At 66.9% G+C, this 115,343-nt stretch carries 102 protein-coding genes, 1 tRNA gene and 2 pseudogenes (2 of these 105 cut by a window edge); 61 read left to right on the forward strand and 44 right to left on the reverse strand.

Features of this window, described 5'->3' with window-relative positions; all coding sequences use genetic code 11:
* Window positions 1-261 carry the 3' end of a long-chain-fatty-acid--CoA ligase FadD2 gene (gene fadD2, locus K3U93_RS02340; protein ID WP_071512177.1) on the forward strand. The gene continues 1,419 nt to the left of window position 1, outside the view, so only the last 261 of its 1,680 coding nucleotides appear in the window; its start codon lies off the left edge, out of view; the stop codon is at window positions 259-261.
* A gap of 30 nt (window positions 262-291) precedes the next feature.
* Here fadD2 and K3U93_RS02345 read toward each other — a convergent pair whose 3' ends face one another.
* Window positions 292-657: an ATPase gene (locus K3U93_RS02345; protein ID WP_071512178.1), complete on the reverse strand. Its 366-nt coding sequence runs from the start codon at window positions 655-657 to the stop codon at window positions 292-294.
* 608 nt (window positions 658-1,265) lie between these two features.
* On the opposite strand from K3U93_RS02345, the gene K3U93_RS02350 reads away from it, so the two are divergent.
* Window positions 1,266-1,556, forward strand: coding sequence for a hypothetical protein (locus K3U93_RS02350; RefSeq protein WP_176219968.1), 291 nt, complete (start codon window positions 1,266-1,268; stop codon window positions 1,554-1,556).
* Window positions 1,557-1,677: 121 nt separating this feature from the next.
* On the opposite strand, the gene K3U93_RS02355 is transcribed toward K3U93_RS02350, so the two are convergent.
* From K3U93_RS02355 to K3U93_RS02365, 3 genes and pseudogenes are all read right to left on the reverse strand, one after another.
* Window positions 1,678-3,897 (reverse strand): acyl-CoA dehydrogenase family protein, encoded by a 2,220-nt coding sequence (locus K3U93_RS02355; RefSeq protein WP_083010623.1) that lies wholly within the window; start codon window positions 3,895-3,897, stop codon window positions 1,678-1,680.
* A gap of 113 nt (window positions 3,898-4,010) precedes the next feature.
* Window positions 4,011-4,124: pseudogene (locus tag K3U93_RS02360) on the reverse strand (hydroxyacid dehydrogenase); the annotation flags it as partial.
* Complete coding sequence (locus K3U93_RS02365) at window positions 4,115-5,248, reverse strand: alpha/beta hydrolase (protein WP_083010706.1); 1,134 nt, start codon at window positions 5,246-5,248, stop codon at window positions 4,115-4,117. The pseudogene K3U93_RS02360 and the gene K3U93_RS02365, both read right to left, overlap by 10 nt.
* A gap of 374 nt (window positions 5,249-5,622) precedes the next feature.
* Between K3U93_RS02365 and K3U93_RS02370 the strand changes: the two genes are divergently transcribed.
* A complete protein-coding gene (locus tag K3U93_RS02370; protein WP_071512180.1) occupies window positions 5,623-6,204 on the forward strand; it encodes a VOC family protein in 582 nt (193 codons plus the stop codon).
* 6 nt (window positions 6,205-6,210) lie between these two features.
* Window positions 6,211-6,759, forward strand: coding sequence for a hypothetical protein (locus K3U93_RS02375; RefSeq protein ID WP_071512181.1), 549 nt, complete (start codon window positions 6,211-6,213; stop codon window positions 6,757-6,759).
* On the opposite strand, the gene K3U93_RS02380 is transcribed toward K3U93_RS02375, so the two are convergent.
* Entirely contained in the window at window positions 6,692-7,387 is a 696-nt protein-coding gene (locus K3U93_RS02380; protein WP_083010622.1) for a TetR/AcrR family transcriptional regulator, read from the reverse strand. The genes K3U93_RS02375 and K3U93_RS02380 overlap by 68 nt on opposite strands.
* Before the next feature lie 88 nt (window positions 7,388-7,475).
* Between K3U93_RS02380 and K3U93_RS02385 the strand changes: the two genes are divergently transcribed.
* Window positions 7,476-8,378 (forward strand): oxygenase MpaB family protein, encoded by a 903-nt coding sequence (locus K3U93_RS02385; RefSeq protein WP_420915370.1) that lies wholly within the window; start codon window positions 7,476-7,478, stop codon window positions 8,376-8,378.
* Between the two features lie 210 nt (window positions 8,379-8,588).
* Window positions 8,589-10,418 (forward strand): PPE family protein, encoded by a 1,830-nt coding sequence (locus K3U93_RS25335; RefSeq protein WP_277622372.1) that lies wholly within the window; start codon window positions 8,589-8,591, stop codon window positions 10,416-10,418.
* Between the two features lie 178 nt (window positions 10,419-10,596).
* Here K3U93_RS25335 and K3U93_RS02405 read toward each other — a convergent pair whose 3' ends face one another.
* The 9 genes from K3U93_RS02405 to K3U93_RS25340 form a co-directional block, all read right to left on the reverse strand.
* The gene (locus K3U93_RS02405) at window positions 10,597-12,267 is read right to left on the reverse strand and encodes a diflavin oxidoreductase (protein WP_071512183.1); all 1,671 of its coding nucleotides are present in this window, start codon (window positions 12,265-12,267) and stop codon (window positions 10,597-10,599) included.
* Window positions 12,268-12,468: 201 nt separating this feature from the next.
* Window positions 12,469-13,611, reverse strand: coding sequence for a GTP-binding protein (locus tag K3U93_RS02410; protein WP_071512184.1), 1,143 nt, complete (start codon window positions 13,609-13,611; stop codon window positions 12,469-12,471).
* A gap of 59 nt (window positions 13,612-13,670) precedes the next feature.
* Window positions 13,671-14,504, reverse strand: a complete 834-nt coding sequence (locus tag K3U93_RS02415; RefSeq protein ID WP_230981566.1) for an ABC transporter ATP-binding protein — start codon at window positions 14,502-14,504, stop codon at window positions 13,671-13,673.
* Complete coding sequence (locus tag K3U93_RS02420; RefSeq protein WP_230981567.1) at window positions 14,495-15,559, reverse strand: FecCD family ABC transporter permease; 1,065 nt, start codon at window positions 15,557-15,559, stop codon at window positions 14,495-14,497. Before K3U93_RS02420 ends, K3U93_RS02415 begins: the two co-directional genes overlap by 10 nt.
* Window positions 15,556-16,758 carry a cytochrome P450 gene (locus K3U93_RS02425; protein ID WP_277622373.1) on the reverse strand — a complete coding sequence of 401 codons (1,203 nt, stop codon included), beginning with the start codon at window positions 16,756-16,758 and terminating at the stop codon, window positions 15,556-15,558. Before K3U93_RS02425 ends, K3U93_RS02420 begins: the two co-directional genes overlap by 4 nt.
* Window positions 16,759-17,055: a hypothetical protein gene (locus tag K3U93_RS02430; RefSeq protein ID WP_139796947.1), complete on the reverse strand. Its 297-nt coding sequence runs from the start codon at window positions 17,053-17,055 to the stop codon at window positions 16,759-16,761.
* Window positions 17,056-17,069: 14 nt separating this feature from the next.
* The gene (locus tag K3U93_RS02435; protein ID WP_083010620.1) at window positions 17,070-18,131 is read right to left on the reverse strand and encodes an ABC transporter substrate-binding protein; all 1,062 of its coding nucleotides are present in this window, start codon (window positions 18,129-18,131) and stop codon (window positions 17,070-17,072) included.
* Window positions 18,128-19,141 carry an LLM class flavin-dependent oxidoreductase gene (locus tag K3U93_RS02440; RefSeq protein ID WP_083010619.1) on the reverse strand — a complete coding sequence of 338 codons (1,014 nt, stop codon included), beginning with the start codon at window positions 19,139-19,141 and terminating at the stop codon, window positions 18,128-18,130. The genes K3U93_RS02435 and K3U93_RS02440 overlap by 4 nt, the downstream gene beginning before the upstream one ends.
* Before the next feature lie 60 nt (window positions 19,142-19,201).
* Window positions 19,202-20,941: a PPE family protein gene (locus tag K3U93_RS25340; protein ID WP_083010618.1), complete on the reverse strand. Its 1,740-nt coding sequence runs from the start codon at window positions 20,939-20,941 to the stop codon at window positions 19,202-19,204.
* Between the two features lie 363 nt (window positions 20,942-21,304).
* Between K3U93_RS25340 and K3U93_RS02450 the strand changes: the two genes are divergently transcribed.
* The 11 genes from K3U93_RS02450 to eccE all read left to right on the forward strand — a co-directional run bounded on the left by K3U93_RS02450 (window position 21,305) and on the right by eccE (window position 35,875).
* Window positions 21,305-22,213: a class I SAM-dependent methyltransferase gene (locus K3U93_RS02450; protein ID WP_071512191.1), complete on the forward strand. Its 909-nt coding sequence runs from the start codon at window positions 21,305-21,307 to the stop codon at window positions 22,211-22,213.
* A 340-nt stretch (window positions 22,214-22,553) separates the two neighbouring features.
* Complete coding sequence (eccA, locus tag K3U93_RS02455) at window positions 22,554-24,416, forward strand: type VII secretion AAA-ATPase EccA (RefSeq protein ID WP_071512192.1); 1,863 nt, start codon at window positions 22,554-22,556, stop codon at window positions 24,414-24,416.
* On the forward strand, window positions 24,413-26,041 hold the full coding sequence (gene eccB / locus K3U93_RS02460; RefSeq protein ID WP_071512193.1) for a type VII secretion protein EccB: 1,629 nt from the start codon (window positions 24,413-24,415) through the stop codon (window positions 26,039-26,041). Before eccA ends, eccB begins: the two co-directional genes overlap by 4 nt.
* Entirely contained in the window at window positions 26,038-30,030 is a 3,993-nt protein-coding gene (eccCa, locus tag K3U93_RS02465; protein ID WP_220688576.1) for a type VII secretion protein EccCa, read from the forward strand. Before eccB ends, eccCa begins: the two co-directional genes overlap by 4 nt.
* 2 nt (window positions 30,031-30,032) lie before the next feature.
* Entirely contained in the window at window positions 30,033-30,341 is a 309-nt protein-coding gene (locus tag K3U93_RS02470) for a PE family protein (RefSeq protein WP_071512195.1), read from the forward strand.
* 115 nt (window positions 30,342-30,456) lie between these two features.
* Window positions 30,457-30,750 carry a type VII secretion protein EsxS gene (locus K3U93_RS02475; protein ID WP_071512196.1) on the forward strand — a complete coding sequence of 98 codons (294 nt, stop codon included), beginning with the start codon at window positions 30,457-30,459 and terminating at the stop codon, window positions 30,748-30,750.
* Window positions 30,751-30,782: 32 nt separating this feature from the next.
* Entirely contained in the window at window positions 30,783-31,073 is a 291-nt protein-coding gene (locus K3U93_RS02480) for a WXG100 family type VII secretion target (RefSeq protein ID WP_071512197.1), read from the forward strand.
* Between the two features lie 10 nt (window positions 31,074-31,083).
* Window positions 31,084-31,962 (forward strand): ESX secretion-associated protein EspG, encoded by an 879-nt coding sequence (locus K3U93_RS02485; RefSeq protein WP_071512198.1) that lies wholly within the window; start codon window positions 31,084-31,086, stop codon window positions 31,960-31,962.
* An 84-nt stretch (window positions 31,963-32,046) separates the two neighbouring features.
* Window positions 32,047-33,462 (forward strand): type VII secretion integral membrane protein EccD, encoded by a 1,416-nt coding sequence (gene eccD, locus K3U93_RS02490; RefSeq protein ID WP_139796959.1) that lies wholly within the window; start codon window positions 32,047-32,049, stop codon window positions 33,460-33,462.
* Window positions 33,462-34,874 carry a type VII secretion-associated serine protease mycosin gene (mycP, locus tag K3U93_RS02495; RefSeq protein ID WP_230981731.1) on the forward strand — a complete coding sequence of 471 codons (1,413 nt, stop codon included), beginning with the start codon at window positions 33,462-33,464 and terminating at the stop codon, window positions 34,872-34,874. Before eccD ends, mycP begins: the two co-directional genes overlap by 1 nt.
* Window positions 34,871-35,875, forward strand: a complete 1,005-nt coding sequence (gene eccE / locus K3U93_RS02500) for a type VII secretion protein EccE (protein ID WP_083010614.1) — start codon at window positions 34,871-34,873, stop codon at window positions 35,873-35,875. The genes mycP and eccE overlap by 4 nt, the downstream gene beginning before the upstream one ends.
* Here eccE and K3U93_RS02505 read toward each other — a convergent pair.
* Window positions 35,865-37,055 carry an alpha/beta hydrolase family protein gene (locus tag K3U93_RS02505; RefSeq protein ID WP_083010701.1) on the reverse strand — a complete coding sequence of 397 codons (1,191 nt, stop codon included), beginning with the start codon at window positions 37,053-37,055 and terminating at the stop codon, window positions 35,865-35,867. The genes eccE and K3U93_RS02505 overlap by 11 nt on opposite strands.
* A 101-nt stretch (window positions 37,056-37,156) precedes the next feature.
* On the opposite strand from K3U93_RS02505, the gene K3U93_RS02510 reads away from it, so the two are divergent.
* Window positions 37,157-37,942, forward strand: coding sequence for a trans-aconitate 2-methyltransferase (locus K3U93_RS02510; RefSeq protein WP_083010613.1), 786 nt, complete (start codon window positions 37,157-37,159; stop codon window positions 37,940-37,942).
* A gap of 10 nt (window positions 37,943-37,952) precedes the next feature.
* On the opposite strand, the gene K3U93_RS02515 is transcribed toward K3U93_RS02510, so the two are convergent.
* Both K3U93_RS02515 and bluB read right to left on the reverse strand, forming a co-directional pair.
* On the reverse strand, window positions 37,953-39,350 hold the full coding sequence (locus tag K3U93_RS02515; protein WP_083010612.1) for a sulfatase family protein: 1,398 nt from the start codon (window positions 39,348-39,350) through the stop codon (window positions 37,953-37,955).
* A gap of 4 nt (window positions 39,351-39,354) precedes the next feature.
* Window positions 39,355-40,044, reverse strand: a complete 690-nt coding sequence (bluB, locus tag K3U93_RS02520; RefSeq protein WP_071512203.1) for a 5,6-dimethylbenzimidazole synthase — start codon at window positions 40,042-40,044, stop codon at window positions 39,355-39,357.
* 64 nt (window positions 40,045-40,108) lie between these two features.
* Between bluB and K3U93_RS02525 the strand changes: the two genes are divergently transcribed.
* On the forward strand, window positions 40,109-40,390 hold the full coding sequence (locus K3U93_RS02525; RefSeq protein ID WP_083010611.1) for a hypothetical protein: 282 nt from the start codon (window positions 40,109-40,111) through the stop codon (window positions 40,388-40,390).
* On the opposite strand, the gene K3U93_RS02530 is transcribed toward K3U93_RS02525, so the two are convergent.
* Entirely contained in the window at window positions 40,374-40,856 is a 483-nt protein-coding gene (locus K3U93_RS02530) for a hypothetical protein (protein ID WP_071512205.1), read from the reverse strand. The genes K3U93_RS02525 and K3U93_RS02530 overlap by 17 nt on opposite strands.
* A gap of 203 nt (window positions 40,857-41,059) precedes the next feature.
* On the opposite strand from K3U93_RS02530, the gene K3U93_RS02535 reads away from it, so the two are divergent.
* Window positions 41,060-41,713, forward strand: coding sequence for a L,D-transpeptidase family protein (locus K3U93_RS02535; RefSeq protein ID WP_071512206.1), 654 nt, complete (start codon window positions 41,060-41,062; stop codon window positions 41,711-41,713).
* A gap of 7 nt (window positions 41,714-41,720) precedes the next feature.
* Here the strand turns inward: K3U93_RS02535 and K3U93_RS02540 are convergent, their stop codons facing one another.
* The gene (locus tag K3U93_RS02540; RefSeq protein ID WP_083010610.1) at window positions 41,721-42,221 is read right to left on the reverse strand and encodes a nuclear transport factor 2 family protein; all 501 of its coding nucleotides are present in this window, start codon (window positions 42,219-42,221) and stop codon (window positions 41,721-41,723) included.
* A complete protein-coding gene (locus K3U93_RS02545) occupies window positions 42,208-42,828 on the reverse strand; it encodes a TetR/AcrR family transcriptional regulator (RefSeq protein WP_083010609.1) in 621 nt (206 codons plus the stop codon). The genes K3U93_RS02540 and K3U93_RS02545 overlap by 14 nt, the downstream gene beginning before the upstream one ends.
* A gap of 39 nt (window positions 42,829-42,867) precedes the next feature.
* Between K3U93_RS02545 and K3U93_RS02550 the strand changes: the two genes are divergently transcribed.
* From K3U93_RS02550 to K3U93_RS02565, 4 genes are all read left to right on the forward strand, one after another.
* A complete protein-coding gene (locus K3U93_RS02550) occupies window positions 42,868-44,094 on the forward strand; it encodes a hypothetical protein (RefSeq protein WP_083010608.1) in 1,227 nt (408 codons plus the stop codon).
* Window positions 44,095-44,248: 154 nt separating this feature from the next.
* Window positions 44,249-46,147 carry an Hsp70 family protein gene (locus K3U93_RS02555; protein WP_220688577.1) on the forward strand — a complete coding sequence of 633 codons (1,899 nt, stop codon included), beginning with the start codon at window positions 44,249-44,251 and terminating at the stop codon, window positions 46,145-46,147.
* Between the two features lie 82 nt (window positions 46,148-46,229).
* Entirely contained in the window at window positions 46,230-46,616 is a 387-nt protein-coding gene (locus K3U93_RS02560; RefSeq protein ID WP_083012169.1) for an Rv0313 family protein, read from the forward strand.
* 109 nt (window positions 46,617-46,725) lie between these two features.
* Complete coding sequence (locus K3U93_RS02565) at window positions 46,726-47,763, forward strand: NADP-dependent oxidoreductase (protein WP_083012171.1); 1,038 nt, start codon at window positions 46,726-46,728, stop codon at window positions 47,761-47,763.
* 12 nt (window positions 47,764-47,775) lie between these two features.
* On the opposite strand, the gene K3U93_RS02570 is transcribed toward K3U93_RS02565, so the two are convergent.
* The gene (locus K3U93_RS02570; RefSeq protein WP_071508654.1) at window positions 47,776-48,390 is read right to left on the reverse strand and encodes a hypothetical protein; all 615 of its coding nucleotides are present in this window, start codon (window positions 48,388-48,390) and stop codon (window positions 47,776-47,778) included.
* A gap of 127 nt (window positions 48,391-48,517) precedes the next feature.
* On the opposite strand from K3U93_RS02570, the gene K3U93_RS02575 reads away from it, so the two are divergent.
* Entirely contained in the window at window positions 48,518-48,961 is a 444-nt protein-coding gene (locus tag K3U93_RS02575; RefSeq protein ID WP_071508736.1) for a MarR family winged helix-turn-helix transcriptional regulator, read from the forward strand.
* Between the two features lie 183 nt (window positions 48,962-49,144).
* Entirely contained in the window at window positions 49,145-49,966 is an 822-nt protein-coding gene (locus K3U93_RS02580) for a glycoside hydrolase family 16 protein (protein WP_071508655.1), read from the forward strand.
* 4 nt (window positions 49,967-49,970) lie between these two features.
* Here K3U93_RS02580 and K3U93_RS02585 read toward each other — a convergent pair whose 3' ends face one another.
* The gene (locus tag K3U93_RS02585) at window positions 49,971-51,485 is read right to left on the reverse strand and encodes a glycosyltransferase family 39 protein (RefSeq protein ID WP_083012173.1); all 1,515 of its coding nucleotides are present in this window, start codon (window positions 51,483-51,485) and stop codon (window positions 49,971-49,973) included.
* Window positions 51,486-51,670: 185 nt separating this feature from the next.
* Between K3U93_RS02585 and K3U93_RS02590 the strand changes: the two genes are divergently transcribed.
* Window positions 51,671-52,354 (forward strand): GAP family protein, encoded by a 684-nt coding sequence (locus tag K3U93_RS02590; protein ID WP_083012175.1) that lies wholly within the window; start codon window positions 51,671-51,673, stop codon window positions 52,352-52,354.
* A gap of 56 nt (window positions 52,355-52,410) precedes the next feature.
* On the forward strand, window positions 52,411-53,082 hold the full coding sequence (locus tag K3U93_RS02595; protein ID WP_083012108.1) for a GAP family protein: 672 nt from the start codon (window positions 52,411-52,413) through the stop codon (window positions 53,080-53,082).
* On the opposite strand, the gene K3U93_RS02600 is transcribed toward K3U93_RS02595, so the two are convergent.
* Together K3U93_RS02600 and K3U93_RS02605 are read right to left on the reverse strand one after the other, a co-directional pair.
* A complete protein-coding gene (locus tag K3U93_RS02600; protein ID WP_083012177.1) occupies window positions 53,058-53,813 on the reverse strand; it encodes a hypothetical protein in 756 nt (251 codons plus the stop codon). The two genes, K3U93_RS02595 and K3U93_RS02600, sit on opposite strands and share 25 nt — an antisense overlap.
* A gap of 65 nt (window positions 53,814-53,878) precedes the next feature.
* A complete protein-coding gene (locus K3U93_RS02605) occupies window positions 53,879-54,217 on the reverse strand; it encodes a DUF732 domain-containing protein (RefSeq protein ID WP_083012110.1) in 339 nt (112 codons plus the stop codon).
* Between the two features lie 840 nt (window positions 54,218-55,057).
* Here K3U93_RS02605 and K3U93_RS02610 point away from each other — a divergent pair.
* On the forward strand, window positions 55,058-55,972 hold the full coding sequence (locus K3U93_RS02610; protein ID WP_083012113.1) for a type IV toxin-antitoxin system AbiEi family antitoxin: 915 nt from the start codon (window positions 55,058-55,060) through the stop codon (window positions 55,970-55,972).
* Window positions 55,973-55,974: 2 nt separating this feature from the next.
* Window positions 55,975-56,859, forward strand: coding sequence for a nucleotidyl transferase AbiEii/AbiGii toxin family protein (locus K3U93_RS02615; protein ID WP_139797173.1), 885 nt, complete (start codon window positions 55,975-55,977; stop codon window positions 56,857-56,859).
* A 204-nt stretch (window positions 56,860-57,063) separates the two neighbouring features.
* Here the strand turns inward: K3U93_RS02615 and K3U93_RS02620 are convergent.
* A tRNA-Gly gene (locus K3U93_RS02620) sits at window positions 57,064-57,134 on the reverse strand.
* Between the two features lie 55 nt (window positions 57,135-57,189).
* On the opposite strand from K3U93_RS02620, the gene dcd reads away from it, so the two are divergent.
* The 5 genes from dcd (at window position 57,190) to K3U93_RS02645 (ending at window position 64,688) form a co-directional block, all read left to right on the forward strand.
* Window positions 57,190-57,762: a dCTP deaminase gene (dcd, locus tag K3U93_RS02625; protein WP_071508660.1), complete on the forward strand. Its 573-nt coding sequence runs from the start codon at window positions 57,190-57,192 to the stop codon at window positions 57,760-57,762.
* Window positions 57,763-57,885: 123 nt separating this feature from the next.
* Window positions 57,886-59,697, forward strand: a complete 1,812-nt coding sequence (locus K3U93_RS02630) for a DUF7159 family protein (RefSeq protein ID WP_230981569.1) — start codon at window positions 57,886-57,888, stop codon at window positions 59,695-59,697.
* A gap of 287 nt (window positions 59,698-59,984) precedes the next feature.
* Window positions 59,985-61,544, forward strand: a complete 1,560-nt coding sequence (locus K3U93_RS02635) for a DUF7159 family protein (RefSeq protein ID WP_083012120.1) — start codon at window positions 59,985-59,987, stop codon at window positions 61,542-61,544.
* 276 nt (window positions 61,545-61,820) lie between these two features.
* Window positions 61,821-63,278, forward strand: coding sequence for a DUF7159 family protein (locus tag K3U93_RS02640; RefSeq protein WP_434084830.1), 1,458 nt, complete (start codon window positions 61,821-61,823; stop codon window positions 63,276-63,278).
* A gap of 84 nt (window positions 63,279-63,362) precedes the next feature.
* Window positions 63,363-64,688: a UDP-glucose dehydrogenase family protein gene (locus K3U93_RS02645; protein WP_071508663.1), complete on the forward strand. Its 1,326-nt coding sequence runs from the start codon at window positions 63,363-63,365 to the stop codon at window positions 64,686-64,688.
* Window positions 64,689-64,725: 37 nt separating this feature from the next.
* On the opposite strand, the gene K3U93_RS02650 is transcribed toward K3U93_RS02645, so the two are convergent.
* Complete coding sequence (locus tag K3U93_RS02650; RefSeq protein WP_083012122.1) at window positions 64,726-65,016, reverse strand: CDGP domain-containing protein; 291 nt, start codon at window positions 65,014-65,016, stop codon at window positions 64,726-64,728.
* Window positions 65,017-65,298: 282 nt separating this feature from the next.
* Here K3U93_RS02650 and K3U93_RS02655 point away from each other — a divergent pair, with 282 nt between their 5' ends.
* Genes K3U93_RS02655 through rfbA form a run of 3 tightly spaced genes read left to right on the forward strand, consistent with a single transcriptional unit; the run spans window position 65,299 to window position 67,337 of the window.
* Window positions 65,299-66,054 (forward strand): maleylpyruvate isomerase family mycothiol-dependent enzyme, encoded by a 756-nt coding sequence (locus K3U93_RS02655; protein WP_083012124.1) that lies wholly within the window; start codon window positions 65,299-65,301, stop codon window positions 66,052-66,054.
* A gap of 26 nt (window positions 66,055-66,080) precedes the next feature.
* Window positions 66,081-66,449, forward strand: coding sequence for a nuclear transport factor 2 family protein (locus K3U93_RS02660; RefSeq protein ID WP_071508665.1), 369 nt, complete (start codon window positions 66,081-66,083; stop codon window positions 66,447-66,449).
* A 21-nt stretch (window positions 66,450-66,470) separates the two neighbouring features.
* Window positions 66,471-67,337, forward strand: a complete 867-nt coding sequence (gene rfbA, locus K3U93_RS02665; RefSeq protein WP_071508666.1) for a glucose-1-phosphate thymidylyltransferase RfbA — start codon at window positions 66,471-66,473, stop codon at window positions 67,335-67,337.
* On the opposite strand, the gene K3U93_RS02670 is transcribed toward rfbA, so the two are convergent.
* Both K3U93_RS02670 and K3U93_RS02675 read right to left on the reverse strand, forming a co-directional pair.
* Window positions 67,288-68,559 carry a YibE/F family protein gene (locus tag K3U93_RS02670; RefSeq protein WP_071508667.1) on the reverse strand — a complete coding sequence of 424 codons (1,272 nt, stop codon included), beginning with the start codon at window positions 68,557-68,559 and terminating at the stop codon, window positions 67,288-67,290. The two genes, rfbA and K3U93_RS02670, sit on opposite strands and share 50 nt — an antisense overlap.
* Before the next feature lie 31 nt (window positions 68,560-68,590).
* The gene (locus K3U93_RS02675; protein ID WP_071508668.1) at window positions 68,591-69,880 is read right to left on the reverse strand and encodes a pyridoxal phosphate-dependent aminotransferase; all 1,290 of its coding nucleotides are present in this window, start codon (window positions 69,878-69,880) and stop codon (window positions 68,591-68,593) included.
* A 50-nt stretch (window positions 69,881-69,930) separates the two neighbouring features.
* Here K3U93_RS02675 and K3U93_RS02680 point away from each other — a divergent pair, with 50 nt between their 5' ends.
* The gene (locus K3U93_RS02680; RefSeq protein WP_254893626.1) at window positions 69,931-70,113 is read left to right on the forward strand and encodes a type II toxin-antitoxin system PemK/MazF family toxin; all 183 of its coding nucleotides are present in this window, start codon (window positions 69,931-69,933) and stop codon (window positions 70,111-70,113) included.
* 78 nt (window positions 70,114-70,191) lie between these two features.
* On the opposite strand, the gene K3U93_RS02685 is transcribed toward K3U93_RS02680, so the two are convergent.
* The 4 genes from K3U93_RS02685 to K3U93_RS02700 all read right to left on the reverse strand — a co-directional run bounded on the left by K3U93_RS02685 (window position 70,192) and on the right by K3U93_RS02700 (window position 76,099).
* Window positions 70,192-73,038 (reverse strand): (Fe-S)-binding protein, encoded by a 2,847-nt coding sequence (locus tag K3U93_RS02685; RefSeq protein ID WP_083012129.1) that lies wholly within the window; start codon window positions 73,036-73,038, stop codon window positions 70,192-70,194.
* Window positions 73,039-73,256: 218 nt separating this feature from the next.
* Window positions 73,257-74,879, reverse strand: coding sequence for an Hsp70 family protein (locus K3U93_RS02690; RefSeq protein WP_083012132.1), 1,623 nt, complete (start codon window positions 74,877-74,879; stop codon window positions 73,257-73,259).
* 82 nt (window positions 74,880-74,961) lie between these two features.
* A complete protein-coding gene (locus K3U93_RS02695) occupies window positions 74,962-75,456 on the reverse strand; it encodes a hypothetical protein (RefSeq protein WP_083012134.1) in 495 nt (164 codons plus the stop codon).
* A gap of 97 nt (window positions 75,457-75,553) precedes the next feature.
* Window positions 75,554-76,099: a hypothetical protein gene (locus K3U93_RS02700; protein WP_071508741.1), complete on the reverse strand. Its 546-nt coding sequence runs from the start codon at window positions 76,097-76,099 to the stop codon at window positions 75,554-75,556.
* A 1,486-nt stretch (window positions 76,100-77,585) separates the two neighbouring features.
* Between K3U93_RS02700 and K3U93_RS02705 the strand changes: the two genes are divergently transcribed.
* On the forward strand, window positions 77,586-78,857 hold the full coding sequence (locus K3U93_RS02705) for a hypothetical protein (protein ID WP_083012137.1): 1,272 nt from the start codon (window positions 77,586-77,588) through the stop codon (window positions 78,855-78,857).
* Window positions 78,858-79,169: 312 nt separating this feature from the next.
* On the opposite strand, the gene K3U93_RS02710 is transcribed toward K3U93_RS02705, so the two are convergent.
* From K3U93_RS02710 to K3U93_RS02720, 3 genes are all read right to left on the reverse strand, one after another.
* Window positions 79,170-79,730 carry a hypothetical protein gene (locus K3U93_RS02710; protein ID WP_139797178.1) on the reverse strand — a complete coding sequence of 187 codons (561 nt, stop codon included), beginning with the start codon at window positions 79,728-79,730 and terminating at the stop codon, window positions 79,170-79,172.
* A gap of 274 nt (window positions 79,731-80,004) precedes the next feature.
* Window positions 80,005-80,955, reverse strand: coding sequence for an amidohydrolase family protein (locus K3U93_RS02715; protein ID WP_083012139.1), 951 nt, complete (start codon window positions 80,953-80,955; stop codon window positions 80,005-80,007).
* Between the two features lie 7 nt (window positions 80,956-80,962).
* Entirely contained in the window at window positions 80,963-82,453 is a 1,491-nt protein-coding gene (locus tag K3U93_RS02720) for an aldehyde dehydrogenase family protein (RefSeq protein WP_083012141.1), read from the reverse strand.
* A gap of 96 nt (window positions 82,454-82,549) precedes the next feature.
* On the opposite strand from K3U93_RS02720, the gene K3U93_RS02725 reads away from it, so the two are divergent.
* The 6 genes from K3U93_RS02725 (at window position 82,550) to K3U93_RS02745 (ending at window position 88,258) form a co-directional block, all read left to right on the forward strand.
* Complete coding sequence (locus K3U93_RS02725) at window positions 82,550-83,479, forward strand: LysR family transcriptional regulator (RefSeq protein ID WP_230981570.1); 930 nt, start codon at window positions 82,550-82,552, stop codon at window positions 83,477-83,479.
* Between the two features lie 324 nt (window positions 83,480-83,803).
* The gene (locus K3U93_RS25160) at window positions 83,804-83,938 is read left to right on the forward strand and encodes a hypothetical protein (RefSeq protein WP_269142733.1); all 135 of its coding nucleotides are present in this window, start codon (window positions 83,804-83,806) and stop codon (window positions 83,936-83,938) included.
* Between the two features lie 212 nt (window positions 83,939-84,150).
* Complete coding sequence (gene dnaK / locus K3U93_RS02730) at window positions 84,151-86,010, forward strand: molecular chaperone DnaK (protein ID WP_083012144.1); 1,860 nt, start codon at window positions 84,151-84,153, stop codon at window positions 86,008-86,010.
* Window positions 86,007-86,666 carry a nucleotide exchange factor GrpE gene (grpE, locus tag K3U93_RS02735; RefSeq protein ID WP_083012146.1) on the forward strand — a complete coding sequence of 220 codons (660 nt, stop codon included), beginning with the start codon at window positions 86,007-86,009 and terminating at the stop codon, window positions 86,664-86,666. The genes dnaK and grpE overlap by 4 nt, the downstream gene beginning before the upstream one ends.
* 36 nt (window positions 86,667-86,702) lie before the next feature.
* Window positions 86,703-87,878: a molecular chaperone DnaJ gene (gene dnaJ / locus K3U93_RS02740; protein ID WP_071508678.1), complete on the forward strand. Its 1,176-nt coding sequence runs from the start codon at window positions 86,703-86,705 to the stop codon at window positions 87,876-87,878.
* Window positions 87,878-88,258, forward strand: coding sequence for a heat shock protein transcriptional repressor HspR (locus tag K3U93_RS02745; protein ID WP_071508679.1), 381 nt, complete (start codon window positions 87,878-87,880; stop codon window positions 88,256-88,258). Before dnaJ ends, K3U93_RS02745 begins: the two co-directional genes overlap by 1 nt.
* A 24-nt stretch (window positions 88,259-88,282) precedes the next feature.
* Here K3U93_RS02745 and K3U93_RS02750 read toward each other — a convergent pair whose 3' ends face one another.
* Entirely contained in the window at window positions 88,283-88,540 is a 258-nt protein-coding gene (locus tag K3U93_RS02750) for a Txe/YoeB family addiction module toxin (protein WP_071508680.1), read from the reverse strand.
* The gene (locus K3U93_RS02755; RefSeq protein WP_071508681.1) at window positions 88,537-88,782 is read right to left on the reverse strand and encodes a type II toxin-antitoxin system Phd/YefM family antitoxin; all 246 of its coding nucleotides are present in this window, start codon (window positions 88,780-88,782) and stop codon (window positions 88,537-88,539) included. Before K3U93_RS02755 ends, K3U93_RS02750 begins: the two co-directional genes overlap by 4 nt.
* 467 nt (window positions 88,783-89,249) lie before the next feature.
* Between K3U93_RS02755 and K3U93_RS02760 the strand changes: the two genes are divergently transcribed.
* Both K3U93_RS02760 and K3U93_RS02765 read left to right on the forward strand, forming a co-directional pair.
* The gene (locus K3U93_RS02760; protein ID WP_083012148.1) at window positions 89,250-90,449 is read left to right on the forward strand and encodes a hypothetical protein; all 1,200 of its coding nucleotides are present in this window, start codon (window positions 89,250-89,252) and stop codon (window positions 90,447-90,449) included.
* Between the two features lie 411 nt (window positions 90,450-90,860).
* On the forward strand, window positions 90,861-91,679 hold the full coding sequence (locus tag K3U93_RS02765; RefSeq protein WP_083012151.1) for a class I SAM-dependent methyltransferase: 819 nt from the start codon (window positions 90,861-90,863) through the stop codon (window positions 91,677-91,679).
* Between the two features lie 18 nt (window positions 91,680-91,697).
* On the opposite strand, the gene K3U93_RS02770 is transcribed toward K3U93_RS02765, so the two are convergent.
* Window positions 91,698-92,588 carry an aldose 1-epimerase gene (locus tag K3U93_RS02770; RefSeq protein ID WP_083012153.1) on the reverse strand — a complete coding sequence of 297 codons (891 nt, stop codon included), beginning with the start codon at window positions 92,586-92,588 and terminating at the stop codon, window positions 91,698-91,700.
* A gap of 1,459 nt (window positions 92,589-94,047) precedes the next feature.
* On the opposite strand from K3U93_RS02770, the gene K3U93_RS02775 reads away from it, so the two are divergent.
* Window positions 94,048-95,289, forward strand: a complete 1,242-nt coding sequence (locus tag K3U93_RS02775) for a hypothetical protein (protein WP_083012156.1) — start codon at window positions 94,048-94,050, stop codon at window positions 95,287-95,289.
* Window positions 95,290-95,570: 281 nt separating this feature from the next.
* Here K3U93_RS02775 and K3U93_RS02780 read toward each other — a convergent pair whose 3' ends face one another.
* Window positions 95,571-96,722, reverse strand: a complete 1,152-nt coding sequence (locus tag K3U93_RS02780; RefSeq protein ID WP_083012184.1) for an FAD-binding oxidoreductase — start codon at window positions 96,720-96,722, stop codon at window positions 95,571-95,573.
* A gap of 210 nt (window positions 96,723-96,932) precedes the next feature.
* On the opposite strand from K3U93_RS02780, the gene clpB reads away from it, so the two are divergent.
* From clpB to K3U93_RS02820, 8 genes are all read left to right on the forward strand, one after another.
* Window positions 96,933-99,479, forward strand: a complete 2,547-nt coding sequence (clpB, locus tag K3U93_RS02785; RefSeq protein WP_071508744.1) for an ATP-dependent chaperone ClpB — start codon at window positions 96,933-96,935, stop codon at window positions 99,477-99,479.
* 44 nt (window positions 99,480-99,523) lie between these two features.
* Complete coding sequence (locus K3U93_RS02790) at window positions 99,524-101,299, forward strand: CocE/NonD family hydrolase (protein WP_083012158.1); 1,776 nt, start codon at window positions 99,524-99,526, stop codon at window positions 101,297-101,299.
* A 124-nt stretch (window positions 101,300-101,423) separates the two neighbouring features.
* Complete coding sequence (gene ttfA, locus K3U93_RS02795) at window positions 101,424-102,287, forward strand: trehalose monomycolate transport factor TtfA (RefSeq protein ID WP_071508687.1); 864 nt, start codon at window positions 101,424-101,426, stop codon at window positions 102,285-102,287.
* 78 nt (window positions 102,288-102,365) lie between these two features.
* Window positions 102,366-102,905: an orotate phosphoribosyltransferase gene (pyrE, locus tag K3U93_RS02800; RefSeq protein ID WP_071508745.1), complete on the forward strand. Its 540-nt coding sequence runs from the start codon at window positions 102,366-102,368 to the stop codon at window positions 102,903-102,905.
* A gap of 33 nt (window positions 102,906-102,938) precedes the next feature.
* Window positions 102,939-103,811, forward strand: a complete 873-nt coding sequence (locus tag K3U93_RS02805) for a hypothetical protein (protein WP_139797179.1) — start codon at window positions 102,939-102,941, stop codon at window positions 103,809-103,811.
* Window positions 103,808-104,455 carry a TrmH family RNA methyltransferase gene (locus K3U93_RS02810; RefSeq protein WP_083012160.1) on the forward strand — a complete coding sequence of 216 codons (648 nt, stop codon included), beginning with the start codon at window positions 103,808-103,810 and terminating at the stop codon, window positions 104,453-104,455. Before K3U93_RS02805 ends, K3U93_RS02810 begins: the two co-directional genes overlap by 4 nt.
* A 135-nt stretch (window positions 104,456-104,590) precedes the next feature.
* Window positions 104,591-105,712: a glycoside hydrolase family 76 protein gene (locus K3U93_RS02815; RefSeq protein WP_083012162.1), complete on the forward strand. Its 1,122-nt coding sequence runs from the start codon at window positions 104,591-104,593 to the stop codon at window positions 105,710-105,712.
* A complete protein-coding gene (locus K3U93_RS02820; protein ID WP_083012164.1) occupies window positions 105,709-107,658 on the forward strand; it encodes an acetoacetate--CoA ligase in 1,950 nt (649 codons plus the stop codon). The genes K3U93_RS02815 and K3U93_RS02820 overlap by 4 nt, the downstream gene beginning before the upstream one ends.
* Here the strand turns inward: K3U93_RS02820 and K3U93_RS02825 are convergent.
* On the reverse strand, window positions 107,617-108,342 hold the full coding sequence (locus tag K3U93_RS02825) for a DedA family protein (RefSeq protein ID WP_083012167.1): 726 nt from the start codon (window positions 108,340-108,342) through the stop codon (window positions 107,617-107,619). The genes K3U93_RS02820 and K3U93_RS02825 overlap by 42 nt on opposite strands.
* A 58-nt stretch (window positions 108,343-108,400) precedes the next feature.
* Between K3U93_RS02825 and fbaA the strand changes: the two genes are divergently transcribed.
* Window positions 108,401-109,435, forward strand: a complete 1,035-nt coding sequence (gene fbaA, locus K3U93_RS02830) for a class II fructose-bisphosphate aldolase (RefSeq protein WP_083012186.1) — start codon at window positions 108,401-108,403, stop codon at window positions 109,433-109,435.
* 323 nt (window positions 109,436-109,758) lie between these two features.
* A pseudogene (locus tag K3U93_RS02835) lies at window positions 109,759-110,802 on the forward strand (IS110 family RNA-guided transposase); the annotation flags it as partial.
* A 42-nt stretch (window positions 110,803-110,844) separates the two neighbouring features.
* Here K3U93_RS02835 and K3U93_RS02840 read toward each other — a convergent pair.
* Entirely contained in the window at window positions 110,845-111,693 is an 849-nt protein-coding gene (locus tag K3U93_RS02840; RefSeq protein WP_083011634.1) for an Rv0361 family membrane protein, read from the reverse strand.
* 44 nt (window positions 111,694-111,737) lie between these two features.
* On the opposite strand from K3U93_RS02840, the gene K3U93_RS02845 reads away from it, so the two are divergent.
* A complete protein-coding gene (locus K3U93_RS02845) occupies window positions 111,738-112,151 on the forward strand; it encodes a DUF3151 domain-containing protein (RefSeq protein WP_083011632.1) in 414 nt (137 codons plus the stop codon).
* Here the strand turns inward: K3U93_RS02845 and K3U93_RS02850 are convergent.
* The 3 genes from K3U93_RS02850 to K3U93_RS02860 are packed head-to-tail and all read right to left on the reverse strand — an operon-like array spanning window position 112,148 to window position 114,499.
* Complete coding sequence (locus K3U93_RS02850) at window positions 112,148-113,044, reverse strand: cation diffusion facilitator family transporter (RefSeq protein ID WP_083011629.1); 897 nt, start codon at window positions 113,042-113,044, stop codon at window positions 112,148-112,150. The two genes, K3U93_RS02845 and K3U93_RS02850, sit on opposite strands and share 4 nt — an antisense overlap.
* A gap of 48 nt (window positions 113,045-113,092) precedes the next feature.
* Window positions 113,093-113,875, reverse strand: coding sequence for a site-2 protease family protein (locus tag K3U93_RS02855; RefSeq protein WP_083011627.1), 783 nt, complete (start codon window positions 113,873-113,875; stop codon window positions 113,093-113,095).
* Between the two features lie 9 nt (window positions 113,876-113,884).
* Window positions 113,885-114,499 (reverse strand): peptidase M50, encoded by a 615-nt coding sequence (locus K3U93_RS02860; RefSeq protein WP_083011626.1) that lies wholly within the window; start codon window positions 114,497-114,499, stop codon window positions 113,885-113,887.
* Window positions 114,500-114,579: 80 nt separating this feature from the next.
* On the opposite strand from K3U93_RS02860, the gene K3U93_RS02865 reads away from it, so the two are divergent.
* Window positions 114,580-115,343, forward strand: the 5' portion of a protein-coding gene (locus K3U93_RS02865) for an adenylosuccinate synthase (protein ID WP_083011625.1). Its footprint extends 535 nt past the window's final position; the window shows 764 of its 1,299 coding nt (coding positions 1-764); the start codon lies at window positions 114,580-114,582; the stop codon falls past the right edge of the window.

Consider the following 115,343-nt stretch of genomic DNA (forward strand, 5'->3'; position numbering starts at 1 on the left):
GAGGACCTGATCAGCGGGCATCCCGACGTCGTGGAGGCCACCGCCATCGGCGTCGAGGACAAGGAGTGGGGGCACCGGCTGCGCGCCTTCGTGGTCAAGAAGGAGGACGCCGACCTCGACGAGGAGACCATTAAGCACTACGTGCGCGACCACCTGGCCCGTTACAAGGTGCCCCGGGAAGTGATCTTCTTAGAAGAGCTGCCGCGCAATCCCACCGGCAAGGTCCTCAAGCGTGAACTGCGCGAGATGGAACTCGACTAAAGACCACTCGTCCCGGGTTTGACCGGCCGGTCAGCGCCGTTCCCGGATGGCGCGGGTGATCTGGGCCGCGAGTTTGGGGTCGACCAGCAGTTGGTCGATGAGCGCGGCGAGGACTTCTTGCCCGGTAACCCGCGCGACGCCCAAGCGGTCGGCCGCTTCCCGCTGCCAGATGTCGAGGGCCCGGTGGGTGGCGGCTGGGAGGTCGACGGTGCGTCGCGTCCGCTGGTTTCGTGCCGGCGGGGCGGCTGCCGGTTGTTTGATCACTCGTTGGGCGGCCGGCTGCCGGAAGCCGCTCAGGCGCTCGGTGGGCGCGGCGTCTCCGGAGGGTGTGCCGGCCGACATCTGTGCGGAGACCGCTCCGGCGGTGCGTCCGATGTGGCTGGGGATGAAGTTCACTGCGGCGATCGTCCCTCCGTGGGTGCAATCAGTAGATCAGTGCTTGGGGGTTAACACGTGGTGGTACCGATTCTGTCACTCACGCCCGCGTAAGTCGCGCTACCGAGCCGTGGACACCACCGGCCGGGTGCCAGGCGGCGAGGGCCCCGTCCGGGAGACCCGGGCTCTACCAGCGACGTTGACGCCTTTTTCAAACCGATAGCCACCGAGAATTTTCACCCGTGGGTGCCAACGCTCCATACAAGGGATTAAGCAGTTTGCTAGTTTATTTTTTGTACCGATACAGATGAGCATGCGATGGCGGAAACCAGAAGGCACTGAGATTCGGATATCCGTACGTCAGTAGTTCAGTATTTCCCGTGCGAACTGGTAAGATAGGAGGCACGGAGATACTGATGGTGGTATTTGCGAAAACCCTGGAAGACGTAAATAAGTATTTGAACAAAGGGGCATAAGTGGGAGTGCTGAATTCAGTAGATATTGGCTAGCCAGCAGCAGAATTATTACCCAATTCACAGCATAATTTTTGCGCCATCGAATTGTTTGCCCTCAAATTTCTGAGTAGCGTTTTAGGCATCGCCATCAAGGTCTCGGAAAGGAGCTCACCGATGATGATTTCACCGCGATCCGTGCGCAACGCGGCCGCCGGTGCGGCGGGTGCCGGCGCGATAGCCGCAGCGATGCTGTTCGGCGGCATCCCCGCGGCACAGGCCGCCCCCGCACCCGCGCCCGCCACCAGTTTTGCGGTCGCCGGTCCCCACGGGGACATCCCCCAAGCCCCCGCTGTCGTGCCGACCCGGTGGGGCCACGGCGGCTGGGGCCACAGGGGCTGGGGCCACCATGGTTGGGGCCGCCACGGCTTCTGGGGCCACCGGCACTGGTGGAACTGGTGGTGGTGAGCCACCGTCGTTGCGCGACCGCCGGCCGGCCTCGTCCTGTCGCGAGTTACTAGGTTGACCGGCGCGCGCACGGGGGGGATCCATGCCGGCCCGAGCCTGTCTCGGGCCGGCATGGCACCGTTTACGGGTCGCGGGGCAGGCCCAGCAGCCGCTCGGCGATGATGTTGAGCTGCACCTCCGACGTGCCGCCGTAGATCGTGGTGGCCCGGCTGGCCAGCAGGTACTCGCCCCACTTGCCGGCCAACTCGTTGGTGTCGCCGATCGCGGCGTCGGTGCCGAACGAGGACACCGCGAATTCGGCGTAGCCCTGGCCGGTGCGCATCGACAACAGCTTAGAGATGGCGGCGGACGGCATCGCGTCCCCGCCCGCCAGCGTCAACAGCGTCGAACGCAGGTTCAGCACCTTGGCGGCATGACCTTCGGCGATCAACTGCCCGGCCCGGTGCTGCGCGACCTGATCGAACTGGCCGTCACGGACGAACGCGACGAAATCGGGCAACGTGGCCAGGAAATTCGCGTCGCTGCCGCCGATCGACACCCGCTCCGCCGTCAGGGTGTTGCGGCTGACCTCCCAGCCCCGGTTCACCTCGCCGAGCACGCACTCGTCGGGCACGAACACGTCATCGATGTAGACGGTGTTGAAAAACTCCTGGCCGGTGAGCTCCCGCAGCGGCTTGACCGTCACGCCCTCGCTTTTCATGTTCAGCAGGAAGTAGGTGATGCCATTGTGTTTCGGGGCGCTGGGGTCCGTTCTCGCCAGCAGTGCGCCCCATTGCGAGAACTGCGCGGCGGTGGTCCAGATCTTCTGCCCGGTGATGCGCCAGCCGCCGTCGACCCTGGTGGCCTTGGTGGTCAGCCCGGCCAGGTCGGATCCGGCGCCCGGCTCGGAAAACAGCTGGCACCAGAAGATGTCGCCGCGGAAGGTCGGCGGCAGGAAGCGCTGCTTCTGCTCCTCGGTTCCGAACGCCACGATCGACGGCACGATCCATGCCGCGATCGCGATCTGCGGCCGCTTGACCCGCCCGGCGGTGAACTCCTGGGCGATGATGATCTGCTCGACCGGGCTGGCCGCGCGCCCCCACGGTTTCGGCAGATACGGCAGCACCCACCCACCTTCGGCGATGGCGACCGTGCGCGGCTCGCGGTCCATCGCCTTGAGCGCGGCGACCTCGGCCCGGATCTCGGCCCGCAGCTTCTCGGTGTCAGGATCCAGGTCGATGTCCACGGCGCGCATGCCCGTGGTGGTCGCGGTGTCCACCACGCGCTGCGGGTACTCCGAGGCGCGGCCGAACGAGGCGGCCAGCATCAGTGCCCGGCGGTAGTAGACGTTCGTGTCGTGCTCCCAGGTGAAGCCGATCCCGCCGTGCACCTGAATGCAGTCCTGCGCGCATCGCTGGGCGGCCGTCGGCGCCAGCGTCGCCGCCACGGCGGCGGCGAACTCGACATTGGAAGCGGCTATGTCCCAATCGTTTTGGCGGGCCTCGTCGAGCGCGCGGGCGGCGTCCCACACCGCGGCGGTGGCCCGCTCGGTGTCGGCGATCATCTCCGCGCACTTGTGCTTGATGGCCTGGAACTGGCCGATCGGCCTGCCGAACTGCTCGCGGATCTTGGCGTAGTGCGACGCCGTGTCGGTCGCCCAGCGCGCCACGCCGATGGCCTCGGCCGACAGCAGTGTGGACATCAGCGCGTGCGCGGTTGCCATGCTCAGGTTGCTCAGCGCGGCGTCGTCGCCGACCTCGACGGCGTTGGCCCGCACGTGGGCGATGGGACGCGCCGGGTCCAGGCTTTTCACCGGCTCGATATCGAGCTGTTCGGCGCGCAGCACCACCCATTCTTCGCCGCTGTCGATCGCGACCGGCAGCACCAGCACGGACGCCTGCGCCGCGGCGGGAACCGCGCGGACCTCGCCGCGGATCACCAGCCCTTTCTCATCAGGACCCTGCCGGGTGGCGGTCAGCCCGGAATCCGGCGCATAGGCGGCGATGGCGGCACCCGACGCCAGCTCAAAGAGCACCTTGGCTTGCGCGTCGTGCGCGGAGATCAGCGCGCTGGCGATCGCCGACGGCACGAACGGCCCGGGGACCGCCCCATAGCCGAATTCGGCCAGCACGATGGCCAATTCGAGGATCCCGAAACCTTGTCCGCCGACGGATTCGGCAAGGTGCACACCCTGCAGGCCCTGTTCGGCCGCCGCCTGCCAGTACGGCGGGGGATTTTCGATCGGGCTGTCCGGCCCTGTTTCCAAAGCCGCGTGCAACACCTCCGACGGCGCCACCCGTGCCACCAGGGACCGCACCGAGTGGGCCAAGTCTTGATGCTCAGGAGTTATCGCGATCGGCATTGGTCGCCTTCCCATGGATCTCGTTTCGTTACAAGCTAACAACCGGTCGGTTGGTTGACCACCGGGGGTTATCAGATGGGCCGGCGGTTACCCGTCGCGCAGCCGCGGCTGGGTCCTGTGCCGTCGTCCTCGGCGCACCAGCGGATGTCAAGCCAATCCGATTCGGGCGCAAGGAAATCAAGCACCTTGTCGCCGGGAACGAAGTGGGTGAGAACCCTTAGCGCCACCGCTTGCCGATCCACTCGGCGATGGTATCGGCCTGCTCGGGTCGCGCGCCCGGGGTGGTGAAGTAATGGTCGGCGTCGATCGAGAACCGCTCCTTGTCCGCGCCGCCCAGCGCGTCGTAAATGCGCTTGGCGTCGGAGGGAAAGACTCCGGTGTCGGCCTCGGCGCTGATCACCAGGGCCGGGCAGGTGATGCGGGCCAGGTGCGGCTCGGCCCGGGTCTGCGCCACCCGCAGGCTCCACATGCCCAGCCAGCCGCGCAGCGTGCAGGCCGCGGCGATGCCGCGCGCGGAGCGGTTCGCCTTGGCCGGGACGCCCGCGTAACACATGTTCGGCGGACGCTTGGTGGGCTCGATGGTGGGATCGACCATGCGGGGATCGGCCCAGGTTCGCATCACCGTGAACGGCCGGTCGGAAAACCCCGCGGCGCGAACGCGTTTGAGCTCGCTTTCGACCCAGTCGGTGATGGCGTGGTTGCGCGCGGTCTGCGCCCCGCGGTAGCGGGCGACGAACTCCGCCGAGTACGGCGGGCCGTTGCGCTCGTTGAACAGGTCGAGGTCGGAATCGGTTGCCACCGGGTCATTTTCGTCGACGACGGCGGCGTCCATCCAGGCGGTGAGCACGTCCGGACGCCCCGGATGGGCGGCGGTGGCCACGTAGCCGTCGGCGGGCGGCAACTCGGTCAGCCCGGCCGCCGGACGCATGCCTTCCAGCGCGGTCACGTTCGGGTCGACGGCCTGCGACTGGTAGGCCGCCATCAACGAACCACCCCCCGAATTACCGAGCAGCACAACGGTATCCACGCCCTGGGTCTCACGCAGCCAACGAACCCCGACACCGATGTCGACCAGCGCGTGGTCGAGCAGAAAGCTGCTTTCGAAACCACGGAACCTGGTGTTCCAACCGAGAAACCCGATGCCGCGGACGGCCATGTAGTCGGCGAGATAGTGCTCGGAGAAGTCGATCTGGTAGTGCGTGGCGATCATCGCCACCTTCGGCTTGGGTCCCGCCCCGCGGTGGTACAGCCCCTGGCAGGGATGACCGCCGGCCCCGGCGCGCCCGGCGGTGGGCGACGGCAACCCGACGAACTCGCGGACAACCTCCGCGACGCCGGTATGACGAGTCAATTCGGCTCCGCTCCTTGCGAGTAGATGGCCCGCGTCTGGATGCGGGCCGCGTCGTCGGGCTGACCCGCGGCCGAACTTGTTCCGGCGAGCTGGATGCAACAGTATGGCCTCCGCGATCAGCCGTGGATCGTCGCCGGGACACCGGCCCTCGACCTGGGCGCGCCGGACCGAATCCGCGATGAAAGACGCCGGCACAGAGCATATTTCGGCCCAGCACCGCGCGAAGTCGTCGTCGACCATCGCGGGTGGCGCGCCGGTTCTGCCGCGGTCGACACCTGGGCGCACCTCCCTGGAACAAAACTGAATCTGATGTTAGATTCAGTTTCAGATCTTGGCCAGGACCCGCACTCCCGGGGGCCGAGGGGAGCCGCGAGATGATCAAGCCGCACAACACCAACACGGAATTCGAACTCGGTGGGATCAACCATGTCGCCCTGGTGTGTTCGGACATGGCGCGCACCGTCGACTTCTACACCAACATCCTCGGCATGCCGCTGATCAAGTCGCTCGATCTGCCCGGCGGTGCGGGGCAACACTTCTTCTTCGACGCCGGCAACGGCGACTGCGTCGCGTTCTTCTGGTTCGCCGACGCCCCCGACCGGGTGCCGGGCATCTCGTCGCCGGCCGCCATCCCGGGCATCGGGGACATCACCAGCGCCGTGAGCACCATGAACCATCTGGCATTCCACGTACCGGCCGAGAAGTTCGACGCCTACCGGCAACGGCTCAAGGACAAAGGCGTGCGGGTGGGCCCGGTGCTCAACCACGACGAGAGCGAGCTGCAGGTATCCGCCACGGTGCATCCCGGGGTGTACGTGCGCTCGTTCTACTTCCACGATCCCGACGGCATCACGCTGGAATTCGCTTGCTGGGTAAAGGAATTCGACACGAATGGCGCCCACGCCGTTCCCAAGACCGCGGCCGACCGGCGACCTCCGCTACCGGCCATGCGCTGATCGGAGATGACCGACAGCATTTTGTCCGACGCACAGATCGCCGCGCTGACTCCCGAGCAGCGGCGCGAGCTGATCATCCGGTTGGAGCAGCCCCTGAGCGAGGTGATCGATCCGGCGGTGCTGGGTCGAGTGCGGCGTCTCCGATTGGGTCTGATGGTCGGTGGCTCGATCGCGATGATTCCCTGGCTGGGGTATCTGTCCATCACGCTGCCGGAGAACTACGTCGCCCACAACTGGACCGCCACCTGGGTGGGCTTCGACATGCTGTTGGTCGGTTTCATGCTGGCCACGGCCGTGTTCGGCTACCTGCGTCGCCAGGTGCTGCTGCTTGCGGCCTTTACCTCCGGGGTGCTGCTCATCTGCGACGCCTGGTTCGACCTCATGACCGCCGGACCCGACGACGTCTGGTTGTCGATAGCCACGGCGCTGCTGATCGAGGTGCCGTTGGCGATCTTCATGATCTCCGGTGCGCTGCGCATCATACGACTCACGATGAGGCGCTTGTGGCTCCTGGATCCCGGGATGCGGTTGTGGCACCTGCCGCTGTTTCCTTGAGGCGGTACAGGTTTGGCTCGGCGAGCTCGTCGAGCAGCGACGCCAACTGATCGACGAGCTGGTCCGGCTCGAGGTGGACGTCGCCGGCCAGCCAGGCGCTGATCGCTTGTCCGACGCCGCCGACGACGAAGTGGGCCGCGGCTTTGATGCGCTCGTTTGCCGGGACGTGCAGCGCGTCGCCGACGTGCTGGCCGGACAGCATGGCGAACAACGCGGTGGATTCGGCGCGTTTGCGCACGATCACCGGGTTGGCCAGCTGGGTGCCGAACAGCAGGCGCCCGATGCGGGCGTCACCGGCGATGGTCCGCACGATGTTGGCCATCCCCGCGCGGGTCTGCTCGCGCGCCGGTACTGCCGCCACCGCGGCCTGGGTGGTGGTGGCCAGCTCGGCGATGACCCAGTCGAACACGCAGGCGACGAATTCGTCCTTGTCGCGGAAGCTTTCGTAGAAGTAGCGGGCCGCCAGGCCGGCTTGGCGGCATACGCCGCGGACGGTCAGCGCGGAGATGTCCTGCCGTTGCGCCCCCAGCAGTTCCAGGCCGGCGGCCAGCAGCCGGCCGCGGCGGGCGGCCAGCCGCTCGGCCGCCTCGACGCCGCGGTAGGGCCGCGCGCCGGAATCGTCGGGCATACCCACATCTTGACACCCGGCGCAAGCAGCGAGCAGTATCAGGAAACACGCGTTCGCACAATTAGCGGGGGCCGGTGCCGCGGAGGACATGCTGATGGCAATCCACGAAGCAATCCGGCACGTGGAGCGCCCCGTCGCCGACGCGGCCCGCCCGCGGCGCGCCCGGCGCCGGCGCGCGCTGGGCATCGACGAAGGCCTGATGGGCGTGGCGTTGTTGGCGGGCCCGGCGAACGTGATCATGCAGTTGGCGCGGCCCGGTGTCGGCTATGGCGTGCTGGAAAGTCGCGTCGAGAGCGGCCGGGTCGACCTGCATCCCATCAAACGGGCGCGCACCACTTTCACCTACCTCGCGGTGGCGACCGCCGGTAGCGATGCCCAGAAGGAGGCCTTCCGGCGGGCGGTGAACCGCGCCCACGCGCAGGTGTATTCGACCGCCGAAAGCCCGGTGTCGTACAACGCATTCGATCCCGACCTGCAACTGTGGGTCGGGGCCTGTCTGTACAAGGGCGCGGTCGATATCTATCGCATCTTCGTCGGCGAACTGGACGGCGAGGACGCCGACCGCCATTACCGCGAGGGGATGACGCTGGCCACCACGCTGCAGGTGCCGCCGGAGATGTGGCCGGCGGACCGGGCGGCCTTCGACCGGTACTGGCAAGGGTCGCTGGCTGAGGTGCACATCGATGATGCCGTCCGCGACTACCTGTATCCCATCGCCGCGGGCCGCATCCGGGGGGTGGCGCTGCCGGGCCCGCTGCAGCGCGCGTCGGACCGCTTCGCGCTGCTGATCACCACGGGCTTTCTGCCGCAACGGTTTCGCGACGAGATGCGGTTGCCATGGGACGCCGCCAGGCAACGGCGCTTCGACCGGCTGATGGCCGTGCTGCGCACGGTCAACCGCGCGCTGCCGCGCTTCGTCCGGCAATTCCCGTTCAATGTCCTGCTGGCCGACGTCGACCGCCGGATCAGGACCGGGCGTCCGCTGGTCTAGCGCGCAGCAAGCGTCACGCGCGTCGGTTTGATAATGACAATCATAGTCATTAAGCTCGTCGGTCTGGTAACCCTTCATCAGCCCGAGGAGTGCCCCTATGACCTTGCGGGTCGTGCCCGAAGGCCTAGTCGCCGCTGATGCGGCGGTTGAGGCATCGACTGGCCGCCCGGTCGTGGTGTCGTCGCATCTCATCGCGGGCGGCGGCTGACGATGACGGCGCCGATCTGGATGGCCTCACCGCCGGAGGTGCACTCGGCACTGCTCAGCAGCGGCCCTGGGCCGGGCGCCTTGCTTGCGGCGGCCGGGGCTTGGAACTCGATCGGTGCCGAATACGCCTCGGCAGCCGAAGAACTCGGCTCGTTGCTGGCGTCGGTGCAGGCCAGCGCGTGGGAGGGGCCTAGCGCCGAGTCGTATGTGGCCGCCCATGTCCCGTATCTGGCCTGGCTGGCGCAGGCCAGCGCCGAGAGCGTGGCTGCGGCCTCCCGGCTGGAGACCGTGGCCGCGGGCTACACCGCCGCATTGGCTGCCATGCCGACACTGCCTGAATTAGCCGCCAACCACACCATCCACGGAGTCTTGTTGGCGACCAATTTCTTTGGGATCAACACCATCCCGATTGCGCTCAACGAGGCCGACTATGTGCGGATGTGGATCCAGGCCGCCGGCACGATGGCCGGCTATCAGGCGGTCTCGAGCACGGCGGTGGCGGCGATGCCGCAAACGAACCCAGCGCCGCAGATCCTGAAATCAGGCGCGCAAACCCCGGCCCAGTCGTCGTTGCCTGGCTCCAACCTGTTGCAGGAGTTTCTGAACCTGCTGCAGGGGTTCGTGCAGGGGCTAGAACAGCAGATCGAGCAGTTCCTGCAAAACCCGTTGGAGCTGCCCCAGCAGATCGCAGCCATCCTGCTCAACAACGGCCAGACCGACAACCCGCTCGGGATCCCACAGGGGCTGATAAATTTTTTGCAAAGCATCGGTGTCTCAAATAGCCAAGTGGCGCACGACCCGACCGTCGACCTTCCGTTCGATAACATCATCGCGAGCATCCTGCAGCACTTGGGCATCAGTTGGAGCCCTGCAGACGGCACCCTCAACGGATTGGACTACGACGATTACGCCGACCCCGGTCAGGCGATGTTTTGGGTCGCTCGAACCCTCGAACTCTTCGAGGACTTCCAGAACTTCGCGGTGGACCTGACGCAAAATCCGGTGGAAGCCTTCCAATGGTTCGGCAGCTGGTTGTTTTTCGACATCCCGACCCACATCGAAGAAGTCCTTGCCTACGCGGTCACCAACCCGGCGGTGGCTCTGGCGTCGCTCCCCGCCGTCACCCCAGCGGCGCTGGGCGGCTTGGGGCTGGCCGGGCTGGCAAATGTTTTTCAATCCGCGGCGCCGGCTCTGGCGCCCGTCGCCGCTGCGCCCAGTGTGCTGCCGGTCGTAGGGCTGACCTCGATCGCCGCGCCGATCGCGGCCCCCGCGCCGGGGCCGGCACCTGCCCCTACGCCTAGCCCACCGACCCCTGCGGGTCCGGCACCGTCGCCACCGCCTGCGCCCCCCGCCGGGGTGGGATTTGTCCCCCCGTATGTGGTGGGGCCTCCGAGCATCGGATTTGGCTCGGGCGCGAGCGCGAGCGCCAGCTCCAGCGCGAAAAGAAAAGCGCCGGAACCCGATACCGCCGCGGCGGTGGCCGCGGCGGCGGCTCGGGAGGCGGCCCGGGCGCGGCGGCGCCAGCGGCAGCGGCAGCGCGGCTATGGCAACGAATTCATGGACATGAATGTCGACGTCGATCCGGACTGGGGTGGCTCGCCTGATGAGGAGCCGGTCGTGTCGACGGTGGCTTCGGATCACGGTGCCGGAAACCTTGGGTTCGCTGGCACGGCTCACAAGGAAACCGCTGCCGGAGCCGCGGGCCTGGCGGCGCTGGCGAGCGATGAATTCGGCGGCGGCCCAAAGATTCCGATGGTGCCGGGCAGCTGGGATCCGGCCGTTGGCCGCGAGGGGAGCGACGGGGCGAACGAAAGCGAGGGGCGTGGCAGCTAGGCCCCGGGAGCAATGCACGGGATCGGTTCGCTGAGGTGCCGAAACTGCAATGGCGGCGATGCTGAGCCGAAAAAGCCAGTGCTGAACGCAGATTCGAGACTACGAGCGTGTCGCTGTGAGTCGGGACCCGCGCCCACGGGACCCACATCGTCGTCGCACCGCTTCCGGATCAGGCCGCTTAGTAGACGTCGCGCACGTAACGGTGATTTTTGATGAGCTCGTTGACGTAGGCATGGGCGGCCGCGGTATCCATGCCGCCGCGGCGGGACACGATGTGGCGCAACGTCGCATCGACGTCCTTGGCCATCCGCTCGGCGTCGCCACATACGTACACGTGCGCGCCGTCCTCGAGCCAGCCGAAGAGTTCCGCCGAGTTCTCCCACATGCTATGCTGCACATAGCATTTCGGGCCGCCGTCGGCGCAGTCGCGGGAGAACGCCACGTCAAGTCGGGTGAGGGTGCCCGACTTGAGAAAGCCGTCGAGCTCGTCGCGGTAGAGGAAGTCGGTGGCCCGCCGCCGGTCCCCGAAAAACAGCCATGATCGTCCCGTCGCGCGGGTGGCCTGGCGTTCCTGCAGGAAGCCGCGGAACGGCGCGATGCCGGTCCCCGGGCCGATCATGATGATCGGCGCGTCGGCGGCGGGTAGGCGGAAGGAATGGTTCGGTCGCAGGTGTACCCGCGCGGTCTCGCAGCGATCCGCCAGGAATGTCGAGGCCACGCCGCCGTGGCGGCGTTCCCCGGCGGTGTAGCGCACCGTCGCGACCGTCAGGTGCACGCGGTCGGGGTGTACCAGTGGGCTCGACGCGATCGAGTAGTCGCGGAACTGAAGCGGACGCAAGGTGTCGACGACCTCGACAACGTCATCCGAGGTCAGCTCGCTCAGCCTGATCAGGTCGAGGACGTCCTTGTCGTACAACCACGAACCCAGGGCCCCATTGGCCTGAGCGGCGTCACCGCTGAGCCGGGCCGCCGCGGCGGGATCGTCGTGGGTTCGCGAGGCGACCAACGCCTGCAGCGCTCGCGACGGTGCCCGTATCTCCAGGCGCTGGGTAAGCAGGGCGCCAAGCGGCTCGTCGTGATCGGGCAGAACGTGATCGGGGCCGACGCCGAGCTCGGTCAGTATCGCCTCGACCAGGGCGGGGTCATTGGTGGCGTGCACGGCGATCGAATCGCCTGCCTGATAAGCGATTCCCGAGCCCGTGAGGTCCAACTCGTAGTGGCGAACCTCCTTGTCGGACTCCGGGGCCGTCAGCAGCCGGTTGACCGCCACCCGGGCCTCGAAGGGAGGGTTGCGATCTCGGCCCGATTGCTCTGCAGGTTCCGGCGAGGGTGTCTCGCGCGCGGAAACGGCAGCGGAAACAGCAACTGTCGGAACGGTATTGGTGTGCTCAGCGGCCAACAGCTTCACGACGTCGGTCGTCCACGCCGCAGCCGGTTGCTCATAGGGGCCGTCGACGTCGACGCGTTCCGCCAGTCGAGTGGCACCCAGGGCTTCGAGTCGCGCGTCGAGGAGTCGGCCTGCGTTGCAGAAGAGTTCGTAGCCGCTGTCGCCGAGGGCGAGCACCGCAAACCTCAGAGGATCGAGCCGCTCGGCGTCCTCGGCGCTGATCGCTTCCCAAAACAATGTGGCGTTATCGGGAAACTCACCGTCACCGAACGTCGAGACGACCACGACGAGGTGGGTCGCCGACCGCAGCTGGGCGGGTTCGACCTGGTTGAGTTCGACCGCGCCGGCTTTGATGCCGATGGCTTGTTCGACCGCCTCGGCAAACGACATCGCGGCGTCTTCGGCATTGCCCATGTCGCTGCCGTAGCCGACGATCAGCGAGAAGTCGGGTTCGACGGACACGATCGCTCCCAGCCCTCCCAAAGTAGGTTAGGCTAACCATACTTATCCATGGGTCGTCTGGATACGGCTGTGACGACTCTCACTGGCTCGGCCCACGGGGCCGGGCCCCGGGGGTGATTGCTCGCGGGTCACAAGTTAGGGAGGGTTCTGACCCGCTGACGGCGGCCCCAGATGTGGGGTCGTAGCCGCGCGCCTGGGGTGTCAGTGGGCGTGCACGGTGTCCCAGGGTGGCAGCGGATCGGGGTAGCCGACCCACCGCCGCGGGCCTTCGGCCAGTTCGGTGTCGGTGAGCAGCGCCGCCTCCATGAGGCCCAGCACCCGGTCGCGGTCGAGTTTGACCCCGATGAACACGATTTCCTGGCCGGGACGGAAGTCGGCGGTCGACCAGTATTGCGCCGGTTCGATCACCAGGTTGGGTCCGGCTTGAGACCAGATCGCCGCGATGTCGGGCCGGCTGGCGATCCAGCAGAAACCCTTGCTGCGCAACACGCCTTGCAGCTGGCCGAGCGCCGCGTGCAGGCGCCGCGGGTGCAGGGGTCGCCGCGCGCGGAACGTCAGGCTGCTGATGCCGTACTCCTCGGTCTCGGGCGCGTGCCCGTCGGTGATCTCCCGGTCCCAGCCCGGTGACTGCGCGGCGAGATCGGGATCGAACAGGCCGGTGTCGAGCACCTCCGACAGCGCCACCCGGCCGTGATCGGTGGGCACGATCTTCGCCGACGGATTCAGGCGCCGCAGCACCGCGGCCACCCTCGCGCAGGTTTCCTCACCGACCAGGTCGGTCTTGTTGAGCAGAATGACGTCGGCGAATTCCACCTGGTCCACGAGCAGGTCGGCGATGGTGCGGACGTCGCCGTCGCCGGCGGCGAGGTCGCGCGACGCCAGCGCCTCACCGCGAGCCATCTCGCGCAGAAACGTCGACGCGTCGACGACGGTCACCATGGTGTCCAGGCGCGCGACCCGGCCGAGGCTGAACCCGTTGTCGAATTCCCAGCTGAAGCTCGCGGCGACCGGCATGGGTTCCGAGATCCCCGTCGACTCGATCAGGAGGTAATCGAAACGGCCGGCCGATGCCAGGCGGGCCACCGACTCGATGAGATCCTCGCGCAGGGTGCAGCAAATGCAGCCGTTGGTCAGCTCGACGAGCTTCTCTTCGGTGCGGTCCAGATGGCCCGTCCCCGCGACCAGGGCCGCGTCGATGTTCACCTCGCTCATGTCGTTGACGATCACCGCGACCCGTCGGCCCTCCCGGTTGGCCAGCACGTGGTTGAGCAGGGTGGTTTTCCCGGCTCCCAGGAATCCGGACAGCACGGTGACGGGAAGCAGATCGGAACTCTGTGAGGGCATGCGCTAATGATAATCATTTTCATTAAGGGCGCCAGCGGGGGACCCCGTATCGGCGGCAATCAAGCCGGTGTTGAGCTCGCGGCCCGTTCCGCAGTCGGTGCGCCGACGATGGGCGCACAGGCGTAGACCGGGCGCCCGGTGGACGGGTCGACGGCGGTGAGCACCCGAACCGGCACCCCGTAGAGCTCGCTGAGCCGCTGCGCGGTGACGACGTCTGGCGCGGGTCCGTCGACGACGATCCGCCCGTCGCGCATCAGCACCGCCTGGTCGTCGCACAGCAGCGCATGCCAGGGCTGGTGTGTGGTCATCAGCACCGTGCGCCCCGCCCGGGTCAGCCCGGTAACCAGTTGCAGGATGCGGGCCTCGTTGCCGAAATCAAGGGCCGCCGTCGGCTCGTCGAGCACCAGCACCGGCGCGTCCTGGACCATCGCGCGCGCGATCAACGCCAGCCGGCGTTCGCCTGAGGACAGCACCGAGAACGGCCGGTCGGCCAGCGCGCCGATGCCCAGCTCGTCGAGCACCGCGGCCGCCGCGCGCCGATCCGCCGCCGACGGGGAGGCCGACGCCCGCAGGTGCGGGGTGCGCCCGGTCACCGCGATGTCGAGGGTGGAAAACGGGAAGGGGGTGCTGCTGCTTTGCGGGACGTAGGCGATCCGGCGGGCCAGTTGGCGGCGGGACAGCTGGCCGATCGGCCGACCGGCCAGCCGCACCGTGCCCGATCGCGGCGTCAGCAGCCCGAGCAGGCAGCGCAGCAGCGTGGTCTTGCCGGCGCCGTTGGGCCCCAGCAGGCAGCACATCCGACCGTCGGGAACCGTCAACGACACCTCCGCCAGGCGGGGGCCGCCCTTGCCGTACGCGAACGACAACCGTTCGACCTCGAGCGCTACGCCCACTGCCGCCGCACCTTCGCCAGCACCAGGAGGAAAAACGGCGCCCCGATCAATGAGGTGAGAATGCCCAGCGGGATCTCGACGGAGGTCGCCGCCCGGGCCACATCGTCGACCCCCACGACGAACGCCGCACCGAGCAGCGCCGCGGCAAGCATGATCCGACCGAACGCGGGCCCGACGATGGCCCGTGCCGCGTGCGGCACCAACAGGCCGACCCAGCCGATGACCCCGGCCAGGCTGACGGTGGTGGCAGTGATCAGGGTGCACGCGACGACGACCGTGGCCCAGGTGCGGCGGGTGTTGACGCCCAGGGTGCGAGCGTCCTCGTCACCGGAAGCCAGCACCGTCAGCGGCCAGCGCACCGTGTAGAGCAGCACCAGGGAAACGGCGACGACGACCGTGGGCGCGATCAGCCCGCCCAACTGCTGGCGGCCCAGCCCACCCATCAGCCAGAACGTGATGGCCGGCAAGGTGTCGTCGGGGTTGGCCAGGTATTCGGTCACCGAGATCAGCGCGGCGAACACGCTGCCGACCACGACCCCCGCCAACACCAGCAGGACGATCGAGTCGTGGCCGATGGCGCGCGCGACGACCATCGAGAAGGCCGCGGCCGCCAGCCCCCCGACAAACGCCATCGCGTCGAGTTGCCAGTACGGCAGGCCGAGCAGCAGGGCGAGCGCCCCGCCGAACCCGGCGCCGGCCGACACACCCAAAATGGCCGGGGACACCAGGGGATTGCGGAACATCGTCTGGTACCCGGCCCCGGAGACGGCGAGCCCGGCGCCGACCAACATCCCGCACCAGATCCGCGGCAATCGGATCCTGGTCAGCACCGTTTGGTCGACGTGATCGAGCGCGGTGAAGTGGAGCACCGCGCCGACCCCGACCGGATAGCGCCCCACCGTCAGCGACGCCGCCACGGTCACCAGCAGGAATGCCGTCAATAAGGCTGTGCGCCAGCCCATTCCACGGCGCCGCCATCGGGGCCGTCCGCGGGTCGCGGGCACCTCCGCGGCCGCCGGCGCCGCCGGGCCGGGCGCCAATTCCTCGGCGGTCACGAGCCGATCCGGAAGGGAACCGACACGGGTCGTCGCACGTGGCTGCTGTTGGCCCAGACGATGCCGGGCTCGTCGACCTCGAAATCCGGGCAGCGGGACAGCAATTCGGTCAGGACGACCCGCGACTGCATCCGGGCCGCGGCCGCGCCCAGGCAACGGTTCACGCCCTGGCTGAACGACACGACGTTGCGAGGCTGCCGCCGCACGTCCAAATCGCCGGCGTCCGGGCCGTATTGGCGTTCGTCGCGGTTGGCGGAGCCGTACAGCAGCAGCACCTGGCGACCTTCCGGGATCGCGGTTCCGCGGATCGTGACGTCGCGGGTGACGGTGCGGCTCATGGCCTGCACCGGCGATGTCAGCCGCAGGAACTCGTCGATGGAACCGGGGATCAACTCGGGGTTCTCGACCAACAGTGTGCGTTGATCGGGACGCTGGTGCAGCAGTTGCACGGAGCCGGCGAGCATGCCCGTGGTGGTGTCGATGCCGTTGGCGATCATGGCGACGATGAACGCGAGCATCGACTGCGTGCCGGGCCCCGCCGTCACCAGCTGCGAGACGGTGTCGTCGCCGGGCACGAGTCGGCGCAGCCTGATCAGCTCGGTGAAGTACGACATCATCGTCGCGAGCGGCCCGATGACACCCCGCAACGCGTTGGCCAGACCGCCTTCGGCGAGGGTGACGGCGGCGACGGCCTCCGCCCAGCCGTCGAAGTGGACCCGGTCATCCTCCGGGATGCCCAGGTACTCCGCGACCACCACCGACGGCAGCGGCCTGAACAGGTCGGCGACGATGTCGCCGCCGCCGTCGGCGCGCATCCGCTCGATGCGCTCCACCACAAACTCGCGGACCGTCGATTCCATGGTCCCCAGCCGCGGCGCGAAACCGTGTGAGACCAGTTTGCGGAACTCGGCGTGCTCCGACGAGTCCTGCAATACCTGCGAGGGATTGCCTTGGGAACCGGCGGGTTTCAGGCCGTTGTGCTCGACGGCCGCGGCCAGGGTCGAGGAAAAGGTTTCGGTGTCGCAGGCGGCCGACCAGACATCGGCGTGCCGGGACAACACGTAGTAGCCGGGTGAGTTCCCGCCGTCCTCCGCCCGCGGCGCCACGTGGTGCACCGGGTCGTGGTCGCGCAGCGCGCGATACATCGGCCACGGGTCGGACCACGTTTCGGCGGTGGGCAATCGGAACGTGGCGAGCACTCAGATCTCCCAGCCCTGCCCGTCGAGCGTGGCGCGCACGCGGTCGATCCGGACGCAGTGGCCGCCGCGGATGTCGATGAGCGTGTCGGCCGGGACGCGGACCCGCCTCTGGTCGGCGTTGGTGACGCCGACGACCGCGGGCGCGGCGGTGTCGACGGATTCGACGACGCCCCAGCCGTTGAAGTCACTGCTGCACAGGTGCATGCCGGGTTGGATCGCGGCGAGGAATTCCGCTGTCGTCGCGAAGGTTTGGGCCTCCGGGCGAGACTGTTCGGCGGGGTTCTCATCGGTGCACATGCGGATCCCTTTCATCAACTGGCCAGCTGATCGATCTGTGTCGAGGTCAGCGGGTGACCGTAGAACAGCGTGTAGTAGTCCTGCATGGTGGTCGCCACGGCGGCCCGCGCCGTGGCGTCGTCGTTGTCCAGCAAAACCCCTTGCGTCCATGCCATTCCGAGGACGGCCTGCAGGCCGTCCAGACCGCCGTACCGCGGTGGCACGTAGACGCGGCCGTCCCGCACGGCCCTGATCGTCTGCCAGCGCGGGTCGTTCATGATCTTGGCCTTGGTGGCCGCCGACGCCACGATGACGACGTCGGGGTCCCATGCCACGACCTGTTCGATGCTCACCGGATTGTTTTCGGCGCGCGCATGGCCGGCGGGTAACGCGTCGCCGACATAGCTGCCGCCCGCCGTGGCGATCGTGGAACCGAAGACGGTGTCCTTGCCCGGGATGCCCAGAATGTCGCCGTTCTTGCCGGTGTACAGGACCTTCGGGCGTCGTCCGGCCGCGACGGCGGCGGCCTTGGCCTCGACCGATGCGATGGTGTGAGCCCAGAATCCGGCCATCCGATCGGCCCGATCGGCCCGGCCGACGATCTGGCCGATCAGGCGGATGGTGGTCTCATAGCTCGCCGTGGGGGCCTTCGACACGGCGAAAAAGGGGATCCCCGTTTGCGTCTCCTCGCGGTCGATGTTGGTGTCACCGGTCATGGTGATCACGACGTCGGGCCGCAGCTTGACCAACTGCTCGGCATCGAAGCCCTTGAAGTAGACGCCGGTGACCGGCAACGACTTGAGCGACGACATCTGCTCCGGCGTGAACCGCGCGTCGTCCGGCCTGAGCGACCGGGCGAACACGGTGTCGACGCTGACGATCTGTTGGGGCGCCAGCAGCTCGAGCAGCGTGGTCGGGATCGGATGCAATGCCAGCACGCGGTGAATGCCCTTGGGCACCTTCACGTTACGGCCCAACATGTCGGTGATGGTGATCGTCGGCGAACCGTTTCCGGTGGCCTCGGCGCCGGAACCCGAACACCCGGCCAGGCACGCCGCGGCGAGGACGGCCGCGAGCACCGTTGTGAAGCGCCTCATGATGCTTCCCGGTCGTGGTCGTCCGGCGAGGCGGCGAGGCGGGGCATGACTTCGGTCGCGAACAGCTCCAGCGATCCGTCCAGCAATTCCGCTGGCAGGAAACCGAAGAACGACGACAACAGGTTGACGCGGGTGAGCCCGTAGCGGTCACGAAGCTCGGCGATCCGGCCGGCGACGGTCTCGGGTCCGCCGACGATGGCGGTCTCGCGATAAAAGCGCTCCGGGTCGAGGTCCTCTTCGGTCGTGACGACGCCCCCCTTGCGGCGAAGGGCGATCCCGCGCAGCCGCTGCGCCTGCCGGACCACGACGGGCCAGGCGTCCTTGCGCGCCTGGCGGTCGGATTCGCCGACGTAGCAGAACCGTCCGACCGGCACCCCGGCGAGGTCACCGCCGTGCTCGGTGTAGGTGGTCAGGCAGCGGTGCAACGACGTCGGTGACTGAATGCCGTGCTGGATTATCGGATAGCCGCGCGCGGCGGCCCACGCCAGCGTCTGCGGGCTGTAGGCGCCGACGTAGATCGTCGGATGCGGTCGTTGCACCGGGACCGGCGACAGCGTGTACGAGACGCCGTCGACGACGAACGGCGTCCCCGACCAGTAGCCGACGATCCGGTCGAGGCATTGCTCCAGGTCGGGGTCGCGGCGCTCGTCGTAGCCGAACGGGATGCGGTAGCGGTCGCCGTTCGCCCGCGACACACCGAAATTCACCCGCCCGCCGGACAGCACGTCGAGCGTGGCGATCTCCTCGGCCAACCGCAGCGGATGATGCAGCGGCACCAGCAGCACCGAAAACCCAAGCCGCAGCCTGGTTGTCGCCGCGGCGACGGCGGCGGCCAGCACGATCGGCGACAGCACCGCCCGGGTGCGCGGACTGTCCGGCCGATGGAAATGCTCCTCGTTGAACCAAACGGACTCGAAACCCAGCTTCTCGACGCGACAGGCTTGCGCGACGGCGGCGTCGGCGCCATACGCCTCCAGACCGCCGAGGGTTCCCGAAAGTCCGAACCGCATGTGGCTCACTCGCCGCGGCGCGGCCGTGGTCCGAAAAGGCTGATGGTGGTCTCCAATCGACTACGGGTTGGGTTCGGCATCGTCAGCGGTGGTATTTCGGTCGCCCCAGGTGCCCGGCACCATCGGCACGGTCGGGCCACCGCCGAAGGTGTCACCGGCCAGGGTGCTCAGCCCGGCCGGGTGTTCCGCTCTCGGGTCAGCCCCGGCAACCCCCAGGGCTCCCGCGCCCCGATCCGAGGCCGCCACCGAGGCGACCAGTTGCTCGCTGGACTGATCGTCCAGGACCTGGTCTAGGTCGAGGTACTCATAGCGGCGGCCAAGCTGGTTGACATTGGCTCGACGGCGCCGTCGTCGCGCCGGCGGCGAGGCAGGCCGGGTAATGGCCGCCGCGGCCGGCATGCTCGAGGCGCTGCGATAGATCGGTTCGCGGGTTTTGGCTTGCGCGCTCGCCTGAGCCTCCGTTTCCGTGTAGCCCACCATGTAGCCGAAGCTTTCCGTGCCCGTGGCAATCGGCGGCGGAGCGCCGACGGGTGGCGGCGGCGGGGCGCCGGGGCCGGTAACCGCGTGGACCGGCGAGGTGACGGGGACGCCCGCCGGAGCAGCGGGCGGTGCGGGCGCGCTCACGACGTGGGCGATGGCGAGGGGCGGCGGGATCGCCGCCGGCACCGCCACCGCCGGCGCCATCGCCGCGGCCTGCTGGGCGAGGCCGGCCAGGCCCGCGAAGCCGGCGAGGCCGGAGAGGCCGGCCACGGGAGTGGCGAAAACAGGGACCGTAGCCGACGCGATCAACCCAGAATTAAGCCCCACGTTGATAATCTCGAGCACGTTGCTGATTCGCATACTTACGAATGAGAATACGATGGCCGCGGTCTCGAGTGAAAATATCTGATAGATATTTCCATGTGCAATCTCGCCGATATCTCCCGGCAGCAAGTCGACGAACGTGTAGTTGATGAAGAATAAAGCATTTCCCAGATCGTAGGCCAGCGGCTTCCCCGGTGTCAGCTGCCCACCGGCGAGCACATATTGATTGTAATAACCTTCGATGCTCGCCAATGCCTGGGAATTACTCACAGTCGGATATTGCGCCGTGAAAGGATCCTTCGGCGTCGGCAAGGTCCCGGTGTGCGTGTAGCCCAGGTATTGGGAGATGAGTTGATCCACGAAACGGTTCTCGGCCGTTTGAAATTGCACCAGCTGTGAATACAGGTACGTCTCGATGTTCGATTCCAAGTTGGACGTCGGATTGGACGCCGCGTCGGACTTCACGATTTGCGGCGCCGGGGTGGTCTGCGGCGCCGCGGCCACGGCCGCAGTCGAAGCCACCTGATACGTGCTCATCGTGGTGGCCGCCTGGATCCACATCCGCACATAGTCGGCTTCGTTGAGCGCGATCGGGATCGTATTGATGCCGAAGAAATTCGTCGCGAGCAGCACCGCGTGGATGGTGTGGTTGGCGGCCAGCTCCGCCAGCGTCGGCATGGCGGCCAGGGCCAAGGTGTAGGCCGTCGCGGCGGTCGCGTGCTGGGTGGCCATCACGGTGCTGTCGGCGCTGTTCCGCAACAACCACGCCACGTACGGCGCGTTGGCGGCCGCATACGATTCGGCGCTCGGGCCTTCCCACGCCCCGCTTTGCACCGCCACGACGAGCGCGCTGAGTTCGTCGGCCACCGCGGCGTATTCGATGCCCAGCGAGTTCCACGCCTCCGCGGCCGCCAGCAACGAACCCGGCCCCGGGCCGCTACTCAACAACGCCGAATGCACCTCGGGCGGAAACGCCATCCAGACCGGCGCCGTCATCGTCAGCCCAACGCGATCGGGTACCGTGCCGCCGTGCCATTCCGGGCGGAACCGTCGGGAATAACTCGCAACATTCCGGGCACTCCTTCCGAGTGGAACGGCACCGCCTCGGAGACCTCCTGAGAGGGGCGCGGCCGAGCGGGTGAACAGGGCCGCGGTCAAAGTCTACGACCGATGGGAGAACTCCACATGCGGCAAATAGCTGTGAATCTGCTCCGTATTTACGGTCAGAAATAGACAAGTGATTCCGTATCTGCGTATTGCCGATCCGGCCGGGAGGCTTCCGTCGAGGCCCGATGGCCGGCCGGTGCCGGACACCGCCGGGGGCGGGGCGCCGCCGCCCGTCGGCGTACTGTCGGTCGGATGCGTAGCGAAGGTGATACCTGGGACATCACAACGAGCGTCGGTTCGACCGCGTTGTTCGTCGCGACGGCGCGGGCGCTGGAGGCGCAGAAGCCCGATCCCCTGGCGGTCGACCCCTATGCGGAGCTGTTCTGCCGCGCCGTCGGCGGTCCCGCGGCCGACGTCCTCGACGGCAAAGCCCCCGACCACCAGCTGAAGACCGCCGACTTCGGCGAGCACTTCGTCGATTTCCAGGGCGCCCGCACCAGGTACTTCGACGAGTATTTCCGCCGGGCCGCGGACGCCGGGGTGCGCCAGGTGGTCATCTTGGCGGCGGGGCTGGACTCCCGCGCCTACCGGCTGGACTGGCCCGCCGCGACCATAATCTTCGAGCTGGACCAGCCGCAGGTCCTCGACTTCAAGCGCGAGGTGCTCACCGCTCACGGCGCTCAGCCCCGCGCCGAGCGCCGCGAAATCGCCGTCGACCTGCGCGAGGATTGGCCGAAAGCCTTGCGGGACAGCGGATTTGATCCCGCTAAGCCGTCGGCCTGGATCGTCGAAGGGCTGCTGATCTATCTGCCGGCCGACGCCCAGGAGCAGCTCTTCACCGGCATCGACGGCCTGGCCGCACCGGGCAGCCACGTCGCCGTCGAGGACGGCACCCCGCTGGACTCCGACGAGTTCGAGGCCAAGGTCGAAGAAGAACGCGTCGCGCTCGCCGAGGGCACCGAGCAGCGGCCGTTCTATCAGTTGGTCTACAACCAGCGGTGCGCGCCGGCCACCGAATGGTTCGGCAGCCGGGGCTGGAACGCGGTCGGCACCCCGCTGACCGATTACCTGCGCACGTTCGGCCGGCCGGTGCCCGGACCCGAAACCGACGCCGGGTCGATGCTCGCCCGCAACACCCTCGTCAGCGCCGTCAAGACCTGATCGGGAACTTTCCCGGGCCGTCGGCCGACTAGTAGCTGTGCCTGGACCCGTGCGTGCCGGCGCCGCTCGGCGGCGGTGCCGCGGCCCCGCCCGGACGGTAATCGGCCCAGTGGGATTTAATCGGTATTGATAATGAAAATGATTTTCAGTAAGCTGCATGCCTGGGCGGAACCCGCCGAAAATGCGGATGATGTGCGCCCAAAACGTCCTCATTAGCGCCACCGAAGGAGGAGCATGGTTGTGAGTCGGAAGACTCCAGACACCTCGACAACCAGCTTAGGCAATGCTAACTTCGGGCAGGTTAGGTCAGGGGATACGACGTACGGGAGAAGAAGCGGCCGTGGAACGCGGTGAGACCGGCGTGCTCGCAGTTCAGCCCGCCAATTTCCGGTCAGATGGCAGGGTCGACGGCGATGTGGTCAGCCGGTTCGCCACGTGTTGCCGCGCGCTCGGCATCGTGGTCTATGAGCGTCAGCGCCCGGCCGACCTGGCCGCGGCCCGCTCCGGTTTCACGGCACTCACCCGCGTCGCACACGACCAGTGCGACGCGTGGACGGGGCTGGCCGCCGCCGGCGACGTCTCCCTCCGGGTGCTTGAGGCCATTTCGCGCACCGCGGCCACGGCGGGCACGTTGCAGCGTCAGGTGGAGCTGGCGCCCGGCGCCCTGGGTTTCCGCTACGACACCGGGCTGTACCTGCAGTTCCGCGCGACCACACCGGACGATTTCCACCTCGCCTACGCGGCGGCGCTCGCCTCAACGGGGGAGGCCGAACGGTTGGCCGACGCTCATCGGATCGTCGCCGGCCTCACCGAACGCCGCCCGAGCTGGCGCGAGGCCCGCTGGGTCGCCGTCGTCATCAACTACCGCGCCGAGCGCTGGTCGGACGTCGTCAAGCTGTTGACGCCGATCGTCAACGACGCCGACCTCGACGAGGCTTTTGCGCACGCGGCCAAGATCACCCTCGGCATCGCGCTGGCCCGGCTGGGCATGTTCGCCCCCGCGTTGTCCTATCTCGAGGAGCCCGACGGCCCCGTCGCGGTGGCGGCGGTCGACGGCGCACTGGCCAAGGCGCTCGTGCTGCGTGCGCACGTCGACGAGGAGTCGGCAAGCGAGGTGCTGCAGGATCTGTATGCGGCTCACCCCGAGAACGAACAGATCCAACAGGCGTTGTCCGACACCAGCTTTGGGATCGTCACCACCACGGCGGCCCGGATCGACGCGCGCACCGATCCCTGGGACCCCGGCACCGAGCCCAACGCGGAAGACTTCGTCGACCCGGCAGCCCACGAGCGCAAGGCCGCGCTGTTGCAGGAGGCCGAACGCCAGCTCGCCGAATTCATCGGGCTGGAGGAGGTCAAAAACCAGGTTTCCCGGCTGAAGAGTTCGGTGGCCATGGAGCTGGTGCGCAAGCAGCGCGGGCTCACGGTCGCTCAGCGCACCCACCACCTGGTCTTCGCCGGTCCACCCGGGACCGGTAAGACCACCATCGCCCGCGTGGTCGCCAAGATCTATTGCGGCCTGGGCCTTTTGAAGCGGGAGAACATCAGGGAGGTGCACCGCGCCGACCTCATCGGTCAGCACATCGGCGAGACCGAGGCCAAGACCAACGCGATCATCGACAGCGCACTGGACGGAGTGCTGTTCCTCGACGAGGCCTACGCCCTGGTGGCCACCGGCGCCAAGAACGACTTCGGGCTGGTGGCAATCGATACCCTGTTGGCCCGCATGGAAAACGACCGCGACCGGTTGGTGGTGATCATCGCCGGCTACCGGGCGGACCTGGACAAGTTCCTGGATACCAACGAGGGCTTGCGGTCCCGGTTCACCCGCAACATCGACTTCCCGTCCTACACGCCGGGCGAGTTGGTGGAGATCGCGCACAAGATGGCCGAGCAACGCGACAGCGTCTTCGAACCCGCCGCGCTCGAGCATATGGAGGCCTTGTTCTCGAAATTGGCCTCGGAGTCGACACCCGATGCCAATGGAATCGCGCGGCGCAGCCTCGACATCGCCGGCAACGGCCGGTTTGTCCGCAACATCGTCGAACGCTCCGAGGAAGAACGCGAATTCCGCCTCGACCACTCTGAGCACGCCGGGACCGGGGAATTCACTGACGAGGAGCTGATGACGATCACCGATCAGGACGTCGAGAAGTCGGTAGAGCCGCTGCTGCGCGGCCTCGGGCTGTCGGTGCCGGCATGACCAGTAATGAGCCGGACCGCGAAAGGGACGGAGCGCGGCGTTCGTTCGCCTCACGAACCCCGGTCGACGACAACCCCGACAAGGTTGAGTATCGCCGTGGTTTCGTCACCCGCCATCAGGTGAGCGGCTGGCGCTTCGTGATGCGCCGGATCGCGTCCGGAATCGCCCTGCACGACACCAGGATGCTCGTCGACCCGCTGCGCACCCAGTCGCGCGCGGTGCTGATGGGCGTGCTCCTGCTGATCACCGGCTTGGCGGGCTGCTTCGTATTCTCGCTGATTCGGCCCAGCGGGTCGGCGGGCAACAATCCCGTGCTCGCCGACCGGTCGACCGCCGCGCTGTACGTGCGGCTCGGCGACGACCTGCACCCGGTGCTCAACCTGACCTCCGCCCGGCTGATCGTCGGCCGGCCGGTCAACCCCACCACGGTGAAAAGCAGTGAGCTGGACCGGTTTCCGCGCGGCAACCTGATCGGCATTCCGGGTGCGCCGGAACGCATGGTGCAGAACACCTCGCACGACGCGAACTGGACGGTGTGCGACGCCGTCAGCGGAACTTCGCACGCTGCCCACAGCACGGGCGTCACGGTGATCGCGGGGACGCCGGACGGCCGCGGCGCGCGCGCGGCCGCGCTCGGATCCGGGCAGGCGGTCCTGGTCGACAACGGCACCGGCACCTGGCTGCTGTGGGACGGCAAGCGCAGCCAGATCAACCTGTCCGACCATGCGGTGACGAACGCGCTGGGCTTGGGTCTGGGAGCCGCCGACGGGCCCACGCCACGGCCCATCGCGCAGGGGCTGTTCAACGCGATACCGGAATCGCCGCCGCTGGACGCGCCGGCCATCCCGGACGCCGGCGCCCCAGCGAATTTCGGTGCGCCGGGGCCGATCGGAGCGGTGGTGGCGTCGTACGCCCTGAAAGAGTTGGACCAGGGCTCGTCGGGCGCCGTGCGTTACTACGCGGTGTTACCGGACGGCCTGCAGCCCATCTCCCCGGTGCTTGCGGCGATCCTGCGCAACGCCAATTCCTATGGCCTGGACCAACCTCCGCGGCTGGGCGCCGACGGAGTGGCCAAGCTGCCGGTGTCGCGGATGCTGGACACCGCCCGCTACCCGGACCGGCAGATCACCCTCGTCGACGCGGCCAAAGCCCCCGTCACCTGTGCGTACTGGAACAAGCCCGCCGGGGCCGCCACCAGCTCGCTGAGCCTGCTGGCCGGCTCGGCGCTGCCGGTGCCCGATTCGATCCGCACCGTCGACCTGATCGGCGGCGGCTCCGCCGGAAATGGGTCGACGGCCACCCGCGTCGCGCTGCCGCCGGGCACCGGCTACTTCACCCAGACCGTGGGTGGCGGTCCGGCGGCGCCGGCCACCGGGTCGCTGTTCTGGGTCTCCGACACCGGAGTGCGCTACGGCATCGACAACGAGTCCGATAGCGGAGGACGCGGGAAAACCGTTGAGGCCCTTGGCCTTAGCACACCCCCAGTCGGAATCCCGTGGTCGGTGCTGTCGCTGTTCGCGCCCGGCCCGACGCTGTCGCGCGCCGACGCGCTGCTCGCCCACGACGGCTTGGCGCCCGACGCCAAGCCCGGTCGCCCGGTATCGGCCGAAGGAGCCCCCCGATGAGCCGGCTGATCTTCGAAGCCCGCCGGCGGCTGCCGCCGCCCAGCACCCGCAAAGGCACCATCGCCATCGAGGCGCCGCCGGAGCTGCCCCGGGTGATCCCGCCGTCGCTGCTGCGGCGCGCGATGCCCTACCTGATCGTGATCCTGATCGTCGGCATGATCATCGCGCTGGTCGCCACCGGCATGCGGCTGATCTCCCCGCAGACGTTGTTCTTCCCGTTCGTGCTGCTGCTGGCGGCAACCGCGCTCTATCGCGGCAACGACAACAAGATGCGCACCGAGGAGGTCGACGCCGAACGGGCCGACTACCTGCGCTACCTGTCGGTGGTGCGGGACAACATCCGGAACCAGGCCGCCCAGCAGCGCGCGGCCGCGCAATGGTCCCATCCCGACCCGACGGCGCTGGCCGCGGTGCCCGGCTCCCGCCGCCAGTGGGAGCGTGACCCGCACGACCCCGACTTCCTGGTGTTGCGGGCCGGCCGCCACCAGGTGCCCCTGGACACCGCGCTGCGGGTCAAAGACACCGCGGACGAGATCGACCTGGAACCGGTGTCGCACAGCGCATTACGCAGCCTGCTCGACACCCAGCGCACCGTCCGTGACGTGCCCACCGGAATCGACCTGACCAAGGTTTCGCGGATCACCGTCCTGGGTGAGGCGGCGCAGGTGCGGGCGGCGTTGCGCGCCTGGATCGCTCAGGCGGTGACGTGGCACGACCCGACCGTTCTCGGGGTGGCGCTGGCCACTCGCGACCTGGAGAGCCGCGATTGGTCGTGGCTGAAGTGGTTGCCGCACGTGGACATTCCCGGCGAACTCGACGGTGTCGGCCCGGCGCGGTACCTGTCGACCGACCCCGACGAGCTGGTCTCGCTGCTGGGCTCCGCCCTCGTCGACCGCTCGGCGTTCAACGGTGAGCCGCCGGATGCGCTGCGGCACCTGCTGGTCGTCGTCGACGACCCCGACTACGACGTGAACGCCTCGGCGCTGGCGGCGGGCCGGGCGGGGGTCACCGTCGTGCACACCACCGCCACACCGCCACACCGCGAACAGTATTCGGATCCCGAAAAGCCGATCCTGCGGATCAGCGGGGGGGCCATCGAGCGCTGGCAGACCGGCGGCTGGCAGCCCTACATCGACAGCGCCGACCAACTCGGCGTCGACGACGCCGCCGCCCATCTGGCCCGTGAGCTCTCGCGCTGGGACTCCAACCCGACCCACACCGGGTTGCGCTCGGCGGCCACCCGCGGCGCCACGTTCACCACATTGCTGGGTATCCCGGACGCGTCGCAACTGGATGTGCCGGCGCTGTGGGCGCCGCGCCGCCGCGACGACGAGTTGCGGGTTCCGATCGGTGTCACCGCGACCGGTGAGCCGCTGATCTTCGACCTCAAGGACGAGGCCGAGGGCGGCATGGGTCCCCACGGCCTGATGATCGGCATGACCGGCTCGGGTAAGTCGCAGACCCTGATGTCGATCCTGTTGTCGCTGTTGACAACCCACTCGGCGGACCGGCTGATCGTCATCTACGCCGACTTCAAGGGCGAGGCCGGCGCCGACAGCTTCCGGGACTTCCCACAAGTGGTCGCGGTGATCTCCAACATGGCCGAGAAGAAGTCGCTGGCCGACCGGTTCGCCGACACGCTGCGCGGCGAGGTGGCCCGTCGCGAGGCGCTGCTGCGCGAGGCCGGCCGCCGCGTTCAGGGCAGCGCGTTCAATTCGGTGACCGAGTACGAGGCCGCCCGGGAATCGGGAGCGGCCGGCGCGGTCGATCTGCCGCCGATCCCGACGCTGTTCGTGGTCGCCGACGAGTTCACCCTGATGCTGGCCGACCACCCCGAGTACGCGGAGCTGTTTGACTACGTGGCCCGTAAGGGCCGTTCGTCGCGCATCCACATCCTGTTCGCGTCCCAGACGCTGGATGTGGGCAAGATCAAGGACATCGATAAGAACACCTCGTACCGCATCGGGCTGAAGGTGGCCAGTCCCAGCGTTTCTCGCCAGATCATTGGCGTGGAGGACGCCTATCACATCGAGTCCGGCAAGGAGCACAAGGGCGTGGCCTTCCTGGTGCCCGCCCCCGGCGCGACCCCGATCAAGTTCCGCAGCACCTATGTCGACGGCATCTACGAGCCGCCGCAAACCACGAAATCCTTTGTGGTGCAATCAACTCCAGAGCCAAAGTTATTCATGGCCGAGAGGGTCGAGCCGGATCAGGGCACGGTGATCTCCGTCGGTGAGGACGAGGAAACGGCCGGACCGCCGCGCAAGCTGATCGCGACCATCGGCGAACAGTTGGCGCGCTACGGTCCGCGGGCACCGCAGTTGTGGCTGCCGCCGCTGGACGAACCGATCGCGTTGAGCGCGGTGCTGGCTCGCGCCGGGGTGCCGCAACGACAGTGGCGGTGGCCGCTCGGCGAGATCGACAAACCGTTCGAGATGCGCCGCGATCCGCTGATCTTCGACGCCACCTCGGCGGATGGGAACGTGGTGATCCACGGCGGCGCCAAGTCGGGTAAATCGACTGCGCTGCAAACGTTCATCTTGTCGGCGGCCAACCTGCACTCGCCGCGGGACGTCACGTTCTACTGCCTGGACTACGGCGGCGGACAGCTGCGGGCGCTGGAAGGCCTGGCGCACGTCGGCAGCGTCGCCTCGGCGCTGGAACCCGAACGCATCCGCCGCACCTTCGGCGAGCTCGAGCAGCTGCTGCTGTCCCGCCAGCAGCGCGGGGCGTTCCGGGACAAGCACGATTCGGCCGCCGCCGACGGTTACGGCGAGGTGTTCCTGGTCATTGACAACCTCTACGCGTTCGGTCGGGACAACACCGACCAGTTCAACACCCGTAACCCGTTGCTGGCCAAGGTGACCGAACTGGTGAACGTCGGTCTGGCCTACGGCATCCACGTGATCATCACCACCCCCAGCTGGCTGGAGGTGCCGCTGGCCATGCGCGACGGCCTCGGGCTGCGGCTCGAGCTCAGGCTGCACGACCCGCGGGACAGCAACGTGCGGTTGGTCGGCGCCCTGCGCCGGCCCGCCGAATCCGTGCCGCACGACCAGCCGGGCCGCGGATTGACCATGGCCGCCGAGCATTTCCTGTTCGCCGCTCCCGAACTGGACCAGCTGGCCGCGATCAACGCCCACTACCCCGGCGTGGCCGCGCCGCCGGTTCGGCTGCTGCCCACCAACCTCTCGCCCGACGCGGTGGGGGCGCTGTATCGGGGCCCCGACCGGGTGGCCATCGGCCAGCGGGAAGAGGACCTCGCACCGGTTGTCCTCGACCTCGCCGAGAACCCGTTGTTGATGGTGTTCGGCGACAGCAAGTCCGGTAAGACCACGCTGCTGCGCCATATCATCCGCACCATCCGTGAACACTCCACCGCGGACCGGGTGGCCTTCACCGTGCTGGACCGGCGGCTGCACCTCGTCGACGAACCGCTGTTCCCCGACAACGAATACACGGCCAACATCGACCGGGTCATCCCGGCGATGCAGGGGCTCGCCAACCTCATCGAGTCGCGGCGACCACCCGCGGGCTTGTCGGCGGCCGAGCTGTCCGGCTGGACCTATCGGGGCCACACCCACTACCTGATCATCGACGACGTCGACCAAATACCGGATTCGCCGGCGATGACCGGCCCCTATATCGGACAGCGGCCATGGACTCCGCTGATCGGGCTGCTGGCGCAGGCCGGCGATCTGGGGCTGCGGGTGATCGTCACGGCGCGGGCCACCGGATCGGGGCACACGCTGATGACGAGCCCGTTGCTACGCCGCTTCAACGACTTGCAGGCGACCACGTTGATGCTTTCGGGCAATCCGCAAGACAGCGGCAAGATCCGGGGCCAACGGTTTGGCCGGTTGCCCGCCGGACGGGCGATCCTGTTGAGCGACAGCGATATTCCGACGTACGTGCAGTTGGTCAACCCGTTGATTGGGGAGACCGTGATGGTTAGTGAACTGGGAACAGAAGGATTACACGAGGAGTAGCCATGACGTTGCGAGTGGTTCCCGAGGGCCTGGCCGCGACCAGCGCGGCGGTGGAGGCGCTGACGGCGCGGCTGGCGGCCGCGCACGCGGCGGCGGCTCCGGCGATTACCGCGGTGGTGCCCCCGGCGGCGGATCCGGTGTCGCTGCAGACGGCCGCCGGGTTCAGCGTCCAGGGCCAGGAGCACGCCGCGATTGCGGCCCAGGGTGTCGAAGAACTCGGCCGCGCCGGTGTCGGCGTGGGCCAATCCGGCGCGAGCTACCTCGCGGGTGACACCGCCGCGGCCGCTTCGTACGGTGCGGCGGGCGCCTGACAATGGCGGCGCCCGAAGTGTATTCACGGAGAGGGGCCCAGACAATCGACGAGCCAGTGAGCAACACCGAAGTCAGTAACCGGACCCGGAGTGACCGAAGAGAAGGGAAAACACGATGAGTTTGTTGGACGCTCATATTCCGCAGTTGGTGGCTGCGCAGTCGGCGTTTAGCGCTAAGGCGGCGTTGATGCGCAGCACCATCAGCCAGGCCGAGCAGGAAGCGGTGTCGGCGCAGGCATTTCATGTCGGGGAGGCCTCGGCGGCGTTTCAGGCCGCGCATGCCCGGTTCGTAGAGGTCGCGGCTCGGGTCAACACCTTGCTGGACATCGCGCAGATCAATCTCGGGGACGCGGCCGGCACGTATGTGGCCGCCGATGCCGCGGCCGCGTCGGGCTACACGGCGTTTTAACCGGACTTCCGTTAACGGCGAAAGGATTTGTGATGTCGCAGATTATGTACAACTATCCGGCGATGTTGAGCCATGCCGCGGACATGTCGGGCTATGCCGGCACGTTGCAGGGGCTGGGCGCCGACATCGCCAGCGAGCAGGCGGCGCTGTCGAACGCCTGGCAGGGTGACACCGGGATGACCTATCAGGTGTGGCAGGCGCAGTGGAACCAGGCGATGGAAGCGCTGGTGCGGGCCTATCAGTCGATGGCCAGCACGCACGAGGCCAACACCTTGGCCATGTTCGCCCGCGACACGGCCGAAGCCGCCAAGTGGGGCGGCTAGTCCAGCCCAGATGAGCGTCAAACCCAACGCAGTCGAGCTGACGGTCGATCAGGCGTGGTTCATCGCGGAAACCATTGGAGCGGGCAGCTTCCCGTGGGTGCTGGCGATCACCATGCCCTATTGCGATGCCGCGCAACGCGGTGCGTTCCTCGAGCGTCAGAAGGCCGAACTGAGCCGGATGGGTTTGGTGTCCGAAGACGGCCGCGTCAACCCCGCGGTCGCCGACTGGATCAGAGCGGTGTGCTTCCCGGACCGGTGGCTCGACCTGCGCTACGTGGGGCCCACTAAAAACACCGGTGCCGGCGAGCTGCTGCGCGGCGTGGTCGCGCAGCGCGGTGGTACCGCCGGCGGGTCTCCGAAGACGGTGGTGGCCCTGCGCAGCGCGCAGTTGATCACGCTCACCGCCATGGACATCGACGGCCCCCTGGCGCTGGTTCCGGTCCTCGGTGTGGGGCTGGCGCAGCGGCCGCCGGCGCGATTCGACGAGTTCGGCATGCCGATGCGCGTCGGGGCCCGGGCCGACGAGCGGCTGCGGTCGGGCGCCTCGCTATCCGAAGTCGTTGGCTACCTGGGTATCCCGGCATCCGCGCGGCCGGTGGTGGAGTCGGTGTTCACCGGACCGCGCAGCTACGTCGAAATCGTCGCCGGCTGCCGCCGCGACGGGCGGCAGGCCACCACCGAGGTCGGGATGAGCATTGTCGACACCACCGCGGGCCGCGTGCTGGTCAGCCCGTCCCGCGCCTTCGACGGCGAGTGGGTGTCGACCTTCAGCCCCGGCACCCCCTTCGCGATCGCCGTCGCGATCGAACAGCTGACCGACTTGTTGCCCGACGGCCACTGGTTCCCCGGCCAGCGGCTGGCCCGAGATTTCTCTGTTCAACACGCATAACCCAGATAGCAGACAGAAAGAGAGCACGATGTACCGCAAACGGCACGAGCAGCCTTCGAGGGTCCGGTGACGTCGGGCACCGTCATGCCGATCGTCCGCGTGGCCATCCTCGCGGACAGCAGGCTGACGGAGCTGGCGCTGCCGGCCGAGTTGCCGCTGCGCGAAATCCTGCCCGCGGTACAGCGTTTGGTTGTTCCCGCGGCGACCAACGGTGACGCGGCGAACTCCCCGGACACCCTTGCCGCCGGCGCGGCTTCCCATTTGAGCCTGGCACCCATCGGCGGGGCGCCGTTCAGCCTGGACGCCAGCCTGGACACCGTCGGTGTCGTGGACGGTGATCTGCTGGCGCTACAGCCGGTGCCCATCGGCCCGGCCGCGCCGGGCATCGTCGAGGACATCGCCGACGCCGCCATGATCTTCTCGACCTCCCGGTTGAAGCCTTGGGGGACAAGGCATATCCAGCGCGGGGCGCTGGCCGCGGCGATCGCCGTGGTATTCCTGGCGACTGGCCTGGGCGTCACGTACCGGGCGGCCGCCGGCGCGCCGGCCGGGCTGATCGCGGTCGCCGTGATCGCGGCGCTGACCGCGTTGGCGGGATTGCTGATTACCCTCCGCTCGGCTCGCACGAGCAGGGCGCTGTCGGTCGCGGCGCTGGTGCCCATCGGCGCCGCCTTGGCGCTGGCGGTGCCGGGGAGATTCGGGCCGGCGCAACTGACGCTGGCCGCGGCCGGTGTCACCGCGTGGTCGCTGATCGTGCTTTTGCTGCCCAGCGCCGAGCGTGAGCGCATCGTCGGGTTTTTCACCGCGACCGCGGTGACCGGCGCGGGGGTGTTGCTGGCCGCCGGTGCCGAACTCATCTGGCGGCTACCGATATTGAGCATCGGCTGTGGGCTGATCGTGGCGGCCCTGCTGGTCAGCGTCGAGGCGCCGCAATTGTCGGCGCTGTGGGCGCGCTTCCCGTTGCCGGTGATTCCGGCGCCCGGCGACCCGACCCCGTCGGCGCCGTCGTTGCGGGTGCTGGAGGACTTGCCGCGGCGGGTGCGGATCGGCGACGCCCATCAGAACGGATTCATCGCCGGCGCGGTGCTGCTCAGCCTCCTGGGATCGGTGGCGATCGCGCTGCGTCCCGAGGCGCTGAGCGCCTGGGGGTGGTACGTGGTGGCGGCGACCGCGGCCGCGTCGATCCTGCGCGCGCGGGTGTGGGATTCGGCCGCGTGCAAGGCCTGGCTGCTCGCGCAGCCCTACCTGGTCGCGGGTGTCCTGCTGGTGATCTACACGGCGACGGGACGTTACGCCGCCGCCCTCGGCGCGGTCCTGGTGTTAGCGGCGCTGGTATTGGTCTGGGTCGTGGTGGCGCTGAACCCGCGCATCGCCTCGCCGGAAAGTTATTCGCTGCCGCTGCGGCGGCTGCTGGGCTTTGTCGCGGCCGGCCTCGACGCTTCGCTGATCCCCGTCATGGCGTACCTGGTCGGCCTGTTCACCTGGGTAATCAATCGATGATGAGGGCCGGACCTCAAGCCGGGTTAGCCTGCCTTACAGCGGTTTTCGCGGCTGTGGTGTGGACCTGTCCGCCGGCGCTCGCGATCGATGAGCCGAAGGTGGACCCGGGTGTGCCGCCGCCCAGCGGAACCCCGGGGCCCGGGCAGCCGATGGAGCAGCGCGGTCCGTGCAGCACCTCCGGGGTCATCCCGGGCAGCGATCCCGGTGCGGTGACGCCCGGCCAGGCGGCGCTGAATCTTCCTGCGGCGTGGCAGTTTTCCCGCGGCGACGGCCAACTGGTGGCGGTCATCGACACCGGGGTGCGGCCAGGTCCGCGGCTGCCCAACGTCGACCCCGGCGGCGATTTCGTCGAGACGACCGACGGCCTGACCGACTGCGACGGGCACGGCACCCTGGTTGCCGGGATCATCGCCGGCCAGCCGGCGCCGGCCGGCGAGGACGGTTTCTCGGGGGTCGCGCCCGCGGCGCGGGTGTTGTCGATCCGGGTGACGTCGGCGAAGTTCTCGCCGCGGACGCCGGGCGGGGATCCGCTGCTGGCGCGGGCGGCCCTCGACGTCGCGACGCTGGGCCGGGCGATCGTGCATGCGGCCGACCTCGGCGCCCGAGTGATCAGCATCTCCGCCATCACCTGCCTGCCCGCCGACCGGACGGTCGACCAGGCCGCACTGGGCGCCGCGATCCGGTATGCGGCCGTCGACAAGGACGCGGTGATCGTGGCCGCCGCGGGCAATTCCGGGTCGACCGGATCGGTCGCCGGCGGAACGTCGTGCGACTCCAATCCGCTCACCGACCTGAGCCGTCCGGGCGACCCGCGCAACTGGGCCGGCGTGAAGTCGGTGTCCATCCCGTCGTGGTGGCAGCCGTACGTGCTGTCGGCGGCTTCCCTGACGCCGGACGGGCAGCCGTCGAAATTCACCATGGCCGGGCCGTGGGTGGGCATCGCGGCACCCGGCGAAGACATTGTGTCGGTGAGCAATCGTGACGGTGGCGGTCTGGCTAATGGCCTGCCCAACGACCACCAGCAACTGGTCGCGCTGAGCGGTACCAGCTACGCGGCCGGCTACGTGTCGGGCGTCGCCGCGCTGGTCCGCAGCAAGTATCCCGAACTGACCGCCACGCAGGTGATGCGGCGCATCACCGCCACCGCGCACAACGGCGCCCGGACGCCCTCCAACGTCGTCGGCGCCGGCAGCGTCGACCCCGTGGCGGCGCTGACATGGGAGTTGCCCGCCGGCAACCAATCTGGCGCGGCACCGGTGAAGCCGGTCGCCGCCCCGCCGGCACCGGCGCCGAAGGACACCAAGCCGCGGACCGTCGCGTTCGCCGGAACCGCCGCGCTGGCTTTGGTCGTCGCGGCCGTCGCCGCGATCACCGCGATCACCGCGCGCCGACGGAAGGAGACCACCCTATGAGCCTGCATCGCTCGATACCGATCCCGGGCAGCGGCCGAATCACACTGGCGCTGCTGGCCATAGTGCCCGCCGTGATGGCCTACCCCTGGCGGTCGCCGCGCGACTACTGGTTGCTGGGCATCGCCGCCGCCGTCGTGATCGTGCTGTTCGGCCGGTGGCGCGGCCTGTATTTCACCACGATCCTGCGCCGCCGCTGGGCGCTGGCCGGCCGCACCGTAAACCCAACGGGCGCATCGGCACCCGAACCCGGTTCTGCCGGCAGGGCAACGGTGCTGCTGCGCGTCGGGCCGCCGGTGGGCGACTCGGACGTGCTTCCGCTGCCCCTGATCGCCGGGTATCTGGACCGCTACGGCGTCCGCGCCGACAAGATCCGAATCACCAGCCGCGACAATCCCTCCGACGTGTCGAGGCGGGAGACCTGGATCGGGCTCACGCTATCGGCCGAAGACAACCTGGCGGCGCTGCAGGCCCGCTCGTCGCGGATTCCGTTGCACGAGACCGCTCAGGTCGCGGCGCGCCGGCTGGCCGACCACCTCCGGGAGATCGGATGGGAAGTCAGCACGGTTGCGCCCGACGACGTCCCGCGATTGCTGGCGCCCAACGCCCGCGAAACGTGGCGGGGAGTGCGGCAGGGCACCTCGGATTACCTTGCGGCATACCAGGTTCGCGTGGAGGACGGGTTCCCCGAAACCCTGGACGCGGTCCTGTCGCATCCGGCGCGCGAGACCTACACGGCGCTGGAGATCGCCGGTGACGGAACCCACAACACCGTCGCGGCCGCGTGCGCGTTCCTCACCGAATCGCCGGTGGCGGCGGCGCTGTCCGGGCTGACCCCGCAACGCGGAAATCACGGGCCGGCGCTGGCGGCATTGGATCTGCTGTCCACGCAACGACTCGACGGGCACACCGATGAGCCCGCCGGCCTGCTGGCGCGGCTGGCCTGGCCGACTCCGGTGGCCGGCGCCCATCGGGCACCGCTGGCCGAGACCGCTAGAACATGACCTCGCGCAGGAACGGCGTCATCCGGCGCAGGTAATCCAGCTGGCTCACGTGCAGCACGTGACTACCGGGAAACCAGTGCAGCGCACAGCGATTCCAATGTTCCCAAAGCATGACGGCCTGCCCCGGCGGGGCCATCCGATCGCCGAGGCCGGTGATGATCATCCGGCGGTCCTTCGGCACCAGTGGCCGGTAGTTCAGGGGGCTGTGGTAGGACAGCCCGGCCGCTAGCTCGTCACGGCCGATCTTGGACAACCGCAGCCCCAGCCCGACGAGTTTGTTGGCCGGGAACCATTCGTCGAACATCGTCGCCGGGCTCACGACCGGGCAGTTGGGGATGACGGCCTCGATCCGGTCCTCGACCGAAGCCACCAGCGCGGCGGTGTAGCCGCCCAGCGATATGCCGGTCAGCGCGACGCGGTCGACGCCGGTGTGCCGCAAATGGTCGATGACGGACCGGAAGTCGTGCACGGCCTGGGCCATCGCCTCGGCGAAACCGGCGAGCCCGCCGGCGAAATAGCCGAAACCGCTGAACGGCGAGAACTTTTCGGCCCGCGGACCGTGGAACGGCAGCGTGTACATCAGGACGTCGTAGCCGGACCGGTAATACCACGGCAGCGTGAAGAACCGCCCGTTGGCCAGGTACGACGACCCCATGAAGCCGTGGATGACGCACAGTGTGGGGTGCGGTCCGTCGCTATGCCGCCAGTGCTGCGCGTGCACGATGTTGTTGGACCTCAACGAATCCCATCGCTCCCGCATAGCCGGGTTGATCGCCCTGAAGCTGCTGGGAAACGAGATGTTGTCCACCGTGCCGCCCGCGATCCACTCCGCGAGCCGATTGGCCGGCCGCGACGAAACCCGGGGCAGTTCGGTGGGCGCCGGAAACGACTTCGCCGGGTCGCGCTCGGCCGCCAGGTCGGCGTAGAAGCGCAGGTTGTCGCGCTCACCGCCGTACCGCACGGAGCCGGCGACGACCGCCGGCGTCACCGTCGTCGACAGCACCGACGCGACCGCGGTGCGCAGCGCGAGATCGGAGAGCGCGGCCGCTTCGACGACCAGTCGCTGACGGGGCGACAACGCCGAGCGCGGCGGCAGTCCCTCGGCACCGGCCGGTACGTCGGCGCCGGGAACATCCGGAACCGGAATCGGGGGATCGACTTGGTTCGCGTCGGGCGTCACAAACGCGATGCTAGCCTCCACTCGGTCGGCGCCGGGGCGTCGTGCGGTAATACGGTTTGTCTATCGGCCGGCGCGTGATGGTGTGGATCAGGAGGACCGACATGTGGAATCCCGATGTCTACCTGGCCTTTGCCGACCACCGCAGCCGGCCCTTCTACGACCTGCTGTCGCGGGTGGGCGCCAAGGGAGCGCGCCGGGTGGTCGATCTCGGTTGCGGGCCGGGCCACCTGACCAAGTACCTGGCCCGGCGCTGGCCGGACGCGGTGATCGAGGCGATGGACAGCTCGCCGGAGATGGTCGCCGCCGCCAGGGAACGCGGAATCGACGCCGTCACCGGCGACCTGCGGGACTGGAAGCCCAAGCCCGACACCGACGTGGTGGTCAGCAACGCGGCCCTGCATTGGGTGCCCGAGCACGCCGACCTGCTGGTCCGGTGGGCCGGCGAGCTGGCGCCCGGATCCTGGCTCGGCGTGCAGATCCCGGGCAACTTCGATACACCGTCGCATGCCACGGTGCGGACGCTGGCCCGCCGTGAGCCCTACGCAAAGATCATGCGCGACATACCTTTTCGCGTGGGGGCGGTGGTTCAGCCACCGATAAACTACGCCAACCTGCTGCTGGACGTCGGATGCAAGGTCGATGTCTGGGAAACCACCTACCTGCATCAGCTGACCGGGGAGCATCCGGTGCTGGAATGGATCACCGGCACGGCGCTGGTCCCGGTGCGCGAGCGGCTCGACGACGAGGGCTGGGAGCAGTTCCGCCGGGAGCTCATCCCGCTGCTGGACGACGCCTACCCGCCCCGGGCCGACGGGACGACCATCTTCCCCTTCCGGCGGGTGTTCATCGTCGCCGAGGTTGGGGGCGCGCGCCGTTCGAGTGCGTAACCGGCCCGGATCACTCCTCGATGCCGCGGTCGACGGCGATCGCCGCGCGGCCGCTCGGCGTCGCGTGATGAATCTGTAGATAGGTTTCGGTGTAACGCACCGCGATGCGGGAACCGGCGAACTCCGATGGTATGACGTCACCGGTGCGCTGACGCCAATCATCCAGGCGGACAGCCAGATCGGTCGCGATCGCGTCTATACCCGCGTCTATGCCTGCCTTTATGCCCGTGTCGCCCGCGAGCAAGTTGTTGGTCTCGGTGGGGTCGGCGCGCAGGTCGTAGAGCTCGCGCTGCGGGCGCGGGCGCTTGACGAACGGCGCGACGGCCAATCCCGACGGGCTTTCCTGGATGTCCCATGGCAGGTCGAGCAGCGGCCGGGGCGCGTAATTCTCGATGTAGCTGTATTCCTTGGTGCGAATCGCGCGAATCGGGTCGAACGAGTCGTGAAAGGTCTTCGTGGTGTACACGTGGTCTCTGACTGGCACGGTGTCCGGCTCGGTGTCCGGCGCAAGCAAGGCGCCCGCATGGGACACGCCGTCGACGTCGGCCGGCACGTCGAGACCCAACAGGCCGAGCAGCGTCGGCACCAAGTCGACTCCGCTGAACAGTTCGTCGTACACGCGCGGCGCCACGGCGCGGCCGGTGGGCGGGCGGATGATCATGCCGATGCCGGTTCCGGCGTCGTATAGCGTGGATTTCGCACGCGGGAACGCGGCGCCGTGATCGGTGAAGAACACCACCCAGGTGTTGGCGTCGAGCCCCGTCTCGGCCAGCGTGTCCAGCAGCCGGCCGGTTGCGGCGTCGGCCGTCGCGATCGCCCCGTAGAAGTCGGCGAGATCGCCGCGGACCTCGGGAGTGTCGGGCAGGCAGTCGGGAACGTCGACGTCCGCGGCGTCGGCCGGCTCGTAGCGGTCCCGCGGGTAGGGCCGGTGCGTCTCGAAGAACCCCGCGGTCAACAGGAACGGTTGGTCCGCGAGGCTTTCGGTGGCGTCCCGGAGCCACGCCCGGAGCCATTCGGAGGCCTGGTCCACCACGTGCTCGCAGTAGGAGTTCGACACGTCGAATTCGTCGAAGCCCAGCCGCTTCGGGTAGGACGTCTCGTGTTGCATGCCGAAAAGCGCTGAGTACCAACCGGATTCGGACAACAGTTGCGGCAGGGTCCGGACGCCGCTGCGGTATTCCCAGCCGTGGTGAGCCAGGCCGACGAGCCCGTTGGTCTGCGGGTAGCGGCCGGTGAACAGCGATCCGCGCGACGGCGAGCACAGCGGCGCCGTGGCATGGGCCCTGGTGAACAGGATACCTTCGGCGGCGAGCCGGTCCAGTCGTGGGCTGGATACATCCCGGTGGCCGTAGGCGCCGAGATATCGCCCCAGGTCGTGCCAGTGCACGATCAGCACGTTGTCTGTCATACCGTCACCTCGACCGGCGACGATACCGCAGCCGCGACGGCCGACCCCATCGGTTCTCGCTGACGAACTCCGACAGCGGTCGCGCGCAGGCCCAGCCGTCCAGCTCCAGCGCGGGCCGATCCGGAAACTCGGGCACCGGGCCCAGGCACAGGATGGCCACCGGCTCGGCGTCGACCGGCATTGCCAGCAGACCCGCCAACCGCTCCGGATCGAACAGCGAAACCCAGCCCATGCCAAGGCCTTCCGAGCGGGCCGCCAGCCACAGGTTCTGGATTGCGCACGACACCGACGCGAGATCCATCTGCGGCAGCGTCCGCCGGCCGAACACGTGCCTGTCGCGGTTGCCGCACAGCGCCACCACGAACAGCTCGGCGCACTCGAGGATGCCCTCCACCTTGAGCGCCAAAAACTCCTCGGCGCGCTCTCCCAGGGCCGCGGCGGTGAGCGGGCGCTCCTCCTCGACGAGCGCGTGAATGCGTCTGCGGAGCTCGTCGTCGGTGATCCGGATGAAGCGCCACGGCTGCATCAGCCCGACGCTGGGCGCGGCGTGCGCGGCGCACAATAACCGCGCCAGCACCTCCTCTCCCACGACGCCGCCCGGCAGGAACCGGCGCATGTCACGCCGCTCGGAGATCACCCGATAGACGGCCCGCCGCTCCTGGGGGCTGAACGCCTGATCGGTCACAGGGTTCATCGTAGGAAATCGCGCGTTAGCGTGGACCGTGCCTTCTCAGACGGCCTCGGAAGGGAGTGTTTCCGTGAAGCTTTCCGACGTACTCGACCAGCAGCCCGCCGGCGGCGCCGCGCGCGCATACGGCGAGCCCTATGAGACCTCCGACGGTGCCACCGTGATCCCCGTCTCCAAACCGCTCGGCGTGTTTGTCGTGCGCGACGGCAAGGCTTCCTGGGTGCCCGCCGTCGACGCGGACCGGATCGCCCTGATCGGGGTGATCACCGGCCTGCTGGCGGCGGTGATCGGCACCCTGGCGGTGCTCCGGCAGCCGCCCTGGCCGCGGATCACGATCACGGACTGTAGGTGACGCCGACCGCCCGGAAGACGTAGTCGGGCGGCATGTCGAAGGCCAGCGACCGCCGCGGCAGGCCGGCGAGCACGTCGGCCGGGATGGCCGCCTTGTAGTGCAGCGACAGTTCGCCGCTGAACTTCTTGTCAACCTGGGCGACGTCGACGTCGACCTGCAATCCCGTTGACGAAATCTCGACCTGCGCCGCGCCGGTCTGCGGCGCGTCCCAGCGCACGTTGACGGTCGGGCCGGCCAGCTTGGGCAGCATGGACAGCGTCGCCAGCACCCGCTCCGAGGTGAAGACCAGCGAACCCGCATAGCTGGCGACGCTGTGCGGCAACCGCACGCCGGGGAGGACGCCGCTGAACCGCCGGGTCACCGCGACGTAGTCGGCAAGGTAGATAAGGCCCTCCGCCTCGACCTGAGCGTGCAGGTCGGCGGGCAGCTTGCCGATGCCGAACAACCTTCGGACGAAGACCGCCATGACGCCAGTATGACCGCTTGGCCAGTGGCCAACCACGATGGCGAGCAGACGCGGAATCGCATGATTTGCGTGCAAATCATGCGATTCCGCGTCTGCTCGCGAGCCCTGCCAGAGCCGGCGCCCATTGGATCACGGCGCGGTGATCCAACCGAACCTAAAGCTTTACTTGACCTTTAGGTCAGCGCCGCCCGACGATTGAATCCATGCGCCGACTGCTAGCTTCGCTGGGGGCTGTGGCGTGCGTGGTGTGCGCGTCGCTTCTGCTCGCCCCGGCAAGTGGTGCGGCGACCCCCTGGTTCGCGAACTCCGTTGGCAATGCCACGCAGGTGGTTTCGGTCGTCAGCACCGGCGGTTCCACCGCGCAAATGGACATCTATCAGCGCACCGCCGCGGGCTGGCAGGCGCTCAAGACCGGCATCCCCACCCACGTCGGTTCGGCGGGCATGGCGCCGCAGGCCAGGAGCGGGGTTCCGGCCACCCCGATGGGGGTGTACACGCTCGACTCCGCCTTCGGCACGGCGCCGAATCCCGGTGGGGGACTGCCCTATACGCAAGTCGGGCCGAATCACTGGTGGAGCGGCGACGACCATAGCCCCACCTTCAACTCCATGCAGGTCTGCCAGAAATCCCAGTGCCCGTTCAGCACGGCCGCGAGCGAGAACCTGCAAATCCCGCAGTACAAGCACGCGGTGGTGATGGGCGTCAACAAGAACAAGGTCCCGGGCGGCGGTGCGGCGTTCTTCTTCCACACCACCGACGGCGCCCCCACCGAGGGCTGCGTGGCGATCGACGATGCCCAGCTGGTGCAGATCATCCGGTGGCTGCGGCCCGGCGCGGTGATCGCGATCACCAAGTAGCCGGGCGTCAGTCCAGGGCGCGACCGGCTTTGACCTTAAAGTCCAAGCCCGCCAACGACATTGTGGCCTCATAGGTGCGGTCGTAGCCGGTGGCGCTGATCTTCCAGCCATCGTCGGTGCGCCGGTAGGTGTCGCGGTAGAAGGCCGCACCGATCAGCATGAAGTCGAAATCGGCGACGATGACCCGGTCTTGCAAGTACCAGGTGCCCGACGCTTCATCGCCCCCCACCGTGATCTCCGGGTGAGTCACCCGGTGTTCGGTGATGACGGCCGGGCCCAGTGACCTGCGCATGTAGTTCACCAGGTCGACGCGGTTGGTGAAGTGCAGCTCCGCACCGACCGACGACCCGTAATCGCCGACCACGTCGTCGGTCAGCGTCTCGGCGAAGTCGTCCCAGCGCTTGGTGTCCAGCGTGCGCAGATACCGGTACTTGACCTGTTTGATCGCTTCGATGTCGGCTATCTCGGAGGCGAAGTCTTGGGGGCTCATCAGGTCATTGCAGCACACGGGTGACCATGTCGATCAGCGCCCGTCGCTCCCGATGCCAGTCGATCGGGGTCCCGGTGATCATCTGCGCCAGCACCACCCCGCGCAGGGTGGCCCAGATCACTTCGGCCACACCGGAATTCGCCGGGTCTTCGGTGATCAGCCGGCCGAGCTGGCCGATCGCGGAGTTCATTTCGAGCAGGTGGCGCCGCGAGGACTCGCCCGGACCGCCGCGGGTGGCGCGCAGGATTTCGAAGGCGGCCATCGACGTCGGGCTGCTATAACAGCGCCAGGCGGTGTCGACGACGACCTCGATGCGCTCGCGCAGCGGAAGCTCGCTGACATTGGCCGACGACAGACTGTCGACCAGCCTGGCCACGCCGTCGTCGACGACGGCGATCAGCATGCCGTTGCGGTCGCCGAAGTGATACTGGATGACTCCCCACGTCACGCCGGCGCGTTCGGCCACGTGCTTGGCGGTCGCGGCGGCGAACCCCTCCTCCACGATGCACCGGACCGTCTCGTCGATGATCCTGGCCCGAGTGTCATCCCCGCGTTTGCGCGGCGCGCTGGTGCGCCGGGTGGGTCTGATGGAGCGCCCGGGTGTCCGGTTCGCGGCAATGGACATTGTTGACTTTATAACATAGCCACGACTATTTTTGGGTCGGTGAGTCAGTCCCGATACGCGCGGTTGTCCCGTGAGCAGCTTGCCGTCCTGGTCCCCGAACTGCTGTTGATCGGGCACATGATCGACCGTTCCGGCATGGCCTGGTGCATTAGCTCGTTCGGTCGCGAGGAGATGGTGCAGATCGCCATCGAGGAGTGGGCGGGCGCCAGCCCGATCTACACCAAGCGCATGCAGCGGGCGCTGAACTTCGAGGGCGACGACGTGCCCACCATCTTCAAGGGCCTACAGCTCGACATCGGCGCGCCGCCGCAATTCATGGATTTCCGGTACACCATCCACGACCGCTGGCACGGCGAATTCCACCTCGACCACTGCGGCGCGCTGCTCGACGTGGAGCCGATGGGCGAGGAGTACGTGTTCGGGATGTGCCACACCATCGAGGATCCGACGTTCGACGCCACCGCGGTGGCGACCAACCCGCGCGCGCAGATGCGTCCCATCCACCGCCCGCCGCGGCAGCCGGCGGATAGGCATCCGCACTGCGCGTGGACCGTCATCATCGACGACTCCCATCCCGAGGCCGAGAGCATCCCCGCGCTGGATATCGTGCGCGAAACCCGCGCCGCGGCATGGGAACTCGACCCCATCGACCGGTCCGAGGAGGGGCAGGCGGACTACTCGGGCCCGCTGCTGTCCGATTTCGACTTCGGCGCCTTCTCCCACTCGGCGCTGGTGCGGATGGCCGACGAGGTCTGCCTGCAGATGCACCTGCTCTATCTGTCGTTTGCCATCGCGGTGCGAAAGCGTGCCGCCGACGATGCCGAGGCCGCCGCGGTGGGCACCCGCGGCCTGATCGGCCTGGCCGGCCTGGCCGCCGAGCGGATTCACAACGCCCTGGCGCTCCCTGGCGGGGTCGAAGGAACGCTGAGGGCGCTCGAGCTGCATCCGCTGCTCAACCCGGCGGGCTACGTCGTGGCGGAAGTGGAGGCGGACCGGCTGATTGTGCACCGGTCGCCGGCCCACGACGACGGCGCGTGGATATCGCTGTGCTCGCCGGAATCCGTGCAGCCGCTGCAAGCGATCGCCACCGCGGTGGATCCGCGCCTCCAGGTCCGGGTTAGCGGTACGAGCACCGACTGGACCACAGAACTAATCGAAACCGATGCCCCGGCGGGCGAACTGCCAGAGGTGTCGGTGGCCAAAGTCAGTGGTGGATCGTCATTCCGGTTTGAGCCGAGGCGTTCGCTGCCGCTGTTCGTGGCATGAACCCGGACGTCTTGTCAAGGGGTTTTTAGTACCGCTTCGGTGACACAATCGCATCGAGCGGGTACCAATGATGTTGCAAGCCATCGGCTTTCCGCGTGTCCGCGACTATGGTTAACGCTGGCCACCGACCTCTATAGACGAAAGTATTCGCTCTATGTACGACCCACTGGGGTTGTCGATCGGGACCACGAACCTGGTCGCTGCACGTAACGAAAGTCCGCCAGTAACGCGGCGTGCTGTGTTGACCCTATATCCGCACTGCGCGCCGAAAATCGGCCTGCCCGAGGAGAATCCGAACCTCACCGAGGCGGGCGTGCTCATGCGCGGCTTCGTGGAGCGCATCGGTGACTCGGTTGCGCTCGTGTCGCCCGACGGGTCCGCCCACGACCCGGACCTCCTGACGGTGGAGGCCTTGGACGCGATGGTGCTGGACGCCGGTGCGGACGCGGCTTCCTCGGAAATCTCCATCGCGGTTCCCGCGTACTGGAAACCCAGTACGGTGCAGGCGCTGCGCAACGGCTTACGAACGCATTTGGGCTTCGTCCGAAGCGGCATGGCGCCCCGCCTGGTCTCGGATGCGATCGCGGCGTTGACCGCGGCGAACGCGGAGCTGTGCCTTGCGGCGACCGGCGTGGTCGGGGTGCTCGACTTCGGTGGCGGCGGCACCTCGGCGACGTTGGTGAGCCTCGCGGGGGATTTCGAGCTCGTCAGCCCCACAATGCGTTACGCGGCCTTTTCCGGCGACGAAATCGACCAGGCGTTATTGCTTCGGGTTTTCGAGGAACTAGGACATGGCAGCGGCATCGACCCGGCGAGCACCGCCGCGGTCGGCCAGCTCACCCTGCTCAAGGAGCAGTGCCGCGCGGCCAAGGAGCGGTTATCCACCGAAACCACAACCGAATTGGCCGCGGAACTTGGTGGGCGCCGTTGCAGCATGCGGCTGACACGGGACGAGCTGGGGGACCTGATACAGGACCGGCTGACCGGCTTCATCTACGCGTTCGATGACATGCTGGCCCGCCATCACAAGAGCTGGGCGGACCTGTCGGCCGTGGTCACCGTCGGCGGCGGTGCGAGCATTCCGCTTGTCACCGAACGCCTTTCGGTGCATTCGCGCAGACCGGTCGTGACCCCGTCGCAGCCCGCGTTCGCCGCCGCGGCCGGCGCATTGCTGCTGGCCTCCCGCGGTGAAGAGCTGGATCTGCGGACGCGCACGTCCATCGGACTGCTCACGACCGCCGCCGCCGGCGATGTCATCGAACTGCCGGCCGGCGACGTGCTGGTGATCGACGACGAGGCGCTCACCGATCGCGAGTTGGCTTGGTCGCAAACCGAATACCCCGGCGATGTGCGAGCACCATACACGCCCGAAGCCTACGACGAAGACGGTCCGGCCGGCTGGTCGATGCGCCTGAACGTGATCGACCCACCCAGGGAACGGCCGTGGCGTCGCGTCCGGCTGTCGCAGTTGATTATCGGGATGAGCGCCCTGGTGGCCATGACGGCGATCGGCGGCGTGGCTTACACGTTGACGGGCATAGAGAACCGCCAGACCCCGCCGGCGCCCACCGTCGCGCCCGTGCCGGTGCCGCCGGTCAGCTCCCTGATACCGACTCCGGTCCCCCCGCCCCCGACGGCTGTGCCGCCGCCACCCAGCGCCGAGCCGGTCCCCAGCGCCGCGCCGCCACCGCCCCCTCCGCCGTCGCCGCCACCACCGCCGCCCCCTCCGCCACCGGTGGTGGTGACCACGCCGCCGCCCGTCGTCACCACGAGACGCCCACCGCCGCCACCGACCACGACGCAGCCGCCGCCTATGACGACGGCGACGACCACCAGCCCCCCGCCGCCGCCCCCGACGACAACGCCGTCGCCCGCACCAGCTCAGGCGACGACGCCCACGACGACGGTGCCGATGACGACGGAGTGGATACACGTTCCGCTGCTACCGGTGCCGATACCGGTCCCGGTTCCGCAGAACCAGGCCCCCCAGGCCCCTCAGTATCCGCAGTATCCGGGGAACTCACAGAACCCGTTCCTGGGTCCGGGGTACTGATCGGGCCGCAGGCGGCCGTGGCGGATGGGCGTCGACTGGGCGCACACTGGGCACCAGCGGTGTGAGCTGCAAGGAGGTCGGTGTGGCCGAGTACGGTGCGTTCGGATTCGATCCCGACGAGTTCGACCGAGTGATCAGGGAGGGCAGCGAGGGCCTGCGCGACCTGTTCGAGCGGATCGGCAATTTTGTCGCCGGTCCCGGTGTCAGGACGGGCTGGTCGGCGTTCTTCGAGGACCCGTCGCGGCGGCCCCGCTCCGCGCCAGAGACCGCCGGCGAGGCCGGTGACGGGGTCTGGGCCATCTACACCGTGGACGCCGACGGCGGTGCGCACGTCGAACAGGTCTATGCGACCGAACTCGACGCGCTGCGCGCCAACAAGAACAACGTCGATCCGAAGCGCAAGGTGCGCTTCCTGCCCTACGGCATCGCGGTCAGCGTCCTCGACGACGACTCGGAAGAGCCGTCCTAGCGCTGGCCCAGCGGGCGCTCGAGTTCCCGGATCCGTTCTTCCCGGTCGTCCTGCGTGTCCCCGCACGGATGCTCCCACCGGATCGCGGCCAATGGGTAGTTTCAGCACCGTGCCCGATTTGCCGAACCGCCAGATCTTGTTGCGTCGCCGCCCGGTCGGCCTGGTCCAGGCCGGTGACACGCAGCTGGTCACCACGCCGGCACCCGAGCCCGCGGAGGGTGAGGCGCTGGTCCGGACCACCTACGTGGGACTCGACGCCGCCGTGCGCACCTGGCTGAACGACCAGCCCGGCTACCTGCCGCCGGTGCAGCTGGGCGAGGTCATCCGGGCCGCCGGGATCGGCGAGGTCGTGGCCTCGCGCTGTGACGCCTACGAGGTCGGCGACGTCGTCACCACGCTGACCGGTTTCCAGGAGTACGTGATCGTCCGCGACGACGTGTTCAGCACGCCCATCCCCGGCAAGGCCCACCCAGCCGAGAAAGTCGACCAACTGGCGGTGATGTCCGTGTACGGCCCGACCGGGGCCACGGCCTACATCGGGATGACGGACATCGGCCGGCCCCAGCCCGGGGAGACGGTCGTGGTGTCGGCTGCGGCGGGCGCCACCGGATCGGTGGCCGGGCAGATCGCCAAGATCGCCGGCGCCCGGGTGGTGGGCATCGCGGGCGGGCCGGAGAAATGCCGCGCGGTGATCGAGGACTTCGGGTTCGACGCGTGCATCGACTACAAAAACGACGACCTCGCGGCGGCGCTCAAGCAGCATTGCCCCCGCCGGGTCAACGTCTACTTCGACAACGTCGGCGGGCCGATCCTGGACGCGGTGCTGGGCCGCCTGGCCACCAAGGCGCGGGTGGTGCTCTGCGGCGTCATCTCCAGCTACCTGAGCGGGGAGCACCCGGGACCGGCCAACTACGTGAACCTGCTGTCCAAGACCGCGCTGATGCAGGGGTTCAACGCACTCGACGAGTGGGGTCGCTTCGAGGAGGCGTTCGCCGCGCTTAGGCGGTGGGAACGCGAGGGTCGGATCAGACACCGCCAGACCATCTTCGAGGGCATCGAGTCGTGCGTCGATGCCCTCAACGGGCTGTTCACCGGGGCCAACATCGGCAAGATGCTGGTCAGACTCAGCGAACCCACTTCCGCCTAAGGCGCGGGTGTCTTAGCCCTCGCCGAGGACGCGGTGCAGCGCCTTCTTCGCCTCGGTCAGGGCTGCCAGGACCTTGGTCCGGGTCTCGGCGAGCTGCTGTTTCTGCTCGTCGGTGCCGGTCCAGACGATGGTGCGAGCCAGACCGGCGAGTTCGAAGAGTTCCCTGCGGATCTTGAAGACGTCGCCGAACTTGGCCGCCCGCCCCAGGAAGGCGTGCGCGGTCTCGCTGCTGACGCCGCGCCAGGCGAGCAGGTTCTGGCCGAGTTCGGTCAGGGTCGCCACCCCGTTGTCGACCGTGACCACGCCCCGGCCGGCAAGCAGCCCGATGGCAAGCTCCGCCAGGTCCTGCGGCGGGTTAAACGCGCCGTCGGTTGCGTCGGACACCCGCTGCACGACTTGGGCGGCGTCGGCCGGCCCATCGAGTAGCAGCGCCGCAGTGACGAAGGCCGCGCGCTTGAGACCATGGCGACCGTGCGGGCCGAAACCCTTCTTGAAGCCGGGTCCGCCAAAGCCGGGGCCACCCCAGCCGGGTCCGCCGAAACCGGGTCCGCCAAAGCCGGGTCCGCCGAAGCCGGGTCCGCCGAAGCCGGGTCCGCCGAAACCGCCGAAGAATCCACCACCAGACATCGCTGTCGTTCCTTTCTATTTAGGTCCACTAAAGGCTATCAAGCTCCTTGATACCACCGAGCTCGTCGATGTCAAGGAAATTGATGGTCGTGCGTCGAACTGCTTGGCGCATGTCAGCATGTTGGGCATGGGTCAATCCGATGATGAGCCGCTGGGATTCTTGCTGTACCGCGTGATGGCGGCGCTGCGGCCCCAGGTCGCCGCGGAGCTCAAGCCGCTGGGGCTCGGCCTGCCGGAATTCGTGTGCATGCGGATCTTGTCGATGCATCCGGGGCTCACCAGCGCCGAGCTGGCCCGCGGTACCAATGTCTCCGCGCAGGCGATGAACCAGGTGCTGCACGCACTGGAGGACCGCGGTGTCCTGCATCGTCCGGCGTCGACCCCGGCAGGGCGGGCAATGCCGGCCCAGCTCACCCGCCATGGCAAGGCACTGCTGAAGCGCGCGGAGGCCGCCGTAGAAGTGGCCGATCGACGGATGTTGAACCGGCTCACCGTCGACGAACAACGCCACCTCAAGCAACTCCTCTATGCGGCGGGAACCCGCCCCGCAGAAGGTTGCCGAAATCCCTGAGCCGAAGGCGGTTCGCAGCCAACGGCAGGGGTTTGCCGGTTGGACCCCGAGCGGCTCCCATCCCTAGGCTGCGAGATGCACCCGTGCCCCGCCGCATGGTTTCATAACACCGTTTGCGAAAGTTGCTTAGGGGGATGGCGTCAAGTCTGAGGTCCCGGCTTTACGAGATTGGTGGTATTGAAGATGGATCGTCGCAGCATGTTGTTGACCACGGGGATCGGCATGCTGGGGGCTGCGATGCGCATCCCGGAGGCCTGGGCGGCCCCGTCGGCGCCGACCGCGCCGGCATCCGCCGGGGGCGGCCCCTACATTTTCCAGGACGAGTTTGACGGCCCGGCGGGCGCGGGTCCCGACCCGGGCAAATGGACGGTGCAGACCTGGCAGGACGACGTGTTCCCGCCGGTCGCGGGGATTTACCGCGACGACCGACGAAACGTGTTCCTTGACGGCAATTCCAATCTCGTCCTCTGCGCCACCCAAGAGTTCGGCACCTACTACAGCGGCAAACTGCGAGGCAACTTCCGCAGCATGATCAACCAAACCTGGGAAGCGCGGATAAAGCTGGACTGTTTGTTCCCCGGCCTTTGGCCCTCGTTCTGGGGCGTCAACGAGGATCCGCTGCCGGACGGCGAGGTCGACATCTTCGAGTGGTATGGCAACGGTCAGTGGCCCGCGGGAACCACGGTCCACGCGGCATCCAACGGGAAAACCTGGGAAGGGAAATCGATTCCGGGGTTGGTGGACGGCGCGTGGCACACCTGGCGAATGCGTTGGGCTGACGACGGGTTCCAATTTTCGCGAGACGGGGCACCGTACTTCAGCGTGCCGAACAAGCCCATCCACGTCCACGGCGGCGCTCCCGACGACATGCGCTGGCCCTTCAACAACCCCGGCTATTGGATGACGCCCATGTTCACGCTCGCGGTCGGTGGGGTCGGCGCCGGCGATCCGGCCCTGGGTACCTTCCCGGCGGCCATGCTCATCGACTACATCCGCATCTGGTAGCGCGTTATCGCCCCGAGTTCTCGGCCTTGATCACCTGAACCAGATTGAACTGCCAGCGCTCGACCAGCCGGAAACCCAGGTCGTGCGGAACCGCGAAGGCGGGGGTTGCTCCGAAGAGTTGGCCGGGCGGCAGCGCCGAGCCCTGCTCGTGGTCCGGCCTTGACTTGTCCGCTTGTGTGATGATCCACACGACGCTGCAGCGGCTCAACGGCTTGGCGACAACTTCTGGTATGAGGTTGGTGTCGAAGACCTCGTTGCGCTCGGTTGCTCTCTGCCACAGGGTGAGATCGATCAGCTTCCGGTAGGCATCGGGGCGCGCCGCCATCAGCGGGCGCATGGGCGCGGGCATGAACGTCACCGTGTCGTTCACGAGCAAGCAATCGCCCGGCGCCGCCTTTGCGGTGATCAGATCGGCCACCTGACTGTAGTCCATTCCATATTTTGCATACGGGTTGCGTTGCGCCCTAACATAATTCGGTGCAGCCACGACGGCGAAAAGAGTGACGAGAGCCGCCGTCGTCCATGGCCTGACGGCCACCGCCGCGGCGCAGACGCCCAGCACCAGTGCCATCGCGGGTGTGGTGAAGGATAAATAGCGCGGCGTGTAGATCGGGTGAAACAGCGCTGACCAGATCACGATCAGGGCGGTCGGGATGGCAAGCCATGCGGCCGCAAGGACCAACAGTTGCCGATCCGGCGGCGCCAATCGCGCGGACTTGCTGATCCACAAGGCAATAGCCGCCGCAATCACCAATGCCGACAAAAGTGCGAACGGGGGGCTTCGCTCGAAATACTGTTGTACCACTACATCTTCGATCGTCCGGCTCCCGATCGGTGGGACCCAACTGATCTGATGGGATTGCCCGGCCACCACCGCCAAAAACGGCGCCAGGACACAAACCATCGCAACCGACGTAATGGCAAACCGTGCCAAAACCGTTCGCCTGCATTGGAAAACACCGATGAAAATGAGGTACGCCAGGAGCAGCAGCGCGAGGTACGCATCGAGCACGATCGAGATGGCCAGGGCGATGCCATAAGACAGCCACGCCCGAGCGTCGTCACGGCGAGCGGCGCGAACCAGCAGCACCGACAGCCACACGGCGGCCATCATCGACAGGGCATACGGGCGAGCTTCGATGCCCGCCCACGTGGTCCGAGGCAAGATCGCGCAGAAAACTCCGGAGGCCACCGCGGCGGTGCGCGATGAAAACTGCTTGCCCAGCACCACGACTCCGGCCGCCGCGCCTCCGACAGCCAGACCGCTTGGCGCACGGGACCAGAACTCCGTGGGCGGGAAAATCTGGAACCAGCCGTGCATGAGCAAGTAGTACAGGCCGTGGACGGCGTCGACGGTGCCCACCATGTGCCACAACTGAACAAGCGACCGGCTGTATGCGGCCGAAATGGTGGCGGCCTCGTCGTACCAGAAAGACGGACGAGCCGCGCCGCCCAGACTTATCGCGGCGGCCAGCACGCCAACGATGAGCGGGTCGAGCGCGGCCCGCGGTGGTGTCAGGTGGCCGCCGCGGTGACGCCGTGACTCGCCGGCAACCGCGACGCTCACCGAGCCACCAAGCACATCGCGGTTTCGCCGAACACCATCGCTATGTTGCCAGAAGCGGACCGGGGGTCCGCGGCCTTTGCCGGGCGGTGCGGCCGCGATCCGGGTTCATCGTGGTCGCCCGTCGCGGCAATGCGATGATGCTGCCCGTGACAGGCAACTGGGGTTCCGTGCTGACCAAGCTCATTCCGCTCGGTCTGGTCATCGCGCTCTCACCAATCACGGTCATTCCGGCGGTGCTGGTCCTCCACGCGCCCCGGCCGCGGCCGGCCAGCCTCTCCTTCCTCGGCGGCTGGATGCTAGGTCTGGTCGCCTTCACCGCGTTGTTCATCGGTGGCTCCGACCTGCTCGGTGATCTGAGCATGGCGCCGCCGACCTGGGCGTCCTGGCTGCGCGTCGTGCTGGGGTCGGCGCTGATCGCGTTCGGCGTGTTCCGCTGGCTGACCCGGCATCGTCGCGGCAAGAGCCCGGCCTGGATGCGTTCGTTTTCCAGTCTGAGTCCGGCTCGCGCGGGCGTGACCGGGGCGGTGCTGGTGGCGCTGAGGCCCGAGGTGCTGATCCTGTGTGCGGCGGCCGGCTTGGCCATCGGCACCAGCCGGCTAGGCACCGCAGGTGGGTTGACGGCCGCCGCGGCTTTCGTCGTCGTCTCCACGTCGACGGTTGCCGCCCCCGTATTGGGTTATGCCGGTGCCGGCGACCGCCTCGACGACGCCCTGGAACGGCTCAAAGTCTGGATGGAGCAAAATCACGCCGCGCTGATGGCGGTCATTTTGGTTCTGATCGGTTTGTTGGTGCTCTACAACGGAATTCACGCTCTGTCGTAACGTGGTTACCTTTTTCGGTCGCTGCCACGTGCCCGCGGCACGATAGATTGCTGCCCATGGCAGGAAGCTGGGGTTCTGTGCTGGCCGGGCTCATTCCGCTCGGTCTGGTCATCGCGCTCTCGCCGATCACGGTCATCCCGGCGGTGCTGGTGCTACAAGCACCCCGACCGCGGCCTTGCAGCCTTGCGTTCCTCGGCGGTTGGCTGCTGGGCCTCGCGGCGCTGACGGCGCTCTCCGTCGCGGCGTCCGGCGTCCTCGGCGGTCTGCACAAGTCGCCGCCAACCTGGGCGTCCTGGCTGCGCGTGACGCTCGGGGCGGCCCTCGTGGTGTTCGGCGCGTATCGATGGCTGACCCGGCACGGTCACACCGAGTCGCCGGCGTGGATGCGATCGTTCGCCGCCATCACCCCGGCGCGCGCGGCGATAACGGCGGCGGCGCTGGTGGTGATAAGACCCGACGTACTGCTCATCTGCGTTCCGGCCGGACTAGCCATCGGCGGAAGCGGGCTGGGCGTCGCCGATGACTGGCTGGCCGCCGCCTTCTTCGTGGTGATCGCCGCGTCGACGGTCGCCATCCCGATACTCGCCTACGCGGCCGCCGGTGAGCGCCTCGACGATGCGATGGCACGGCTCAAAGACTGGATGGATAAAAACAACGCCGCGCTGATGGCGGCGATCCTGGTCGTGATCGGTTTGATGGTGCTCTACAACGGAATTCGTGGTTTGTAACCCCCGTCGGACAGGCCGGCGTCTTCTTCGAGCCTGTTCGCCTTACCAAAGACCAACTCGCGGACCAGTTCCCAGCCGTAGCCCCCGAGCATGCCCGCGTAGCCCTTCGCCGCCCATTGCTGGCAGTGCCGCTCCTCGTGGTGCAGGACGCGGTCCAGATCGAGGTGGTGCCAGGCGTGCCCGGACCGCACGATCCGGCGAAGCAGCTCCGCGGGCTCGGCGACTTTGCCCATATTGACCATGAAGATGTCACCCCACGTGGTGCCGCCCCGCCGGCTAAACTGCCTCTGGATCCAGTTGCCGCCCAGGCCCATGAGAATGCCGTTCGGGGTCGTGACGAGGCGCCCCCCGTTGCGATGAACGAACCGGACATCGCGCGAGTAACTCCAGCGATTTGCCTTCTGCCGGTTGATGATCCGCGCGACCTCGGCGGCCGAGTACGGTGTCTCCGGGAAGTCGCCGGGCTGCTTGCCCGCCCCGCCGTAGTCGGTGCCCGCGTTGAGGACGTAGGTCATCAGCGTCGCGTTGCGCGCGTCGTGCCCGCTGGTGCCCGGCGGGACCAGAAAGTAGGACTTGCCGTGTGAGTCTTTGATTTCCGTGAACTGCTCGAGGATCTCGAAGCTCCCCGGGGTGATGGCGTGCCGTCGGGCGATCTCGGCGACGACGCGCGAAGGCGCGCCGCGACGTTCGGCGTTTTCGCGCCACGTCTCGAAGTAGCCGTTCGCCTGCATGTTCACATACACGATTACGTCACGGTGAGCGAAGCCGGTGTTCGGGCGCCGGCGCGCGTCAGTCTTCATGGACACAAATCGAGCCTGGCGTAGTTAATGAGGTCGTCGGCCTGTTGGACGGTGAGACCGTTGGGGCCCAGGGCGCCGTCGGAGCGTTGCAGCGCCAGGTCCCTCAGCTGCTCGGGCGTCGCCCCGTCACTCAGTTGGGTGCATAGCTTCCAGCCCGTCTGCAACAGCGCCGGGTCTCCGCCGCCGACGTCGTGGATACCCGCGTTGTGCAGGTCATTCAGAAAGGAGGTCGCATCAGCCCGAGCCGGGCCGGCCAAGACGAGCCCGGCGACGAGAAGTGGGCCACCTGCCAGTGCCGCGCCCATAAACCGGCCATAGCGCGTCTGTGCTGCCATAGCTGCATCTCCTTTGACCGTTTGCCGCCCCAAATTCGACGACGCATCCCTTACATGAAAGCAGTTCAACAAACGTACCGCGCGGTGAGCTTATGGGAAATTGAAAGCGGCAAGGCACGACGGTCGATAGGCACATTGCCGCGGTCGCTGCTTCACCATTGAGACAAGCGCCGCCATGATTAGCGTCCGTGGCGCTGGCGGTTCTGAGACCTTAAAACGTGTCCGCAAGGGGCGAGCGAGTTCGGGTAGTGGGGAAGTACTCTCCGGCAACACCTTTGGCGTTGGCATCGGTGAAGGATCGGTCGAGACCACCAAGCTTAGCCATTGCGGTTGTCGCTCGCCCAGAAAGATTGGGTTGCTCTCCTACTTCGGCAAGGCCGCCGCCGAATGCGCGGCGATTGAAAATCAGGCTGTTGCCGCTTAGCGGGAAATCGACGAGATCGTCTGCCGCCTTTACCGAATCACCGAAGCGGAGCGGGCATTGACCGAGGCGATCGAAGCCCGAGGAGCCGCCGGATAGCTTGCTCGACTAACGGCATGTCGTGTGTCGAGCTGCTTGGTCGGAGCCGATGACCGGAATCGAACCCGCGTTCTCAGCTTGGGAAGCTGTTTTCCAGCGCCGAACGGCCGCTCGGCGCGTTTCGCGCCTCCAAGCACGTGGACTCTCGACGTTGTTTCGATGCGTGGGCATCGTGGATTTGGCGATTCCGCGGGACGCGATGGATGTCCACTTAGCTTTGTGGCGGACTGAGGGTCTATTAAATGCCCCATAGCGCATCAAACTTAAGTGTCTACTTAGGTATGAGGCGGAATATGGTCATATAAGTTACAATATCCGCCATGAACCTAAGCGCGCATGGTGCAACCAGTCCCTTGGGTGCCGACCGGCGCATCCCAAAGTGGGCCTCGGCGGTGATTGGCGGGCTTGCTCGCGATCGACCGATCGTCGTGACGACCGAAGATCTCGCCCTACGGCTAGCGGAAGCCACCAGTGAGCGCGATGTCGATTTAGCAATACGCGACCTACGGCGCCTGGGCTGGCTGGTCGGCCTGCCGGTGCGAGGAACTTGGGCATTCATCCCGCCAGGAGAGGCTGGCGTGTCCGACCCGTATCTTCCGGTCCGTGCATGGCTAGCGCGTGATCACGACGCAGGCTGCATGCTGGCCGGTGCCGCAGCTGCGTGGCATCTCGGGTACCTGGATCGGCAGCCTCAGGGTCGAGTTTCACTGTGGCTTCCAGCCAAGACGCGACTTCCAGACGGTCTGCGCAAATACGTGTCAATTGTGAAAATCTCCTGGAATATCCAGGACGCTGCGCAGCTGGCCCCGAGCACGGCGCTGCTCCTCAGACGGCGGCTCGATATCGTGTCGTGGGCGACAGGACTACCCGCGTTTGGCCCGGAGGCACTGCTTGTGCAGCTCGCCGCGCGCCCATCATCGTTCAGACCATGGGCAGATATCGTCGCGCACCTGGACGTGCTAGCTGCTGATTGCGTCGATGAGCACCTGCTACCACTTCTTTCGGGCCAGTCGATGTCGACATGGCAACGCGCAAGCTACCTGATCGACGTGGCAGGTGACCCTGAACGAGGCGCGGCGCTGCTCGCAAAACGTCAGATGAAGACGATGTCCGTCGTGCAATTCACTCATCCGCACATTCGGGCGAGTCGCAGCACCGAGGGCGTCTGGGTTCCGAAATACCAGCTCGTCGATGGTCTCGTCGCACCGTTGTTATCCGTTGTTGGCAAGGCCTGACCGTGGCCGGCCTTACCCGCGCCCTAGTCGCACGTCATGCGGCTGGACGAGCCGATGCATACGATGCAGCGTTGCTCGACGTCGCCCAAGATCACCTGCTTTTCCTCCTTGCCCAAGCGGCGAACATCGGTGACGGTCGGCTGGTATTTAAGGGTGGCACTAGCTTGCGGAAGTGTCGGTTAGGCAACGCTGGCCGATTCTCAATCGACTTAGATTTCGGCGCGCCCGACGACGACGTAGTGCTCGAGGTCTGCGGCCTTATCGATGGAGCCCGCATCGGTGGCTTTGAATTTGGCATCGTGAGCACCAGGGGTGATGGACGTCATTGGGGGCTGACGGTCAGTCATGCTGAACTGGGCGCGCCCCGGATTGCAGCCAGTGTCGAATTCGCACGGCGCCCGTTGGCTCTACCGCCGGAGCCGCTCCCTTTTGTGCCGTTGCCGATCCATAGGGCCTACGGCTTTCCCTTGCCGACGCTGCCAGTGGTCGCTGAAGCGGAAGCTTGCGCAGAAAAACTTGCGCGATACCGACGCGTCGCTTTGGCACGAGATCTCTACGACTTGAACCATTTCGCGACTCGCACTTTCGACGAACCTCTTGTGCGGCGCTTATGGGTACTCAAGGTGTGGGCCGACGTGGTTGACGATCGACGTGGCGGCCGCCCTCTTCGGCCAGAAGACATCCTCACTGTCCGTGGTGAACAAGACTTCGAGCCCGACTCGATTGGGATTTTGACACGGCCCGTCGACATCCCGGACTGGGAAGCCCGCGTTCGACGTCGGTTCGCGTTCCTCACCGACCTCGACGCGAACGAACAGCGGTGGGCTTCCTGCAACGAACGTCACCGATCGGAAGTGCAAGACGCGCTCTCCGCGCTGCGCGGTTGATCCGGCTCGCCAACTGGGCGCACGCTGCGCGCGCCGCCCGCCCGGCCCGCCGGGTGCGCCGTCCTGGAGCCACTCGATCAAGGCGATTGAGAATGAAGAGCTGACATCCGTGCCGTCAAGGCGCGTAGCAACATCGGCGAGTCGGGGTACTGGGGCGCAAGACGAATCGACATTTGGCTGCATTTGCCGAGCTGGTTAGGCCGGAGCCGATGACGGGAATCGAACCCGCGTTCTCAGCTTGGGAAGCTGATGTTCTACCATTGAACTACATCGGCGCTGTCGCCGAAGAAGGTTAGCATCCGGGCTCGCTCAAGCGGATAGGCTCGTCAGGTGCTGCTCTCCGATCGTGATCTCAGGGCCGAAATCACGGCCGGCCGGCTGGGTATCGACCCGTTCGACGACTCCCTAGTGCAGCCGTCCAGCATTGACGTCCGCCTCGACCGCATGTTCCGGGTCTTCAACAACACGCGCTACACCCACATCGACCCCGCACAGCAGCAGGACGAGCTGACGACCCTGGTGGAACCCATTAACGGCGAACCGTTCGTGCTGCATCCGGGCGAGTTCGTGCTCGGCTCGACGCTGGAGCTCTTCACGCTGCCCGACCACCTCGCGGGGCGGTTGGAGGGCAAGTCGTCTCTGGGCCGCTTAGGTCTGCTGACGCATTCGACTGCCGGCTTCATCGATCCCGGGTTCAGCGGCCACATCACGCTCGAACTGTCCAACGTCGCCAACCTGCCGATCACGCTGTGGCCGGGCATGAAGATCGGTCAGCTGTGTATTTTGCGGTTAACCAGCCCCGCGGAACACCCCTACGGCAGCTCGCGCGTGGGGTCGAAGTACCAGGGTCAGCGGGGACCGACGGCGTCTCGCTCCTACCAGAATTTCATAAGACCTTCCTAGGTTCGGCAGGGCGTCCACACAGCCTTTCTGCGCGATGATTAGTTGGTCCCTGGTCGCTCCTCCGCCGACCACGGCTTGGCTAGCAATATTTAGGAGGGGTTGGTATTGGATATCGTGCTCGGGATGTCGATGGCACCGGCGTCGATCCAGATGGTCGTGCTCGAAGGCGAAAACGCAGACGGCGCCACGGTGGAAGAGGACGAGTTTGACGTCACTGCTGCCGACGACTCGGCCACTGCGAGCGCGCCCGACCAAGTAATCGCCGCCATCCTGGGCACCCGCGAGGGCGCCGCCGACGCCGGCCTGGAGCTGTCGGCTATCGGCGTGACGTGGACCGATCAGCTCGAAGCGGCCGCTTTGCGTGACGCGCTGGCCGTCCACAAGATCGAGAACGTCATGCTGGTCTCGGCGTTTCTGGCCGCGACAGCGCTGGCTCAAAACGTCGGCGGGGCGATGGGTTACGAGCGCACCGCGGTGCTTTTCGTGGAGCCCGACACCGCGAGGTTGGCCGTCGTCGAGACCTCCGACGGCTCCATCGCCGATATCCACAAACAGCCGATCTATGCCGAGTCCTACGACGACGCCACCGCACAACTCACCGGCATGGTGGCCGGACTGGAGGACCTGGAATCCGCTCCGGGCGGCCTGTTCGTGGTCGGTTCGGGCGTTGACATCGCCCCGATCAAGCCGGCGCTGCAGACGGCGACCTCGCTTGATGTCAGCGTCCCGGAGGAGCCGGAGACGGCGCTGGCCCGCGGGGCCGCCCTGGCGTCGGCGAACGCGCCGCTGTTCGCCTCGTCGACCGCGGCGCTGGCCTACGCCCAAGACCCCGGCACCGGGGCGGTCGGCCGGCACGCCTTGCCCGAATACCTCAGCGTCGGGCCTGAGCTCGGTGACGATGACCTTGCCTACAGCGCTGTGCCGGACGACGACGCCAATGTCCCGACCGTCGTCATAGAGGAACCCTTCGCTCCCGAACAGGATCAACCGCGTCGCAGGCCGGTCCTGCTGATCGGCAGCGGATTGGCGGTCGTTGGCATCAGCGCGGTGCTGGCGCTGGAGATTGCGCTGGCGATCGGCATCCGCACGACCGTCGCTTTGCGGCCCACGCCCGGCCAAAACCTCATCGTGCCAACCCAACAGGCGCCCGCTCCCGCGCCGGTTGAGGCTTCTCCGCCGAAGCCGAAGGTCAGCGTGCCGCAGCCGATGGCGGCTCCCAAGCCGCTGAACCCGCCGGCCGCCGCACCGCTCCCCGCGGCTCCTCCGGTTCCCGCCGCCCCTCCGGTTCCGGTGGCTCCGATGGTGCCGGTTCCGGTTGTGGTCCCTCGCGTGGCGCCGGTTCCCGTGCCCCCGGTCCACGTGCCGGTTCCCGACCAGATAGTGAGCCCACCGGTCGTTCAGACCCCGCCGCATCTCTCCGCACCGCAACCCGTGGTGCCCCAAGCGCCGGTGCACGTGCGGCCGCCGCAGTCGCCCTCGTCGCAAGGCGGTGGCACCATCCCACATTCGCCGCCCCACCAAGCTCCCCCGGGACAAGGCTTGCCGCCCAAGCCAAGTGGCCCTGGCGGCCAGGGCGGCGGACACTTTCCGGCCCCCGGCGCGGGCCCTGGCGGCATCGGCGGTGAGCCCGCTGGTCCTGGGCCGTTCGGCGGTGGTGGCCCGTTCGGTGGCGGTGGCCCGTTTGGTGGTGGGCCTGTTGGTGGTGGTGGCCCGTTTGGTGGTGGCGGGCCTGCTGGTCCTGGGCCGTTCGGTGGTGGCGGCCTGTTTGGTGGTGGTGGCCCGTTTGGCGGCGGTCATGGTGGTGGCCCGTTTGGTGGCGGCGGCGGGCCGTTTGGCGGCTTCGGTGGTGGCCACGGCGGCGGCGGATTTGGCGGCTTCGGTGGTGGCCACGGCGGGTTCGGCGGTGGCTTTGGTGGTGGCGGCGGACACAGGTAACCGTCCGCGGCAGCCGGATGTCGCTCAGCGTTGCAACACGGTTAACGCACGCTGGCCTGTCCTTAACACCGCGCGGCTACGCGGGTAGGGTCGAAGTATTGGGGTAGACCGAAAACCGCACTGCCCCGTTTCCTATAACCAGAACTTCATAACGCCCCCAGCCAATTCCGGACCATAAAGCCTGCGTGCTGCTGTGGCAATCAAGTCCGTGGTTGATAGCTGAAAAATCGTGTCGTCGGTGCACTTGTCGCCGTGACACAGCAAACTACCGAGGGGGAACTTTAGCGGTGGTGGGCATCGTGCTTGGCGTCTCGATGGCGCCAAAGAAGGTCCGCATGGTGCTGGTCGAGGGTGAAGGCGCCGACGGGGCCGCTGTCGACCAGGACACCTTCGACGTCGACGGGGATCTGTCGCCCTCGACGGCGCCCAATCAGGTGCTCTCCGCGATCCTGGGCACTCGGGAAGGCGCCGCGGAAGGTGGCTACCAGCTGCTATCGACGGGAGTGACGTGGACCGATCACGTCGAGGCCGCGCTGCTGCGTGACGCGCTGATCGCCCACAAGATCGAGAACGTCATGCTGGTCTCGGCCTTTATGGCTGCAGCCGCGCTGACCCAGGCTGTCGGCGACGCCACTAACTACGCGCGCACCGCGCTGCTCTTCGTCGAGCCGTACTCGGCGACCCTGGCTGTGGTTAACACCGCCGACGGATCGATCTCCGAAGTGCGCCGCAGGGTTCTTGCTGACGACGAAGACCAGGCTGTGGCCGAACTTGTCGAGATGGTTTCCGGAGCCGAAGCGCTGGAAGCGCGCCCGGAGGGTGTGGTCGTCGTTGGGTCTGGCGTCGATATCCCGCTGATCAAGCCGGCTTTGGAGGCCGCAACTTCACTGGACTTGTCCGCACCCGACGAGCCGGAGATGGCCCTGGCTCGTGGCGCGGCGCTGGCTTCGGCGAACGCGCCGCTGTTCGCGTCGTCCACAGCCGCGCTGGCTTACGCGCTCGACCCCGGCACCGGCGAGGTAGACCCGTTAGCTCTCGCCGGCCAGTCTCCCGGATTACTGCCCGGATACCTGCCCGAATACCGCGGCGTCCCAGAGCTTCCCGCCGCCGCCAAGAAGGGCAAGCTCAACGTCGCCTACAGCGCCGTGCCGGACGAGGACGCTGATGCCGAGACCGTCATCGGTCTGGACGAGAGTGCGCAGCGGCGCAAATCCGTCCTGCTGGCAGGCAGCGCGCTGGCGGTGATCTTCATCAGCGCGGTTGTGGCGCTTGAGATTGCGCTGGCGATAAGCATCCGCCCGACAGTTGCGTTGCGGCCCAGCCCCAACGAAAACATCATCGCCCCAACCCAACCCGTGCCGGCGCCGATACCTCAGGCGAAGCCGAAAGTCCAGGTGCCTGCACCGGTGGCGGCGCCCCACCCCATGAACCCACCAGCCATAGCTCCGGCTCCCGTGGCTCCGCGGGCCGTCCCGGTGCCCGTGGTTCCACCGCCCGTGTTCGTTCCTGTGCCTCGCGTACCGCTTGTCCAACCTCCGGTGGGCGGCGGTCGCGGGCCCTTCGGCGGCGGGCCGGGCCCCCGTGGTCCCTTTGGTGGTGGTCGTGGTCCGTTCGGTGGTGGTCCTTTTGGCGGCGGTCACGGTCCGTTCGGTGGTGGTCCGTTTGGTGGTGGTCACGGTCCCTTCGGTGGTGGTCCCTTTGGTGGCCATGGCCTATTTGGCGGTGGCCACGGATTCGGTGGTTTCGGTGGCGGGCATGGATTCGGTGGCTTTGGCCACGGGTTCGGTGGTTTCGGGCACGGGTTCGGTGGCTTTGGTCACGGGTTCGGTGGTTTTGGGCACAGGTAGCCGTTCGCAGCGGCGAGCGGACGGCCGCGACATCTTTCTCGTCGGCTCTGGTTGACCCCATGTTCCGTAACGGTCTCGGCGGTTGGTTTGTCGCAGCCAGGGCCACGGGATCCTGGCGCCCTAGCCGTAATCGGGCCGGTCCCGGACCAGTGGAACGGCGTAAAATCGACAAACTAGGGGAATACAGGGTGGGGATCGCCGACGTGTCGCTGTCGCTGGAGTTCGCTTTGATCACGTCCCCGACATCACTGGCTAGCAAACGACGATGGAGGAACTTTGGACACCGTGCTTGGCGTGTCGATGGCGCCGACGGCAGTCCGGATGGTGCTGGTCGAGGGTGAGAATGGCGACGGCGCCACCGTCGACGAAGACAATTTCAACGTGGCAGCTGACGACGACACGGCAACGGTCACTGCGGCGGACCAGGTAGTCTCGGCGATCTTGGGGACCCGGGAGGGCGCAGCCGAGGGCGGCTACCAACTGGCATCGACCGGCGTCACGTTCACGGATCCTCTGGAGGCCGCCGCTCTGCGCGATGCGCTGGCCGCCCACAAGGTCGAGAACGTGATGTTGGTCTCGGCCTTTTTGGCCGCGGCCGCGCTGGCCCAAGCGGTCGGCAACCAAACCAACTATGCGCACACGGCGCTGTTGTACATCGAGCCCGACACCGCGACCCTGGCGGTGGTCGACAGCGCGGATGGGTCGGTCACCGACGTTCACCGTCAGGCCCTGCCCGACGACGACGAAGCGGCGGTGACCCAGCTGGCCACGATGGTGTCTGGTGCCGAGGAGTTGGCGACACGCCCGGACGCCGTGTTCGTCGTCGGTTCCGGCATCGACATCCCGATGATCAAGCCGGCTTTGGAGGCGGCAACCACCCTGCCGTTGGCGGCGCCTGAGGAGCCGGACACGGCGTTGGCCCGGGGAGCCGCGCTGGCATCGGCGAATGCGCCCCTCTTCGCGTCCTCCACTGCCGCGCTGGCCTATGCCCAGGACCCGGGTACCGGCGCCATCGACCCGTTCGCGATGGCCCCCGGCTACTTCGAAACTCCGGGCGACGCCGGCGAGGACGCGCTCGCCTACAGCGCTGTCCCCGACGAATTCGACGACGCCTATACCGGCGAGCACACCGCCATGACCCAGCTCGTCGGCGCAGGCTATCGCGACCGTCGGTCGTTCAGGTTGGTTGGGAGCGCTTTGGCGGCGGTCTTCATCGTTGGTGTGACGGCGCTGGTTGTTTCGCTGGCGATCGCCATCCGGCCAACCGCCGGTGTGCGGCCCGATCCCGGGCACCACGTCGTCGCTCCCACCCAGGCGGCGCCCGCGCCTGCAGCTCCTGCTCCGACGGCCGCTCCGGTACCCGAAGCCCCGGCGCCCGCTCCGGCCCCGGAAGCCCCGGCGTCCGCGCCGGCCCCCGAAGCCCCGGCGCCCGCTCCTGCTCCGGTCCCTGAGGCTCCTGCTCCGGCGCCCGCTCCGGTTCCTGAAGCTCCGGCGCCCGCTCCCGCACCGCCGCCGCTGGCGCCCGTCCCAGTGCCCATTCCGCTGCCGATTCCCCCGATCATCGGTGGGCCCGGGCCAGTCGGGCCGTTCGGGCCCGGTGGCGGCGGACACCCCGGGGGTGGGTTCCCCGGCGGTCCGCACGGCGGCGGTGGGTTCCCGGGCGGTCCGCACGGCGGGTTTGGTGGCGGTCACGGACGTGGTGGGTTCGGGATCCCAGGCATCCCCGGGATCTAGCAGCCAGTCACCTGTCATCTGCCGTTTGCCTACCGCTCAGCGCAGCGATGCAGTCAGCTCATCGCGGCCACCTACACCGGTGGTATGCGATGCACCGTCTTCGGTACGGGTTATCTGGGTGCTACCCATGCAGTCGGGATGGCGGAACTCGGACACGACGTCGTCGGGATCGATATCGATCCGGGTAAGGTCGCCAAGCTGGCCGGGGGCGACATCCCCTTTTACGAGCCGGGCCTGCGGAAGCTATTGACCGACAATTTGGCCGCGGGGCGCCTGCGGTTCACCACCGACTATGACATGGCGGCCGAGTTCGCCGATGTGCATTTCCTCGGGGTCGGGACGCCGCAAAAGAAGGGCGAATACAGTGCCGACTTGCGCCATGTCCATGCCGTCATCGACACGCTGGTGCCGCGGCTGACCAGGCCATCGGTGCTCGTCGGGAAATCGACGGTCCCAGTCGGCACCGCGGCCGAGCTGGGCGCCCGGGCCACGGCATTGGCGCGGAGCGGGGTCGACGTCGAAGTCGCCTGGAACCCGGAGTTTTTGCGTGAGGGTTTCGCGGTGCACGACACGTTGCATCCTGACCGCATTGTGCTTGGGGTACAGGATGATTCGAAGCGCGCCGAGGCGGCGGTGCGCGAACTGTACGGACCGCTGCTGGACGCCGGTGTCCCCTTCTTGGTTACGGACCTGCAGACCTCGGAGTTGGTCAAGGTTTCTGCCAATGCGTTTCTGGCGACCAAGATCTCGTTTATCAACGCGATCTCCGAGGTGTGCGAGGCCGCGGGCGCCGACGTCGGCGTGCTGGCCGATGCGCTCGGATACGACCCACGGATCGGACGCCAATGCCTCAACGCGGGTTTGGGTTTCGGCGGCGGTTGCTTGCCCAAAGACATCCGCGCGTTCATGGCCCGCGCCGGCGAGCTGGGCGCCGACCAGGCGCTGACGTTCCTGCGTGAGGTCGACAGCATCAACATGCGCCGACGCACCCGGATGGTCGAGCTGGCCACCGCCGCGTGTGGTGGCTCGCTGCTGGGCGCCAACATCGCCGTACTCGGTGCGGCGTTCAAACCCGAATCCGACGATGTGCGCGACTCGCCCGCGCTCAACGTGGCGGGCCAACTGCAGCTCAACGGCGCTGCGGTCAACGTGTACGACCCGAAAGCCTTGGACAACGCGCAGCGAGTGTTCCCGACGCTGAACTATGCGGTCTCGGTCGAAGAAGCCTGTGAGCGCGCGGATGCGGTGCTGGTGTTGACCGAATGGCGGCAGTTCATCGATCTCGACCCCGACGACCTGGCCGATCGGGTGCGGGCCCGGGTCATCGTCGACGGCCGCAACTGCCTTGACGTCTCCCGCTGGCGGCAGGCGGGGTGGCGGGTGTTTCGGTTGGGAGCGCCGCGGCCTTAAACGGGCGGTGGGCAGGCGACTGCCTGGGGTTCCCGGCTCAGCCGTCGATGTGCGTCGGTGGGTCGGCGAAGGTGAAATCCGCAGGGGGCTGGCCGGGACCCATCACGTCGCAGTGCCCGTCGGGTATTAGGAAGGAACTGGCGCCGCTGGGAATCCAGCGGGGAACTGCCACGCAACGTTGCCAGGTGCCATCAGGTTGGACGGGTCCGTCGCACTTGCTGAGAACGGGCCCTCCGTATTGGCAGCCAGCGCTGGCCGGCGGCGCTGAGGTGATCAGCCCTGCGGCCATCAGCAGGGCAACCAATCCTCCGACGATGCCGCGCTTCATGGTTATCTCCCGTCACGTCGCCGCTGGGCGTTGCCGAGTGCTTGGGGTAGCAAATCCCGTCGACAGCGCAGCCAGCAACCAATGACGCTACCGCTTATGTACTGGTTTTGTCGCCTTTGAGGTCGTGATCCGAAGCGTCACCACGGCTATGAACACCGAAGTGAACCCACGATTTCTTCGGCACCGTTTGCTATGGAGATTGGATCGCAACGACGAGTGTCGTACGGCCCGGTTGTGGATGAACTTCCAACTGTGGATAACCCGGCAGGTAGCCTGGCCCCCGTGGATTACGCGGCCGCTTTCCTGAAAGAGAACCGCGCCTTTGCGGAGTTTTTTCGCGACGTCGACGTGTCCAGGCCGGTCCCGACATGCCCCGGCTGGAGCCTGACGCAATTGTTGCGCCACGTTGGCCGCGGTGACCGCTGGGCGGCGCAGGTCGTGCGTGACCGACTCGACCATTTCCTCGACCCCCGCACCGTCGAGGGCGGCAAGCCGCCACCGGATCCCGCCGACACGATCTCCTGGTTGCATGATGGCGCGCAGCGGCTCGTCGACGCCGTCGAGTCATCGGGCGCGGAAACACCGGTATGGACCTTCCTTGGGCCGCGCCCGGCGAACTGGTGGATCCGGCGCCGGCTGCACGAAACGGCGGTGCACCGCGCCGACACCGCCATCGCAACCGGCGGCGAATTCGCGCTCGAAGCCGACGTCGCGGCTGACGGGATCACCGAATGGCTTGAGCGAGTGGTGATTCAGGCCGGAAGCGAGGGCGTGCCACTTCCGCTCGCGGACGGCGACACCCTGCACCTCCACGCCACCGACCCCGGGCTCGGTGAAACCGGCGAATGGACGATCGGTGTCAACGACGGCTGGGTCACCTGGTCACACGAGCACGGCAAGGGCAGTGTGGCGCTGCGCGGCGGCGCCACCGAGCTACTGCTGGCGATGGTGCGCCGGGTCCCGCTGGCCGAAACGGGCATCCAGCTGTTCGGTGACGACGCCGTGTGGCAAAACTGGCTGGATCGCACGCCGCTGTAGCCACCGGGCACGGTAACTTGCTGACCATGACCACATCGGAGATCGCCACCGTTTTGGCGTGGCACGACGCCCTCAACGCCGCCGACCTGGACACCCTGGTCGCCCTATCCAGCGACGACATCGAGATCGGCGACACCCACGGCGCCGCGCAGGGCCACGAGGCCCTCCGGAGCTGGGCCGCCTCCCGCAAAGGGACGGCGGAGCTCGGCCGGATGTATGTGCACGACGGCGTCGTGGTCGTCGAACAGAAGGTGACCACCCCGGATGGGGCCGTCACCAACGCCGCGTCGGCATTCCGCGTGGTCCACGACCACGTCACCTCGGTGTTCCGGCACCAGGACTTGGCGTCGGCACTGGCGGCAACCGAACTGACCGAGGAAGACCTCGTAAATTAGGGTCGAGTAGGGGAGCCATTCATGCGTGGGATCATCTTGGCCGGCGGCTCGGGCACCCGGCTGCATCCGATCACGATCGGCATCAGCAAGCAGTTGCTGCCGGTGTACGACAAGCCGATGGTGTACTACCCGCTGTCGACGCTGATGATGGCGGGGATCCGCGACATCCTGGTGATCACCACTCCGCACGACGCGGCCGGCTTTCAGCGACTCCTTGGCGACGGCTCGCAATTCGGCATCAACCTCAGCTACGTGACGCAAGAGCAACCCGACGGCCTGGCACAGGCTTTCGTCCTCGGCGCCAACCACATCGGCGATGATTCGGCGGCTCTGGTATTGGGCGACAACATCTTCTACGGCCCGGGACTGGGTACCAATCTGAGCCGCTTCCAATCCATCAGCGGCGGAGCCATTTTCGCTTACTGGGTGGCCAACCCGTCGGCCTACGGTGTTGTCGAGTTCGGGGACGACGGCATCGCGTTGTCGCTGGAGGAGAAGCCGGCCACGCCGAAGTCTCACTACGCGGTACCGGGCTTGTACTTCTACGACAACGACGTGATCGAAATCGCCAAGGGTCTAAAGAAATCGGCGCGCGGCGAGTACGAGATCACCGAGGTCAACCAGATCTATCTCAACCGGGGGCGGCTGTCGGTCGAGGTATTGGCCCGCGGGACGGCGTGGCTCGACACGGGCACGTTCGACTCGCTGCTGGACGCCAGCGACTACGTCCGCACCCTGGAACGACGGCAGGGCCTGAAGGTCAGCGTCCCCGAGGAAGTCGCCTGGCGGCAGGGCTGGATCACCGACGAGCAGCTGGCGGCACGCGCGAGCATCCTGGTCAAATCCGGTTACGGTGGTTACTTGCTGGAACTGTTGGAACGGAGTTGATTTCGGCCGGTTTGGCCAGCACGGCGGCGATCGCCGTCGTCAACGGCACCGACAGCGCCAGCGCGATGCCGCCCACCGCGGAGCGGACGAATTCGATGGCCACGCTCTCGCTCATCAGCACGTCACCCAGGGATCGGTTGGCGACGCTGAACAGCAAGAGCAGCGGCAGCGAACTGCCGGCGTAGGCCAGCACCAGCGTGTAGACCGTGCTGGCAATGTGATCGCGCCCCACCCGAATTGCGCCGACGAAAATGGCTCTGCGCGAGGTGTTCTCACCAAGACGGGCGAGCTCGAACACCGTCGACGCCTGCGTCACCGTCACGTCGTTGAGCACACCCAGCGATCCGATGATGAACCCGGCGAGCAGCAGCCCGCTGATCGACACACTGCCCAGATACGCGCTGACCGCGGAATTCTGTTCGTCTGACAGTCCGGTCAAATGTGTCAGTTCGATTGCTGCCCAAGACAATCCAGCGGCCAGCAGCAGCGACGACAAGGTGCCCAGCAGGGCGGCGCTGGTCCGCAGGTTGACCCCATGCGCAAGGTAGATCACCGTGTACAGGATCGCCGCCGACGCCACCAGTGCCACCGGGACCGCGGGTGCGCCGTCACGCAGTGCGGGCAGCAGGAACACCACCAGCACCAGGAACGCGACCACGATGCCGACCAGCGCCAGCAACCCTCGCCAACGCGCCACGGCGACGATCACCACCGCGAACGCGAGGGCCAGCCCGACCAGCGCCCAGCCGCGTTCGAAGTCGTAGAACGCATAGCTGGTACCGCCCTGTTCGTCAACCTGCCTCACGAGCCGGATGTGATCGCCCGCCGCGAATTGCGGCTGGCTGGGACCGGGGGAGGACTCCAGCAGGGTGTCCGCGCCGGCATTCGGCCCGGAATCGATTGCGACCAGCGTTTCCACGCACCGCCCGGCGCCCGGCGCTGCCGGCTGCGGGGCGGTAGTAAGCACCTCACCCGCCGACGGGCTACCGCAGTCGCCCAGCCCGCTCGAGAGGACGTGCCCGGTCACCGTAGTTACCGCGCCACCGGTCGCGTTCTGGAAGGGCAGCGGGATGTCGACGTGCTGGCGGCTCGGCCATAGCAACACGGCGCCGGCTATCACCGCCACACCGATCGCGACCAGCAGCCCCACGACAACCTTGGCGGGCAGCGGCCCGAGCGGCGACGGGCCTGACGACGAGCCGTGCGAGTGTGAATGAGCCACCCGGTCGAGGGTAGAGGGCCCCGCGACCCGCTTACTGTCGATAGCTGGTCAAGAAGTTGCCCAGCCGCTCGATCGCGGCGGCAAGGTCGCGAGCCCATGGCAGGGTCACGATGCGCAGGTGATCGGGCTCCGGCCAATTGAAGCCGGTGCCCTGGGTGACCAGGATTTTCTCTTGCAGCAGCAGGTCGAGGACCAGCTGCTCGTCGTCGGCGATCTCGTAGACCTCGGGGTCCAGTCGGGGAAATGCGTACAGCGCACCCTCGGGTTTGACGCAGGACACGCCGGGAATCTCGTTGAGTCGGGTCCAGGCGACGTCGCGCTGCTCCAGCAGCCGGCCGCCGGGAAGTACCAGGTCTTCGATGCTCTGATGGCCACCGAGGGCGACCTGGATCGCATGCTGCGCGGGGACGTTCGGGCACAGCCGCATATTTGCCAGCAGGCTAATTCCCTCGATGAAGCTGCCGGCGTGGTCCTTCGGTCCGGTAATGGCCAGCCAGCCGGCCCGGTAGCCGGCGACGCGGTAGGCCTTCGACAGGCCGTTGAAGGTCAGGCACAGCATGTCGGGAGCGAGCGAGGCCACGTTGATGTGCTTGGCGTCGTCGTAGAGGATCTTGTCGTAGATCTCGTCGGCAAGTAGCAGCAGCTGATGCTTGCGCGCCAGATCGACCATCTGGGTGAGGATTTCGCGGCTGTAGACGGCGCCGGTGGGGTTGTTCGGGTTGATCACCACCAGCGCCTTGGTGCGCTCGGTGATCTTGGACTCCAGGTCGGCGATGTCCGGCTGCCAGTTCTGGGTCTCGTCGCACAGGTAATGCACGGGCGTGCCGCCCGCCAGGGAGGTCGACGCCGTCCACAGCGGGTAGTCCGGCGACGGAATCAAGACCTGATCGCCGTTGTCCAGCAGGGCCTGCAGCGTCATCGTGATCAACTCGGAAACCCCATTGCCCAGGTACACGTCATCGACGTCGAACCGGGGAAAGTCGTCGACCAGCTCGTAGCGGGTGACCACCGCGCGCCGGGCCGGCAGGATGCCCTGCGAGTCCGAGTAGCCCTGGGCGTAGGGCAGCGCCTGGATGATGTCGCGCATGATCACGTCGGGGGCCTCGAAGCCGAACGGCGCCGGGTTGCCAATGTTGAGCTTGAGGATGCGGTGCCCCTCGGCTTCCAGCCGCGCGGCATGCTGGTGCACCGGGCCGCGGATTTCGTACAGGACGTCCTGGAGTTTGGACGACTGCGCGAAGGCCCGCTGCCGGTGATGGCCGGGGGTGTGCACGGGCAGCTGGTGAGTAGTCACGTCACCTATGGTGCCATTGTTGTCCAATGAAATTTGCTGATTAGGCCCCGAGCTTGGCCGCGACAACGGTGGCTGGCGTGGGGATAGCGCGAATCGCGGTCCCTGCTACAGCCGGCGTTGCCCAGCCCAGCTTCGCCATGGTCGACAAGATCACGACAGTCCGCCGCTCAAACCTCGAAACGCGGATCGGCCGCGTGTCCACCACGCTCATGGCAGATATCGAGCGGTCGCTCATGGTGTTCCTCGGCTTGGCCGCCTGAGCATCCCCCTTCGCAGAACACGCTCGGCTGCTCGCGCCGCCTTCGATCTCGCCAGCCGCTATCCCGCCGGTAGGGCGGTCAGCGCTTGCCCGGCGGGCGGGCGCCGCGCGCGATGCCCAGGCCTTTAACGGGTGCTGCCGGCGGTGCCGCGTCGCCATCGGGCTGCGTGGCAGGCTCCGACTTTTGCTCGGGCTCCGGCTCGGCCTCGGTCGCCGGGGCTTCGGTCGCCGGGGCTGCCTTGGCCGCGGGTGCCGCCTTCTTGGCGCCGGGTCGCTTGGCGCCGGCGGCGATACCCAGCCCCTTAACCGGTGCGGCGGGCGCCTTGGGTTCCCCAACCGCCTCGGCCGCGGGTGGCGCGGGCGCGGCGGGGGCTGGTGCCTCGGTGGCCTTGGCCGTGGGCGCCGCCTTCTTGGCGCCGGGCCGCTTGGCGCCACCGGCGATACCCAGGCCTTTAACAGGCGCGGCGGGGGCAGCTGGGGCCTTGGCTTCCGCGGTCTCCGTGGTCTCCCTGGCTTCGGGGGGTTCGGCCGCCGCCTTCTTGGCGCCGGGCCGTTTGGCGCCACCGGCGATACCCAGGCCTTTGGCCGGCACGGCGGCCTTGGCGGGTGCGGACTCCTCGGACTTGGCCGGGGCGGCGGGCGCCTCTGCAGGAGCGCTCGGTGCGGCGGCCTTGGGCGCCTCGGCGGCCCGCTTCTCGGCCTCCTCCGCGGCCGTACCCTTCGCCGGCAGCGTCGCCTTGTCGTAGTCGAGCGACCCGAGCAGGATCTGGGCCACGTCAAGCACCTCGACGCCGCTGCGGCCGGCCTCCTCGGAGCGGTCGTTGACACCGTCGGTCACCATCACCCGGCAGAACGGGCACGCGGTGGCGACCGTGCTGGCCCCGGTGGCCAGCGCCTCGTCGACACGTTCGTGGTTGATCCGCTTGCCGATGTGCTCTTCCATCCACATGCGGGCGCCACCCGCGCCGCAGCAGAAACTGCGATCGGCGTGGCGCGGCATTTCGGTGAGGTTCGCTCCGGCGGCGCCGATCAGCTCCCGCGGCGCCTCGTACACCTTGTTGTGCCGGCCCAGGTAGCACGGGTCGTGATAGGTGATGTCTTGGGAGACGGGCGTAACGGGGACCAGCTTCTTGTCGCGCACCAGCCGGTTGAGCAGCTGGGTGTGGTGCAACACCGTGTAGTTGGCGCCCAACTGCCGGTATTCGCGGCCGATGGTGTTGAAGCAGTGCGGGCAGGTGACGACGATCTTGCGGTCGACGGTCTCGACCCCCTCGAACAGCCCGTCCAGGGTCTCGACGGCCTGCTGGGCCAGTTGCTGGAACAGGAACTCGTTGCCCGACCGGCGCGCGGAGTCGCCGTTGCAGGATTCCCCGGTGCCCAGCACGAGGTACTTCACCCCGGCGATGGCGAGCAGCTCGGCGACGGCCTTGGTGGTCTTTTTCGCCTTGTCGTCGTAGGCGCCCGCACAGCCGACCCAGAACAGGTACTCGTAGCCGTCGAAGCTGTCGACGTCCTCGCCGTAGACCGGGACGTCGAAGTCGACCTCGTCGATCCAGTTGGTCCGATCGGAGGCGTTCTGCCCCCACGGATTGCCTTTGGTCTCAAGGTTTTTGAAGAGCGTGGACAGCTCGGAAGGAAACTCCGACTCCATCATCACCTGGTAGCGGCGCAGATCGACAATGTGATCGATGTGCTCAATGTCCACCGGGCACTGCTCGACGCAGGCTCCGCAGGTCACACACGACCACAGCACGTCGGGATCGATCACACCGCCCTGTTCGGCGGTGCCCACCAGCGGGCGACTCGCCTGCTCGGGCCCATGTCCGGGCACCCGGCCGAATCCGGACTCGGGAACGTGGTGGCCCTCTTCCTGGGCCGTCTCGAGGTCGAGACCCTCAAGCGGCTCCGCGGTTTTTTCACCCAGGATGTAGGGCGCCTTGGCCATCCAGTGGTCGCGCAGGTCCATGATGACGAGCTTGGGTGAGAGGGGTTTGCCGGTGTTCCAGGCCGGACATTGCGACTGGCAGCGCCCGCACTCCGTACAGGTCGCGAAGTCGAGCATGGCCTTCCAGGTGAAGTCTTCGATCTTGCCGCGCCCGAATACGGCGTCGTCGGGCGGGTTTTCGAAGTCGACCGGCTTGCCGTCGGCCTCGATCGGCAGCAGCGGGCCCAACCCGTCGGGCAGCCGCTTGAACGTGACGTTGATGGGAGCCAGGAAAATGTGAAGGTGCTTGGAGTGCAACACGATCAGCAGGAACGCCAGCATGACGCCGATGTGCAACAGCAGGGCCGTCGTTTCGATGATTTCGTTGGCCGGCTGGCCGAGCGGACGCAGGATCGCGCCGAAGAGCTGCGAAAGGAACGCGCCCTTGCCATAGGGCAGGGTTCCGTTGTTGACCGCGGATCCCCGGACCAGCACGTAGGTCCAGATGACGTTGAAGATCATGAACAAGATCAGCCACGCTCCACCGGTGTGCGAGCCGTAGAACCGCGACGCCCGACCGATCTCACGCGGGCTCCGCATGAGGCGGATGATGGCGAAGGTCGTGATGCCGAGGAAGACGGCGGTCGCGAAGAAGTCCTGCACGAAGCCCAGCGCGTCCCACCGGCCGATGATGGGGATATGGAAGTTCTCCTGAAAGAGGAACCCGTATGCCTCGATGTAGACCGTGAGCAGGATGAAAAAGCCCCACATGGTGAAGAAGTGCGCGAGGCCCGGTATCGACCACTTCAGTAGCCGGCGCTGCCCGAAGACCTCGGCGATCTGCGTCCAGATGCGCGTGCCGAGATGATCGGTGCGCCCGGTCGCGGGCTGGCCGGACATCGTCAGCTTGTACAGCCACAAAACCCGCCGTGCAGCGAATACGAGCACGACCAGCGTCAGGCCCATGCCCACGATCAGTCTGATGAGCATCTGCGTGGTCACCGAAGGTCTCCCCAATGCATAGTTATCGCGCGTGCTTTGTCGCCTGCTGCTTAGGCTTGCTCATAGTTACATCTTCGCGGCTTTCGATGCGAGAAAGGCTGCCCTAACTAGGGCTCGCCGGTGCCTTTGGCCTGCCGTTCAACGTTCGGGGTCAGCATGGCACGCAGCACGGACAGCATCTCCGAACGTTAGCCGGCCGAGCCCTCGACGGATCGGGGCTAACGCCGGAATGGGGGTTCAAAGCGCGGCGGCAGCGGTCTTTCACGCGTGGTCGCCGGCGGTTCGGTCGTGGTCGCCTGCGACGTCGTGGTCGGCTCGGCGGTCGTCGTGGTCGTGGTCGGCGGTGGTGGTGACGTCGTAGTAGTCGGGGGCGGGTTGGTCGTCGTGGTCGTGGGCGGCTGGGTGGCCGGTGGCGGCGGCGCCGGGATCACGGTCTCGGTGGGACTGTTGTTCGGGCTGGTCGTGGCTTCCGACGTTTGCGGTGGTGCCGGTTGGTTCGGCGGGGTGGTATTGATCGGGTTGGTTTTGGTGTGACCCAGGGTCAGCGCCAACACCGCCGCTACCAGGACGGCCGCGCACGCGCCGGCCACGCTGAGCACCAAGGCCGTGCGCTTGTACCATGGCAGCGGTCCCTCGTCGGCGCGGCCGCCATCCGAGTAGTCGAAATCCTTTGCTTCGCGGGTGTATTCGCCGGTGGCGTCACGGCCGGTGTAGGGCACCGGCTCGTCGCCGCCGTCGGCGTCTTGTGACCACGCCACGGCACCATCCCCGTCGATGACGCGGGCGGTGCCGACCAGTTCGGTCGGGTTCTCGACCATCGGACTGGCGGTGGTCGGGACGCCGGCCGACGCTTGCTGCTGACCGAGCATCGCCGCGCCGATGGCAGCGCTGGTAGCGGGCTGCGGTATGGTGTGGACCGGTACCTGCAGGCGGCCCGACAGGCGTGTCGTGATGAGCGGAATGTTTGCGTCGCCGCCGACAATCGCCACAGCGGCCAGGTTGGATCGCCGAACCCCGTTGCGCTGCAACACCTCTTCGAGAGCACCAAGGAATCGGTCCAGTGGTGCGGAGACAAGTTGCTCGAATTCACTGCGGGACAACCGGACATCCTCACCGGAACCCGTCGCAAGCGTGGTCAGCGTGGTCGTCGACAGTTGTTCCTTAGCGCGCCGGCATTCGCCAAGCAGGCGGTTCTGTGCGCCGATTCGCGTGGTGTTGGCGACGTCAGAGGCCCGCACGTGACCGAGGATCAGCTGATCGATTGCGTCGCCGGAGAAGTCGGCGTACCGCACCGACGGACCGATCTGCTGAGACCCTGCACTGGTCAGGGTGACGCTGGTGCCGCTGGCGCCGAAATCGCACAAAGCGACGACGCCGTCGGCCGGGAATCCCGGCTTGGCGCGCAGCGTGGCGAGCGCGGCCGTGGCGTCGGAGACCAACACCGGAGCCACACCGCTCCGCGTCAAATCGGTCTGGGCGAAGAACTCCTCACGCAGCGCGGTGGACTGGGCTTGCGACCAATACGCGGGGACGGCGACGGTCACCGGTGTCCCGTAGCCGACCGTGCGTGCCATCGCTTCGATCGCTTCGACCGTCAGTACCTCGCCAAGGTATTTCGTCCCGTCCGCCGCCACCAAGGGGGCCGGGTCGCCGACTCGCTCGACGAATCCCCGCAGGACCAGCCCGGCTTCGGCAAGACTCGGGTTTTCTTCCGGCAGACCGACTTCGGTTGGCCGGTGCTCGAACAGCGTCAACACCGAACTGCGGGTCACCGGGACGCCACCGATGTGGGCGGCAACCAGGTTGGCCGCCCCGATCGATAACCCGAGCGACTCGCTCATATCGCGTACCCCCGTGTCTGTTGGCTGGCTGGCGATCGGACGGCGGCCCGTCGATTCCAGCGAGTTTAGGCGCGCCGCCGCATCACAGGCCCGGCGGCAATGTGATCTCGGTCGGTAACCCCGGTAGCGACGGCAGCGTGATCACCGACGGCAGCTGCGGGAACGGGAACGTCCCATGTGACGGAGCGCTGGTGGTGGGAGTGGCCGTATTCTTGGTGGACGCTGTTGGGATGTCGGTATCCGGCGTGGTCGTCTCCTCATGCTGGTGGCGGGTCGGTGGAACGACCGGCGCGGCACTTGATGGCGGGGTCGTCGTCGTGGTCGTCGTGGTCGTGGTTGCCGGCTCCTGCGGCGGGGCGCTCTGCACGAGTTGGGCGATGCCCCAGACGATCAGCGCGATCAAAATCGCGATGAGCAGGCCCCACCCGACCAACGCAATCGGTTTGCGCCAGCCCGGAATTGGCCCGTCGGACACAGGCTCTTGATCGGCGGCGTCAACCCCGTTGTCGACGTGGCCGTAATCGTCCTGCACGATCGTGTCACCGGCGCCATAGAGTGGCGGCTCGCGCCTTGCCATGGTCGCTGACGGTATCGCCGAGCGCCGCGTGCGTACGGGTGCCACGCGCGCGGCTACCGATCAGCCGTCAAACATTGACCCGACCGCAACCAAGTTGTTAACGCAGGCCGGGCGGCAGCGTAATCACAGTCGGCACTTCGGGAATGGTGATCACCGACGGCAGCGGTGGCAGGTGATGATGATGCGTTGGCTGCTGCTGGGTTGGTTGGTGTGTTGGCTGCCTGGTCGGCTGCTGTGCCGGCGGCTCGACGGCACTGCCGGTGGGCGATGTCGTGGTCGGCTGCGTGGTCGTGGTGGTCGGCACCGTGGTGGTAGTGGCAGTCGTCGGGGTCGTGCTGGTCGTGCTCGTGGTCGGGGTTTGGGTGGTGCCTTGGCCCCCGTGAATTAGCTCGATGATGCCATAGACGATGAGGGCGATCAGGATCCCGACGACGACAACCCACGCGATGAGCCCCGCGGGCCTGCGGTACCAGGGAGTGGGCTCGGTTTCCTGGTCGAGAGGGTCGAAATATTCGGGTGGCTCCCGCCGGTCGGGCGGGGTTTCCGGAGTTGGCGGAACGGTCGGCGGGGGTCCACCCACGCCGTAGTTGGCATGCTGCGTCTGCTGATTGTGGAAGTCGTCCGGTGGGCCATTGCGTGCCACGGCACCGATGGTACTGACACCGCATGGGCTCACGTCCAAGGATTAACGGGTCTGGTTCGAGTTTCGCGTCGGGTCGATGCCTCGGGTCGATGCCATGCCGTGCCATGAAGCCTCGAGAGCGGCGCCATGACGTTTCTGCGTCTGTGAGATCGGTTGTGACGACTATCGAATCGTCGATACGAGAGTGCGCAGCGTGGTGCTGTGCGGCGGTGTGTCCGGAAAGGGTTTATTGGGTGCCGGTATCGATTTGGTGCGCGGCCCAGCCTCGGGGCGAGCGTCTCGACGCATGCCTTGAGGACGCGGCGTTCGCATCGTTTCTCGAACACCTGCGTTCCTCGGACACCTGCGTTTCGCGGTAGATGAGGGTGTCCGGCGAGGCGATCTTGCTCAGCTGGCCGGAGCTGGACATATCTACCAAGAACTTAGGCCCGTGGGACTTTCGAAAGGCTTGGGGTGATCGCTTCCGGAACGTGTGGCTCCGCAATCGTCATGGAGTCCAAAAACTCCTGGTAGCTGTGTTGTATACGGGCTCGGAGCAAACTCCAGCCGCCGCCGGGATAGTTCAGTTTGAAAGTACCCGTCGGTAGCGCACAGGCCCGCATTCACCCCCGCACTTAAGATAACTGTTGCCGCAACAATGCGATTGTTCGCCAGGGCGTACGGAACACTCGTCGTTTTTGCTGAAAGATAGCGTTTCACCGCCGACACCGACGCGGTCAGGCCGTGCTCGTCACCGAGGCGCGGTGATCTGTAGCGGCACGCAGCGCACGATGACATCGCGATACATCTCCTTTTGCGGCCACGTGATCTGCGGCGGCCAGGTGTCGACTAGCGGTGAAAACTCATCCCGGATCCTCTGCTGCTCTGGGTTGGCCGACTCCTTCGACGATTACCCCGTCGTCACCGGCGGGGCCACCTCCGTGCGCACTGTTTCACGGCCCGCCCCCAAGGGGTGGGTGATGGGTGGGGTGTGCGCCCGGCCTTGTCTTGGGCGAGCGCTTGTGGTGAGTCGCGGGGCGTGCTTGGTATTGGCTTGTGCCACAGGCGTACACCGGCGCTGTCTGGTCTTGGCGTGCGTTGACCCTCGTTGGTTGTCGCTGACTGCACCGACGGTTATGTCCTTCGTGCCGTCGCGGTAGGGACAAGCCGCACGACGGTTTTCACCGCCCGCTCGCGTCATCCCTGCTGTGGCGCCGCTCGGTGAAATCCGCCGGCACGTTGAGCGGGAGTGATCGAGACGCGCACGTCATGGGTTTTTGTCGACGTCCAGCAACGGCGCCCCGTCACGCCATTTCAACGCTGCCAACAAATGACTTTTCCCAGCCGTCTATTTAGCCTCAGGCGGGTAATAGTTTCCTGTGCACTTCGGACAGATTTGCTGCTCATACATATCACCACAGTTAATTGTCTCTTTTGTTGCCAATAATTGCTCAACATAATTGGTAGGTACGTTTAACACGTCGTTATCCAGAATTGTACAAAGGAGATGGTCGTGGACCTCGCAGCCCGCCCCTACATCACCGCTGGAGTCGCCCTGGCCAGCGCCGTCGTCATCGCCGCAGGCCCCATGGCCCAGCACCTGCCCGACCTTCACCTGGCCCAACAGCTACGCCAGGTGAGCGTGTCTGACATCAACCTCACCGACGCCGCTAGCGGTATGACCGACCTATTCTCCGGCGTAGGGAACGAACTCGAATCGCTCGCGAGTGGAGCAAGCGCACTCGCGGTGCCCGCTGCCGCCCTTACCGACTTCATCAACCCCGCTGCACTGCCTTTGCCCGTCCAGACGTGGGTCACCACCTTCCAGGCCCTGGGAATGAACACTCAGCAGATCTTCGACGCGTGGACCCAGATGCCATTTCCCGTCGCACAGCAAATCGCCGCGAATTGGCTGCAGTACGGGAGCGACTACGTCGGCCCTTTCCAAACGGTCGCGAACAACATGGTTAACTATTTCACCGGTACACAAACTAGCGACTTTGTCCCGCTATTGCAACAAGCGTGGAGTGCGCTCATAAATACCAGCAGCTCTACAAACATCACCCAAGCATTTAACGACTTGAACTTTGCGTTTATCATTAATCCCGCGATTCAGTTTGGGGAACCGCTCGAAAGTGTTTTGGCGATACCCACGTATATTGCGGCCAACTTTTCCAGTTTCGTCAATGGTCTACTTAATGCGGGCAATGGTCTTCCATTTACTGCTATCGGATATTTCGTAGCGTCTTTGGAACCGCTGCTCGAAAAAACCTTCGCAGGAGCGCTTCAAGCCTCCTTCAACGCGTTCAATGTTGGGGACGCAACGGACGGGGTGCTGAACCTGGTCAATATTCCGGGCGCCATGATAAACGCTCTTCTCAACGGGCAATTCAACAATACAAAGACTATCCAAGGTTGGGCCAATGGCCTGCTCAGCTTTGCGACCTGTAGAGCCGGTACGTGCAGCCCGAGTGGCCTATTGAGCAAGCTGCTCCTGAATTTCTCGCCAAATTTGGCCAGCACTATGGTCGCACCCAATGGGCAAAACATCGCACAAGGCGGCAGCCTCGTGACCGCATTCCAGAACTTCGCAAACCAGCTAATAAACGGTTGGCCGAGCCTGAGTCCGGTGGTGAGCGACATTAGTGGTGGATTGACTTCATTGCTACAAAGCATCCCATCAACCCTATCGAATCTCCCGTCGATGCTAGGCAATCTGGGCGGAGCGTTGACAGGCCAGATCGGGGCTTGGATCGCCACCATCCTCAGGCTGCTCTAAATCCATGGTGGTCGCCGATGCGAGCCGGTGACCCGCCAACGGCAATTGGCCCCCTTCGCAAGAAGGGGGCCAATTGCCGTTGTGCGCCCGGTATGGGCATTCACTTGAAGGTGTGAGTCCTCTGGAGGAGAAGATGATTCAACTCCTAATCAAGGGGCAACGGCGTCACTGCCAAGTGGGTGCGGAAGAAGCCGGAGACGAAACTTTGGACCAAGGGATACGAATCACCTATGAGACATACCGGTCGGCGTAAGCCGGCAACTGATGGTGAAGCCCGATCCACCGAAGCGGCCGGCGCGCATTTTAGGCAGTTCAGAACGTGTCGACCTTGTCGATGCTGACGAACATGCCGTGGCCGGTGCGCTCGTTGGTGAACCGCGTGCCTTCTTCGGTGGCGTTGATCGTCCAGCCCTGCGCCTCGTAGGTCTTGTAGTCGATGGTGACGGTCGGGATGGCTCCCAGGTTGCCCAGCACCCACTGCACCGAACCGCCGGAGCTGATACTGACACCGTTGGCGTGTTCACCATCCTGCATGGGCGAGTTGGTGAACGGGGCTTCGCACCCGACGGACTCTTTGTTGATCTGGCAACGGGTCATGCCGGACTTGGTCTCGATGAAGACATAGCCGTCTTTGTCCGGCGGCAGCGGGATGGCGCCCGCTGGTCCCGTCGGGCTCCCCGGCGCCGGGGCCGGGCTTGTGCTGGCGGTCGGCGGCGGCGACGGCGCAGCGCTGGGTCGTGGCGTGGGAAAGGTGGGCTCGGTCGGCCCCGTCCCCGGCGTGGCCACCGGCTTGCCCTCGATGACCGAGCTGCAGCCCGAAACCAACACAGCGCTGGCCACCAGGGACGAGAGCAGCAGCGAACCGGCGGCCAGGTTCCGCCGTGCCTTTTGCGATAACTGCACCCGCCGCTCCCGAAACTCTCAGATATCAGGGCTTAGATTACGCATTGGGCAGCAAGAGTGGCTGCAGACGGGGACCTATCGATGCAGAGCCGTTGGCGCAGGTTTACCGCCGCGTGATGCGTGTCGCCCCGGCAGCTCGGTGGACAGGCGGCGACGATCCCGGCCCGACGGCTCTGGCGGCTAGCTGAATAACGTTGTGTCGCGGTCTGTTTCCGCTCGAACCGCTCGGAATGCGGCGGGCGCCCTACAGGCCCAGCAGCCGCTCGGCGTTGCGGTGGCTGATGCTCGCCCGCTCGTCGTGACGCAACGGCAGATTGTCGAAGAAGGCGCGGGCGGCGCGCATCGACCCGAACGGGTAGTCGGCCGAAAAGCACACGCGCCCAACGCCGACCTGCGCGACGAGGTTGGCGTAGGTCGGCTCGTCGTTGAAGTTGGCGAAGGTGTAGTTCAGGTTCCGCCGAAGGTAGGTGCTGACGGGATGCCGCAGCCCGGTCAGTTCGGGTGTCAGGGTGGCGTCGAACCGTGGCAGCATGAACGACGTCGCTTCGCCCATGTGCCCGATGATGAATTGCAGCGACGGGTAGCGGTCGAACACGCCACCGAGAATCAGTCGCAGCACATGCGTGGCCGTATTGATGTGCCAGCCCCAGCCCACCGTGGCCAACACGAAGGTGACGTCGGCGGCGAATCCCGCGTAGCTGGACTCGATGACGCCCGCTGGCGGAATGGTCGGATGCAGGTAGATCGGGACCTTCAGCGCGGCCGCGCGCTCGAGAACGGGTTCGAAATACCGGTCGTCCAGGTAGCGACCCTTGCTGTGCCCGTTGATGACCGCGCCGGGAAAGCCGTGCTGTCGCACCGCTCGCTCGAGTTCCTCGGCCGCCGCCTCCGGCGCGCTGATGGGCACGGCGGCAAACCCCGCCAGCCGATCCGGGTGCCGCCCCACCGCCGCCGCGAGCTCGTCATTGCAATTGCGGGCCAACCGAACCGCTTCCGGCCCGTCGAGCTGTTCGACTCCCGGTGCTGCCAGCGACAGCACCGCCAGGTCGACGCCCGCCTCGTCCATCGCCGCGATCCGGCCCTCACCGAGATCGCTGATCGCTTCGACTATCCCGGGCCGCGACGCCAGCCAGGCGCCCGGTCCGCTCAGGAATCCCGTTGTCGCGTAATGCTCTTCGAGGGCGATGGTCCGCATCTACCGGCTACCCCGCCAGGACCCTGGCGGCGGCACTCCAGTACGGCAGCTCCTCGCGGTTGGTGGTCAGCCGAATCGTCTTGCTGTACCCGTATTCCGCGAGCGTCTCCCGGGCGTGCTCGCGCCCGAATCCGCTGTGGCCGACCCCGCCGAATCCGGTACCGATGGAAATCCGGTGATAGTTGTTGACGAAGACGGCCCCGGCCCGGATCCGCCGGCTCACCCGCAGCGCCCGATCGCCGTCCTGGCTGAACACCGCCGCGACCAGTCCGAACGGGGTGCCGTTGGCGATCCGCACCGCTTCGTCCTCGTCGGTGAACGGGATGAGGGTGACCACCGGACCGAAGATCTCCTCGGTGGCCACCCGCATGCCGGGTGTGACGTCGGTCAGCACGGTCGGCGCGACGAAGAAACCGTCCGCCAATCGGGGATCGTCGGGCAGCGGCGCCTGAGCGGCGATGCGGGCGCCCTCGGCCACCCCGATGTCGAGGTAGTCCAGGACTTGCTTCTGCTGCGTCCGCGTGACCAACGGGCCGACGTCGGTGGCGGGGTCGGCGCCATCGCCCACCCGCAGCCGGCTCACCGCGGCGCACAGTTTCGCCTCGAACTCTGCAAAGATGTTGTCCTGCACCAGGATTCGCGACGAGGCGGTGCAGGCCTCGCCCTGGTTGAAAAAGCCACCGTCGACGGCGGCCAGCAGCGCCTCGTGCAGATTGGCGTCGTCGAACACCACCAGCGGGTTCTTTCCGCCCAGCTCCATCAACGTCGGGGTGAGGTTGCCGGCCGCGCTGCGCAGCACCGCCGCGCCCGTCCTCGGCGATCCGGTGAACGACACCTTGCCCACCAGCCGGTGCGCGGCGAGCGCGGCACCCACCGCGCCCCTGCCGGGCAGGACGTGCAGCACGCGATCGGGCAGCACCGACTGAATCAGTTCCACCATGCGTAGCACCACCGAGGGCGTCTGCTCCGGCGGTTTGAGCACGACGGCGTTGCCGACGGCCAGCGCGGGCGCGACCTTTCCGGCGGTGTGGATGGGTGGCCAGTTGAACGGCACGATGCCCGCGATCACCCCATACGGCTCCAGCGTCGTCACGTCCAGGACCGGGCCGTAGTCACGCGCCTGGCTGGGCAGCACCTCCACCAGGCTGCCGAAGTACTCGAAGATGCCGATCGCGGCTTCGACGTCGAAATTGCGCGCCTGGGTGATCGGCTTGCCCATTTCGAGTGACTCGAGCACGGCGATCTCGTCGGCGTGGGCGCGGATGACCTCGGCGATCTGGCGCAGGTACCGCCCGCGTTCCCGGGCCGGGCGCCGCTTCCAGCGCAGGTGCGCGGCGTGGGCCGCCCGCACCGCCTGGTCCACCTCTTCCGGCCCGGCCCCCTGGACGACGGTGACGGTCTGACCCGTGGCGGGGTTTTCGACGACGAATTGGTCGTCGGTGGACGCCGAAGACCAACGGGTTCTGGTCTTGGTTAGGGCGGGAGCTTGCGGAGTCATGCGGCATCGTCCGGTTGGGGTCGGGGTGTCCGACGGCAGAGGGGTTCAGCCGAACGCTACGTTGACCAGCGCGACCGAGGCCAACGACATTTTCTGATGGACACCATCACCAGCGGTGATAATGGCTCGGTGGAGCTACGCCATCTGGAGTACTTCCTTGCTGTCGTCGACAACCTCAGCTTCACCCGCGCGGCCGAAAGACTTCACGTCGTCCAATCCGGCGTATCCGCGACGATCAAGGCCCTCGAACGCGAACTGGGTGCGCAACTGTTGGTCCGAGGCCCGGCGGGCGTGGCACTCACCCCCGCCGGGCAGGAGTTTGTCCCCCACGCCCGCGCGACCATTGACGCCGCCCGCGCGGCCAAAGACGCCGTCGCCACCACCCGAGGCGCCATCCGCGGGACCGTCACCCTGGGAACGTTGACGGCGATCAGCGTGATCGACATACCCACGCTGCTGGCCGACCTCCATGCCCGACACCCCGGCGTGGTGGTTCACTTGCGCGCCGCCAGCGCCGGATCGGCCGGACTCGCCCAACAACTCCGCGACGGCCACCTCGACGTCGCCTTCCTCGTTTTCACCGATCCGCCGCCGGTCGACCTGGACGCTCGACTCGTCGCCGCCGTTCCGCTGCTGCTGGTTGTCCCCGCCGATCACCCACTCGCCCAACGGGACTCGGTGCCGCTGGCCGAGTTGGCCGGTATGTCGTTCGTCGACGGTCCACGCGGATACGGCAACCGAGCCGTGGTCGACAACGCGTTCGCCGCCGCCGGCATCGAACGGACCGTTGCCGTGGAGCTCGCGGACATCAGCACGGCCGCGGTCTATATCCGAAAGGGCCTGGGAATCGGCTTCCTGAGTTGGTCCATCTTTGACGACATCGACGATTCGGGCCTGGTGACGGTCCGCATCGCCGACTACGACCTCCAATGGCGGTTGTACGTCGCGACCTGTGTGACCCGCCCGCCCAGCGCCGCCACTCGCGCCCTGCTTTCGCTGATCGAGGAAGTCATCTCACGCCGGTGAGTGACCCGCCCTAGGGCAACCCTAAGGCGACCCTAAGGCGGGCCTGAGCGCCGAGCCTGTAAATCTGCAGGCACCCACTCGCACTTTGTCTGCAGATTTACAGGCTCGCGAGCCCCGGCGACGATGCAAGCTCGGCGCCATGAGCTGCCGCTGGCCCTACTGTCCTCGGCGATGACGCCGACGAGCCGCCGCCGTCTGTTTGAAGCATTTTCGGGCATAGGCCAACCCCGCGGGGTCCGGTGAAATGACCGGCTAGAACATGTCGAACGGTTCGCGAACAACACGGGAACCGATCCCGAGCGACTCGTCGCTCGCACCCGAGAGATGGCAACACAACTGCCAGAGGCGATCGCCGGCACTGCGGCAGGCGTCAAGGCGGAGGGTTTGATCGAACTACGAGACTCGCTCATCCGGGAGGTCAGAGCTCTCGCCGCAACCATCGAAGGGCTGTCGGGCTAAGCGGGCCCGCGGTGGACGGCCGACGAGGCCGCCGAAGGAAGTGATGCCCCCGGGAACAAGACGCGGCCGCCCGCCGTTAGCATGGTCGACAAGTTGAGTGAACCCGGCTCAATATTGCGGTTGACAGCGCACTGCCCGCAGGGGCAGGCTTGAGCGGGGTTCACTCAGCATAGTGGCACCAAAGAAGCTCTAGATAACCAGGAGGAATCACTATGGCTCGTGCGGTCGGTATCGACCTCGGGACCACCAACTCCGTCGTCGCAGTTCTCGAGGGCGGGGACCCCGTCGTCGTCGCCAACTCCGAGGGCTCCCGGACCACTCCGTCCGTCGTCGCGTTCGCGCGCAACGGTGAGGTGCTGGTCGGCCAGCCCGCCAAGAACCAGGCGGTGACCAACGTCGACCGCACCGTGCGGTCGGTCAAGCGGCACATGGGCACCGACTGGTCCATCGAGATCGACGGAAAGAAATACACCGCGCAGGAGATCAGCGCCCGCGTGCTGATGAAGCTGAAGCGCGACGCCGAGGCCTACCTCGGTGAGGACATCACCGACGCGGTCATCACCGTGCCTGCCTACTTCAACGACGCCCAGCGTCAGGCGACCAAGGAGGCCGGCCAGATCGCCGGCCTCAACGTGCTGCGCATCGTCAACGAACCGACCGCCGCGGCGCTGGCCTACGGCCTGGACAAGGGCGAGAAGGAACAGACCATCTTGGTCTTCGACCTGGGCGGCGGCACCTTCGACGTCTCGTTGCTCGAGATCGGCGAGGGCGTGGTCGAGGTCCGCGCCACCAGTGGCGACAACCACCTCGGTGGCGACGACTGGGACGACCGCATCGTCAACTGGCTGGTCGACAAGTTCAAGGGCACCAGCGGAATTGACCTGACCAAGGACAAGATGGCGATGCAGCGGCTGCGTGAGGCCGCCGAGAAGGCCAAGATCGAGCTTTCGAGCTCGCAGAGCACGTCGATCAACCTGCCTTACATCACCGTCGACGCGGACAAGAACCCGCTGTTCCTCGACGAGCAGCTGACCCGCGCCGAGTTCCAGCGCATCACGCAGGATCTGCTCGACCGCACGCGTCAGCCCTTCCAGTCGGTGATCAAGGACGCCGGCATCTCGGTGTCCGAGATCGACCACGTGGTGCTGGTGGGTGGTTCCACCCGGATGCCCGCCGTGACCGAGCTGGTCAAGGAGATGACCGGCGGCAAGGAGCCCAACAAGGGCGTCAACCCCGACGAGGTCGTCGCCGTGGGCGCCGCGCTGCAAGCCGGCGTGCTCAAGGGCGAGGTGAAAGACGTTCTGCTGCTTGACGTTACGCCGCTGAGCCTCGGCATCGAGACCAAGGGCGGCGTGATGACCAAGCTCATCGAGCGCAACACCACGATCCCGACCAAGCGGTCGGAGACCTTCACCACGGCCGACGACAACCAGCCGTCGGTGCAGATCCAGGTCTACCAGGGTGAGCGCGAAATCGCTTCGCACAACAAGCTGCTCGGCTCCTTCGAGCTGACCGGCATCCCGCCGGCCCCGCGCGGCGTCCCGCAGATCGAGGTCACCTTCGACATCGACGCCAACGGCATCGTGCACGTCACGGCCAAGGACAAGGGCACCGGCAAGGAGAACACGATCAAGATCCAGGAGGGCTCCGGCCTGTCCAAGGAGGAGATCGACCGGATGATCAAGGACGCCGAGGCGCACGCCGAGGAGGACCGCAAGCGTCGCGAGGAAGCCGACATCCGCAACCAGGCCGAGACGCTGGTCTATCAGACGGAGAAGTTCGTCAAAGAGCAGCGCGAGGCCGAAGGCGGCTCCAAGGTCCCGGAGGACACCCTGAACAAGGTGGATTCCGCTGTGGCCGAGGCCAAGACGGCGCTGCAAGGCACCGACATCGGCGCCATCAAGTCCGCGATGGAGAAGCTCGGCCAGGAGTCCCAGGCGCTGGGCCAGGCTATCTACGAAGCCACCCAGGCGGCGGGGGCGCAGGCCGGCGCCGAGTCCGGCGGCTCGTCCAGCTCAGCTGACGATGTCGTGGACGCGGAGGTGGTCGACGACGACCGGGAGGCCAAGTGACGGGCGGCAATCAAAACGCGGACGGCAACCCGCAGGAACAGGTGACGGTCACCGACAAACGGCGCATCGATCCCGAGACCGGTGAAGTGCGGCACGCCCCTCCCGGCGCAACGCCTGGGACAACGGTCGGCAAGGCCGACGAGGCAGGAGCCAAAGTCGTCGAGCTGACCGCCGATCTGCAACGCGTGCAGGCCGATTTCGCCAACTACCGCAAACGGGCGCTGCGCGACCAGCAGGCGGCGGCGGATCGCGCCAAGGCCACCGTCGTCAGCCAATTGCTGGGCGTGCTCGACGATCTCGACCGGGCGCGCGCCCACGGCGACCTGGAGTCGGGGCCGCTGAAGTCCGTCGCCGACAAGCTGATGAGCGCGCTGGCCGGACTCGGCCTGACGGCGTTCGGTGAGGAGGGCGAGGACTTCGACCCCGTGCTGCACGAAGCCGTGCAGCACGAGGGCGACGGCGACGAGGGCTCCAAACCGGTCATCGGCACCGTCATGCGCCAGGGCTACCGGCTGGGCGAGAACGTGCTGCGCCATGCCCTAGTAGGCGTGGTGGACACGGTCGCGGGCGAGGGCGACGAAGCCGTCGCCGCAACGGAGCCCGCCGAAGCCGAGAAGTCCGACACCGACGAAAACGCCGACACCGCCGGTGAATAGGCACTGATAGCGAAAGGTGGAAGGGGGTGACGCAACATGGCCCAGCGAGAATGGGTCGAAAAGGACTTCTACAAGGAGCTGGGCGTCTCCTCTGACGCCAGCCAAGAAGAGATCAAACGCGCCTACCGCAAGCTAGCGCGCGACCTGCATCCGGACGCCAATCCCGACAACCCAGCCGCCGGCGAACGATTCAAAGTGGTGTCGGAAGCGCACAACGTGTTGTCGGATCCGGCCAAGCGCAAGGAATACGACGAAACTCGGCGGCTGTTCGCTGGCGGCGGCTTCGGTGGCCGCCGGTTTGATACCGGCGGCTTCAACTTCAACGTCGGTGGTGACGGCGCCGAGTTCAACCTCAACGATTTGTTCGACGCCGCCGGGCGCAGCGGCGGCGCCAACATCGGCGACCTGTTCGGTGGCCTGTTCGGGCGGGGAGGCAGTGCCCGTCCCAGCCGGCCGCGTCGCGGCAACGACCTGGAGACCGAGACCGAGTTGGATTTCGTCGAGGCCGCCAAGGGCGTCGCAATGCCGTTGCGGCTGACCAGCCCGGCGCCGTGCACCAATTGCCATGGCAGCGGCGCGCGGCCGGGCACCAGCCCGAAGGTCTGCCCGACCTGCAACGGGTCCGGCGTGATCAACCGCAACCAGGGCGCGTTCGGCTTCTCCGAACCCTGCACCGATTGCCGGGGCAGCGGCTCGATCATCGAGCACCCTTGTGACGAGTGCAAAGGCACCGGCGTCACCACCCGCACCCGCACCATCAACGTGCGGATCCCGCCGGGCGTCGAGGACGGACAACGGATCCGGCTGCCCGGGCAGGGCGAGGCCGGGCTGCGCGGTGCGCCGTCGGGTGACCTGTATGTGACGGTGCATGTGCGGCCGGACAAGGTCTTCGGCCGTGACGGCGACGACCTCACCGTGACCGTTCCGGTCAGCTTCACCGAATTAGCTTTGGGTTCAACGCTTTCGGTGCCCACGCTGGACGGCAAGGTCGGCGTCCGGGTGCCCAAAGGCACCGCCGACGGCCGCATCCTGCGGGTGCGCGGCCGCGGCGTGCCCAAGCGCAGCGGCGGCAGCGGCGACTTGCTCGTCACCGTGAAGGTGGCCGTGCCGCCGAACTTGGAGGGCGCCGCCCAGGAGGCGCTGGAGGCCTATGCGGCGGCCGAGCGGTCCAGTGGTTTCAACCCGCGTGCGGGGTGGGCGGGTAATCGTTGATGGCTAAGAACTCCAAGGAACCCGAATCCCGGACCTTTCTGATTTCGGTGGCCGCCGAGCTGGCGGGCATGCACGCGCAGACGCTGCGCACCTACGATCGCCTCGGACTGGTCAGTCCGAGGCGCACTTCCGGTGGGGGGCGCCGTTATTCGCAGCGTGACGTCGAGCTGCTGCGTCAGGTGCAGCGGCTCTCGCAGGACGAGGGCGTCAATCTTGCTGGGATCAAACGGATTATCGAACTGTCCAATCAGGTCGAGGCGCTGCAGTCGCGGCTGAACGAAATGGCCGAGGAGTTGGCGACGTTGCGCGCCAACCAGCGCCGCGATCTGGCGTTGGCGCCCAAGAGCACCGCGGTAGTGGTGTGGCAGCCGCGCCGGTGAGCGAGCGAGTTTCTCTACCTGCGCTCAGGTGTAGTGGTACCGGGCCTGCACGATCACGACGTCATCGCCATCGACGAGGTACACCAAGCGGTGTTCCTCGCTGATGCGCCGTGACCAGGCGCCCGCGAAGGCGTGGCGTAACGGCTCAAGTTTGCCAATCCCGGCGAACGGATCACGCAAGGTGTCATCGATGAGGCGGTTGATACGCTTCTGTGTCCCTCGGTCGGTTGTGCTCCAGTACTGGTAGTCGGCCCATCCGAGAGGCGTGAAGACCAGCCTCACCGGGACAACGTGTGCTCTTCGCGTTCGCCACGCTGCGCCTGGGTAAGGCTTTCCAGCAGCCGACGGGCATTGGCGGGGGACCGCAACAGGTGCGCGGTCTCTTCCAGGGCTTCGTAGTCGGCGCGCGAGATCAATACCGCATCACCCCGGCGGGAGTTGATCTCCACCGGGACGCGGTCGTTGTTGACCTGCTCGATCAACGGAAATAAGTTCTTGCGTGCCTCGGACGCGGTGATCGCCACCCTGACTCCTCCAAACTGGTACAAGATATTGTACCAGTTTGGGGCTCCACTTGTATGGACTTTTCCGCTTCGACCATCAGATGGTGGGCTCGCAGGAATTCACGGCAGGCGTGGGTCGCGCTTGGCCCGCTGCTCAGTGATCGGGCTATGCAATGTGCTCGGGCATAAGCCTGGTTGGAGAGCTGCGAGGGGCCTGTATCGAGGGGTTTGCTGCGCACCGCACGGAGTTGAGCAAATATAGATCAGCGATAGCTTATCGGTAGTTTCACCCTGAACTAAAATTCGGGGGGGGGGGTAACTCCAGGCTTTTTAAAACGTCTACGAGCATTGGTTCCTTCACATCGAATAGTTTGCACAGCCCGATGTATGCGGGACCGACTTGACCAATCTCATCCCAACTCGCCCGAAGTTCAGGTTCTTCTCAGCTACTTTCTGACCATCCGAATTCGACTAATCGATCAAAGGAGATGGTCGTGGACCTCGCAGCCCGCCCCCATAGCACCGCCACAGTCGCCCTGGCCAGCGCCGCCGTCCTCGCCGCCGGCTCCACGGCCCCGCACCTACCCGACCTTCACCTGGGCCAACACCTCCCCCCGGTGAGCGTTTCCGGCATCAACCTCACCGACACCAGCAGCGTCCTGGACCTGTTCTCCGGCGTGGAAAACGAACTCGCGTCCCTCGCAAGCGGAGCGGCCGCAGCCGAGGTGCCCGCGGCCGCGCTCACCGACTTCATCAACCCCGCCGCGCTGCCCCTTCCCCTCCAGACGTGGGTCAACGTCTTCCAGACGGCGGGCACAAACATTCAAGGCCTTTATAACAGCTACATGCTGCATCCCTTCCCGGTCCTGCAGCAGGTAGCGGCCAACTTTCTGCAGTACGGCGTCGACTATGTGCAGCCGTTACAAACCGTCGCAAACCACGCCGTGAACTTCTATGCGGGAACGGGCGCGTCCAGTTTCAGTGGGCTTTTGCAATCAGCGTTTAGCTCCATTGCCGCGGGCAGTTGGACCGCCGCCCAATCTGACTTCTTCGACGCCTTCTATTTGTTCCCGCTCGAAGAATTCGGGCTGCCCCTTGAAAGCATTCTGCAGATCCCCGCCAACATTGCGACGAACATTGCGAACTTCACCAACACGTTCACAACCACCGGTATTGCGGACCTTGGCGCCTCGCTCCTGCTTAGTGTGCCCATTCAAACCTCGACCGCAATGGGTACAGCTCTCCAAGCGGTTTCCGATTCGTTCAACGCCGGGGATCCGGTGGGAACGATCAACAACCTGCTCAACGTTCCTGGCGCAGTGGCAAATGGATTCCTCAATGGGATACCGAATAACCCCGCTAAGGGGCTGCTTTCTGTTAAAAACGGCGGGCTTACGGCGCTGTTGGAGACGGTCCCTCAGCTCCTCGCGAAGCAAATCGTCGCTCCCGGTGCCCAGAACATCATGAGCGGCGGCAGCCTCACGGTCGGGTTCCAGAACCTCGTGAACCAGCTGACAAACGGCTGGCCGTCCCTCAGCAACATTGCTGGCGATTTGACTTCACTGCTGCAAAACATCCCATCGCTCCTGTCGAACCTCCCGTCGGCGTTGAGCGGCTTCGCCGGAGCGGTCGGAGGGTTTGTCGGCCAGCTCGGGACGTTGCTCATCAACCTTCTCAAGTTGCTCTAAGTCCGCTGGTGGTTGCCGATGCGAGCCGGTGACCACCAAACGGCGATTGGCCCCCTCCGCGAGCCGGTTTGGCGGAGGGGGCCGATTGCGGCTGGTCGGTACGTTCAGGCGAGTAGAGCAACGAAATTTGGTTTCGAGCTTGCTGGCCGACTGGACCTCGGCGTTGTAGCTGGCTGGCGGAGCCCATGCACGTACGCGGGCCCAGGTTGCGGATACGACGGATCGGTACAAGTAACCGGGATCCGCTGGCTTCATGCTTGACGTCGTTGGGAGCAAGCACATACGGGCGGGAGTCATCAGATGAGCGCTGTCTGGCGGCCAGCGACCCGTGATGCTGACGCCCGAGGCAGCTGGCGAGAGAGCCGCACCAAAGCTTTTCGCTTGGATCAATGGGAACGAAGGTAACGCCGGATGATCAAGATCGCGCCCGAGCTGGGCCACGTGCAAGAGACATTGCTGATTCCGCTGTATGGCAGGGCCCGTGACGCCGCCCTGCGTCATCCGGTGCTTAACGACGGGCGGGCGGCTGAGCTGGTCGACGGCCTCGACTACGACTTCACCCGTTTCGGCGGCCCCTCGCTGCCCGGTTCCGTGCTTCGGTCGGCGATCCTTGACGGATGGGTGCGCCGGTTCCTCAGCCAGGATCCGGCTGCGACGGTCGTCGAACTCGGCACTGGGCTGAACACCCGGTTCGATCGGCTCGACAACGGTATGGTCCGGTGGTTCGATCTTGATCTTCCCGACACGATTGCGCTGCGCCGACGCTTCTTCGCCGACTGGCCGCGGCGCACGATGCTGGCGGGTTCGGTGCTCGACACCGACTGGTTCGACACCGTTGCAGATGGGCCCGGTCCGTACCTGTTCGTCTGCGAAGCCGTGTTCATGTATCTGACCGAGGAACAAGTCCGCACCGCGCTCTCGCAGCTCGCCCGGCGGTTCGAGGGGGCTCTGATCGCCTTCGACACCGCGGGCGCGGTGATGGTGCGAAATCAGCACCGCAACGGATCAATGCACGCGGTGGCTGCTCGGATGCAATGGGTTTGCGACGACCCGCGCGAGATCGAGCGGTGGGGGCATCGGCTGCTGGAGACCCGCACATTCGCCACTCCGCAACCCGAGGTCGCCGACACCTGGCCCGCGCGCTACCGCTACGGGCTACCGTTGTTGGCCCGGGTCTTTCCCGCCATCGTCAACGGCTACAAGCTCAACCTGTTCCGGCTCGTCACATAGATGGATGGCAGGGCGCGTTCAAGCACGGATGGAAAACTGGGCGACCGCGGGCTCGCCGGGACGCGCGCACCGGTAGCCGCCGCGGCGCAGCGCGTCGGTCGGCGCGGCCATCGGCTCGAAGCACACCACGTCCTCGGCCGGCGGGGCGAAGATCTGCGCCGCGGGATATCCCCGTTCGAAGCGCACTTCCAGGCGTCGGCCGCCGCCGGACACCGCGAACACCGCGCCATCGGCCACCCGATCGTAGGCGTCGTCAAAAGCCTTGTCGCCCAACGGCTCTGTTTTAGCCGGCTGCTCGGAGGTGTCGCCGGTGGGCAGCCCCAGCTCGTCGAGGCGTAGGTGCCGCAGCGGCGGTGTCTCGATCATCCATTCGCTGCGGGCCACATCCGGCACGCGCAGATACGGATGAAAACCGAAGCACAGCGGGACGGCCTTGTCGCCGGTCGCGGTGATCGTGGTGCGCACCGTCAGCGTCCGGTCGGCCAACCGCACGGTCACCGTCAGCGTGTGCGGATATGGGAAGCTGGCCAACAACCTTGGGACCGAACCGAAATCCACCTCGGCGGTCAGCTCGTTGGCCGACTCTGCGGTCACCCGCCAGCTTGGGTAGGCGGCCAGTATGCCGTGGATGGGCAACCCGTTGGGGTCGGGGCGGACGCCGTTTTCGCCGGCCTTCAGCGTCACCGTCTCGTTCTCGGCGGTAAAGGTATTGCCGCCCAACCGATTTGCCCACGGATACAGAATCGGAATCCCCATCGTCTTGCCCGCCGTCACGTAGGCCTCCAGCCCGCGCCGTTGCCCGAGCAATTCCACGCCCGAGTCGGTCAGCGACGTGCCGATCATGCCGGCCTCCGGTACGAAATGCGCTCGCATCGACGACGACGGGTCGCGCAGGGTGACGACGTGCACGCGGCCAGCCTAATGGGGCCTGGTACTTGCCGTTCGTCGAAGGAGGCTGATCAGCCGAGCTGCCGCCCCGATGAGCACACCAAGAGTTAGATCGTGCCCGGGTGGTGGTGAGGTGGCCTGTAACGCTGATGGGATGTCGTGCCCGTCCGAGCATCGATCCATTAGGTTGTCGCCGGGTGCCCTGGCTCGAAACAGGCTGATTGCCAGCCGAACTCGGCGGGTTCGGTTAGCGAGACGAGAAGGTGCAGGCGAGAAGTCGGTGACCGACGCCGAAGCCAAGACCCACATGGTCGAGTTAGCGCTGGGCGGGGAAGGTGTCGACTTTCTCGGTTTGGAGTCGACGTCAGACAGGCCGACGAGCTGCACATACCCGTCAAGAACTTAGGCTCGTGGGACTTTCGATCGGCTTTGGGTGATCGCTTCAGTGAACGCGGACTCCGCAACACTCGCGAAGCAGAGAAACACCTGTTAAATGTGCTACAAGGTATTCTACAGCGAACTTCATCCACCGCACTGATCATTCAATATGAAAGTACTCATCGGTAGCACACCGCCCGCGTCCGCCTCCGCACTCAAGATAGCTACCGCCCCAGGCAATGCAATTGTTCGCGAGTGCATGGTGAGCGCTCTTGTGTTTGCTGAGCGATAGCGCTTCACCGCCGACACCAACGCGGCCCGGCGGTGCTCGTCACCTGAGGCGCTGAGACCTGCCGCAGCAAGCAGCGCACGATGACATCGCGATGCACCTCATTCTCCGGTCATCTGATCTGCAACAGCCCGATGTCGACCAGCGACGAAAACCCATCCCGCACCCACTGAGCCCACTGCTGCTCCGAGTTGGCCGACCCATTTTGATCACTCCGCCCGTCACCGCCGGAGCCACCTACGTGCGCACTGTTTACGATTCACCCCAAGATCGGTGGTGTGTGTGGTGTGGCTTTGTCCCAGGCGCGCGCTTGTGGTGAGTCGCCGGGTGTAATCGGTATTGGCTTGTGCCACAAGCGCACCCAGGCGCTGTCTGGTCTGGCATGCGCTGCTGCTCCGTGGTCGTCTTCTCAAGGCACCGACGATTACCTCCCTGATGCCGGAGGGAGTACGGACAAGCCCCTAGGAATGTTTCGCCGCCAGTTCGCGGTACCGTACTGTGCTGCTGCGCGGTGAAATCCACCGCCACGCTGAGACGAGTTAACTGCCATGATGTGAGCCGATCGCGACGCTCACATCATGGCTTTGTCGACGCCCGGCAACGCTCCGTCACTCCGCTCCAATACGGCCAATAAATTGATTGTGCCGGGGCCGTCCATTTCGCCTCAGTCGGGTAATAGTTTCCCGTGCGCTTCGGGCAGATTTTGCTGCATATACATAGCGTCACAGTTAATTGTCCATCTTGTTGCCACAATTCGCTCAAAATAATTGACGGGTACGTTTAGCTCGTCATTATTCAGAATGCATAAAGGAGATGGTCGTGGATCTCGCAGCCCGCCCCCACATCACCGCTGGAGTCGCCTTGGCCGGCGCCGCTGTCCTTGCCGCGGGCCCCACAGCCCAGCACCTACCCGATCTTCACCTGGCCCAGCACTTGCCCCAGGTGAGCGTGTCGAACATCAACCTCACCGACGCCGCGACCAGCGTGATGGATCTGTTCTCCGGCGTGGAGAGCCAACTTGCGTCGCTTGCAAGCGGGGCAAGCGCGGCCGCGGTGCCCGCGAGCCTCCTCGGCAATGTCGTCAGCCCGATCACCCAAAACCTGATCGTCCAGACATGGGAAACCACCTTCCAGAATGCAGGCACCAACCTGCAGTATATTTTCAACACTTGGAGCAAGGTTCCTTTCCCGGTCTTGCAGCAGCTCGTGGGGAACGGAATTCAGTATGCGAGCGACTATGTAGGGGCCTTCCAAACCTCTGCGCGCAACGCGGTCGGCTACTTTACCTCGCCTCAATTCGGCAATTTTGGCCCGCTGCTGCAGACGGCGCTCACCGACCTCACGTCGGGTAACATCGCGACTGGAATACCCAACCTCTTCGCCGCTGTGGTCACCACACCATTCATAGATATCACTGAACCACTCGAAGGAACCCTGGAAATCCCCGCATACATAACGCAAAATCTCGCCAACGCGACGGACTATCTCGGCCTTACCGCTGTGCCGGATTTTGCGCAATACACTCTCAATCTCACCAACTTAGGATCCAAGGGGCTGGGTACCGGCCTTCAAGCGGTCTCTAACTCTTGGGGTGCGGGGGACCCGATCGGGGCGCTGACCAACCTTCTCAACACACCTGGCGTCATCACGAACGACGTCCTCAATGGAGTTTCGGCAAGTCCCGCTCTCGGCCCCAACGGTGGCTTGCTCAGCAGTCTCGCGTTTAAGGGGAAAGTTGGATCGGTCAACGGTCTCCTCAACATCATGTTGAACACGGTCTCCCCGGGTCTCGCGCAGGAAATCGAGGCACCCGGGGCCCAGCCCATTATGAGCAGCGGCAGCCTCGCGACCGCGCTCCAGAACTTCGTCAACCAGCTGATCAATGGGTGGCCATCGCTGACTCCTGTCATTAACAGCATCAGTGGTCAATTGACTGCAGTCCTGCAAAGCATCCCATCGGTCCTGTCGAATCTCCCGTCAATCTTGAGCAACCTCGGCGGACAGTTGGCAAGCGATATTGGGCTGTTGATCTCGAACATCCTCAGGTTGCTCTGAGTCCGCTGGAGGTCGCCGATGCGAGCCGGTGACCGCCAACGGCGATCGGCCCCCTTCCCTTGGTGGAAGGGGGCCGATTCGCTGCACGCCCAGCATGGACATTCGCTAGCAGGTGTGAATCCTTTGGAGGAGAAGGTAGTTTGCGGTGACGTCGGGCCGAGCCAAGCGCAAGGAAGGCGAATCCATAAGGCGCACAAAGTATGCCCGCTCTGCACGGCTACGCCGCCCCGGACGACCCGATGAACCGTCACCAACCAGCCCCACGCAACCGAGAAGTCCACCTAACGTGACAGCGGATCGTGCTGAATGCGTTCCGGCGGAGCACCTTTGGCGATCAGGGCGGCCTTGGTGGCGCGGACCATGGCCGGTCCGCCGCAGATCAGGATCTGTCGGTCGCCCCAGCCGCCGTATCTGGTCACCACGTCGGGCAGCCGGCCGGTTTGGCGCACGTGCAGGCCGCGTGGCGGCGTGACGTCGGGATAGTCGGCGGCCCACGACGGGTCGCGGTTGTACTCCGACACCGGCGAAACTGACAGCCACGGATTGTGCGACGCAACCTGCCACAGCGTCGGCAGGTCGTAGAGCTCGCAGCGGTAGCGAGCGCCGAAGAACAGGTGCACCCGCGGGTTCACCGCGTACCGGCTGAGGTCCATGATCAGCGCCCGCAGCGGCGCCAGGCCGGTGCTACCGGCCACCATCAGCACGTCCCCGCCGTCCCGGTCGACCCGCAGGCCGCCGTGCGGGCTGGACAACCGCCACCGGTCGCCGGGTCGGGTTTCGTTGACGATGGCGGTGCTGACCAGGCCGCCGGGAACCAGGCGGACATGGAACTCGATCCCGCCGTCCGGGTTGGCCGGAATCGCGGGGCTCAGGTAGCGCCAGCGGCGCGGGCACTGCGGAACGTGGACGTTGACGTACTGGCCGGGGTGATAGTGCATCGGGCGATCCAGCCGCAGCCGAATCACCGCGAGATCGCGCGACACCCGCATGTGCTCGACGACCGTGCCGTCCCACCAGGCGGGACCCTCGTCGGCGTCGGCGGCCCCGCTCATCACGCCGGTGATCAGGTTGAGCGACTGCCGCGCCGCCGCGTCGACGGCATCGGTCCAGGAACCGCCCAGGTGAGCGCGCAGCGTGGCATACAACGCGCGACCCAACGTGTCGTAATGGCTGGGCAGCACACCGTATTTGCGGTGATCGCGGCCCAACTGGGCGAGAAAAGCCACCGGCTCCGCGGCGCGCTGCTCGACCAGTTCGCCGTAGACCCAGTGCAACGCGTGGGCGAAAGCGGCTCGCTGGCCGTCCATTTCGGGCGGGAACAGGTCGCGTACCGAAACGTCGAGCGCAAACCAGTGGGTGTAGAACCGGTGGACGAGGTCGGGAGTGAACGCGTCGCGCAGCACCCGCAACGCGTCCCGGTCCTCGAGGCTCACGGGGCTCGATTCTAGGAACGCGTCGCCGAGCGTGCACTCAGTGCGAAAATCGGCGCCGAAAGTCGCCGTGGGTACACGTTCGGCGAGCCGCGCCGGCACGCGGCCCAACCGCCGGCAGGAAACTGCTGTAAGTTGAGCGGAACAGACTCAACCTTGACGGCGTTGAACATCGCGACAAGCATTTTCCCCAAGTACTCGAACGGAGGTGTCGTGGACTCTTTCAACCCGACAACCAAGACGCAGGCGGCCCTGACATCGGCCCTGCAGGCGGCCTCGGCCGCCGGCAACCCGGAGATCAGGCCCGCTCATCTGCTGTTGGCGCTGCTGACACAGAACGACGGGATCGCCGCGCCGCTTTTGGAGGCCGTCGGCGTCGAGCCCGCCACCATCCGCGCCGAAGCGCAACGCATCGTGGACCGGCTGCCGCAGGCCAGCGGCGCCAGCTCGCAACCGCAGCTGTCCCGCGAATCGCTGGCCGCCATCACCACCGCCCAGCAGCTGGCCACCGAGATGGACGACGAGTACGTCTCGACCGAGCACCTGATGGTGGGGTTGGCCACCGGCGACTCCGACATCGCCAAGCTGCTGACCGGACACGGCGCCTCGCCGCAGGCCTTGAGGGATGCGTTCGTCAAGGTCCGCGGCAGCGCCCGGGTCACCAGCGCCGATCCCGAGACCACCTACCAGGCGCTGGAGAAGTACTCCACCGACCTGACCGAGCGGGCCAGGGAGGGCAAGCTCGACCCGGTCATCGGGCGGGACAACGAGATTCGGCGCGTCGTCCAGGTGCTCTCCCGTCGCACCAAGAACAACCCGGTCCTCATCGGTGAGCCCGGCGTCGGCAAGACCGCGATCGTGGAGGGCCTAGCCCAGCGCATCATCGCCGGCGACGTGCCGGAGAGCCTGCGCGACAAGACCGTCGTCGCCCTGGACCTCGGGTCGATGGTGGCCGGCTCGAAGTACCGCGGCGAGTTCGAGGAACGGCTCAAGGCCGTGCTCGACGACATCAAGAACTCCGCCGGGCAGATCATCACGTTCATCGACGAGCTGCACACCATCGTCGGCGCCGGCGCGACCGGCGAAGGCGCGATGGACGCCGGCAACATGATCAAGCCGATGCTGGCGCGCGGGGAGCTGCGGCTGGTCGGCGCCACCACGCTCGACGAGTACCGCAAGCACATCGAGAAGGACGCCGCGCTGGAGCGGCGCTTCCAGCAGGTCTACGTCGGTGAGCCCTCGGTCGAGGACACCATCGGCATCCTGCGCGGGCTGAAGGACCGCTACGAGGTGCACCACGGTGTGCGCATCACCGACTCCGCGCTGGTGGCCGCGGCCACCCTATCCGACCGCTACATCACCGCCCGCTTCCTGCCGGACAAGGCCATCGACCTGGTCGACGAGGCCGCGTCGCGCTTAAGGATGGAGATCGACTCGCGGCCCGTCGAGATCGACGAGGTCGAGCGGCTGGTGCGCCGGCTCGAGATCGAAGAGATGGCGCTGGAAAAGGAAGAAGACGAGGCGTCCAAGGAGCGCTTGGAGAAGCTGCGCGCCGAGCTGGCCGACCACAAAGAAAAGCTGGCCGAGCTGACCACCCGCTGGCAGAACGAGAAGAACGCCATCGACGCCGTCCGCGAGCTCAAGGAACAGCTGGAGACGCTGCGCGGGGAGTCCGAGCGCGCCGAACGCGACGGCGACCTGGCCAAGGCCGCCGAGCTGCGCTACGGGCGCATCCCGGAGCTGGAGAAGAAGCTCGACGCCGCGCTGCCGCAGGCGCAGGCCCGCGAAGCCGTGATGCTCAAAGAGGAGGTCGGCCCCGACGACATCGCCGACGTGGTGTCGGCGTGGACGGGCATCCCGGCCGGCCGGATGCTCGAAGGCGAGACCGCCAAGCTGCTGCGCATGGAAGACGAGCTGGGCCGCCGCGTCGTCGGCCAAAAGAAGGCCGTGCAGGCCGTCTCTGACGCGGTGCGGCGCTCCCGGGCCGGCGTCGCCGACCCCAACCGGCCCACCGGGGCGTTCATGTTCCTCGGCCCCACCGGCGTCGGCAAGACCGAGCTGGCCAAGGCCCTGGCCGAGTTCCTGTTCGACGACGAGCGCGCGATGGTTCGCATCGACATGAGCGAATACGGCGAGCGCCACTCGGTGGCCCGGCTCATCGGTGCCCCTCCGGGCTACGTCGGCTACGAGTCCGGCGGACAGTTGACCGAGTCGGTGCGCCGGCGGCCCTACACCGTGGTGCTGTTCGACGAGATCGAAAAGGCACACCCGGACGTGTTCGACGTGCTGTTGCAGGTGCTCGACGAGGGCCGGCTGACCGACGGGCAGGGCCGCACGGTCGACTTCCGCAACACGATCCTCATCCTGACGTCCAACCTCGGTTCGGGCGGCAGCGAGGAGCAGGTGATGGCGGCGGTGCGCTCGGCGTTCAAGCCCGAGTTCATCAACCGGCTCGACGACGTGCTGATCTTCGACGGCCTGGACCCCGAAGAACTGGTGCAGATCGTCGACATCCAGCTCCAGCAACTCGACAAGCGGCTGGCGCAGCGGCGGCTTCAGCTGGAGGTGTCGCTGCCGGCAAAGAAGTGGCTGGCGCAGCGCGGGTTCGACCCGGTCTACGGCGCCCGGCCATTGCGCCGGCTCGTGCAGCAGGCCATCGGCGACCAGTTGGCCAAGCAGTTGCTGGCCGGGGAGGTGCACGACGGCGACACCGTTCCGGTGAACGTCAGCCCCGACGGTGACTCGCTGATTCTGGGCTAAGCATCGGCGCTTTCTGGAGGTGAGGGCCGGCTAGGGGGCGATCAATGACGAGCAACGAAGAGGCGGTCTTCCTCCCGGCGTCCGGGTACGACGAGGCGGCCGACCCGATCGTGTTCGGCAAGTTCGATCCGGGTACCAGGGTCCTGCCGGCCGGCTTTCAGACCACGCCGCAGTTCCATCCGCTCCCCGTCGACATCGTGTTCGAGAAGGACACCGCCGTCAGGCTGCGCGACGGATCGACGATCTACGTCGACGTGTTCCGCCCGGTCGGCACCGAGAAGGTGCCCGTCATCGTCGCCTGGAGTCCCTACGGCAAGAGCGGCGGCACGCTGCCGAGGAACCGGAATATGTTCAATGTCCTGGGAATCGACCAGAGCCAGCTTTCCGGATTGGGAAAGTTCGAGGGGCCCGACCCCGCGTTCTGGTGCGCGCACGGTTATGCCGTGTGCAACCCGGACGCGCGTGGCGTCTACCACTGCGAGGGAGACAGCGTCTTCCCCGGGGAGCAGGACGGCCGAGACTGTCACGATCTGATCGAGTGGCTTGCCGCCGCGGACTGGTGCACCGGCAAGGTCGCCATGTGCGGAAATTCCTACCTCGCGATCTCGCAGTGGTTCACCGCGGCGCAGCGGCCGCCGCACTTGGCCGCGATAGCCCCGTGGGAAGGCATGAGCGATCTCTATCGCGACCTCGTCATGCGCGGGGGAATGCCCGATTTCGGTTTCCCCGCGATGTGGGCGACGTCGTACGTCGGCAAGAACAGGCGAGAGGACCTCGTCGCGGAAGCGCAACGCTACCCGCTCATGAACGACCTGTGGGAGTCCAAGATCGCGCGCTTGGAACGGATCACGGTGCCGGCCTACGTCGTCGCCAGCTACTCAAACTTGATCCACACACCCGGGACATTCCGTGGCTGGCGCCAGATCGGTTCACCCGACAAGTGGCTGCGCATCCACAACACCATGGAATGGCCCGACTTCAACGACGAGGCGCACAAGCGCGACCTGCTTCGCTTCTTCGACCATTATCTGAAGGGCCAGGACAACGGCTGGGTGGACACCCCCCGGGTGCGCTACTCGCTACTGGATCTCGAAGGCAACGACCGCGTCGACGTCCCTGCGGCCGAATTCCCGCCGGACGACGTCAGCTACGTCAAGTACTACCTCGACGGCAGGTCCCAGACTCTGGTCGATGAGGCGCCCGCGAGCGCCGCGGCAACGAGTTACGACGCGGTGGCGGATCGAGACGGCGTGTCCTTCGTCGTCCGCTTCGACACCGAAACCGAACTCGTCGGCTATCCGAAGGTGCGGCTCTGGGTCGAATCCGACGGCTGGGACGACATGGATCTGTTCGTCTTCTTGCAGAAGCTCGACGCCGGCGGCCGGCACCTCCAGCAGTTCAACGTTCCCAACCATGGCGAGCCCATCGCCACCCTGACCCGCGACGGCGCGGCGATTCTGAAGTACAAGGGTTCCAATGGGCGACTGCGCGTTTCCATGCGGCATCTGGACGAAGCGACCTCGACCGACGCCGTGCCCATTCACAGCTTTGATCGCATCGAGAAACTCAAGCCCGGCATGATCGTTCCCGTCGAGATCGACATGTTTCCCGTCGGACTGGCATTTCATCCCGGCGAGCAGTTGCGCCTCGTCATCAGCGGCTACAACCTTTTGGGCGGTGTGATGCCGAACCTTTCGACAGGTTCGCCTGTGCCGCAGAATCTTGCGACGGTCGTCCCCGACAACCATGGACGGCACATCATCCATACCGGGGGGTCGCATGCTTCGTACCTGCAGCTTCCGGTCAAACCAGTGTCGTGAGGCGGGTGCCAGCCGATGGCGTACCTTAGGCCGTCGACGGTCGCAACCGAGGCGGCAAACCTTAATTCGGTTGTGACCTGGTCGGATTCTCGGTTCCGGCCCAACAGCAGATACCCTGTGTGGGATGGTTCCCCTCTGGTTCACGCTGTCCGCACTGTGCTTTGTCGGTGCGGCGGTGCTGCTGTACGTCGACATCGATCGACGCCGCGGGCGCAGCAGGCGCCGTAAGTCGTGGGCACGGTCGCACGGATTCGACTACGAGCGTGAATCGACCGAGATCCTGAAGCGCTGGAAGCGCGGCGTGATGTCGACGGTGGGTGACGTCCCCGCCCGCGACGTCGTGCTGGGCCAGATCCGCGGCGAGGCGGTGTACATCTTCGACCTCGAAGAGGTCGCTACGGTGATCGCGCTGCACCGCAAGGTGGGCACCAACGTCGTCGTCGACCTGCGGCTCAAGGGACTCAAAGAGCCGCGGGAGAACGACATTTGGCTGCTGGGGGCGATCGGGCCGCGGATGGTGTATTCCACCAACCTGGATGCCGCCCGGCGCGCCTGCGACCGCCGCATGGTCACCTTCGCGCACACCGCACCCGACTGCGCCGAGATCATGTGGAACGAGCAGAACTGGACGCTGGTCGCCATGCCGGTCTCCAGCACGCGCGCCCAATGGGACGAGGGCCTGCGCACCATACGCCAGTTCAACGACCTGCTGCGGGTGTTGCCGCCGGTGCCCCAGGAGACTCCTCAGGAGGCGGGAGCGCCCGCGAGACCTCGCAGCGCGTCGCCGAGCCGTCCGCTGGCGCCGGCCGGTCGCGCGGAGTTGCCACCCAGGCGCGCGCAGCAGGATGTGGCCGGGCTGCTCGGCGACCGCCGCGCCCCCGAGCCGATGCGCCGCGACCAGGGCCACGCGGAGGGCCGCACGGAAGCCATTCGCCGCCCGCCGCCGACCGGACGCAATGGCCATCAGGCCACCAACTACCAGCGCTGATAGCGGGCCGGGCGGGCCAATCCCCGGTCAGTACACTGTCGCTCATGTTGCGTCCCGTAGCACGAGCCGGCGGTGGTCGTGGCCGCGACTGAGCGCGACGAGTTGGCCGAGCTGGTGCGGCGGCTATCGGTGGTACACGGCCGGGTCACGCTGTCGTCGGGAAAAGAGGCCGACTACTACGTCGACCTGCGCCGCGCCACCCTGCACCACCGCGCCTCGGCGTTGATCGGCGCGCTGATGCGCGAACTCACCAGCGACTGGGACTACGCGGTCGTCGGCGGCCTGACCCTGGGCGCCGACCCGGTCGCGACCGCCATCATGCACGCGCCCGGGCGTCCCATCGACGCGTTTGTCGTGCGCAAATCGGTGAAAACCCATGGGCTGCAACGCCTTATCGAAGGGTCCGAGGTTGCCGGTCAGCGGGCGTTGGTGGTGGAAGACACCAGCACCACGGGCGCCTCGGCGCTGACGGCGGTGCGCGCCGTCCGGGACGCGGGCGGCGAGGTGGTCGGCGTGGCCACCGTGGTGGACCGCGCCACCGGCGCCGCCGAGGTGATCCAAGCCGAGGGGCTGCCCTACCGCAGCGTGCTGGGCCTTGCCGACCTTGGGCTGGACTAGGCCGCGGGATCACTTGTGCGCACTTTCATTGCGATGGCCGCATGCCTGGCCTTCTGTCTGGTGGGCTGCTCGGGCGCCGGCCATCCCGCCCGTGTCTATGGCGCGCAGGGCGCGCGGCTCGGTGAATCGTTGGCGCTGCTGGGCTGGAACATGTCGGTGTCGAATCTGCGCTGGGACGGCGACTATGTGCTGATCGACGTGGACGCGTCGCCGAAGGATCCGCACGCGCCGCACGCCAAACCCGAGGACATTCGCTTCGGGCTCTATGGCGCGCTGGCGCACCCGATGGAGTCCACCGGGCTGGGCAGTTGCGACGACGCGACGGCCGATGTCGCCTCGCGGCTGTCGGCGCCTCCCGACCGGCTCACCGGCACGGTTTGCCTTGGGCCGCTGAAGGATCGAAGCCAGGTCCGTGGCGTGTACAGCTATTCACCGCGCGACCGGATCCCGAACACCTCGGCGGCCTACCCGGCGGCGTTTCCGGTGGGGTTGCTGCCGACCAACGGCAGCGACACCGGCCTGGTGGTCAAGACCGTCAGCCTGTCGGCCTGGCGCGCCGACGGCAGCCCGGTGACCAATGCGCAGCTCGGCGACCCGGCCGCCTTCAACGGCAACGGCTACATGCTGCTGGGGTTGGAGGCCGACGCGGTCGCGGCCCGCTATCGCGACGACTCCGCCAAGCGCGGCGGCCCGATGATGCTGCTCGCATCGCCGAGCTTGCCCGGCCGCGGGTTGAACCCGGCCTGCGCGGCGTACGGGTCGTCGGTGCTGATCCTGCCCGACGCGTCGTTGGACTCGGTGCACGTCAACGCGTCGTTGTGCACCCAGGGCGAAATCAACGACGCGTTGCTGTATGCGACCGTGGCGGTAGACGGCACGCACGCCGGCGTGTGGACCGGCAAGTGAGCGAACCCGGCCCCACTGAGTGGGGGACACCGGCGGCCGGCGGTGTCGGGCCCTGGGCGGGCGACCTCCCCGATGACCCACGGTATGATCCAATCCTGTTGCGCGACGGCGACACTCGCAATGTCGTCGACGCCTACCGGTATTGGACCCGGGAGGCGATCATCGCCGACATCGATACGCGCCGTCAGCCGCTCCATGTGGCGATCGAGAACTTCGGCCACGACGCCAACATCGGCTCGGTGGTGCGCACCGCCAACGCCTTTGCGGTGGACACCGTGCACATCGTGGGGAGGCGGCGGTGGAATCGCCGCGGCGCCATGGTGACCGACCGTTATCAGCGGCTATGCCATCACGACAGCACCGCCGAACTGCTGGACTTCGCGGCCGGTGCCGGTTTGACCGTGATCGCGGTGGATAACGTCCCGGGCGCGGCGCGGCTGGAGGACACCGAGCTGCCGCGAGAATGTCTGCTGGTGTTCGGCCAGGAGGGTCCCGGCATCACCGACGACGCCCGGGCGGGCGCGGCTTTGACGGTGGCGATCGCCCAGTTCGGCTCGACGCGCAGCATCAACGCCGGCGTTGCCGCCGGGATCGCGATGCATGCCTGGATCCGCCAGCACGCGGACCTGTCTCGCGCCTGGTGACGTCTTCGAGTGTGCGCCCTTGGCTTCGAGTGTGAAGTGGCGGCGGGACTTCGCCGCGGATTCCCGCCCTGAGCGCGCACTCAACGCCCAGAGCACACACTCAACGGAATACGGCATGAGGCAGGATCGACGGGTATGGATCAGCTATGGGCCAACCGGGCGGCCAGCTCCGAAGCCGCTGTCGCGCAACGACACCTGAAACGGCTGTGGGCGCTGCCCGGAACCCAGCTGGGAGTGGTGGCCTGGCCGTCGACCCGTAAGGACCGGCTGTTCGGCACCTGGCACTACTGGTGGCAGGCCCACCTGCTGGATTGCCTGGTCGACGCGCAGCTGCGCGACCCGCGGCCGGACCGGCGCGCCAAGATCAACCGGCAGGTCCGGTCGCACCGGCTGCGCAACAACTTCTCCTGGACCAACAACTACTACGACGACATGGCGTGGCTGGCGCTGGCGCTGGAACGCGCCGCCCGGGTGGCCGGCGTCGAGCGCCGGCGCGCGCTGCCCAAGCTCGCCGACCAGCTCGTCAAGGCGTGGGTGCCCGAGGACGGCGGCGGCATCCCGTGGCGCAAGCAGGACCAGTTCTTCAACGTCCCGGCCAACGGCCCGGCGGGCATCTTCCTCGCCCGCTACGGCGACCGGCTCAAGCGGGCCGAGCAGATGGCCGATTGGATCGACCGCACGCTGATCGACCCCGAGACGCACCTGGTGTTCGACGGCATCAAGGCCGGCTCGTTGGTCCGCGCGCAGTACACCTACTGCCAGGGCGTGGTGCTCGGGTTGGAAACCGAGCTGGCCGCACGGACCGGGAACGATCGGCACGCGACACGGGTGCATCGCCTGGTCGCCGCGGTCGGCGAGCAGATGGCGCCGTCCGGGGTGCTGCAGGGCGCCGGCGGCGGGGACGGCGGCCTGTTCGCCGGGATCACCGCCCGGTACCTCGCGCTGGTCGCCATCACGCTGCCGGGCGACTCGGCAAACGACGCCGCGGCCCGCGACACCGCCCGCGCCATCGTGCTGTCGTCGGCGAAATCGGCGTGGGACTACCGGCAAACGGTGAACGGGCTGCCGCTGTTCGGCGCGTTTTGGGACCGCGACGCGGAGCTGCCCACCGCGCAAGGTGAAAAGGCGCAGTTCGTCGAGGGCGCGGTCAACGCGTCCGAAACCGCCGAGCGAGACCTGTCGGTGCAGCTGTCCGGCTGGATGCTGATGGAGGCCGCCTGTAACGTCACCGCCGTGACGGCAGGCAGCGAGACATGACCGAGCCCGGCGGCTGGATCCCCGACGAGGCGACGCTGGCCGAAGCCAATCTCACCCGCTTCATGGCCTGGCTCGACGAGACCGGCCGCGGCCGGTTCGCCAATTACCAAGCGCTGTGGGCGAAGTCGGTCGACGACATCGACTGGTTCTGGGACGCCGTCTGGAATTACTTCGACATCCGGGCGGACAGCCCACCCCGCGCGGTGCTGGGCAACCGTTCCATGCCCGGTGCCGAGTGGTTCCCGGGCGCCAGGGTCAACTACGCCGCCGAAATATTTCGGCACGCCACCGACGAGCGCCCCGCCCTGATCGTCGTCGGCGAAGACGGCTCCACCGAGTGGTCGTGGGCGCGGCTGGAGCGCGAGACCGCGGCGTTCGCGGCCTATCTCCGTGGCGTCGGGGTAAAACCGGGGGATCGCGTGGTCGGCTACCTGCCCAACGTCGCCGAGGCCGTCGTCGCCGCCCTCGCCGCCGCCTGCGTGGGCGCGGTGTGGGCGGTGTGCAACCAGGACCTGGCCGTCGACGGCGTGCTGGCCCGGCTGGGCCAGGTGGAGCCGACCGTGCTGGTGGCCAGCGACGGCTCGGTGTACGACGGCAAGCGCATCGATCGCCGCGAACAGCTGGCCGAGATCCGGCGTGCCATGCCCACGCTGCGGGCCACCGTCGTGGTGCCGCGGCTCGGCCTCGGTCTCGACGGCGACGCCGCGCCGTGGGCCAAAGCGGTCCAGGCGGACGCCGCCCTCGACATCGCGCCCGTCCCGTTCGCGCACCCGCTGTGGGTGATGTTCTCGTCGGGAACCACGGGGAAGCCCAAGGGCATCGTGCACGGTCACGGCGGTGTGTTGCTGGAGCACCTGAAGTACCTGAGCCTGCAGCTGGACCTGCGCCCCGGTGACCGCTTCCTGTGGTACTCGTCCACCAGCTGGATGATGTGGAACCTGCTGCTGTCGGGCCTGCTGGTCGAGTCCACCATCGTGCTTTATGACGGCAGCCCAACGCATTTGGGCACCGATGGCCTCTGGCGGGTCGCCGCCGAGGCCGGCGTCACGGTGTTCGGCGCCGGCGCCGGCTACCTATTGGCCTGTGCCAAAAAGGAATTGAAGCCGGGCGCGTCGTACCCCTTGGACACGCTGCGCGTGGTGGGCTCCACCGGTTCGCCGTTACCGGCGTCGGGGTTCCGCTGGGTGCAAGAGGGGCTCGGCCGGCCGGTTCCGGTGATCTCGATGAGCGGCGGCACCGACGTGTGCACGGCCTTCATCGGGGGTTGCCCGATCCTGCCGGTGGTGCCCGGTGAACTGTCGTGCATCTGCCTGGGTGCGGCCGTCGAAGCCTGGTCCGGCCCCCGAAACCCCGTCATCGGGGAAGAGGGCGAACTGGTGCTGACCAAGCCCATGCCCTCGATGCCGGTGTCCTTCTGGAATGACGCCGACGGCAGCCGCTACCGCGCCGCCTACTTCGACAAGTACCCGGGCGTGTGGTGGCACGGCGACTGGATCACCATTACCGACCGGGGATCCGTTGTGGTGCACGGCCGTTCGGATGCCACCCTGAACCGGCTGGGGGTCCGGATGGGCAGCGCCGAGATCTACACCGCCGTGGAGCGCATGCCCGAGGTGCGCGACTGCCTGGTGATCGGCGTCGAGCAGGACGACGGCGGCTACTGGATGCCGTTGTTCGTGGACTTGGCGGACGGTGTCGAACTCGACGACGAGCTGCGGTCGCGGATCGTCGCGGAGATCCGTCACCACGCCTCGCCGCGGCATGTGCCCGACGACATCCTGCAGGTTCCGGGCATGCCGCGGACGCTGACCGGCAAACGGCTGGAAATCCCGATCAAGCGAATCCTGCTTGGGGCGGACCCCGGCGAGGCCGTGCAGCAAAGTTCGGTCGACAGGCCGGAGCTGCTAGACGCTTTCGTTGCGTACCGCAGAAGCCGGGTGCCCTGAATCGGGCTCTTGGTCGGGCTCTCGGTCGCCCGCCCGAGCCGCGCGGCGGCGCCCCTGGTACCCGCGCCAGGACGCGACCATCGCCGGCACCAGCGAGATGACCAGGATGGCCAGGATGATCTTCTCCAGGTTCTGGTGGACGAACGGCACGGTGCCCAGGAAGTAGCCCGCCAGCGTCGCGCCGCCGCCCCAGGCGATGCCGCCGACGATGTCGAACCCGAGGAACACCGGATAGCGCATGTACGACACCCCGGCGATCACCGGGACGAACGTCCGCACGAACGGCGCGAACCGGGCCAGGATGACGGCCCAGGGCCCGTATTTCTCGAAGAACGCGTGTGACTCGGTCACGTAGTGCTTCTTGAAAAACCGGGAATCTTCCTTCTTGAACAGCGCCGGCCCGATCCGCCGCCCGATGAAGTATCCGGTCTGATCGCCCAGCACCGCGACCGCCGCGACAGCGGGGGCCAGCACCCAGATGCTGGCGGGCGGGTTTGGGTGCGCGGCCAGCAGCCCGCCGGTGAACAACAGCGATTCGCCGGGCAGCAGCGGAAACAGCAGCCCGGTCTCGATGAAGACGATGACGAGGATCCCGGGCAGCACGGCGGACCCGAAGACGCCGTTGGCGCCCAACCAATACATCGGGTCGAGGATGTCCGGCAAGGCCGTCACGGCGGTGCTCACGATGTCTCAACATACCGGTGTTGCGATACTTGGTGGACCCAGTCATCAGGAGGAGCCCATGCCCATCGCAACGCCCGAGGTCTACGCCGAGATGCTGCGACGCGCCAAAAAGGGCTCCTACGCCTTCCCGGCCATCAACTGCACCTCCTCGGAGACCGTCAACGCCGCGATCAAGGGCTTCGCCGACGCCGGCAGCGACGGCATCATCCAGTTCTCCACCGGCGGTGCGGAGTTCGCGTCCGGCCTCGGGATCAAGGACATGGTGACCGGCGCCGTGGCGCTGGCCGAGTTCGCCCGCGTGATCGCGGCCAAGTACCCGATCAACGTCGCGCTGCACACCGACCACTGCCCCAAGGACAAGCTGGACAGCTACGTGCGGCCGCTGCTGGCGATCTCGGCGCGGCGGGTGAGCGCGGGCGGCGATCCTTTATTCCAGTCGCACATGTGGGACGGCTCCGCGGTGCCGATCGAGGAAAACCTCGCCATCGCCCGGGAGCTGCTCAAGGAGGCCGCGGCCGCCAAGATCATCCTCGAGGTCGAGATCGGCGTGGTCGGCGGCGAGGAGGACGGCGTCGCCAACGAGATCAACGACAAGCTCTACTCCACTCCCGAGGACTTCGAGAGGACCATCGACGCGCTGGGCGCCGGCGAGCACGGCAAGTACCTGCTGGCGGCGACGTTCGGCAACGTGCACGGCGTCTACAAGCCCGGCAACGTCAAGCTGCGCCCCGACATCCTCGCCCAGGGGCAGAAGGTGGCCTCAACCAAGCTTGGGCTACCCGACGGGTCCAAGCCGTTCGACTTCGTGTTCCACGGCGGTTCGGGTTCGCTGAAGTCGGAGATCGAGGAGGCGCTGCGCTACGGCGTGGTGAAGATGAACGTCGACACCGACACCCAGTACGCGTTCACCCGCCCGATCGCCAACCACATGTTCACCAATTACGACGGCGTGCTCAAGGTCGACGGTGAAGTGGGCAACAAAAAGGTCTACGACCCGCGCAGCTACCTCAAGAAGGCCGAAGCCGGCATGACCGAGCGCGTGGTCGAGGCCTGCAACGACCTGCACTGCGCCGGGAAGAGCCTTGGCCGCTGATCCTCGTTCGGCGAGCAGACGCAGACTCGCATAATTCCGCGCCGCCGCGTGCGATTTTGCGTCTTAGTGTCAGGGTGGGTGTGCCGTGTTGGGGCGTGTCTTCGTGACAGGTGCCGCGCGTGGTGGTTGGTTCCGGATCACTGGTGTCTGGCTCGATTTTGTGTTGCCGCCTGCGGGTTGGCGTTGAGCAGTAGTGCCGGCACCGGTGAGATGGACCGGCCGGCGTGACTTGATAGGAGCCTGGCATTCGCCCCGACTGAGATGTGTCCGCCGACCGGCCCAACCTCAACACCCCCATCCAGGAAGTGAAGGAGGCAACCTTCATGGTTGTTGTTGGAGCTGATGTGCACAAGCGCAAACACACCTTTGTCGCCGTTGATGAGGTCGGCCGCAAGCTTGGTGAGAAGACGGTCAAGGCCACCACAGCCGGTCACACCCTGGCTGTCCTATGGGCCCGTGAGCAGTTCGGTACCGCACTGATCTGGGGTATCGAGGACTGCCGGAATATGTCCGCGCGCCTAGAGCGCGACCTGTTGAGCGCCGGGCAGCAGGTGGTGCGGGTGCCGACGAAGTTGATGCACGCGGTGCGTAAGTCGGCGCGGACCCGGGGTAAGTCCGATCCGATCGATGCCCAGGCGGTGGCGCGGGCGGTGCTGCGCGAACCCGACCTGCCCGTCGCTTCCCATGATGAAATCTCGCGGGAGTTGAAGTTGCTCACCGATCGCCGTGATGTCCTTGTCGCCCACCGCACGTCGACGATCAGTCGGCTGCGCTGGCATGTCCACGAGCTCGACCCCGAGCGCGAGCCAGCACCGCGTGCGCTTAGAGCGATCAAACACCAGCAAGCCCTAGCGGCCTGGCTGGACACCCAGCCAGGCGTGGTGGCCGAAATGGCGCGCGCCGAGCTCGCCGACATCATCCGACTCACCACCGAGATCGACACCCTAGAAAAGCGCCTCGGTGAGCGGGTCCGCGACGTGGCTCCCACACTGCTCGACATTCCCGGCTGCGCAGAGCTGACCGCGGCCAAAATCGTCGGCGAAGCCGCCGCAGTGGACAGGTTCAAAAGCGAGGCCGCCTTCGCCTGCCACGCCGGAATAGCCCCCATCCCGGTATGGTCAGGCAACACCGAAGGTCAAGTGCGATTAAGCCGCTCGGGTAACCGCCAAATCAACACCGCCATCCATCGCATCGCCCTCACCCAGATCCGCATCACCAGTAGCGAAACCCACGCCTACTACCAACGGCTTATCGCCAACGGAAAAACCAAAGCCGCAGCACGACGCTGCATCAAACGCCGCATATCCCGCAACGTCTACCGCCGACTCCTCAAGGACTACCAAGCCCGCACCCAACCCAGCGCAGCTTGACATAGGAGCTACTGCTCGCCGAACGATGGACGCGGACCGTCAGCCGCTGGGGGACTGGCAGATCTTCCATTGGTCGTCGCGGTATTGCAGGTCGAGGCTGCGCGTCGAACGGACCTGCGGGTCGTACGCCATGAACGTGGTGACGTTTGCCTCGGCGTGCTGGCCGTTGACGACGACCTGGTCGATGCTGGCGATCACCGGATACTGCTTGGCCGCCGACACTCGCTGGTACGTTTCCTGCCACGAGCGCTCGTCGTAATCCACGTAGCCGTCGCGGGTGGTGCCGCACGTGATGCCGCGCAGCGCGGTCAGGTCCCCCCTCTGCACCGCGACGTCGAATTCCTGGATGGTGTGCCGAACCCGGTCTTCCTCAGACACTTTCGAGTGTTTGCCGCGGGTCAGCAGCACGGTGCCCAGGATCGCGATCGCCGCCAGCGCCAAAACGATCACGACAATCGCCAGCACCCAGCCCCAATTGAATTGACTTGGCGCCCTTAGTCTCCTGACGCCCCGAGGCGGGATCGATTGTGGCACAGCAGCTTTCGGGGGCATCCCGGGCTGCCCTGGTGGGCCGGACACCCCGGGGGTTGCGAAGACCTCGGTGGCGGGCTCCGCGGAGGTTGCGATGACCATCGTTTCCTTCGCATCGAAACCCGGTGCCGTGAAACGGCGTTCGCGCTGCTGCCCCTGCGGATTCGCCTCGGGATCGTCGCCCGGATCGGGCTTGTTGATCACGACGGTCTCGGTCTCGGAGTCGTTGGGCACCAGAGGCTGGCTCTCGGTTTCGTCTTCGCCGGGCTCCGGGGCCCGCTCGCGGCCCGGTTCGCGCGGATCGAACCCAGGCCGCCTCGGCGCGCCGCCGCGATCGGGCTCGGGTGCATTAGGCATAAGCCGAGCTTAGCGACCCGGAGAAGAACGGCAGAATAGAAACCATGACGTCGATGGGAGACCTGCTGGGACCCGATCCGATCCTGCTGCCGGGCGACAGCGATGCCGAGGCGGAACTCCTCGCCGACGAAAACCCGAGCATCGTCGCGGCCGCGCACCCGTCGGCGTCGGTGGCGTGGGCGGCGCTGGCCGAGGAGGCGCTCGATGACGACCGGGCCATCACCGCCTACGCCTATGCCCGCACCGGCTATCACCGTGGCCTGGACCAGCTGCGGCGCAACGGCTGGAAGGGGTTCGGGCCGGTGCCGTATTCGCACGAGCCGAACCGGGGCTTCTTGCGGTGTGTGGCGGCGCTGGCGCGGGCCGCCGACGCCATCGGCGAGACCGAGGAGTACCTACGCTGCCTGGATCTGCTCGACGATTGCGACCCCGCGGCCCGCGAAGCGCTGGGGCTTTAGAAGCTATCCGAACAATCGGTGTCGCCCGGGCACTCGATCTGGACGGTGGCGTGGTCCAGCCCGCGCGCCGACAGCACCGCGCGGGCGTCGTGCAGCACCCGGGCGGAGTCGCCGGCGCTGGTCAGGTGCGCGGTGACCATGTCCTTGCCGGGCGACAGCGTCCACACGTGCAGGTCGTGCACTTCGGCCACGCCGTCGACGGCGCCCAGCGCGCTGCGCAGCTCCTCCACGTCGATGTGGGTCGGCGACGACTCGGAAAGGATCCGCAGCGCGTCACGGGCCAGCGAAACGGCCCGCGGCAGCACCCACAGCGCGACCAGCACGGCGACCACCACGTCGGCGTACGGCCAGTGCGTCGTGACGGTGACCACGCCGGCGATCAGCACGCCCAGGCTGCCGACGGTGTCGGCGATCACCTCCATGTAGGCGCCCTTGACGGCCAGGCTCTGTGACGAGTGTGAGCGCAGCAGCAGCGCCACCACGAAGTTGGCGGCCAGGCCGGCCAGCGCCACCACGATCATCGGCACGCCGGGGACCGACGGGGCCTCCTTGAGCCGTTGGACGGCCTCGTAGAGGATGAACAGCGCGACCCCGATCAGCAGCCCGGCGTTGGCCACCGCGGTGAACACCTCCGCGCGATGCCAGCCGTAGGTGCGCGCCGGCGACGAGCTGCCGCGCCGGGCCAGCATCACGGCGGCCAGCCCCATGAACACCGCAACCACGTCGGTCAGCATGTGCCCGGCATCGGCCAGCAGCGCGATCGAGTTGATCACCAGCGAGGTGGTCAACTCCACGACGAAGAACGCCACCAGGATCGCCGCGGCCATGATCATGCGGGGGATCATCCGGGACGCGCCGGTCTCGGCCGGGGTGTGATTGTGGCCCGCGCCCATGCCGTGAAATATATGCGCAATAACGCATATATGGCAAGGGCTAGAACCCTAGAACCACTGGCTCCAGAAGCGGGTCAGCGAGTCGCCGGCGGACACCAGCAAGTGCGGCACACCGGACAGATCGAATACCCAGAGCACAATCCCGAAGAACCACTGGTTCAGCCCCGGCGCCAAGAGCAGGAACAACAGGACGACAAAGCCCCACTGCTTGGCCGGCGCCACCGCGCGCTGCGTTTCGGGGCTCAAATGCGGTTCCAACGCGTCGTATCCGTCCAGGCCCGGGATGGGCAGCAGGTTCAGCAGCAACGCGGTGATCTGCAAGAATGCCAGAAACGACACCCCCGCCCACAGCACCGCGTGGTCCGGGTCGAAGAACAACCGGGTCAGCGTCAGCAGCAGCACCGCCAGCACGAGGTTGGCGGCTGGGCCCGCGAGGCTGACCAGGGTGCGGCGGGTCGGCGTCATGAACCAGGTCCGCAGGTACACGGCGGCGCCCGGCAGGCCGATCCCGCCCAGTGCGATGATCACGATCGGCAACAGGAGCGATAGCGCGGGATGGCTGTAGCGCTGCGGATCCAGCGTCAGATACCCGCGCATGGCGGCGTCGTGGTCGCCGAATCGCCAGGCGGTCAACGCGTGCCCGAACTCGTGCAGGCACAGCGACACCAGCCAGCCGGCGATCACGAAGACGAACACCCCGGCGTAAGACAGCGGCCGCACGCTCGCGCCGGCCAGCCAGGCCAGCACGCCGCCGACCGCCGTCAACCCGATCAGGGCCAAAAAGATGGGGCTGGGTCGCACCGATTCGTGTTGCCTGGCGGGAAAGCTCACCGGTCGAAATTACCGGACCAGCAGCCAGCCTTCGACATTGCGGTAAAACGTCGATCGGCGAGTCGCGCGTGACGCCGCAACCCCGTCACGCACCACGATGGTGCCGGTGCTGCCGAGCTGGGCCGCGCGGCCGGCGACCCACCGGCGCTTCACCCGGGCCCGCAGGCCCGGCATGGCCAGCGTCGGCTCGACGAACACCGCGGCGACGTCGCCGTCGAACAGCGTGGTGTCGTCGACGACCGCCTCGCCGTGGATGAGCCGCCGATCGTCGGCGGGCAGCCAGCCAGCCCGGCCCACGATCGCCGACCCGGTCTCGTCGCGGACCAGGGTCACCCGCCGCGCGGACCCGCGCAGGGCGCGCCGCGCCGCGCGGCGCCCGGCCGGCAGGCGGTAGATCCGGGTCGCCCGGGTGCGGCGGGGCGGCGCGTAGGCCACCTCGACGTCGAGCCGGCCGGCGCGCAGCAACCGGGTCAGCACGGCGGCCAGATCGGCGTCACCGCCGACGACCACCAGGCGTCGGTACGGCCCGGTCGCGGCGTCGATATCGGCCGTGTGGACCGGCAGGCCGGTCAGCGGCCATGGCACCCGCCGGTCGCCGAACACCAACACCCCCACGGTTTTCATGGGTTCCTCGCAACCTCCTGGGCTAAGGTGGGTCACCGGCTGGACCACAATACGCAGGCGAGATCAGGTGGGAGCAAGGCATGCCGGCAATCGTCCTCATCGGCGCCCAATGGGGCGACGAGGGCAAAGGTAAGGCCACTGACCTGCTCGGCGGCCGAGTCCAGTGGGTGGTGCGCTATCAGGGCGGCAACAACGCCGGGCACACCGTCGTCTTGCCCAACGGCGAGAACTTCGCGCTGCACCTGATCCCGTCGGGAGTCCTGACGCCCGGCGTCACCAACGTCATCGGCAACGGCGTGGTGGTGGATCCCGGTGTGCTGCTCGACGAGCTGCAAAGCCTCGAGCGCCGCGGTGTGGATACCGCCCGGCTTTTGATCTCCGCCGACGCGCACCTGCTGTTGCCCTACCACGTCGCCATCGACAAGGTCACCGAGCGCTACATGGGCAGCAAGAAGATCGGCACCACCGGCCGCGGCATCGGGCCGTGCTACCAGGACAAGATCGCCCGCATGGGCATCCGGGTGGCCGACGTGTTCGACCCCGAACAGCTGGCCCACAAGATCGAGGCCGCGTTGGAACTCAAAAACCAGATCCTGGTCAAGATCTACAACCGCAAGGCGCTGGAGGCCGGCCAGGTCGTCGAGGCGTTATTGGCGCAGGCGGAGGGGTTCCGGCACCGCATCGCCGACACCCGGCTGCTGCTCAACACCGCGCTGGAGGCCGGCGAGACGGTGTTGCTGGAAGGCTCGCAGGGCACGCTGCTCGACGTCGACCACGGCACCTATCCCTATGTGACGTCATCGAATCCGACGGCGGGCGGCGCGGCCGTCGGGTCCGGGATCGG

It is taken from the genome of Mycobacterium malmoense (genome assembly GCF_019645855.1).
GTDB classification, from domain to species: Bacteria; Actinomycetota; Actinomycetes; order Mycobacteriales; family Mycobacteriaceae; genus Mycobacterium; species Mycobacterium malmoense.

Bases quoted from the DNA above. Each gene is read 5' to 3' on its own strand.
- K3U93_RS25335 (WP_277622372.1), top strand. From the start codon at position 8,589: ATGACGGCGCCGATCTGGATGGCCTCACCGCCGGAGGTGCACTCGGCA.
- K3U93_RS02485 (WP_071512198.1), top strand. From the start codon at position 31,084: ATGAGCGTCAAACCCAACGCAGTCGAGCTGACGGTCGATCAGGCGTGG.
- K3U93_RS02440 (WP_083010619.1), bottom strand. From the start codon at position 19,141: ATGCGGTTCGGACTTTCGGGAACCCTCGGCGGTCTGGAGGCGTATGGC.
- mycP (WP_230981731.1), top strand. From the start codon at position 33,462: ATGAGGGCCGGACCTCAAGCCGGGTTAGCCTGCCTTACAGCGGTTTTC.
- K3U93_RS02660 (WP_071508665.1), top strand. From the start codon at position 66,081: ATGACCACATCGGAGATCGCCACCGTTTTGGCGTGGCACGACGCCCTC.
- K3U93_RS02370 (WP_071512180.1), top strand. From the start codon at position 5,623: ATGATCAAGCCGCACAACACCAACACGGAATTCGAACTCGGTGGGATC.
- K3U93_RS02350 (WP_176219968.1), top strand. From the start codon at position 1,266: ATGATGATTTCACCGCGATCCGTGCGCAACGCGGCCGCCGGTGCGGCG.
- K3U93_RS02575 (WP_071508736.1), top strand. From the start codon at position 48,518: ATGGGTCAATCCGATGATGAGCCGCTGGGATTCTTGCTGTACCGCGTG.
- K3U93_RS02375 (WP_071512181.1), top strand. From the start codon at position 6,211: ATGACCGACAGCATTTTGTCCGACGCACAGATCGCCGCGCTGACTCCC.
- K3U93_RS02860 (WP_083011626.1), bottom strand. From the start codon at position 114,499: ATGAAAACCGTGGGGGTGTTGGTGTTCGGCGACCGGCGGGTGCCATGG.
- dnaK (WP_083012144.1), top strand. From the start codon at position 84,151: ATGGCTCGTGCGGTCGGTATCGACCTCGGGACCACCAACTCCGTCGTC.
- K3U93_RS02515 (WP_083010612.1), bottom strand. From the start codon at position 39,350: ATGACAGACAACGTGCTGATCGTGCACTGGCACGACCTGGGGCGATAT.
- K3U93_RS02555 (WP_220688577.1), top strand. From the start codon at position 44,249: ATGTACGACCCACTGGGGTTGTCGATCGGGACCACGAACCTGGTCGCT.
- ttfA (WP_071508687.1), top strand. From the start codon at position 101,424: ATGGTTCCCCTCTGGTTCACGCTGTCCGCACTGTGCTTTGTCGGTGCG.
- K3U93_RS25160 (WP_269142733.1), top strand. From the start codon at position 83,804: ATGGCAACACAACTGCCAGAGGCGATCGCCGGCACTGCGGCAGGCGTC.
- K3U93_RS02475 (WP_071512196.1), top strand. From the start codon at position 30,457: ATGAGTTTGTTGGACGCTCATATTCCGCAGTTGGTGGCTGCGCAGTCG.
- K3U93_RS02450 (WP_071512191.1), top strand. From the start codon at position 21,305: ATGCGTAGCGAAGGTGATACCTGGGACATCACAACGAGCGTCGGTTCG.
- dnaJ (WP_071508678.1), top strand. From the start codon at position 86,703: ATGGCCCAGCGAGAATGGGTCGAAAAGGACTTCTACAAGGAGCTGGGC.
- K3U93_RS02820 (WP_083012164.1), top strand. From the start codon at position 105,709: ATGACCGAGCCCGGCGGCTGGATCCCCGACGAGGCGACGCTGGCCGAA.
- K3U93_RS02775 (WP_083012156.1), top strand. From the start codon at position 94,048: ATGGTCGTGGATCTCGCAGCCCGCCCCCACATCACCGCTGGAGTCGCC.
- K3U93_RS02435 (WP_083010620.1), bottom strand. From the start codon at position 18,131: ATGAGGCGCTTCACAACGGTGCTCGCGGCCGTCCTCGCCGCGGCGTGC.
- K3U93_RS02545 (WP_083010609.1), bottom strand. From the start codon at position 42,828: ATGTCCATTGCCGCGAACCGGACACCCGGGCGCTCCATCAGACCCACC.
- K3U93_RS02570 (WP_071508654.1), bottom strand. From the start codon at position 48,390: ATGTCTGGTGGTGGATTCTTCGGCGGTTTCGGCGGACCCGGCTTCGGC.
- rfbA (WP_071508666.1), top strand. From the start codon at position 66,471: ATGCGTGGGATCATCTTGGCCGGCGGCTCGGGCACCCGGCTGCATCCG.
- K3U93_RS02765 (WP_083012151.1), top strand. From the start codon at position 90,861: ATGATCAAGATCGCGCCCGAGCTGGGCCACGTGCAAGAGACATTGCTG.
- K3U93_RS02690 (WP_083012132.1), bottom strand. From the start codon at position 74,879: ATGAGCGAGTCGCTCGGGTTATCGATCGGGGCGGCCAACCTGGTTGCC.
- K3U93_RS02745 (WP_071508679.1), top strand. From the start codon at position 87,878: ATGGCTAAGAACTCCAAGGAACCCGAATCCCGGACCTTTCTGATTTCG.
- K3U93_RS02705 (WP_083012137.1), top strand. From the start codon at position 77,586: ATGGTCGTGGACCTCGCAGCCCGCCCCTACATCACCGCTGGAGTCGCC.
- K3U93_RS02645 (WP_071508663.1), top strand. From the start codon at position 63,363: ATGCGATGCACCGTCTTCGGTACGGGTTATCTGGGTGCTACCCATGCA.
- K3U93_RS02590 (WP_083012175.1), top strand. From the start codon at position 51,671: ATGCTGCCCGTGACAGGCAACTGGGGTTCCGTGCTGACCAAGCTCATT.
- K3U93_RS02380 (WP_083010622.1), bottom strand. From the start codon at position 7,387: ATGCCCGACGATTCCGGCGCGCGGCCCTACCGCGGCGTCGAGGCGGCC.
- K3U93_RS02630 (WP_230981569.1), top strand. From the start codon at position 57,886: ATGTCGATGGCACCGGCGTCGATCCAGATGGTCGTGCTCGAAGGCGAA.
- K3U93_RS02725 (WP_230981570.1), top strand. From the start codon at position 82,550: ATGGACACCATCACCAGCGGTGATAATGGCTCGGTGGAGCTACGCCAT.
- K3U93_RS02355 (WP_083010623.1), bottom strand. From the start codon at position 3,897: ATGCCGATCGCGATAACTCCTGAGCATCAAGACTTGGCCCACTCGGTG.
- K3U93_RS02720 (WP_083012141.1), bottom strand. From the start codon at position 82,453: ATGACTCCGCAAGCTCCCGCCCTAACCAAGACCAGAACCCGTTGGTCT.
- K3U93_RS02430 (WP_139796947.1), bottom strand. From the start codon at position 17,055: ATGTGCACCGATGAGAACCCCGCCGAACAGTCTCGCCCGGAGGCCCAA.
- K3U93_RS02385 (WP_420915370.1), top strand. From the start codon at position 7,476: ATGCTGATGGCAATCCACGAAGCAATCCGGCACGTGGAGCGCCCCGTC.
- K3U93_RS02790 (WP_083012158.1), top strand. From the start codon at position 99,524: ATGACGAGCAACGAAGAGGCGGTCTTCCTCCCGGCGTCCGGGTACGAC.
- K3U93_RS02850 (WP_083011629.1), bottom strand. From the start codon at position 113,044: ATGGGCGCGGGCCACAATCACACCCCGGCCGAGACCGGCGCGTCCCGG.
- K3U93_RS02600 (WP_083012177.1), bottom strand. From the start codon at position 53,813: ATGCAGGCGAACGGCTACTTCGAGACGTGGCGCGAAAACGCCGAACGT.
- K3U93_RS02470 (WP_071512195.1), top strand. From the start codon at position 30,033: ATGACGTTGCGAGTGGTTCCCGAGGGCCTGGCCGCGACCAGCGCGGCG.
- K3U93_RS02715 (WP_083012139.1), bottom strand. From the start codon at position 80,955: ATGCGGACCATCGCCCTCGAAGAGCATTACGCGACAACGGGATTCCTG.
- K3U93_RS02840 (WP_083011634.1), bottom strand. From the start codon at position 111,693: ATGCCTAATGCACCCGAGCCCGATCGCGGCGGCGCGCCGAGGCGGCCT.
- K3U93_RS25340 (WP_083010618.1), bottom strand. From the start codon at position 20,941: ATGACGGCGCCGGTCTGGATGGCGTTTCCGCCCGAGGTGCATTCGGCG.
- K3U93_RS02530 (WP_071512205.1), bottom strand. From the start codon at position 40,856: ATGGCGGTCTTCGTCCGAAGGTTGTTCGGCATCGGCAAGCTGCCCGCC.
- K3U93_RS02650 (WP_083012122.1), bottom strand. From the start codon at position 65,016: ATGAAGCGCGGCATCGTCGGAGGATTGGTTGCCCTGCTGATGGCCGCA.
- K3U93_RS02805 (WP_139797179.1), top strand. From the start codon at position 102,939: ATGGCCGCATGCCTGGCCTTCTGTCTGGTGGGCTGCTCGGGCGCCGGC.
- fbaA (WP_083012186.1), top strand. From the start codon at position 108,401: ATGCCCATCGCAACGCCCGAGGTCTACGCCGAGATGCTGCGACGCGCC.
- K3U93_RS02595 (WP_083012108.1), top strand. From the start codon at position 52,411: ATGGCAGGAAGCTGGGGTTCTGTGCTGGCCGGGCTCATTCCGCTCGGT.
- K3U93_RS02815 (WP_083012162.1), top strand. From the start codon at position 104,591: ATGGATCAGCTATGGGCCAACCGGGCGGCCAGCTCCGAAGCCGCTGTC.
- K3U93_RS02695 (WP_083012134.1), bottom strand. From the start codon at position 75,456: ATGGCAAGGCGCGAGCCGCCACTCTATGGCGCCGGTGACACGATCGTG.
- K3U93_RS02510 (WP_083010613.1), top strand. From the start codon at position 37,157: ATGTGGAATCCCGATGTCTACCTGGCCTTTGCCGACCACCGCAGCCGG.
- K3U93_RS02410 (WP_071512184.1), bottom strand. From the start codon at position 13,611: ATGCCCTCACAGAGTTCCGATCTGCTTCCCGTCACCGTGCTGTCCGGA.
- bluB (WP_071512203.1), bottom strand. From the start codon at position 40,044: ATGAACCCTGTGACCGATCAGGCGTTCAGCCCCCAGGAGCGGCGGGCC.
- K3U93_RS02610 (WP_083012113.1), top strand. From the start codon at position 55,058: ATGAACCTAAGCGCGCATGGTGCAACCAGTCCCTTGGGTGCCGACCGG.
- eccE (WP_083010614.1), top strand. From the start codon at position 34,871: ATGAGCCTGCATCGCTCGATACCGATCCCGGGCAGCGGCCGAATCACA.
- K3U93_RS02845 (WP_083011632.1), top strand. From the start codon at position 111,738: ATGACGTCGATGGGAGACCTGCTGGGACCCGATCCGATCCTGCTGCCG.
- K3U93_RS02580 (WP_071508655.1), top strand. From the start codon at position 49,145: ATGGATCGTCGCAGCATGTTGTTGACCACGGGGATCGGCATGCTGGGG.
- K3U93_RS02480 (WP_071512197.1), top strand. From the start codon at position 30,783: ATGTCGCAGATTATGTACAACTATCCGGCGATGTTGAGCCATGCCGCG.
- eccCa (WP_220688576.1), top strand. From the start codon at position 26,038: ATGAGCCGGCTGATCTTCGAAGCCCGCCGGCGGCTGCCGCCGCCCAGC.
- K3U93_RS02605 (WP_083012110.1), bottom strand. From the start codon at position 54,217: ATGGCAGCACAGACGCGCTATGGCCGGTTTATGGGCGCGGCACTGGCA.
- eccB (WP_071512193.1), top strand. From the start codon at position 24,413: ATGACCAGTAATGAGCCGGACCGCGAAAGGGACGGAGCGCGGCGTTCG.
- eccD (WP_139796959.1), top strand. From the start codon at position 32,047: ATGCCGATCGTCCGCGTGGCCATCCTCGCGGACAGCAGGCTGACGGAG.
- K3U93_RS02760 (WP_083012148.1), top strand. From the start codon at position 89,250: ATGGTCGTGGACCTCGCAGCCCGCCCCCATAGCACCGCCACAGTCGCC.
- K3U93_RS02535 (WP_071512206.1), top strand. From the start codon at position 41,060: ATGCGCCGACTGCTAGCTTCGCTGGGGGCTGTGGCGTGCGTGGTGTGC.